This is a genomic window from Streptomyces sp. NPDC005803 (genome assembly GCF_040630435.1).
GTDB lineage: Bacteria > Actinomycetota > Actinomycetes > Streptomycetales > Streptomycetaceae > Streptomyces.
In genome coordinates, this window is the sequence record NZ_JBEXXO010000028.1 from 1 (window position 1) to 110,842 (window position 110,842).

Below are 110,842 nucleotides of genomic sequence, written 5' to 3' on the forward strand. Positions count from 1 at the left end.
GGCGAAGTCCTCGGCGGTGAGGCCGATGCCCTTGTCGTGGATCTCGATCATCACGCGGCTGTCGGGCAGCCGGGTCTAGAAGGATCTCCCGCCCCGGCCCACGTCCGGCGTCCGGGCGCGTGCGGCCCCGGACCTCGTCCTCGTCCGTCAGATTCTGCCGCGCGCCAGCCGGGTCAGGGGGCCCGTCGGCGGCTTGGCGGTGGAGCGGCCGATGGCGAAGGCCGCTCCGGCGACACCGGCGACCCCCGCCGCGGCACCGGCGGCGACCGCCTTCCTGTGCTTGATGACGGTCCAGGCCGTGGTGGCCACGCTCGCGGCCTTGGCGGCGTTGGCCGTCACCACCTGCTGTCCGCTCTGCAGACCGGCGGCCGCCGCGCGCCCGGCGCGCCGGGTGGACTCTCCGGCCGCCCGCACGGTGTGGGAGGCAGAGGCCTTGGCGCCCTCGGCCTCGGACCGGGCCGTGTCGGCCGTCGCGGCAGCCTGCTTGCCCGCGGCCTCGGTGCCTGCGCCGGCCGTCTTGCGGGCCGAGGCGGCGGTCTTGCGGGCGGTGGTGGTCCTGCCCTTGCTCGGAGTGGAGTTCTTGGTGTCCTTGTTGTCAGCGGTCATGGCCTCCTCCTTGCCTTGGGTGGTGCACTGAAACCTAAGTCCGGGGCGCTCAGGCGCCGTTGTGCGGAAGCAGCGATCCGAGCGGCCCCAGGTCGAGATTGAGGTCGTCCATCGTCAGGTCGTAGCGGTCGCACAGTTCCGTCATGCGTTCGTGCAGGATCATCAGCGTCATCCCGATCCGTTCCTCCTGGACCTCACTGAGGTCGCCCTCGTCGACGCGGTGGATGGCGGTTCGCTCCATGAGCTGGCGGAGCAGTTCGACGATGGTGAGCACCAGCTTGATGAGATCGCGCTCCACGGTGTCCGGGTCGGTGGACAGCCGCTGGGCCGCGGCCGGGGGGCCGTGGCCGTCCGGTCGCGCGGGGCCGAGCCCGAACGCCTGGGCAGCGGCGCGCACCACCTCGTCGGCCGTCGCGGCGGATGTGCCCGCCGCACCACGTGCGTGTTCGCCGTCGGTCATCGTGTCCGCCTCCTCCTTCGGGTCGCCCGGCCGGGCGCGGAACCGGGCCGCGGGCTCACCACGGCGCCGGCTCCTCACCCGTGATCGACCGGATCACCGCTCGAAGATTGATGTGGACGAGGTCCACGTCGGCGATGGACAGGACCAGGTCGCCGGTGAGCACCGCGCCGCCGTTCAGCAGGCGGTCCAGAAGGTCGATCAGCGCGATGGGCGGTCCTCCGCGCGCCTCCGTCTCGCCGAGGACCCCGCCGACGATGTCCGTGCTCACCGGGCCCCACCACCGTCCGCCACGACGGCCGTGGCGAACGAGTAGGGCGCCCACGGCCCGGTCACCTCGACGGCGACCCCGGGGGTGCCGTCGGCCAGCGCGGAGAGTTCCCGGCTCAGCTGATCCGTGTGCTCCCGGGGCACGAGGTACGCCTCGTTCGCGACGTTCACCCCGGGGCGGGAGGCGAGCTGCCCCTGCTGCGGACGGTGGACCACCCGCGAGGCTGCCACGCTCTCGGCCAGCCGCACGGCACGGGCGGCCAGGTCGGACGCCACCCGGTACGCATCCTGGCTGGTGCGCTGCTGCGCCTGGCGCTGCCGCAGATAGGCGCGGCCGCTGCCGGCCTTCGCGGAGGGGGAGGCGGCCGGCGCCGGCGTGGTCGCGGCGCCCGGATCGGCGTAGACCTTCACCCCCAGCTCGACATGGCCTTCCAGTCGCCCCAACAGCTCCTGGAACTCGCTGCGTTGCCTGACCAGCATGTCGGCCACCCGCGCGTCGCCCAGATAGACCGTGGCCAGCCGCATCGGCAGGACCGAGGTCTCGGCGAACGCGGCGTCGACCACCGCGTGATGGGCGCGGGCGACCGCTTCGAGCCGCTCCAGGTCCTCCATCTGCGCGCTGAGGCCCTGCTCGCTGAACGTGTCCGCCGGCACGGAGGAGACGAGCGCGCACAACCCTCCCCCGCCGACCGGGCGCAGGGGCCGCCCGTCCACGCCCGGCAGCCGGGAGGCCAGCCCGTGCAGGGCGGGGCTGTCGCGGCCGACCGCGTAGACGTACGTCATCTCCTCGGCGCCGGGGGCCGGAAGGCCGCCGGTCGCGTTCGGTGGGGTGCTCATCGTCCCTCCTCCCGTTCGGCCTCGGCCGGCCGGCCTGGGGCGCCGGTGGCCCCCGGAAGGCCCGCCTGCGACCGCAGCCGGGCCAGTTCGGCACGCAACTGCTCGTTCTCCTCGGCCAGGGCCTCGCTGCCGGAGCGGTCCCCGGCCGGGGCGTCACCGCCGGAGCCTGCCTCGCGTGCGGGGCGGGCTCGTGAGGAGAGCGACGGATCGTGTTCCCACCAGTCGATGCCCATCTCCTTGGCCTTGTCGACGGACGCGACGAGGAGGCGGAGCTTGATGGTGAGCAGCTCGATGTCGAGCAGATTGATCTGGATGTCCCCGGCGATGACGATGCCCTTGTCCAGCACCCTTTCCAGGATGTCGGCGAGGTTGGCCGACGCGCCCTGCTGCCCGTACGCCGGGGCGGCCCCCCGGGACGGGGCCGGCAGTCGGCCGGCGAGTGAATCGGACACGGTGTCTCACGCCTTTCCGTGGGGTCTCGGTGCGGATCTGTGCGCTGCGCCGGTCACCGGCCGGCGTCGGCCTTACGGCGGCGTCGGGAGCGTGCGGCCGGCCGGGGCTCCTCCTCCGCCGCTTCCTCCTCCGGCTCCTCGGCGTCGGCGTCGTCCTCGTACGCGGGCTCGTCCTCCTCGTCCGCGACGTCCTCCGCCTCGGCTTCGTCCTCCGGCTCCACGTCCTCGTCCGCCGGCTCCTCGTCCTCCTCCGGGACGTCCTCCTCCGGGGCTTCCTCGTCCTGGAGTTCCTCGTCCGGGAGTTCCTCGTCCTCGTCCGGGGCGTCCTCGTCCAGGGGCTCGTCCTCGTACCCGGAGTCGTCCTCGTCGTGCGGCTGCTCGTCCTCGGGCATCTCGTCCTCGGACGCGTCCTCGTCGGTACGGCCCTCGTCGGCCCCGGCGCCCTCGTCGTCCTGTGCCTGCGACGCCTGCGCCTCTTCCTCGTCGAGCGCTTCGTCGTGGCTGACGACGACTTCTCCGTCGCGGATCTCGCCGCGCCAGCTGTCGGTCGCCTCGCCCCGCATCATGATGAACTTGCGGTAGAGCTTGAGGTCGAGCCGGGCACGGCGGCCCTGGGCGCGCCAGATGTTGCCGGTCTTCTCGAACAGGCCCTTGGGGAAGTATTCGAGGACCAGCAGGACCCGGGTGAGGTCGTCGGTGATCGCGTGGAAGGTGACCACGCCCTTGACGGTGCCCTTGGCGCCTTCGGTGGTCCAGGTGATGCGTTCGTCAGGCACCTGCTCGGTGACGTTCGCCTTCCAGCTACGCGTGGACTTGGCGACCTTCACCTTCCAGTTGCTCGTGGTGTCGTCCGCCTTCTCCACGCTCACGACGCCCTTGGCGAACGAGCTGAACTCCTGGAACTGGGTCCACTGGTCGTACGCCTCGCGGACCGGCACACCGACGTCGATGTCCTCGACGATGGTGACGCTCTTGGACTTGCCGCCACCGGATTTGCGTCCCTTGCCGAACAAACCCTTGACCTTGTCCTTGACGGTGTCCTTGAGATGGGAGGCTCCCGCGGTCAGGGCGGCCTGAGCGGGTGACTTGCCTTCCTTGAGGGCCTGTCCCCCCTTGGCGAGACCCTTGAGCGCGCCGCCCCCGCCGCCCGGCTCCGCGAGCTTGGACACGGAGTCGCCGAGGCGGTGGCCCAGCTGGGTCACCGCGTGTTCGGCGCGGGCCCGGAGGTAGTTCTGCAGCTCCTCCTTGAGGCGGTCGGCGGCCGGGCTCTTGGCCACGTCGTCCTTGATGCCGCCGAGTGCGGAGTCAGGCACGGTCGCCTCCCCGGGCCTTGCGGGCGCCGGACGCCGCCGTCTTGCGGGCGCCGGACGCCGCGGTCTTGCGGGCGGATCCGGTGCGCTTGCGCGCCGGGGCGGAGCCCTTGTCCGCGCTGCCGGACCGGCTTTGGCCGGACGAGGACCGGCTCTTCGAGGCGGACTTGGACGCGGCGGCCGGCTTGCGGGGGGTGCGCCTGGGCTGCTCGTCCTCCCCGGTGTCCTCGTCCTGGTCCGTGTCCTGCTCCGTCTCCTGGTCCGCGTCGGCCTCGTCGTCGGCTGCGGGGCCGGCCGCCAGTGCCTGGGTGCGCTGCTGCAGCGAGTCGGCCAGACTGCCCGCCCGCTGGGTGACGGCCTTCGTGGCCGCTGTCCTGGTGGCGTCCACCAGTTCCTTGCGCACCTGGTCGTTGAGGGAGCCCAGAACCGGCGAGTCGGCCAGCATCCTGCCGATCTGCCGCGGGTCGAGATCGATCTTCTTGCCGAGGAGGAACATCCCGAACCCCAGGGCGAGTTTGGCCTTCTTCGTACGCCCCAGCAGGTATCCCCCCACCAGAGCCGCGCCTATCTTGGCGTTCTTCGTCATCTGCGATGCACCTCGGATCTCCCCGTTCACGTGTGGTTGTGGCTGATGGTCACGGCGTACGCCGCTTCTGTTCCCGGTACTCCTCGATCTCGTCCAGCCGGTCGAGCAGTTCGTCCTCGCGCCGGTCGAACTCCTCGGCGTCGATGGAACCGTCGATCAGCTCCTGCTCCAGCTGCGCGAGCCGGGCCCGCACCGGCTCGGGGTCGTAGTACTCCTCCTCGGCGGCCTGGACCACCTGGTCCAGGACCCAGACCGTCCCCCGCACGGGGGCTAGCGGCAGGGTCAGGATGCTGCTGATGAGGCCCATGGCGGCAGATCACCTCCGCTCCGGGGAGCCGGACGGGCCCGGCCTTCAGACGAAGCTGTACGGCGGCAGCGGGCCGGTCAGGGTGAACGAGTACGCGTCGCCCCGCTGATCCGCCTCACGCTGGACCGCGGCCACGAAGGCGTCGGTCCGGGCCCGGGGCACGAGGAAGGACAGGTTCAGGAACTGCTGGGGGGCCGGCTCCGCGTGCGAGTTGCGGGTGACGACGTCCGCCAGCCGGGCGGCCACGTCCTCGGCCTCCCTCCGGTGGCGCTCGGCCACCTCACGGGCCACCAGCTCTCCCAGGGCGACCCGGTCGTCGTGGCTTCCCTGGGCGCGGGTCCGCTCGTTGAGCTGCCGGATCTCTTCGGACTCGGTCATGATCTCCCGCAGGAGGTCCTCCTCGTCCCGGCCGGCCTTGAGGTTGTACTCCACCTGGCCGTCCAGTTCCGCGAGCCGCTCACCGTACGCGTCGGCCTCCCGGTCCAGGGCCGCGATGACCTCGTCGTCGTCGGGTCCCACCAGGCCGAACCGCATGGGCAGGGTGGCGCCACCCGCCATCAGCGCCTCCAGCACGCCCTGATGGGCCATCACATCGCGGCGCTTGGCGCGGAGTCCTTCAGGCGCGTCGCTGACCACGGCCGCCAGCCGGTCGGTGGACAGCGTGCGCAGCGCCGAGGCGGGCTCGCCCACACCGTGCAGGCCGTTCAACGGCAGTGGATGGTCGGCACCGGTGATGGCGTAGATGTAGGTGGACACCGCTACTCTCCGCTTCGCTGGGTCTGACGGCTGGACGTGGTCTTTCGGGCCGGCCGCTTACGCGGCTCCTCCTCGGGCTCGTCGCGCTTGCCCTGCAACGATTCGCTGAAGGCCTCGACGGCTCCGGTCAGCACGCCCTTGGACTTGCCCTTGGCGCCGTTCTCCGTCATGTCGCCGACCAGGTCGGTGAGCTGGCTCGGCGCCTTGCGGCCGGACTCCAGGTCGAGCCGGTTGCACGCCTCGGCGAACCGCAGATACGTGTCGACACTGGCGACCACGACCCGGACATCGATTTTCAGGATCTCGATGCCTACGAGGGATACGCGGACGAATGCGTCGATGACCAGGCCGCGGTCGAGTATGAGCTCGAGAACGTCATAGAGATTTCCCGAGCCGCTCCCGCCGGACGTCGCATTGCTCTGCTGCACGAGTGTCATGGGGAACTCCTTTCGGTGATCCTTGTTTCGTCTGATCGACGGAATGTCAGCGACGGTCGATCTGGCCCCTGGCGTAGCGGCGCAGTCGTTCGTAGGACATGAGCCGGCCCTGGGGGTCGAGCTGCACCCGGTAGGAAGCCATGACGCTCATGGTGTCCGGAACCCGTTCCAGCTCGACCACTTCCACGTCCGCCGCCCACCCGTCCTCCGTCGCCTTCACCGCGGACACGGAGCCCGGCTCGCACTGGAGCATTTCGGTGAGCTGCGCGGAGGCTTTCCGCATGGCGGTGGGAACGTCGACGCGTTTTCCGTCCTGCTCTTTTTCGGTGTCCTTCTCGGTACTCATCCCTCCACCTGTCGCCGGGGAGGACCGCTCGCTGACCGGCCTCCGTCGTTCGTGGCTTCCGATCGCCTGCCCCTGCGATCCGGACGTATGCGCGAACAGAGTGCCGAATGACCGCGCCGCGCATTTCTGATGAAGATTCATGTCGGTGAGTGCGGCGTACGGACGTACGTCTCCGGCCCGCTCGCAAGGGGTCCCGGCTGCCCGGCGGGGTACCCGGAGCGGATACGTCGACCGCGAAGGAGTCAGCCATGGAAATCTCCGGACTCGTCAGCGCTCTGCTCATCGGGGCCGTGGTGGGGCTGCTGGGACGCCTCTGCCTGCCGGGCCGTCAGCACATCGGCGTCCTGTGGACGCTCGTCGTCGGGATCGCCGCCGCGCTCCTCGGCTCGCTGCTGGCGTCCGTCCTGGGCGTGGGCGACACCGGGGGCGTCGACTGGATCGAGTGCCTCGTCCAGATCGTCCTGGCCGGCCTGGGCGTCGCCGCCCTCGACCGCGCCCTGGCCGGAACGGAACGCCATCCCTGAGCGCGCCGTTCCCGGTCGAGCCGGTCCCTCGGCAGCCTCTCAGCCGTGCAGCAAGTCGTCGGAGGGGCCGGCCTCACCCATGGCCCGGCGGTCCTCGTCGGACCACGTGCGGGTGTCGCGCGGCTCGACGTAGGGCTCCTCGAACGGGGGGTGGCCGCCCAGGATGGCGCGTTCGCGAGCCATCTCCGCGTCGAACTCCAGGCCCAGCAGGATCGCCAGATTGGTGATCCACAGCCAGACGAGGAAGACGATGACACCGGCCAGCGCACCGTACGTCTTGTTGTACGAGGCGAAGTTGGCGACGTAGAACGCGAAGCCCGCCGAGGCCACCATCCAGATCAGGAGCGCCAGCACACTGCCCAGGGACGCGAACCTGAAGCCCCACCCCTTGGCGTTCGGCGCCGCCCAGTACAGGATCGCCAGCATGACGGCCACGCAGACCACCAGGGCGGGCCACTTGGCGACCGACCAGATGGTGAGCGCGGTGTCGCCGACGCCCAGCAAGGCGCCGAGCTGGCGGGCTATCCCCCCGGTCAGCACCACCATCAGGGCACTCGCGCAGGCCAGGACCATCAGCACCAGGGTGAGCCCGACGCGCACCGGCAGCACCTTCCACAACGGCCGCCCCTCCGGCAGGTCGTAGACGGCGTTCGCCGCGCGCATGAACGCCGCCACGTAGCCCGAGGCGACCCACAGCGCGCCCAGCAGGCCGACGATCGCGAGCACCGAGCCGGTGCCGCCACTGCCCTCCACCTGGGTGATCCCCCTCGTGAGCACGTCCTTGGCGGCTCCCGGCGCCAGCTGCTCCACGTTGTCCAGCGCCTTGCGCGTGGTCGACTCCCCCGCGATCCCGAGGAGCGAGACCAGGACCAGGAGGGCCGGGAAGAGCGACAGGATGCCGTAGTAGGTCAGCGCTGCCGCCCGGTCGGTCAGTTCGTCCTGCTGGAACTCCTTGGCCGTCCGCTTGAGGATCGCCCACCACGACGCGGTGCCCAGCTCGGTCGGCGCGTCCGGAGCCTCGCGCTCCACCTCGGCGTCCGGCCCCGCCGCCCGGCCTCCCTCACCTTCCTCCCGGTCTTCCGTCCGACCGTGGCTCCCCGGGACGGGACGTCGGGGAGGGCCCTGCTCGCTGCGCTGTTCGTTCACCATGAACGGCGGCTACCCCGGACAGCGCCGTTATGCCGCCGGACGGCCACCGGCCCTCGGCCAGGAGGCAATTCCCGGCCGCCACCGACCGGCCGCCACCGACCGGCCACCGGGCCGTGCGGTAGCTTGCGTGTCATGACCATGTCGACACCCTCCCTGCTTCTTGACCGGCTGCACCGGGCGGGGCTGAGCGATGCCGTGTCGGTGACCCCGGTCGAGGGGGGCGTGGCCGCCCTCGCGGGACTCGCGACGCGCCGCACCGGGCCGCCCGTCTTCGTGAAGGCCTTCCGCGAGACGCCTGCCGACGGGCTGTTCGTAGCGGAGGCGGAAGGGCTCCGGTCGCTGCGCGACATGGGCGGGGCCGCCACCCCGGAGGTGGTGCACGCCGGCCGGGACGTGCTGGTGCTCTCCGCCCTGGAGGCGCGTCCGGCCCGGGAGGACTTCTGGGAGCGGCTCGCCCACACCCTGGCGCGGCTGCACACCACCACCGTGCACGACCGCTTCGGCTGGCCCCGTGACAACTGGCTGGGGCGATGCCGGCAGGACAACGCCTGGGACGCCGACGGGCACGCGTTCTTCGCCCGGAGCCGTCTGCTCCGCTGGCTGCCCGAGCCCCGGGTACGGGCGGCGCTGGACGCCCGGGACCGGCGGGCGCTGGAGCGGCTGTGCGAGCGGCTGCCCGAACTGCTGCCTTCCCGGCCGCCCTGCCTCACCCACGGCGACCTGTGGTCGCACAACATCCTCGCGACCCCGGACGGGCAGCCCGCCCTGATCGACCCGGCGGTCTCCTTCATGTGGCCCGAAGTGGATCTCGCCCATCTGTGGAGTTCGCCGCACCCGCCCGAGGCGAAGCGGTTCTTCGCGCAGTACGCGGAGCTGACCGGGCTCGACGACGCCTGGCCCGCCAGGATGCCGGTCATCCAGCTGCGGCAGCACCTGGCCGTCATCGCCCAGCACGAGCACGACTGGGGCGCGGCCGACCAGGTCCGCGCCACGCTCAAGCCGTTCCGCTCGTAGCCACCGGGCCCGGACTTCCCCGTCCGTCAGCCGGGCCCCGTCCCGGGCGCAGGTGCTGAGCCGGCGGCAGCCCGGCCCGCGCGGCGTCGGCGAAACCGCCCCGGCCCATCGGCGAGCGGTGGTTCCGCGCACGCGCGACACGCCCCAAGGGCGCGTTATGTACCGAATTGCACTATATCTTCGTTCCATGGATGCGTGTGGCGCTGGAGTTCCTCCTGGGTTCCGGAGCCCTTGGGTTCCTGGACGGGAGGCCGGGGTGCCGGAGGACGGGCGGGCCGGGCGCCGGTGGTGTCCGGTGCCTGTGCCGTCGCCGGCCGGTGCGTGCGCCCCCGCGGCGTCCAGGCCCCGCCGCCGAGCCGGCACCACGCGGCCGCGGCGGCCCTGCCCGGTGTCCTCGCGGTGAGTACCGGAAGGCGGTGACCGGCTGCCGGGCGTCCCGCACCTCCCGGCACACGTACCGCCGCACAGACGAGGGAAGTCATGAGCAACGCAGAGACCAGCACCGCGACCCCGGCCTCCGGGGACCGGCCGGCGGCCAAGCTGACCCTGGTGACCCTGACCGCCATGGTGGTCGGCTCGATGGTCGGGGCCGGGGTCTTCTCGCTGCCGCGCCGGTTCGCGCAGGAGACGGGGGTGGCCGGGGCGCTGATCGCCTGGGCGATCGCGGGGACGGGCATGCTGATGCTCGCCTTCGTCTTCCAGGCCCTCGCCGTGCGGCGGCCGGACCTGGACGCCGGCGTGTACGCGTACGCCAAGGCCGGATTCGGCGAGTACCTCGGCTTCTTCTCGGCGTTCGGCTACTGGGCGAGCGCCTGCGTCGGCAACGTCACGTACTGGGTACTGATCATGTCGACGATCGGCGCGATCTGGCCCGCGCTCGGTGACGGCGACACCTTCCTCGCCGTCCTCCTCTCCTCCGTCGGACTGTGGGCGTTCTTCCTGCTGATCCGACGCGGCGTCAAGGAGGCCGCGGCGATCAACAAGATCGTGACCGTGGCGAAGGTCGTGCCGATCCTGGTGTTCGTCGTCCTCGCGCTGTTCTACCTCGACACCGATGTCTTCGTGGACAACTGGGGCGGGGCCGACTACGCGGGCTCGCTGTTCGAGCAGGTCCGCGGGACGATGCTGGCCACGGTCTTCGTCTTCCTCGGAGTGGAGGGCGCCAGCGTCTACTCCCGGCACGCCAAGCGGCGGGAGGACGTCGGCCGGGCCACGGTCCTCGGCTTCCTCAGCGTGTTCGCTGTCTTCGCCTCCGTCACCCTCGTCTCCTACGGCATCATGCCGATGGCCGAGATCGCCGAGCTGCGCCAGCCGTCCATGGCCGGGGTGCTGGAACACGCCGTCGGCACCTGGGGCAAGGTCTTCGTCAGCGTCGGCCTCATCATCTCGGTGCTCGGCGCGTACCTCGCCTGGACGCTGATGGCCGCCGAAGTGCTCTTCGTCGCCGCCAAGGACAAGGACATGCCCCGGTTCCTGGGCCGCGCCACCGCCGAGGACGTCCCGGTCCCCGCCCTGCTGATGACCACCACGCTGAGCCAGATCGTCCTGGTCGTCACGATGTTCTCCGACGACGCGTTCAACTTCGCGCTCGACCTGACCAGCGCACTGAGCCTGATCCCGTTCCTGCTCGCCGCCGCGTTCGCGGTGAAGATCTGCTTCGGGGCGGACCGTGCGAGGAGCTCCGGACGGAGCACCCGCCCGGAGCTCGTGATCGCCGTCGTCGCCACGCTGTACACGGCGTTCCTGCTGTACGCCGCCGGGCTGAAGTTCGTCCTCGTCTCCTTCATCCTCTACGCCCCCGCGACGTTCCTGTTCGTCAAGGCCCGGCGCGAGCAGGACCGCCGCCCGTTCTCCCCCCGCGAGGCCCTGATCTGCGCCGTCTCGGTCGCCGGTGCCGTGATGGGCGTCATCGCCCTGGCGATGGGCTGGATCGAGCTGTGACCCGTCCCCGACCCGTGCCCCACCCGACCGAAAGGCGCACCGCCATGAGTCCCGACACCGCTCCCGCACCCGCCCTCGGCGTCCACTCCGAGGTCGGCGAACTCCGCAAGGTCCTGGTGTGCGCGCCGGGCCTCGCCCATCGCCGGCTCACCCCGACCAACGCCGACGACCTGCTCTTCGACGACGTCATGTGGGTGGAGAACGCGCGGCGCGACCACGCGGACTTCGTCGACCAGCTGACCGGGCACGGGGTCGACGTCGTCGAGCTGCACGATCTGCTCGCCGCCACCATGGACATCCCCGAGGCCAGGAGCTGGCTCCTGGACCGCAAGATCGTCGCCAACGAGGTGGGCCTCGGGCTCCTCGACGACACCCGCGCCTTCCTGGACGCCCTCGACTCCCGCCAGCTCGCCGAGTACCTCATCGGCGGCCTGTCCACCGCCGACCTGCCGGGCGAGTTCCGGTCCGGCTACCTGGCGCTCGCCCGTGAGGCGACCGGAGCAAGGGAGTACCTCATGCCCCCGCTGCCCAACACCCTGTACACCCGTGACACCACCTGCTGGCTCTACGGCGGTGTGACGCTGAACCCGCTCTACTGGCCGCCCCGGCACGACGAAACCCTGCTGATGAAGGCGGTCTACACCTTCCACCCCGGCTTCAGGGACAGTGCGGTGTGGTGGGGCGACCCCGAACAGGACTGGGGGCAGGCCACGTTCGAGGGCGGGGACATCATGCCCGTCGGCAACGGCGTCGTCCTCATGGGCATGAGCGAACGCACCTCCCGCCAGGCCATCACCCAGGTGGCCGCCTCCCTGTTCAGGAACGGCGCTGCCGAGCAGGTCATCGTCGCCGGGATGCCCAGGCTCCGCTCCGCCATGCACCTCGACACGGTCTTCACCTTCGCCGACCGCGACATCGTCACCCTCTACCCCACGATCATGGACGCCGTGCACACCTTCTCGCTGCGCCCCGGTGACAAGGCCCCGGGTGTGGAGATCACCGACGAGGGGGCGACGCCGTTCGTCGACGTCGTGGCCAAGGGGCTCGGCCTGCCCCGGCTGCGGGTGGTCGAGACGGGCGGCGACGTCTACGCCTCCGAGCGGCAGCAGTGGGACAGCGGCAACAACGCCGTCGCCCTGCGTCCCGGCGTCGTCTTCACCTACGACCGCAACACCCAGACCAACGCCCTGCTGCGCGAGGCGGGGGTCGAGGTCCTGACGATCGTCGGCGCCGAACTCGGGCGCGGGCGCGGGGGCGGCCACTGCATGACCTGCCCGCTGATCCGCGAGCCCGTCGACTTCTGACCGCATCCGCGGGGCCACCACCGCGCCGGCGGACGCCGGGCGCCCGGTGCCGGCCGCCCGGCGGTTCAGGTCAGGGGGTCGCCGCGGAGACGACGTACACGACGGGTGACATCGGGTCGGTCATGTCGACGGTGATGTCCTGGGTGGGGCGCGGGTCCTCGTTGGTGTGCGTGGTGCCCGCCCACGAGAGGCCGCCGCCGAAGTGCCAGCCGGCGATCTTCGTGTCGCGCTCGCCGACGGTGACCCGGCCGGCCTCCAGAGCGGCGCGGCCCGTGCCCACCTGGGTCAGGAACCGGTCGAGGCCGTTGGACGTCGTGCGGAACTGCGCGTACATCCGGCTGGCCTTCCAGTTGTTGGTCTCGTAGTACTGGACCTCCACCGCGTCCCGGGGGATCGGCACCTCGAAGATCCGGCGGAGCATCCGCGAGGGCCAGCCCTCGCGGAGCCCCTGGGCCGCCGCCTCGGCGGCCTTGTCCTGCCCGGAGCGGCGGCTCTGGCCCGCGGAGATCAGCAGATAGCCGGCCGGGACGCCGATGAGCAGCACGATGATGGTCGCCGTGATCAGACGCCGCCGGATCGTCCGGCGCCGCTCCTCGGGCGGTGGTCCCTCGCCGGGCGGCGGGGACTGGCGCGGCACGACGGGGTGCTCGGCTGCGGTCATGGGTGTGGGGCCCCTAGGAAGTGCGGGTGTTGCGCGTGTTACGGATGGTGCTGGCGGCCTGGTCGTAGATCTGGGCGTACCGCTCGTACCGCTCGACGCGCCGGCGGTTGGCGCGCCGGAAGCGGCGGGCCACCAGCCGGGCGAGGTCGGCCGCGCCGACCATACCTGCTTCGGGGCCGAGCTGTGCCTTGGCGATCCGGGCCTCGGGGCGGTAGCCGCGGCCGGTGAGCTGCCGTTTGAAGGCGTCCCTGGCCGGTCCGATCAGCAGGTCGTCGGCGGCGCTGACACCGCCTCCGATGACGAAGCAGGAGGGGTCGAGCGCGGCGGCGAGATTGGCGATGCCGACGCCGAGCCACTGGCCGATGTCCTGGAGGAGCTCGATGCACATCGCATCGCCCTCGCGGGCCAGTTCGGTGATGAGCGGTCCGGTGATGTCGGGGATGTTGCCCTTGACCCGCTCGATGATTCCGTGGGCCACCGGGGAGTCCGCCGCGGCCAGCTCCTTGGCTTCCCGGACGAGTGCGTTGCCGGAGCTGTACTGCTCCCAGCAGCCGCGGTTGCCGCAGGGGCAGCGGTGACCGCCGGGGACCACCTGCATGTGGCCGAACTCACCGGCGACGCCGTACTTGCCGCGCTTGACCTGACCGTCCTCCAGGATCGCGCCGCCGATGCCGGTGCCGAGCGTGATCATGACGAGGTGGTCCTCGCCCCGGCCGGCGCCGAAGCGCCATTCGGCCCAGGCGGCGGTGTTGGCGTCGTTGTCCACCATGACGGGGACGACGAGCCGGGAGGCGAGGGCGTCGCGCAGGGGCTCGTCGCGCCAGGCCAGGTGCGGGGCGAACAGGACCTTGGAGCGGTCGGCGTCGACCCAGCCGGCCGCCCCGATGCCCACCGCGTGCACGTCGTGCCGGTCCGAGAGGTCCAGCACCAGCTCGACGATGGTGTCCTCGACGACCTTGGGGCTCTTGGACTTGTCGGGCGTCTCGGTGCGCAGGGTCTCCAGGATGTTGCCGTCGGCGTCGACGACGCCGGCCATCACCTTCGTCCCCCCGATGTCGATGCCGACCGTGGGCACCCGCGGCGCGGTGAGGTGCGAGCGCCGCTCCCTGGTGCCGACGGTCCGCAGGACGGTGGCGCGGGCGGAGCCGCGGTGTGTGAAGTCGCGGTACGTGCTCATCGTCCCTGCGGGGTTCGGGGGGCCGGTGTGTGGTGCTTCCGGCGGCGGACGGCGCCCACCGCTGTCGATTCTGCCATTTCCGGCCGGGGACCGTACGGCGACCGCCCTGCCGGCCGGCACCCGGCGGGCCCGGAGACCGGGTCCGCCGGGTGCCCGGGCACAGCCGTGGACGGGGTCACTCCGAGGCGCCGTCCTCGTTCCGGAGGCCGCCCAGCGGGCCGGGCCCGGGCGCCCGCTCCAGCTCATGGCTGAGCTCGTCCAGCTCGCTGCCGCCCGCCATCTGGCGGGTCAGCTCGTCCAGTGTGACGCCGTCCTTCGTGTGGCTGCCCGCCATGGCGCCCCGCTTGAGCAGGACGAAGCGGTCACCGACGAGATACGCGTGGTGCGGGTTGTGCGTGATGAGCACCACGCCGAGTCCCGCGTCCCGGGCGGCCGCGACGTACTTCAGCACCACCCCGGACTGCTTGACGCCGAGCGCCGCGGTCGGCTCGTCCAGCACGAGGACCTTGGCGCCGAAGTGGACGGCCCGCGCGATGGCGACGCACTGCCGCTCGCCGCCGGACAGGGTGCCGATGGGCTGGTCGACGTCGCGCAGGTCGATGCCCATGCGCAGCAGCGCGGAGCGGGTCGTCTCCCGCATCAGCCGGACGTCGAGCCGCTTGAAGGGGCCGGCCCCCGTCGTCGGCTCGGAGCCGAGGAAGAAGTTGCGCCAGACCGGCATCAGGGGGACGACGGCGAGGTCCTGGTAGACCGTGGCGATGCCCCGGTCCAGGGCGTCGCGCGGGTTGGCGAGCGTGGTCTCCTCGCCGTCGATGAGGAAGCTCCCGGCGTCGTGGCGGTGCAGCCCTGCGATGATCTTGATCAGGGTGGACTTGCCGGCGCCGTTGTCACCGAGGACACAGGAGATCTCCCCCGCGTGGACCTCCAGCGAGACGTCCTGGAGCGCCTTGATGCTGCCGTAGTACTTGCTGACGTGGTCGAGCTCGACCAGCGCCCGCCGGTCGGTCTCCGCCGGCCCGCTCGGTACCTGGGGGGCCGTCATTTCGTCGCCTCCGCGCGCTTGCGTACCCATGCGTTGAGCAGGGTGGCCAGGAGCAGCATGGCTCCGAGGAAGAACTTGAACCAGTCCGGGTTCCACTCCGCGTACACGATGCCCTTGCTGGTCATGCCGAAGATGACGGCGCCGACCGCCGAGCCGATCGCGGAGCCGTAGCCGCCGGTGATCAGACAGCCGCCGATGACGGCCGCGATGATGTAGATCAGCTCGTTGCCGACGCCTTCGCCGGACTGCACCACGTCGTAGCTGAACAGCAGGTGCTGGCCGGAGACCCAGGCGGCGAAGGCCACCCCGAGGTAGAGCCCGATCTTGGTCCGGATCACGGGGACGCCGACCGCGCGGGCCGCGTCGGCGCCGCCGCCGACCGCGTAGATCCAGTTGCCGAAGCGGGTCCGGAGCAGGATCCAGGTGGCGATCGCGACGAGGACGGCCCACCACAGGATGGTCACCTTCAGCTCGACGCCGCCGACCGTCCAGTGCGAGGCGAAGACCTTGCGGGCCGAGGGGAAGCCCTCCATGTTGCCGATGGTCTTCGTCGACACGGTGCCGCTGATCAGCTTGGTGAAGCCGAGGTTCAGGCCGGTCAGCATCAGGAAGGTGCCGAGCGTGATGATGAAGCTGGGCAGTTTCGTACGCGTCAGCATGAAGCCGTTGAACGCGCCGAAGGCCAGGGTGACCAGCAGCGACACGAAGACGCCGACCCAGACGTTGGCCGTCATCTGGTAGCTGAACATCGACGAGATCAGCGCGGAGCTGGTGACCATCACGCCCGCGGAGAGGTCGAACTCCCCCCCGATCATCAGCAGCGCCACCGGCGCCGCCATGATCCCGATGGTGGAGGCCGCGTACAGCACCGTGCCGAAGCTGGTGGCGCGCAGGAAGCTGTCGGCGACGATCGCGAAGAAGAGGAAGACCGCCAGCGCGCCGACGACCGAGCCCAGCTCCGGACGGCCGAGCAGCTTGCGCAGCGGTGAGGTGCGCAGCAGCCTCTCGTCCGCCACGGCGGAGGACGTACCTGGGCCCGCGGTCATCGGGTGCCCCGGTCCGCGTATTCGGCCAGCTGGGCGGCGTCGTCGGAGGTGATGACCTGCGGGCCGGTCAGGACCGGCCGGCCGCCGCCGAGCACGTTGCGGTTGTAGCGGTAGAGCCAGAGCAGGTCGACGGCCTCGTACCCCTGGAGGTAGGGCTGCTGGTCGACGGCGAAGCCGAGGGTCTTGGCCTGGAGGTCGGCCGCGACCTTGGCGTTCAGGTCGAACGTGTCGACCTCGGCGTCGCTGCCGGCGGTCTTCTTCGCCTTGACGGCGGCGTCCGCGAACGGCGCGCCGAGGGTGACGATCGCGTCGATGTCCTTGTCGGCCTGGAGCTTCGCCTCGATGGAGGCCTGGACGTCCGGCATGTTGGTGCCCTCGACGTACAGGTTCTGCATCTGGCCGTCGAAGGTCTTCTTCGCCCCGGCGCAGCGCTGCTCATGGCCGACGTTGCCCTGCTCGTGCAGGATGCACAGGGCCTTCTTGCGGCCGCGCGCGTTGAGCTCGTCGCCGACGGCCTCGCCCGCGATCGACTCGTCCTGGCCGATGTGGGTGAGCGCGCCGTAGCTCTTGGACTCGGCGGAGCCCGAGTTCACCGTGATGACCGGGATGCCGGCCCTGGTGGCCTTCGCGACGACGTCCTTCATGGCGTCGGGCTTGGCGAGCGTGACGATCAGCCCGTCGACCTTCTTGTCGATGGCGGCCTGGACGAGCTGGGCCTGCTGCTGCCCCTCGTCGTTGTGCGAGTACAGGAAGTTGATGTTGTCCTTGCCGGCCGCCATCTTGGCGCCCTTCTGGACGATGTCCCAGAAGGTGTCGCCGTCGCCCGAGTGGGTGACCATGGCGAAGGTCCAGCGGGGCGTGTTCACCGCGGACCGGCCCTCGGCCGCGGCCTCGGCCGCACGCTCCTCCGCCCGCTTGCCGCCGGTGCTGCTGCATCCCATGAGGGATGCCCCGAGCACCGCCGCAAGCACGGCGCCCATCGCACGTACCCCTGTCCGAACCCTTGCCACGACGCCGTGCCCTTCTTGTGCTGCTCGCTGTGCTGCTGGTGGAGCCGGGGCCGTACGGTCCCGGCCCGGCTGGGCAAGTATCCCCGAGCCCGGGTCACGCCCGCCCGGCAGGGGCGCGGCACGTGGGTCGGAACGGGGCGTGTACGGAGCCGGGGCGGCCGGGTGCGGCCGACGTCACCGTACGGGTAGCCGAGGAGCCTGTGACACCGTACGAGAGCCGGAGCCCCGTGTCACCGTACGAGGAGCTGGAAATCGAAGGCGTAGCGCGAGGCGCGGTAGAGGTGGGAGCCGAATTCGACCGCCCGGCCGGTGTCGTCGAAGGTGGTGCGCTCCATCGTGAGCAGGGCGGCGCCCTCGCTCTCGCCGAGCGGGCCCGCCTCCTCGGCGGTGGCGAGGCGGGCGCCGACGGTCTGGCGGGCGCTGTGCAGGGTGATGCCCGCGCCCCGCATCATCCGGTAGAGGCCGGTGGCGGCCGGCCGGTCGCCGGACAGGTCGAGGAGGCCGGCGGGCAGGTGGTTGCGCAGGAGGGCGAGCGGCTCGCCGTCCGCCGCGCGCAGCCGCTCGATGTACTGCACCTCGGTCCCCTCCGGGACGCCCAGCGCCGCGGCGACGGCTGCCGTCGCGGGCCGCGGGGCGTTGGTCAGGACGGTGGTCGAGGGGTGCCGGCCGGCGGTCTCCAGGTCGTCGTACAGACTGCTGAGCGCCAGCGGTCGGCTGACCTTGCTGTGCAGCACCTGCGTGCCGACGCCGCGGCGGCGGACCAGCAGGCCCTTGTCGACGAGCGACTGGATGGCCTGACGGACGGTGGGCCGGGACAGTCCGAGCCGGGCGGCCAGCTCGATCTCGTTGCCGAGGAGTCCGCCGGCGGCCAGTCTGCCGTCCGCGATCGCCGCCTCCAGCTGCTGAGCGAGCTGGTAGTAGAGCGGGACGGGGCTGGAGCGGTCCACGCTCAGGTCGAGGGCCGTGGCGTCGGCGGGGGGTTTCGGCACCTCAGGAGCGTATCCCGGTCATCCGCGGCCCCGGCAGGGCGGTCGTCCTGTTGTCCGGACAGCCTCCCGGCGTTCATCTCCCGGAAAGGACCCTCAATTTGTCAAGACATAAGGTTGACACCGCTACGGGCGGACGGCACGTTGGGACCATGCGCATCGGACTCCTGGGCACCGGCCGGATCGGCTCCTTCCACGCGGGCGTCCTCGCCCGCCATCCCGCGGTGGAGGCACTGGTGGTGGCGGACACCGACCCGGCCCGCTCGGCCGCCGTCGCCCGCCGGACCGGGGCGCGCGCCGTGGCCACGGCGGCGGAGGTGTTCGACGCCGGGGTGGACGCCGTGGTGATCGCCTCGGCCACCTCCGCCCATGCCGAGCTGATCGGCCGGGCCGCGCGCGCCGGGGTGCCCGCCTTCTGCGAGAAGCCCGTGGCGCTGGATCTGGCGGGCACCCTCAGGGCCCTGCGTGAGGCGGAGCGTGCGCACAGCGTCCTGCAGCTCGGCTTCATGCGCCGGTTCGACGCCGGCTACGCGGCGGCACGCGCCGCGGTGCGTGCCGGGGCGCTCGGCCGGCTGCACACCGTACGGGCGGTGACCTCCGATCCGGCACCGCCGCCCGCCGCGTATCTGCCGCTCTCCGGCGGGCTGTTCCGGGACTGCCTGATCCATGACTTCGACATGGTGCGGTGGGTGACGGGCCGTGAGGTGACGCGGGCGTACGCCACCGGGTCGGACGCCGGGCCCGCGATGTTCCGGGCGGCCGGCGACGTGGACACGGCGGCGGCCCTGCTGACGCTCGACGACGGCACCCTCGTCACCGCGACGTCGACCCGCTGCAACGGCGCGGGGTACGACGTGCGGATGGAGCTCGCGGGCGAGCGGGACCAGATCACGGTCGGCCTCGACGACCGCACGCCGCTCACCTCCGCCGAGCCGAAGGGCCCCGGTGCCCCGGCCAGGCCCTGGCCGGGGTTCCTGGAGCGCTTCGCCCCCGCGTACGAGGCCGAACTGGACGCCTTCCTCCGCCTGGTGCGCGGCGAGGCCGCCAATCCGTGCGACGGCCGGGAGGCGCTGCGCGCCCTGCGGATCGCGGAGGCGTGCGAGGTCTCACGGCGGGAGCGGCGGCCGGTGGAGCTGACGGAGATCCCCTCCGCCTGACCGGCAGCCGCCCGCACGGGAGGTCCGTCAGGAGGCGGTGGCGCTCAGCACGGTGCCCTGGGCGACGGCACAGAGCGTTTCGGCGCCGTCCTGGCCCACCACGAAGAGATCGCAGCGCGCCACGGCCTGCCGGCGGCCGGTGTGCACGACCTCCGCGCGCGCGACGAGCGCGGTCCCGGTGGCGGGGCGGAGGTACTGGATGGAGAAGCCGCCGGTCAGCACCGCCGGGCCGAGCGTCGTTCCGGCGGCGAAGGTGAGGGCGTTGTCGGCGGCGTAGGCGAGCACGCCGCCGTGCAGGAACCCGTTCTGCTGCCGCAGGTCCTCGCGGCTGTCGATCTCCAGCGTGGCCGCGCCGTCGCCGAAGACGGTGATCCGCGCGCCGACGAGGGCGCTGAACGGCTGGCTGTCGAGCACCTTCTGCGCCATTCGCAGGTCGAGCCCCGTCATAACGGTTCCTTTCGTGTCACCACCGCACGGGGAGCCGGCGCACCCCGCGGATCAGCATGCCGGGCAGCCACTCCGGTTCCCCGGCAGCCGGGTCGAGCGCGAGCCCGGGGCAGCGTTCCAGCAGTGTACGGATCGCGATGCGGCCCTCCATCCGGGCCAGGGGGGCGCCCAGGCAGAAGTGGATGCCGTGGCCGAAGGCCAGGTGTCCCTGCGCCTCGCGTCGGATGTCGAAGCGGTCGGGCCCGGGGAATCGGCCGGGGTCGCGGTCGGCGCCGGCCAGGGAGACCAGGACCGGCTCGCCGGCCCGGATGACCCGGGAGCCGATCCGCACGTCCTCCCGAGCGAACCGGAAGGTGGCGGTCTCCACCGGGCCCTCGTGGCGGAGCATTTCCTCCACCGCCCTGTCGAGGAGGCCGAAGTCGGCCCGCAGGGCCTCCAGTTGGTCAGGATGCGTGAGCAATTCCCGTACGCCGTTGGAGATCAGGTTGACCGTCGTCTCGTGGCCCGCGACCAGCAGCAGGAAGGCCATGCCGACCAGTTCGTCCGGCGACAGCGTGTCCTCGTCGTCGTAACGGGCCGCGATCAGCGCGCTCAGCAGGTCGCCGCCGGGCGAGCAGCGCTTGTCCTCGATCAGTTCGGCGAGGTAGGCGCCCATCGCGCGCACGGCGTCGCCCTCCTCCTGCGCACCGGCCGGGGAGACCACGGCGTTGGACATGAGGCGGAAGGCCGCACGGTCCAGGTCGGGTACCCCGATGAGTTCGCAGATGACGGTCATCGGCAGCGGGAACGCGAGCGCGTCCAGGAGGTCCGCCCGCCCGGCGGGCAGCATCGCGTCGAGCAGTTCGTCGGTGATCTGCCGCACCCGCGGGCGCAGCGCCTCGATCCGACGGGGGGTGAACTCCCGGGCGACCAGCTTGCGCAGGCGGGTGTGGTCCGGTGGGTCCATCTCGAGCATGTTGGCGTTGATCGGGTCGCCGGCACCCGTCTGGCCGGGCAGCGTCCGCCAGTCCTTGCCGAGCCTCGGGTCGGCGAGGGCGGCGCGTGCCTCGTCGTACCCGACGACGAGCCAGACCCGGTCGAACTCGTCGGTGCGGATGGTGTGCACCGGTCCTTCGGCGCGCAACTCGGCGTAGTACGGGTACGGATTCGCGGTGAAATCGGCTACCGCGCGCAGATCCGCGTCGACATCGGACATGGGCCCGCCCTCCCGGTCAGATCGGTCCGGCCAGCCTAAGGGCTGTCCCTGGCACAGGAGTGCGACGCCGCAGGCGGGCGCCGGACACCCTTCCCCGGCCGACCGGTCCGGCTGGGCCGGCGCGTTTCAGGACGGGCCGGTGCCGCTCTCGTCGTCGAGGAGGCCCGCGTCGTGGACCAGCAGCGCGATCTGGACACGGTTGTTGAAATCGAACTTGGCGAGAATACGTGACACCTGGGTCTTCACCGTGGCCACGCTCAGGTAGAGGGCGGCGGCGATCTCCGCGTTGGAGCGACCGTGTCCGACGGCGACCGCCACCTCGCGCTCACGGTCGGCCAGCAACGCGATCCGCTGCCGGGCCCGTTCGGCGCGGCCGGCCCGCTCCTCCCGGCCGGGGCCCGCCGCGCGGGCCATCAGCTGACGGGTGACGGCGGGCGACAGGACGGGGTCGCCGGCCGCCACGCGCCGTACGGAGTCGACGATCTGCGCGGGCGGGGTGTCCTTGAGGACGAAGCCGGCGGCTCCGGCACGGATGGCGCGGAGCACCTGCTCGTCGGCGTGGAACGTCGTCAGGACGACGATCTCGGGCGCGTCCGGCCGGCTGCGCAGTGCCTCGGTGGCGGCCAGTCCGTCCATGACCGGCATCCTGATGTCCATCAGGACCACGTCCGGCCGGAGCCGGTCGACGAGTTCGGTCGCCTCGCCGCCGTCGGCCCCCTCCCCCACGATGTCGATGTCGTCGGCGCCGCCGAGCATGAGGGTGAGCCCGGCCCGTACGAGCGGGTCGTCGTCGACGATGAGCAGCCGGACGGGCCGGGGCGGGAAGGCGGGAGCCGGGTCGTTCATGGGGACCACGGTAGCCAGGCCCGTACCCCGAACCCACCGTCCGGCTCCGGACCGTGGCCGAGGCGGCCCCCGGCGAGGGTGGCCCGCTCGGTCAGGCCGATGAGCCCCTGGCCGGATCCGGGTACGCGCTCGAAGGGTTCGGCGGGGGCCGGGTTGCGCACCTCGACGGTGATCCCCTGACCGGGTCCGCCGGTGACCGTGACGGTGACCTCGGCCCCGGGCGCGTGCTTGCGGGCGTTGGTCAGACCCTCCTGGGCGATGCGGTAGACCGTGCGCCCGGTGGCCGCGGGGGCGGCGGATGGGTCGGCGAGGCGGTTGTCGAGAGTGACCTTCATGCCGGCCAGCCGCGATTCCGCGACGAGCGCGTCCAGTGTGGCGAGCGTGGGCTGTGGCCGGTTTCCGTCGCCGTCGCCCTCCCGGGGGCTGCGCAGGACACCGATGATCTCGCGGAGGTCCTGGAGCGCCTCGTGCGCGCTGTCCCGGATGACGCCGGCGGCGCGGGCGACCTCGGCCGGGGGCGCGTCGGGGCGGAATTCGAGGGCGCCCGCGTGGACGCTGAGCAGGGTCAGCCGGTGGGCGAGCACGTCGTGCATCTCGCGGGCGATGTCCTCCCGGGCGAGCCGCTGCGCCTGTTCGGCCCGCAGTCCCGCCTCCGCCTCCGCCCGCCGGGCGCGCTCGCGCAGTGTGACGACGAGCTGGCGCTGAGAGCGTACGACCATGCCCCAGCTGAGCACGAGCAGGACCAGCAGCACGCCGATGACGGTGGACAGCATGAACGAGGTGGACGGGTCCGGGCGCAGATACGGCTGTACGGGAGCGGCGATCAGCGCCCCCGCGCCGACGAGGGCCACGGGGCGGAACGGCCGGTGCACCGCCACGCTGAACAGCGCCACCAGCCAGGCCCCCGCCGCGACCGGCTCGACGAGGGACAGCAGTGTCAGGGCGACCGCGAGACCGACGGGCCACCGGCGTCGCACCCACAGCGCGCAGCAGGCAGCGGCGCCGACCAGCGAGTCGATGAGGACGACGACGTCCGAGGTGGTGGCGTCGGCCTCGATCGCCGCCAGGGACGCCACCCCGATGCCCGCCGCGCAGAGGAAGGCGGTGATGTCGACGACCCAGTCCCGTACCGTGCGGCGCGTGCGGCCGCCCCGGTCCCCGGGCAGCTCGGGATCGGCCATCGCCGAGGGCAGCAACCAGGGGTATTCGGTACGCGTCATATCGACAAAGCTACGCAGCCGGGACGGGGCTTCGGGGCCTCCCGGACCCGGAAGCGACCAAAGTCGCGGAAGCGGAGACTTTCGGACCCGGCGCGCAGACCACCGGCCGACGCGGCACGCGGGTGCGGCCCGCCAGGCTCGTTCCCATGAAGAAACTCTGCGAGACGGTCGGCTTCCTGCTCTTCGTCCAGGGCGTCGCCGGACTGCTCCATGAATGGCTCGACTGGTTCCGCTTCTTCAGCGTGGTGCGGCGGCTGCCGCTCGTCGGGGGCCACTCGTTGTCCGTCTGCGTCGTGCTGGTGGTGACGGGGGCCGCCGTCATGGTGGCGTCGGACGCGGTCAAGGAGTGACGCCGCCGGATCAGGGCGCGGTGGCGTCGGCGCTGCGGCGCCCCCACGCCGTTCCGGCCAGCACCAGCACCGCGCCCGCGACGCCGAGGACGCCCAGGCGTTCACCGCCGATCGCGATGCCGACGGCGGCTGCCCAGAGCGGTTCCGTGCCGAGCAGCAGGCTGACCCGGGAGGGCGAGGTGCGGCGTACGGACCACATCTGCACGAAGAACGCGAAGAGCGTGCAGAAGACGGACAGGAACAGCAGCCCGCCCCATGCGCGGACACCGAATCCGGCGGCGACCGACCACGGCGCCTCACCGGTGCCGGGCGCGGCGGCCAGCAGGGCGAACACGGCGACCGCGCTGCCGAGCTGAACGGTGGTGAGCGACAGCGAGTCCGCCGACTGCACGGACTTGATGCGTGCCATCAGGAGCACGTGGAGGGTACGGGCGAGCGCCGCGACCAGCATCAGCAGATCGCCCGCCGAGGGGCTGGTGAATCCGCCCCCCTGGGTCAGGAGCACCACTCCCGCGACGGAGAGCCCGGCGGCCGAGAGGAAGGCCCCGGTCGGCCTGGTCCGCGTCACGGCGGCCTCGGCGAGCGGGGTGAAGATCATGGTGAGGCTGATGATGAGCCCGGCGTTGGTCGCCGAGGTGTGCACGATGCCGTACGTCTCCACCAGGAAGATCCCGCTGAGCACCAGGCCCAGCAGTCCCGCGCCCCGCCACTGGGCCGCGCTCAGCGCCCGCAGCCGGGACCGGCCCGCGATCACCAGGACGGGCAGCACCACGGCGAACCGCAGCACGAGGACGGCGATGACGGTCTGCGGTGTGGTGATGCCCTTGGCGGCCAGGTAGCTGGAGCCCCACACCACGGCGACGAGCAGGACGGGCAGGTCGGTCAGCCACGCACGGCGCGGCGGGGCGAGGACGGGTACGGCTACGGAGGACACCCGGATCTCCTGGTTCTCCACGGGGATGATGTGGAGACCTCACTGGCTCGCACGCGGAGCGGTCACGCTACCGGGCGCCCTCCTACAATGGCGAGCCCGGGACCGGTCCGACGGCAGCCGCCCGCGCCCCACGGAGTACGGAGTCGCCAGATGGCCGGAGAACGCCAGGACGGAAGGGTCGAGCGGGGCAATCGCACCCGGCAGCTGATCCTCGCCCGGGCGGCCGCGGTGGCGTCGGTCGAGGGCCTCGAAGGCCTGTCGCTCGGCCGGCTGGCCACCGATCTGCGGCTGAGCAAGAGCGGTGTGTTCGCGCTGTTCGGCTCCAAGGAGGAGCTTCAGCTGGCCACCGTACGGACCGCCGTCGCGATCTACGACGAGCACGTCGTGCGGCCGACCCGCGCCGCGCCTGCCGGGCTGGGACGGATCCTGCGGATGTGCGAGCGCTGGATCGCGTACTCGCGGGAGCGGGTCTTCCCGGGAGGTTGCTTCTTCTACGCGGCCCTCGCCGAGTTCGACGCCCGCCAGGGCGCGGTGCACGACGCGATGGCGGCCGCACAGGCGGGCTGGGTGGCCTTCGTGGAGCGGCGGATCGAGGAGGCGCGGACGCTGGGCGAGATCCGTGAGGACTGCGACGTCCCCCAGCTCGCCTTCGAGATCATCGCCTTTCTGGAGCTGGCCAACGGCGACTCGGTGCTCCGGGACAGCCCCGAGGGCTATACGAGGGCGGGGCGCGCGATCCTGCGGCGGCTGCGGGCGGAGGCGGTGGACGCCTCGGCGCTGCCGGCCGAGCTGTAGGAGGAGGCTTGCGTCAGCTCCGGCCTGACCGGCGCGCACGTCTTGCCGAAAGCGAACGGCTTACCCAAGGCGAACAGCTCGCCTGAAGAGAACGGCTCACCCCAAGCGAACGGCTCACTCAAAGCGAACGGCTTAGCCGAAACAAACAGCACGACCGTTCGTCTAGTTGTATTCTCGCGGGCATCCGGCGCGGACAGCTGTGCCGAACCTTGGAAGGGGCCCTCGTGCCGCACACCCTCTGGAGCACGGCCTGGCAGGCCGGTCCGGCCGCCGAGCCTCCCGGCCGCAGCACCGACGTGGTCGTCTCCGTCACCGAATTCGTCACCCACCGCCCGTGGACCACCCTCTCCGTCGGGGCAGCAGGACTGCGGCTGCGCCGCACCTGGCCGCGCACGCCCGGCGCCGTCGGCATGTGGCTGTGGGCGGACATCGGTCCCCGGATGAACCGCTCGGGCTCGGTCACGGTCTGGACCGCCCGGGCGGACCTGCTGGATTTCGTCGCGCGCCCCGACCACCGGCGCATCGTGCGCGCGTACCGGGACCGGGGCACCCTGCGCTCGGCCACCTGGCACACCCCGTTCACCGGCCGCACCGCGCTGCGCGAGTCCGCCTGGCTCCTGCTCTCCGGCTCCGCCCCATGGCCCACGGCCGAGTCCTGAACCGGCCGGCCTCCGCCCCCCGCCCCACTCAGGCACACTCATGAAGGAGTCCGGACCATGGACATCGTGCGACTCGACCGGGCCGCAGTACTCGAATCCGTCCGCGTCCTCGAACGCGCGGCCCCCGGCGACTGGGACCGGCCCACCCCCTGCGACCGCTGGACCCTGCGGCTGCTCGTGGAGCACATGGGCACCCAGCACCTAGGCTTCACCGCCGCCGCGCGGGGCGAAGGCGCCGACCCGGCCGCCTGGGAACCCCGGCCGGCCGGCGACGATCCGGTCGAGTGGTACCGCGGGGCGGCCCACGCCCTGCTGGACGCGTTCGCTCGACCGGACGTGCTGGAGCGGCGGTTCGCGCTGCCGGAGATCGACGCGAAGGCGCGGTTCCCCGCGACCACCGCGATCGGGTTCCACTTCATCGACTACGTCGTGCACTCCTGGGACGTGGCGGCCGCCCTGGGATCGCGTACCGCGTTCGCGCCGGCCGTACTCGAAGCGGCACTGCCCCTCGCGTTGCGCGTGCCGGACGGAGCACAGCGGGAACAGCCGGGGGCCGCCTTCCGGCCCGCCCTGGACCCTGACGAGGGGTCGGGAGCCGGCGCGGACGGGAGCGGCACCCTGCGCCGTGTGCTGTCCGCACTCGGCCGCTCCCCGGACTGGCGTCCGCCGCACGGCAGTTGACCGCGAGGGCCGCTCCGGCTGAGCTCATCACGAGCGGCTGCCGTCGCGCCGGAGTGGGCGTCCGTTTCCCGCCGGTACCCAACGCGCCGAAGCACTTTGCTTGGTCCTGTCAGCACGACCGGCAACGGACAGGAACTCTCATGAACAGCACGACCGGCACCAACCGCACCGCGCTCGTCACCGGCGGCAGCCGTGGCATCGGCGCGGCGACCGCCCTGCGGCTCGCCCGGGACGGCGCCGATGTGGCGCTGACCTACGTACAGGACGAGGAGGCGGCCCAGGAGGTCGTACGGAAGATCGAGGCGGGCGGGCGCCGTGCCGTCGCCCTGCGCGCGGACTCGGCCGACGCGGAGGCCGTCCCCGCGGCGGTGCACCGCGCGGCGGAGACCTTCGGCCGGCTCGACATCCTGGTCAACAACGCGGGCGTCGGCGTCCTCGGCCCGATCGGCGGGCTCACCGACGCCGATGTCGACCGGGTGCTCGCCGTCAACGTACGGGCCGTCTTCCTGGCCTGCCGGGCGGCGGCCGGCGTCCTGGAGCAAGGGGGCCGCATCATCTCCGTCGGTACGGCCCTGAGCCGCTACGCGGGCGGTCCCGGCTCCACGCTCTACGCGATGAGCAAATCGGCGCTGTCCGGACTGACCAAGCCGCTCGCCCGCGAACTCGGCCCGCGCGGCATCACGGTCAATCTGGTGCAGGCCGGTGCGGTCGACACCGACATGAACCCCGCCGACGGGCCGTACGCCGCCGGGCAGCGGGCGGCGAACGCGCTGGACCGGTTCGCCACGCCCGGTGAAGTGGCCGCGATGATCGCTTACTTGGCCAGTGACGAGGCGGCGTACATCACGGGCGCGGAAATGCTCGTGGACGGTGGCCACGCCGCCTGAGCATGGCAGAGCGAGGTCGGCGACGCCGTTTCGAGGAGGCCTCCCGTGTCCGCGCCGGGCGAAGTGGACGACCGTCCCTTCCACGAGCAGTGCGGGTTCCGCACCACCCGACGCGGATACGACCGCGACCAGGTCGAGGCCTGCGTCACCCGGTTCCGCGCTGGTGGCACGCCGGCCGAGCCGGTGGCGTTCGACCTGGTCCGCCGCGAGGCGGGCGCTGCCGGCCCGGCCCGAGGGCTGTCGCGTCATCCACGGCGACAGCCACGGCACCTCGCCGCATTGCCGGAACGCCCCGGATACATCCCGTGTGCGGACGTTCCTCCGCCGTGCGGGCACGGCATCCGACGCCGCGCGCTGATCCACCGGGGACTAGGGGGCAGCCCTTAGGCTGGCCGGGAAGTGACCCAGCGAGAAGGGAACATCATGCCCGCGGCCCCGGCGCACACCCTCCACGACGGCCGTCCGATGCCCGCGGTCGGGCTCGGCACCTGGCCACTGGACGACGACGCTGCCGAGGAAGCCGTCGCCGGGGCGCTGAGGCTCGGCTACCGGCTCGTCGACACGGCGCTGAACTACGGCAACGAGACCGGCACCGGGCGCGGCATCGCCCGCAGCGGCGTGCCGCGGGAGGACGTCTTCGTCACCACCAAGGTGCCGGGCCGGCACCACGGTTACGAGAAGACCCTCGCCTCGTTCGAGGAGTCCCGCCGCAACCTCGGTCTGTCCTACGTGGATCTGTATCTCATCCACTGGCCGCTGCCCCGTGTCGGTCTGTACGTGGACACCTGGCGGGCGCTGATCCGGCTGCGCGAGGACGGGCTGGTGCGGTCGATCGGGGTCTCCAACTTCACCGCGGAGCATCTCGCGCGGCTGGAGGAAGAGACGGGCGTGGTGCCCGCCGTCAACCAGATCGAGATGCATCCGCGGCTGCCGCAGGAGGAGCTGCGGGCCGTGCACGCCGCCAAGGGCATCGTCACGGAGAGCTGGAGCCCGCTGGGGCGCGGCCGTGACCTGCTGGCCGATCCGGAGCTCGTCGCCGTCGCCGCGGCGCACGGGGTGACGCCCGGTCAGGCCGTGCTGCGCTGGCACACCCAGTCGGGCGCCGTCCCGATCCCCAAGTCGGCCGACCCGGGGCGGCAGCGCGAGAACCTCGATCTGTTCGGCTTCGAGCTGACGCCGGACGAGCTGGCCCGCATCTCGTCCGGTCCGCGAAAGCGGTTCGGCGGGGACCCCGAGGCGCACGAGGAGTTCTGAGCGGGGGCGGCCCGCTCCTCGCGCTCAGTTGGCGCGAGGCTGCACCTCGGCCATGCGGGACCAGCCCTCGCCCGGCACCTCGACGTTGATGATCTCGGGCACCTCCGCCACCAGGTCCGCCATCGTGTCCATCGCCGCCGCGAAGTGCGCCGACTGCACGTGGGCCGCGCCGGCCTCGGGCGACGCGAACGCCTCCAGCAGCACGAACTGGTCCGGGTTCTCGACGCTGTAGGACCAGTCGAAGAACACGTTGCCGGGCTCCTGGCGGGTGGCGAGGGTGAATTCCTCGACGGCCGGCAGCCAGTTGTCGCGCTCGGCGGTGCGCACGGTGAACTTGACGGCGATGAAGATCATGGGGACTCCTGTGGGGAAGGTGCGGGAACCCGGACAGGGCCCCGCATCCCTACGGTATCGCCCGAATACGGACAGTCCCCGGTGGGGCCGGTCCGGCCGCCCCGGCGCACGCGGCGGGGCGGCACGGTCCGTTCAGCCGCCCAGCTCGGCGTGACGGGCGGCCAGCCGCATGGCGCCCTCTGCGGTCAGCGAGCCGAAGAGGCGCAGCCGCGAGATCCCGCCGTCCGGGAAGATGTCGAGGCGGACCTCACCCGCCCCTACGGCCTCCGGCAGGACGAAGCGGTGGTTGGTGTCGGGCTGCAGCCGGGTCCTGGGCAGCACTTCGGCCCAGTCGCCGCCCGTACCGCGGGCCGACAGGCTCGCCCAGCCCGCCGCGTTGCCCTTCAGATACGCGGTGTCGATCTCGACGGCGCGGATCTCCGCCTCTTCGACGAGGTGGTAGTGGATCCAGTCGTTGCCCCGGTCGCGCCGGCGCCGGGTCTCCCAGCCGTCGTCCATCTTGTGGGAGCGGCCGGGCTGGATGGTGTGGGTCGCCGGGGAGTAGAAGCGGTCCGACGCGTCCTCGACCCGGCCGCCGTTCTCCAGCGCGACCAGGTCGAAGGTGCCGAGCGCCGTCAGCCAGCCGGGGTCCGGGGCCACGTCGCCGTACACCCGGAGCCGGGCTATGCCCCCGTCGGGGTGCTGGTTGACCCGCAGATGGGTGAAGCGCTGCGGCACGTCGATGGCGAACCCGTTGGCCGCGTGGCCGCCGACGGCCGTACGGGGGACGAGCGTCGTCCACTTCACGCCGGGCGCGCAGAGGTCGTCGGGGGACGGTGAGCCGGGCGACGAGACGGCCTCGACGGAGACCGCCTGCGGGTAGTTGCCGCGGAAGTGCGCGGTGTCGACGACGATGCCGCGCACGACGCCCGGTGCGCCGAGGCGGATCAGCGCCCAGTCGTGGTCCTCGGTGGTGGGGTGCGGCTGTACGGCGCTCACGCCACGGCGCCGGCGGGTCTCCCAGCCGTCCATGATCTTGCCCTTGTGCCCGAAGCGCTCGGGGTCGAAGTGGGCGGGCCCGGGCGTCAACAGGTTCTCCCGCTCGGCGAAGAACTCGTCGTTGGCGGCGATCACCCCCGCGCCGAGCCGCCGGTCGGCCAGGTCGACGAGGTGGGTGAAGGGGAGGTCGGCGGTGCGGTAGTCGGCGTACGGGTCGCCGCCGCCGTACGGGTTCGCGTCGCCGGTGAAGTGCGCTGTCGCCGTCATGATCGGTGGGCCCTTTCGAGGAGCCGGCCCGTGGGCGCGGCGAGGATGCCTTCGGCTGCGATCCGTACGCCGCGTAGCCAGGTCGACCGCACGACGCCGTGCAGGGTCCGGCCGGCGTACGCGGTGACCTGGTTGCGGTGGAAGAGGGCTGCCGGGTCGACGGTGAAGGTGGCGTCGGGGGCCAGCACGGCGAAGTCGGCGTCGCGGCCGGCCTCGATGGCGCCCTTGGCGGTCAGTCCGGCCAGCGCGGCGGGGGCGGCCGACATCCAGCGGGCGACGTCGTCGAGCGAGTGGCCCCGCCTGCGCGCCTCGGTCCAGATCGCGGGCAGTCCGAGCTGGAGGGAGGAGATGCCGCCCCAGGCGGAGGCGAAGTCGGGCGTCTTGAGGTCGGTGGTGCAGGGCGAGTGGTCGGAGACGACGCAGTCGATGGTGCCGTCGGCGAGTCCCTGCCAGAGCGCGTCCTGGTTGGCGGCCTCGCGGATGGGCGGGCAGCACTTGAACTCGGTCGCCCCGTCGGGTACTTCCTCGGCGGTGAGGGTGAGGAAGTGCGGGCAGGACTCGACGGTGACGCGGACGCCCTCGCGCTTGGCGCCGGCGATCAGCGGCAGCGCGTCGCTGGAGGAGAGGTGCAGGATGTGGACGCGTGCGTTCAGCCGCTTCGCGTGGGCGATGAGGCCCTCGATCGCGGTGTTCTCAGCGTCGCGCGGCCGGGAGGCGAGGAAGTCGGCGTAGGCGGGGCCGCCGCGCTGCGGTGCGGACGCCAGGTGGTGCGGGTCCTCGGCGTGCACGATCAGCAGGCCGCCGAAGCCGGCGATCTCGGCCATCGAACGGGCGAGCTGCTCCTGGTCGAGCTCGGGGAACTCCTCGACGCCGGAGGGCGAGAGGAAGCATTTGAAGCCGAAGACCCCGGCCTCGTACAGCGGGCGCAGGTCCTTGACGTTCGAGGGGATCGCGCCGCCCCAGAAGCCGGTGTCGATGTGCGCCTTGGGGGCCGCCACCCGCTGCTTGACGCGCAGGTGCTCGACGGTGGTGGTCGGCGGGAGCGAGTTGAGCGGCATGTCGATCAGTGTGGTGATCCCGCCGGCCGCGGCGGCGCGGGTCGCCGTGGAGAACCCTTCCCACTCGGCGCGGCCCGGGTCGTTCACGTGGACGTGCGTGTCCACGAGTCCGGGCAGCAGGACGTCGTCGCCGAAGTCCTCCACCCGGGCGTCCCGCGGCGCCTCGGCGTCGTACGGCAGGACGGCCTCGATCGTCCCGCCCGCGACGTGGACCGCGGCGGGCCGGGTGCCGCCGGGTGTGACGACGCGCGTCGAGCGCAGTACCAGCTTCACGTCCGTACCGGACACCCGTGCTCCCCACTTCGTGAATTCAACGAACTGTTGAAGGAGTCTTCACTCGGGACCGCGACCCGTCAAGACCCCATTCTTCACTCGGCCCACCCAGCCGACCACGCGAGACGCCGATCCATGATTTCCGCGAAGTAAAAGACTGATTTCACACTACGGAATGTAGAGTGGGCGGTACGCGGCGCCTCACCGGCCGCCGGCCCGGCCCCGGACACCCGGGCGAACGAGCGCTGACCGGCCAGGACGGCGCCCCTGCGACAGTGGGCCGATCGGGAAGTGCCCGGTAGTCTGCTGCCTTGCTCTTCCGCATCGAAAGGACCGTTGACGTGCCGCCGTCCCACGCCAGCACTTCCGACTCCAGGCCCGCCGGTTCCAGCGGCGGTGTGCAGTCCCTTGAGCGCGCCTTCGATCTGCTGGAGCGGATGGCCGACGCGGGGGGCGAGGTCGGCCTGAGCGAGCTCTCCGCCAGCAGCGGCCTCCCGCTGCCCACCATCCACCGGCTGATGCGCACCCTCGTGGTGTGCGGTTATGTACGCCAGCAGCCCAACCGGCGCTACGCGCTGGGCCCGCGCCTGATCCGGCTCGGCGAGTCCTCCGCCCGGCTGCTCGGCACCTGGGCCCGCCCGTACCTGGCCCGGCTGGTCGAGGAGACCGGCGAGACGGCCAACATGGCGCTGCTCGACGGCGACGAGGTCGTGTACGTGGCGCAGGTGCCGTCCAAGCACTCGATGCGCATGTTCACCGAGGTGGGCCGCCGGGTGCTCCCGCACTCCACGGGCGTCGGCAAGGCCCTGCTGGCGCACACCCCGCCGGACGAGGTGCGGGCCCTGCTCGCGCGCACCGGGATGCCGGCCGCCACCGAGAAGACGATCACCACCCCGGACGGCTTCCTGGACGCCCTGGAGCAGGTCCGCAGGGTGGGGTACGCGGTGGACGACAACGAGCAGGAGATAGGGGTCCGCTGTCTCGCGGTTCCGGTGCCCGACTCCCCCACCTCCGCGGCGCTCTCGATCTCCGGACCGGCGGGCCGGGTGACCGAGGCGGCCACCGAACGCATCGTGCCGATCCTCCAGCAGGCCGCCAAGGAACTGTCCGAGGCGCTGGCCAGCAGCGGGCCGGCGAGCTGAGGCGCGAGGTGGGGTGGTCCGGAGCGTTCGCGCTCGGGGCCGCCCCTTCGCCGTGCCCTGGCAGCCCCGCCGGGTCCGCCGTCCCCCGGCCGTCAGGCCGGCGCCGGGGCGCTCACGCCAGGGCCGGGGCCGTCAGCCGGCCGTCCCGCATCGTGACGGTCAGGTCCGTCCGGTCCAGATGGGCACGGTCGTGGGTGACCATCACGGTCGCCGTGGACCGCTGCCGGGTCAGCGAGACGAGGAGATCGAGCACCGCCACTCCCCGTTCGTGGTCCAGCGCGCTGGTCGGTTCGTCGACGAGCAGGACCGCCGGGTCGTTCATCAGGGCCCGCGCGATGTTGATCCGCTGGCGCTGCCCGCCCGAGAGCTGATGGGGCCTGCGGTCGGCCTTGTCGGCGAGTCCGACCGCGTCGAGCAGGTCCAGTGCGCGGGCCCGGGCGGTCCGGGCGGCACCGCCCGACAGGTGCGTCATGACCTGGAGCTGCTCGGCGGCGGTCAGCGACGGCAGCAGACTGGGCTGCTGGAAGACGATGCCGATCCGCTCGCGGCGCAGCGCCGCCTTGTCCGCGCGGCCGAGCCCGGCGGTATCCGTACCGGCGACGACGACGGCGCCCTCGTCGGGGGTGACGAGGGTGGCCGCCACGGCGAGCAGACTCGACTTGCCGGAGCCGGACGGGCCCACGACGGCGGCGAGCGCGCCCGCGGGCACATCGAGCGTGACGCGGTCCAGGGCGGTGAGCCGCCCGTCCCCGTCGGGGTAGGTGAGGGTGACGTCGGTGAGCGTGAGGGTCATCGGGCGCTCCGGGGTGCGGTGAACGGGGCGGGGATCATCGGGCGCTCCGGGACGGGGCGCGGTGCGGGGGTCATCGGACGCTTCCGAGTGCGGTGAGCGGGTCGACTGCGGTGATCCGCCGGATGGAGAGGGCCGCCCCGACCGCGCCGAGGGCGATCATCACGGCCGCCGGGACGAGGACGGTCGCCGCGTCGAGGACGAAGGGCACGGCCCCGCCGCTGACGAGCACGCCGATGCCGGAGGCGAGCGCGGTGCCCACCCCCGTACCGACGGCGAGCACCACCACGGCCTGCCCGAGTGCGTCCCGCAGCAGGTAGGGCGTGGAGGCGCCCAGTGCCTTGAGTACGGCGACATCGCCGCTGCGCTGGATCGTCCACACGGTGAAGAACGCGCCGATGACCAAGGCGGAGATGGCGAACAGGAAGCCGCGCATCAGCTGGAGGGAGCCGTTCTCGGCCTGGTAGGAGCCGATGGCGGTGAGGGAGCCGTCGAGCGTGAGCGAGCGGGTGCCCGCTGCCCGGTCGCCGGCGGCCAGGTCGGCCGCGCCGGTGGTGGTCAGCGCGATGACGGTGGCGTGCTCCGCGCCGCCCTCGCCGTCGGCCCCGAACCGCTGCCAGTCGGCGAGCGTGGTCCACACGACCGGCGTATGGCTGTACGACGCGTCGCCGGCGACCGCCGCGACGGTGACCTCGGCGCCGGCGAGCCGCACCCGGTCACCGGCCCGTACGGACAGGTCAGCGGCGGCCCGCTCGGACAGCACGACCTCGCCCGGGGCGACCGGCGGACCGGCGGGCGCCAGGCCGCTGCCTGGCTCGACGCCGAACGCCGAGACGGCCGCCGTCCGCCCCCCCGCCACCGCGGCGGCGTTCAGTGTGCGGATGCCGAGGGGCTCCGCCGCGCTGACTCCCGGCTGCTCCTCCCAGCTGCGCCAGGCGGTCTCCCGCACGGACGAACCGGTGAAGGACACCGGCCGGCCGTCGGGCGGGGCGGCGAAGGCCAGGTGGTCGGCGTCCAGCCCCGTGACGGCCGAGGTGTTCTCCCGGGCCAGCCCGGCGGTGAGGCCGGACAGCAGACCCACGAGCAGCGTGATCAGCACCACGACCGTACCCATGAGCGCGAACCGGCCCTTGGCGAACCGAAGATCTCTCCATGCGACGAACATGACCCCAGCCTCGGCTCCCTGGGCCGTGGAAACATCGCCCGCGGGCCGGTCCCGACATCAACCTTTCGATTGACCGGCTCCGCGCACCCCGCGTCTACGCTGGACGAATCATGGAAACGCGTGTCCATCCCCCGGTCGCCGCCGCGCTGCGGCTGTGCCTGCACGCCCTGCTGCTGGGGCTGCTGGCGCTCGCGGCGGTGAAGGCCGTGAGCGACGAGGCCCCGCGCGCCGGAGCCGTCGTCGTGGTCGCGGGTGCACTGGCCGGGGTGTACGCGGCGGGGGCACTGGCACCGGCCGTCCAGCCCCGGGCCCGGGCGGGGGCGCTCTGGCTCGCGGTACTGGGAGCGCTCTGGCTGGTGCTGCTGGTGCTGTCACCGGACGCGCTGTGGCTGGCGTTCCCGCTCTACTTCCTCCAGTTGCACCTGCTGCCGATCCGGTGGGGCCTGCCCGCCGTGGTGGTGACGGCGGCGGCCGCCATCGCCGGTTTCCTGCTGCACGGCGAGCCGGTCACCCCCGGTACGTTCATCGGCCCGCTGCTCGGAGCGGCGGTCGCGGTCGCCACGGTCCTCGGGTACGACGCCCTGTTCCGCGAGAGCGAACGCCGTCGCGAGCTCATCGAGGAGCTCGTCTCGACCCGGGCGGAGCTGGCGGAGGCGGAGCGGACCGCCGGGACGCTCGCCGAACGCGAACGGCTGGCCCGCGAGATCCACGACACCCTCGCGCAGGGCCTCTCCAGCATCCAGCTGCTGCTGCGCGCCGCCGAACGCACCCTTCCGGTGGGCGCCCCAGCGGCGCCCCACGTCCGTCAGGCCCGCGAGGCCGCCCAGGACAATCTCGCCGAGGCCCGTCGCTTCGTACGCGCCCTGACCCCGCCCGCTCTGCAGAACGGCTCCCTGGCCGCCGCCCTGGAGCGGCTCTCGGCCCGCACCACCACGCCCGCGCTCACGGTGCAGTTCGCCGTCAGCGGCACCCCGGTGGAGCTGCCCACGCCGTACGAGGTGGCGCTGCTGCGTACCGCGCAGTCGGCGCTGGCCAACACGGTGCGGCACGCCGGCGCGCGACGGGCGGAGATCACCCTGAGTTTCATGGACACCTCGGTGGCGCTGGACGTGGTCGACGACGGCCGCGGGTTCGCCGACGACACCACCGCGAGCACCGGGACGGGCGGCTTCGGCCTGCCGGCCATGCGCTCCCGGGCCCGTTCGCTGGGCGGCACCCTGAGTGTGGAATCCGCGCCCGGTCAGGGCACGGCCCTCGCGCTGACGCTGCCGCTCCCCGCCGGCCGGGCCGGGCAGGACGCCGCATGAGCGCTCCGATCAGGCTGCTGCTCGCCGACGACCACCCGGTGGTCCGGGCGGGGCTGCGGGCCGTCCTGGACACCGAGCCGGACTTCCAGGTCGTCGCCGAGGCCGCCACCGCCGAACGTGCGGTGGCCCTGGTCGCGACCGGCGCGTTCGACGTCGTCCTGATGGACCTGCAGTTCGGTGCCGGGCTGCACGGGTCGGAGGCCACCGCCGCGATCACGGCGGCTCCGGACGCGCCCCGGGTGCTGATCCTGACCACGTACGACAGCGACGCCGACATCCTGGCGGCGGTGGAGGCGGGCGCGGCCGGCTATCTGCTCAAGGACGCCCCGCCGGAGGAACTGGCCGCCGCGGTCCGTACGGCGGCGGCCGGCCGCTCCGCCCTGGCCCCGGCGGTGGCCCACCGGCTGATGGACCGCATGCGCACGCCGGCCCAGGCGCTCACCAAGCGCGAGCTGGAGGTGCTGCGACTGGTCGGTGAGGGACTGTCGAACCTCCAGATCAGCAAGCAGCTGTTCCTCAGCCAGGCCACGGTGAAGTCCCATCTGGTGCACATCTACGCCAAGCTGGGCGTGGACTCGCGCACCGCGGCCGTGGCGGCGGCGACGGCCCGCAGGCTCATCCGCCGCTGAGGCCGGGGGGTGGGTGGGGCGGTCGCGCCCCCCCTGGCCTCGACCGCCCGAAGCCCACGCCTCAGCGGCGGCTCATACGTCAGCGGCGCGGCGGCTCGCCGAACAGATCGACCGCGATCCGTACGTCCCTGAGTGCCGACGCCAGGGCGCTGACCGAGCCGATCGCCCCCGCGATCAGCAGCAGCGACCGCCGGAGCCGGGGAATCTCGGGCGCGCCGCCGGCCGCCATCGCGTCCAGCGCCGCCAGCTCGTCCTCGGCGATCGCGCGGTCCGGGAACTCCGCGGGATGTCCGGCCAGCTCACGGCGGAGCCGGGAGACGGCCGTACGCAGCTCCGTCACTCTCGGGTCCTCGCCACTGCTGGTCACCCGCGCCTGCCCCACGCTCTTCAACAAAGCACTCCCCCTCGCACATCTTTGTGCCGGTGTCTCGACCCGTCCCCGGACCGTGGTCAAGTGTCCGGGGGTGCGGGCAAGTTAACGCCATGACAGGTGTCGGGCGCCACTCCGCCGTCGGAACTCGGAGTGTCCCGCAAAGGGACGCGCGCGCCAAGACGGTTCCGGTCCGTGCGGAAAGGGCCCGTCCGGGGTATCCAGGCGGCATGACAAGCACACCGCGCACCCCCTCCTCACCTCCCCCGGCCGCCGCGCCCGTCCTGGCCGGACTTCTGCTGGCGGCGGGCGGCGGGCGGCGGCTCGGCGGGCGCCCGAAGGCCCTGCTGGAGCACCGCGGCCGCCTCCTGGCCGACCACGCCGCACGCACTCTGCGGGAGGGCGGCTGCGACCCGGTCCACGTGGTGCTCGGCGCGGCGGCCGACGAGGTACGGGCGCGGGCCGAGCTCTCCGGCTGCACGGTGAGCGTCAACCCGCAGTGGACCGAGGGCATGGGCTCCTCGCTCCGGGCGGGACTCGCCGCCCTCTCCGGCTCGGGCGCGGACGCGGTCGTCGTACTCCTGGTCGACCAGCCCGGCATCGGCGCCGAGGCCGTGGCCCGGGTGCGGGCGGCGTACCGCTCGCGGACGAGCCTGGCGGCGGCCTCGTACGGCGGGGAGCGCGGCCATCCGGTGCTCTTCGGGGCCGCTCTGTGGGCGGACATCGCGGCCGGCGCGGTGGGTGACCAGGGGGCCCGGGCCTATCTGCGGGCGCACCGCGATGCGATCACGCTCGTCGAGTGTTCGGATGTGGCTCAGGCGTACGACATCGACACGGCGGCCGACCTCTCCCACCTCGACTGAAGGCTCTGGCACGCTGCGCCAGTCCCCCGCCGCTTCTGTCGACCCGGAGAATCTCGACATCAACAAACCATTGAACTTCCACCATGAGGAAACTACTATCCACTGGTCAGAAGCCCTCTGCACCTCAGACGGCGACCACGGCCGTATCCCGGAGCCATGGCACACCGTGCCGTTCCAGGCGACCCGGCGGCCGTGAGACGCCGTCCGCACCGCCCGCTGAAGGAGTGACAGCTCATGTCCGCACCAGCGCCGTCCTCGCTGGCCATCGTCGACGCCGAGACCCTGCCCCGGCAGGACGAGGTCCTCACCCCCGCGGCCCTCGCGTTCGTGGCCGAGCTGCACCGCCGGTTCACGCCCCGGCGGGACGAGCTGCTCGCCCGCCGCGGTGAGCGCCGCGCCGAGATCGCCCGCACCTCCACGCTGGACTTCCTGCCGGAGACCGCCGCGATCCGCGCGGACGACTCCTGGAAGGTCGCACCGGCGCCGGCCGCGCTCAACGACCGCCGGGTCGAGATCACCGGCCCCACCGACCGCAAGATGACCATCAACGCCCTCAACTCGGGCGCCAAGGTCTGGCTCGCCGACTTCGAGGACGCCTCCGCCCCGACGTGGGAGAACGTCGTCCTCGGCCAGCTCAACCTGATCGACGCGTACAACCGCGCCATCGACTTCACGGACCCGAAGTCAGGCAAGTCGTACGCCCTGAAGCCGGCCGACGAGCTGGCGACCGTCGTCACCCGCCCCCGCGGCTGGCACCTGGACGAGCGCCACCTCCAGCTCGACGGCACCCCGGTGCCCGGCGCCCTGGTCGACTTCGGCCTCTACTTCTTCCACAACGCGCAGCGCCTGATCGACCTGGGCAAGGGCCCCTACTTCTACCTCCCCAAGACGGAGTCGCACCTGGAGGCCCGCCTCTGGAACGACATCTTCGTCTTCGCCCAGGACGAGCTCGGCATCCCGCAGGGCACGGTCCGCGCCACGGTCCTGATCGAGACGATCACCGCCGCGTACGAGATGGAGGAGATCCTCTACGAACTCCGCGACCACGCCTCCGGGCTGAACGCCGGCCGCTGGGACTACCTCTTCTCCATCGTGAAGAACTTCCGTGACGGCGGCTCCAAGTTCGTCCTCCCGGACCGCAACGCGGTGACGATGACCGCCCCGTTCATGCGGGCGTACACCGAACTCCTCGTCCGCACCTGCCACAAGCGCGGCGCCCACGCCATCGGCGGCATGGCGGCCTTCATCCCGTCGCGCCGCGACGCCGAGGTCAACAAGGTCGCGTTCGAGAAGGTCAAGGCCGACAAGGACCGCGAGGCGCACGACGGCTTCGACGGCTCCTGGGTCGCCCACCCCGACCTGGTCCCGATCGCCATGGCCTCGTTCGACGCCGTGCTCGGCGAGAAGCCGAACCAGAAGGAGCGGCTGCGCGAGGACGTCTCGGTGGCCCCGGGCGACCTGATCGCCATCGACACCCTGCACGCCAAGCCCACCTACGACGGCCTGCGCAACGCCGTCGCGGTCGGCATCCGCTACATCGAGGCATGGCTGCGCGGCATGGGCGCGGTCGCCATCTTCAACCTGATGGAGGACGCGGCCACCGCCGAGATCTCACGCTCGCAGATCTGGCAGTGGATCAACGCGGACGTGGTCTTCGAGAACGGCGAGCACGCGACGGCGGAGCTGACCCGCAAGGTCGCGGCCGAGGAACTGACCGCGATCCGCACCGAGATCGGCGACGAGGCCTTCGCCGCCGGCGAGTGGCAGCAGGCCCACGACCTGCTGCTGCAGGTCTCCCTGGACCAGGACTACGCGGACTTCCTGACGCTGCCGGCGTACGAGCGGCTGCGCTGACGCGGCTCGCGTACGCGAGTGCCCCTGGTGCCGTCGGCACCAGGGGCGGAGGCCTGGCCGGTCCGCGCCGGCGTGCACAGCGCTCAGAGCTGGTTGATCGCGCGCATGGCCAGGCCCTCGGTGCCGGCCCAGCCGTTCACCCGGGCCGCTTCGTCGTAGGAGACGGAACGCAGACCGTCGGGCAGGTCGAACAGGAGAGTGCCGGCCAGTTCGGTGCCCTCCCCGGCGACCAGCGTCGCGGTGAACACCTCGGCCTGGTCGTACTCCGCCTCGCCCCCCTCGTCGTTTCCGAAGACGTACAGGCCCGCGTAGGCCTTGCCGCCTCCCGCGACGACGAGGGGCTCGGTGTCCGGCTCCACCAGCCTCTCGACGATCGGAGCCTCGGCACCGGCTCCGAGCCGCACCTGCGGCGAGTCGTTGAGGACACACGGTGACGTGCTGCCGTTGGTGACGGTCAGCAGGAAGTGGCGAGGGGTCTGTCCGGGCGGGTCCTGGAGTTCGACCGTGGTGGTGAGGCCGGTGGCCTCGCAGTCCTGGTGGTCGGTGCCGTTGCCCCCGCCGGTCTCACCACTGTCCCCGGTCTCCCCGGCCGCCCCGCTGCCGGCCCCGGTGCCGGAGTCGCCCGAGGGCTCTGCGCTCTTCGACGTGGCCCCCGCCGGGGCGGAGTCCGACGGGGACGCTGACTTGTCGTCACCCCCGGAGGGCTGACAGGCGGTGGCCGCCAGCAGGGCCGCGGACACGGCGGCCCCCAGGAGGGTGGTGCGCAGGACCTGACGTACCGAACCGGCTCTGACTTCCTTCACGTTCATGGTGCGTTCCTCTTCCCCCGTGACCGGCCCCCGGGACCGGCCTGTGTGCGTGCGATACGAGCGATGGTGACCTGGGCCGAGCAGTCGGGGGACCCTCGATCCGGCTTTGTTACGGCCCTCGCACGGACTGCGTACCGTGGCATGACGATGGCCTCGGCGAGCACGGTCGTGCTCGGTGCGAGCGCGCCGCCCGGCCCCATGACGCGCCCGGCCCTTGTGACATCATCCCGGCGTCGGCCCTCGGACATCGAAAACCGTCCCGCGTCAAGCCAGGGAGCCCCGCGCCTCATGCCCGTGCACTCGCTCGCCCACTCCCCGCTCTCGGCCACCGCCGTACGGGAGTTGCTGGCCATGCCCGCCATGCCGGCCGTCCCCGAGGAGGAGTTCGACGCGTACAGCGAGAAGGTGCTCGGCTGGGAGTACACCGATCTCGTCTGTGACGCCGTCCTCACCAGGCACCATCACGTCCTGTGGTACGAGGGCGCCCCGCTGGGCGACCCGGAGTGCACGCTGGTCCTGACCTTCGGCGAGGCGTACCCCGTCGACCCCCCGGATGCCGATGCCTACGATCACGACGCGCTCGTCGGGCTCGTCGGGGACTGGGCCGGGCTGCCGGGCTGGGTCCTTCTCGGGGAACCCTCCGAAGCGGAGTGCGAAGCCGTGCTCGACCGGGCGGCGGACGTCGTCTCCGCCGAGCTCGGGCCGCCCGTGCGCACACTGCGCGCCAACGACTGGCTCGGCATGGGGCCTCATCTGCGGTGCCGGATATGGCGCACGGGCGAGCACGGAGTCGTGCTCGCCCCGCGCGAGGACGGCGGCCCCTACGGCTATCTGACCCACCTGGTCCTGACCGTGCATCCCTGGCCGGCCGGTGAGGAGCTTCCCCTCGCGGACGAGGACTGTCTGCGGTGGGTGCGGGACCGCATCATCCTGTGACGGCGTGCCCCGGGCGGCCGCCGGAGTTCCGGCGCCCCCGGCATGTGACCGGCCCGCGGAGTCCGCCGGAACTCCGCGGGCCGGCCGGTGCGGGGCCGGTGGCGTCACTTCAGCCCGGCGTCGAGCGCTCCCATCAGCGTCCCCTGCGGGGTGTCCCCCGACATCTCCCAGACCATGACGCCCAGCAGGCCCTTGTCCTTCACATAGGCCGTCTTCTTGCCGAGGGACCACGTGTCGTCGAACGACCACCACTGGTTGCCGGTATATCCGTAAGTCGATACGGACTGTTCGTCGTGACGCACCGTCATCGTGGGATACGCGCCGACGAGGTTGGAGTAGCCCCGGGTGCCGGCCTCCTCGGCGAACTGGCCGGGAGCGGCGCCGCCCGCGGGCTGCCATTCGCCCGCCGTTCCGCCGTCGGTGACGTTCTGCCAGCCGCGGCCGTAGAACGGGATGCCGAGGGTCAGTTTGCGGGGTTCGACGCCCGCGTCGGTGTACGCCTTGACGGCGGCGTCCGCGCTGAAGTGGGCGCCGTACGGGTCCTGGTCGTCGGCGTACAGGTTGGCCTGGTGGCCGGTGCGGTTCGGCTCCCAGGAGTTGTCGCTGCCCGAGCCGTGGAAGTCGTAGCCCTGGACGTTGGCCACGTCGAGGGAGTCGAAGACCTTGCCCAGGTCCCAGCCCTCGCCGATCTTCTGCGGGTCGGCGGGGGTGAACGCGGTCAGGAGGCGGTGACCACCGCCGAGGGCGTCCAGTTGCCTGCGGAACTCGGCGAGCAGCAGGGTGAGGTTGTCCTTGTCGTCCGGCGCGTAGTGGTTGCCGGGGTGTCCGGTGCCGGTGCCCGGCCACTCCCAGTCGATGTCGAAGCCGTCGAAGATGCCTGCCGCGGTGCCGGGGCCGCCCGCGCCGCCGTACGCGGGCAGGTTGCCCTTGATGTACATGTCGATGCAGGAGGAGACGAACTTCTTGCGGGCGGCGTCGGTGGCGGCGACGTCGGAGAAGTACTTCGAGTAGGTCCAGCCGCCGAGCGAGACCACGATCTTGAGGTCCGGGTGCAGCTTCTTCAGCTTCTTCAACTGGTTGAAGTTGCCGCGCAGTTTGCCCCAGCCGTCGTCCGCGACACCGTCCACGGACTGGGCGGCGCTGAACGGGCGGGTGTAGTCGGCGTCCGCGTCTCCGGCGCCGGTGCCCTGCTCTGGGTCCTGCGGGTCGGCCGTGGTGCCCTTGGTGACCCCGTTCAGGCAGGTGAGGTTGGCGGGGTCGATGTTGGCGAAGGCGTAGTTGACGATGTCGAGCTTCCCGGCGGCGCCGGAGTCGTGGAGGTTCTTGACGAAGTACTGGCGTCCGTAGATCCCCCACTGGACGAAGTAGCCGACCTTCGCGTAGTCGCCCGCGCCGACGATGTCGGCGGTCTTCACGGTGAGGGCGTCGCTCGCGGGCGAGGCGTTGTCCGCGGCGTCACGGGCCCTGACGGTGAAGGTGTACGAGGTCGAGGGCGACAGGCCGCCGATGGTGGCGGTGGTCGTGGTGCCGGAGACCGTGGTGGCCAGGGCGGAGCCGCGGTAGAGGTCGTACGCGGCGACCCGTCGGTTGTCCGTCGCGGCGGTCCAGGCCAGCGTGACGGACGAGGAGTCGGCCGCGGTGGCGTGCAGGGCGGCCGGCGCGGTCGGCGGTGAGGTGTCGGTGGCCGGGTCGACGGTGGTGACGGTCAGCGGGGCGCTCTCGGCGGAGGCGTTGCCGCGGGTGTCCTTGGCCCGGACGGTGAAGGAGTAGGCGGTGGCCGGGGTCAGGCCGGTGACGGTGGCGGAGGTCGACGCGGTGGCCGAGCCGACCACCGCGCCGCCGGCCAGCACGTCGTACGAGGCCACCGGGAAGTCCCCCGCGGCGGCGGCCGTCCAGGACAACGAGGCGGTGCGGGCGGTCACATCGGTCTGCTTCAGCCCGCCGGGTGCGCCGGGCGGCGCGTCGGCGGATCCGTCGCACTTGTCACCGTTGACGCGGCAGCCGGTCGGCGCGGTGATCGGGCCGGTGGCGACGAACCAGAAGCTGTACGGCTCGGTGGTGCTGTGCGCGGCGACCGTGCCGTTGTAGTGGGCGTTGACCGCGGTGATGTGGCTGCCTTGCGTGGTGACGGCGCCGTTGTACGAGGAGCTGAGCGCGACTCCGGCGGGCAGGTCGAATTCGAGGCTCCAGCCGGTGACGGCCGTGCCGGTGTCGTTGCGCAGGATGTAGGTCCCCTTCCACCAGGGGCCGTTGTCGGCCGAGGTGAAGGTGGCCGTGAGCTTGCCGGCCGCGTGCGCGGGAGCGGTCTGGAGGGACAGCAGGGCGAGGAGGAGGGCGAGGACGGCGAGCAGGGCCGTCGCGGTTCTCCGTCTGAGAGGCGTGTGCTCGAACATGGTTCTCCCTTGCGGCTGGGACCGGTGCGGCGGTCCTCGGGGGGAGCGGATGCATGGCGTGCCATGGAGCACAGGGGAAGTTAATTGGTCTGGACCAACGCGTCAAGAGGTACAGACCAGTTGCGGCCGCCCGCCCTCGGGGCCCCGCGGGCACCGGCGTTCCCCACTCCGGCCGCCAACTCGGGTACAGGTGTGCGAACGCGGTTCCGCCGCCGCTAGGATCACCCACGGCAAGGCTGTAGCGCAGAGGTCGTCGCGCCCGAGCATCAAGCTGGAGGACGTCGGTTCGAATCCGACCGGTCTTGCCGCCTTTTCGTGGAGGAGAGTCGACGGTGCCGGTTCGTCCCGCACGGGCGGAGCGGGCGGTCGCCCCTCCCCCCGCCGGGAAACCGGCCGGGGGAACTGGGGAGCAGCAATGTCACAGCCGATGCCGGTGCGCTGTCCGGCGATTGAGCACCCGGACCTCCCGCTCGCCGACCCGGCCCTGCTCGGTCCGCTGCTGGAACGGCTGGCGGCCGAACGCCCCGTCACATCCGACGAGACGTTCGCGCTGGGTACGCTGCGGGCCGACGGACGGCTCGATCTCTGCAAGCAGGGGCTCGGCGCGGCCGGGGCGGCGCGGGTGATGACGGCCCTCACCGGCTCCCCGCACGCCACGCATGTGCTGCTCGGCACCAACTCCCTGGGCGACGACGGCGCCAGGGCGGTCGCGGAGGCGACGGCCACGGAAGGCCATGGCCTGCGCACCCTGTATCTCGGCTGCAACCGCATCGGGCCCGACGGCGTCACCGCGCTCGCCGGCGCCCTGGGCGACGACGGTACCGTCCGGGGACTGTGGCTCAAGCGCAACCCCTTGGGGGACGCCGGCGTCCGGGCCCTCGTCCCGATGCTGCGCCGCAACACCACCCTGCGCACCCTCGACCTCGTCAACACCGGGATCACGGCCGACGGGCTCAGGGCGCTGCTGGACGTACTGTGCGGGCGCTCCCGGCCCGTCGAGCGGCTGTTCCTCGGGGGTAACGGTCTCGGGGCCGAGGCGGCGCCGCTGCTGGCCCGGCTGATCCGGGACGCGGGTGTACGGGAGCTCTGCCTGCCGTCCAACCACCTCGGCGACTCGGGCGCCGCCGTGCTGGCAGCCGCCGCCGACCCGGCCCGCCCGGTCCGGCTGGGGCTGGGCGGCAACGGGATCGGCCCCGCCGGGGCGCGCGCCCTCGCCGACGCGCTCGGCGGGATCGAGGCACTCGACCTGGGCCGGCCGCCCTCGGAGCGCAGCCTCGGAGCCCCGCCCAACGCCACCGGGGACACCGGCGCCGACGCGCTGGCCGAAGCCCTGCCGGGCAGTCCGCTGCGGCGGCTGGAGCTGCGCCACACCGGGCTCACCGGCCGGGGCGCCAAGTCCCTGCTCGCCTCCGTCGGTCCGGGGTCCCGGCTCGAGTACGTGGGACTGGGCCCGGGGCTGCCGCGCAGGGTGAAGCGGTCCTTCGCCGCGCGGCTGCGTCCCGACACCGGCGCCCACGCGGACCTGCGCGCCGTCAGGAGCGTCTACCGGTGAGCGCGCGGGACACGGTCCGCTTCCTCGCACCGGACGCGTTGACGAGCCTGCGCCGGGCCCGCCGGTACGCGGTGCCCCGCTGGATGATCGAGGAGTCGGCCGCACGCCGGACGGCCGACGACTGGCAGGGGGCCTGCGCGGCGGCCGGGTTCGACGTGGACTTCGACCCCGCGGGCGTTGCCGCCCGCGACGGCGCCGACGTGGCCCGCGCGCTCGGCGACGATCTCCGCCACCTGGTACCGGACCTGCTGCGCTGGCATCTTCCCCGGATCCTCGGAGGGCGCTCGACCCTCGCCACCGACCTGACCATGGTGCTCGCGGGCTACGGCCGCGCGGCCGACGGGCCGGGCGCCACGGCGCCGTATCTGCACCTGCGTACCCCGCCCATGGCCGACGGACCCCAGCGGATCTCCCTCCGGTTCGGCCCGGTGCGGCACCGGGGCGCCGCCGAGACGCCCCCGGGGGTGTTCTCCGGGGGCGTCGAGGACTGGCGCGGCCTGCGCCATCTGTGGGACGCGCGCCACGCCGGCGAGTTGCGGGCACGGGCCGGTGGCGCGGACCGGCTGCCCTTCCTGCACGCCGACGGCACGCCGCGTCCGGCGGCCGCCCTCCCCCGCGAGGACCCCGGCGCCGAGGACGCGGTCGCCCGCGCCGAATGGATCACCCTGCTGTTCCGGGACGGCCAGGTCGCCGCGGCGCTCGCGGCTGCCGGGATCGCATGGGATCCGACCCCGCCGGACATGCCCGCGTGGTACCGGGCGAGCCCCGAGCAGATCATGACCGGGCAGGCGCTCGACATCCCCCGGCTGGAGGCGGAGGTCCGCCGGTTCGCCGGAGCGAGCACGGCGGAGCGCTTCCAGATCGGCGTGGACTGGCGGGCCCGCATCCTGCTGGAGTTCACCCGCCGCGGACGGCTGAAGGTCGCCGTCGTGAGCCGCGAGGCCGCCGAAGGCGCGGCTTTCCTGCCGGAGGCGGTCTGGCGCAGGCCGCCCGACCTCGATCTCCTGCGGGAGGGCGGCGTCACCCCCGCCGCACTGCATCCGCTGGTCGCGGGGGCGCTCTTCCCCGGCCTCGACGGGCCGTTCGGCCCACCCGGGCCGACGCCTCCCGCGCCGGTCCGGGTCAGATGCCGGGGCGGCTGGCACGACGTCGTCTTCCGTGACGGAACGCTCGCGTCCCCGCACAGCGAGCAGGAACGGCAGCGCGAGAACGCGCTGCGGGCGTTCGGCGGGGCGGTCACCGGCTGCTTCGCCGTCGAGCACGCCTGCACCTCCGGTACGGGCCGGCTGCCCCGGGCCCTCGCCGCGCAGCGGCGTGAGCTCTTCCTGCGGGCCCAGCACGGTGACACACCGGGGGTCCTGGAACTCCTGGACGCGGGCTTCGACCCGCACATCCGGGACGGCGGCCGGCGCGGCCTCCTGCACGTGCTGCCCCTGCTCGACCACCGGGTCCTGCTCCCCAGGCTCCTGGCCGCCGGTCTCGACCTGGAGGCCAGGGACTGCCTGCACCGCACTCCCCTGTCCACGGCGGTGTCCGGACGCGGATCTGCGGCGCTCGTGCGGGCGCTCGTCGACGCGGGCGCCCGCACCGACGTCGTCGACCACATGGAACTCTCCCTGGCCCAGGTCATCCGCAAGTACCGGCGGAGCGACCTGGAATTCCTCGGGGCGCGGGTGCGGAAGGAGCATCCGGGCATCGGGGCCGACTGGTGGGAGGAGTGGGAGGACGACCAGGAAGGTGAAGAAGAGTGAGCACCCTCGCCCACAGCACCCCGGCGCAGTCACCGCCCGCCCCGGCGGCCCCCGCGACAGCCCCGCTGGCCGCGGCCGACGCGCTCAACCGCAGGCTGCGCGCCACTCGGACCGAAGCGGCGGCGAACCCGCAACTGGAGGCCCTGGCACTGACCGTGACGGCCAATCAGCCGGTCCTGCTGTGGGGCGAGCCGGGCATCGGCAAGTCGGCGGCCCTGGAACAGCTCGCCGCCGGCCTCGGCCTGGGGCTGGAGACCGTCATCGCCAGCGTGCACGAACCCTCCGACTTCGCCGGGCTGCCCGTCGTCGGTGACGATCCGGCGGTGACCGGGGTGCCGATGGCGCCGCCGGACTGGGCGGTCCGGCTCGCCGGGCGGGGCCAGGGGCTCCTGTTCTTCGACGAGTTGTCGTCCGCTCCCCCGGCCGTCCAGGCGGCGCTGCTGCGCGTCGTGCTCGAACGGCGGGTGGGCAGCCTGACGTTGCCGGAGTCCGTCCGCATCGTGGCGGCGGCGAATCCGCCGTCGAGCGCGGCGGACGGCTGGCACCTCAGCCCGCCCCTCGCCAACCGCTTCGTGCACCTGCGATGGGCCCACGATCCGCGCACCGTCGCGCGCGGCATGGCCGGCACCTGGCCAAAGGCGGCCGTCCCCGTGGTCGACGCGACCAGGACGGCCGGGGCGGTGGCCCGGGCCCGTGGCGCCGTCTCCGGCTTCCTCACCGCCCGGCCGGGCCTCGTCCACCACCTCCCCTCCGACGCGGAGAGCCGGGGCCGGGCCTGGCCGTCGCCCCGGACCTGGGACATGGCGCTGCGGCTGCTCGCCACGGGGTACGCGACCGGCGCCGGCCGGGAGGCGGTCGCCGCCGCGCTGACGGGGGCCGTCGGGGACGGGGCGGGCATCGAGCTGCTGTCGTATCTGGAGAACCTGGACCTGCCCGATCCCGACCGGGTGCTGGCGGACCCCGACGCGTTCGCCCTGCCCGAGCGCGGCGACCGGCAACTGGCTTTCCTCATCGCGGTCGTGGCCGCCGTCCAGGGCGACCTCACCCGGGGCCGCTGGGAGGCGGGCTGGGCGGTGCTGGCGAAGGCCGTGGAAGCGGGGGTCCCGGACGTCGCGGCCAGGGCCGCGGTCGACCTGGCGTCGATGCGCGACGCCGACTGGCCGGTGCCCGCAGGGATCGACGCCTTCGTGGAACTGCTGCAGCTGTCCGGCGCGTTGCCGCGGAACGGCTGAGGCGCATGCCGGAGCCGGAAGGAGAGACCGCCCCGCAGCGGCTCCGGCTGGACCTGACCAAGCTGCTCGCCGCCCGCTACCGGGCGGCGGGCGACCGGCCCTACCTGGCGTCGGCGCTCTACGCCCTGTCCGTGGTGGAGAGCGACGGGGTGCCGACGATGGGAGTCGACCGCCACTGGCGCTGCTACGTCTCCCCCGCCTTCGTCGCGGCGACACCCGTGGCCGAGCTCGCCGGGGTGTGGGTGCACGAGGTCGCGCACCTGCTGCGCGACCATCACGGCCGCGCCGGACGCCTCCCCGCCGCCGGTCAGCGTGACCATCACCGCGTCAACGTCGCCCAGGACTGTGAGATCAACGACGACCTCGTCGCGGACGGGCTGGCGCTCCCGGCCGGACGGGTGGAGCCCCGCCTCTTCGGCCTGCCCGTCGGGCAGCTCTTCGAGACGTACCTTCCGCAGTTGCCGCCGAGCCCGCCGCCGCACGACTGCGGGTCGGGCGCGCACGCCCAGCCGGTGCCGTGGGAACTGCCCGGCGCCGAGGGACCGGCCCGGCTCGGCCGGGTCGAGGCCGAGGCGCTGCGGCGCCACACCGCGGAGGCGATGCGGGCCCACCTGCGCAGCCGCGGCTCCCTGCCGGCGGGCTGGCAGCGGTGGGCCGACGAGATCATGGAGCCGACCGTCGACTGGCGGCAGGTGCTGGCCGGTGCGGTACGCGAGGCGGCGGCCTGGGCGTCCGGCGCGGTCGACTACACCTACCTCAGGCCGTCCCGCCGCAGTGCGGCACTGCGCGGGGTCGTCCTGCCGAGTCTGCGGCGTCCGCTGCCCCGGGTCGCCGTCGTCGTCGACACCTCGGGCTCGATGGGCGAGGCGGAGCTCGCCGCCGCGCTGGGCGAAGTCACCGGGGTGCTGCGGGAAGTGGGCATCCGTGGCAACCGGGTCACCGTGCTGGCCTGTGACGCCGACGTGCACGCTGTCTCCCGGGTGACGGCCGCCGCGGACATCACCCTGACCGGGGGCGGCGGTACGGACATGCGGGTGGGCATCGCCGCGGCACTGGCCGCCCCGGCGCGGCCCCGCATCGTGATCGTCCTGACCGACGGCTTCACTCCCTGGCCCGACGAGTCGCCCTCGTGCCGGCTCGTCGCCGCCCTCGTCGGCGGGGACCCTCCGCAGCCGCCGCCGTGGGTGGAATCGGTGCGCGTCACCCGCTGACCCCGGTGCGCGGGAGCTGGTCAGTCCCCGAGCACCACGGTCCGCGCCGCCGAGAAGTCACCCCATTTCCCGTCCGGGAGCTTGGCCCGGATCTTCATCGAATGACGGGTGCCGCGCGGCTCGCCGACGGTGAGCCGGTAGCTCGCCCGGCCGACGGGCGGTTCGCCGCCCCAGACGATCGTGGTGGTCAGCCTGCCGTCCAGGTAGAGCTGGTAGGCGGGTATCTTCCCGCCGGTCTCCGGCTGCTTCCAGTCCAGGTCGACGGCGTACTCCTTGCCCTGGGCGCTGCTCGTGATCCGCAGGTCCGTGGGGGCGGTAGCGGCGGGGGCGCCGGGGGCGGTCGCGGTGGTGACGTCGACGGTGTCGCTGTCGGGTGACGAGGTGTCGGCCGCGTCGCGGGCGCGCACGGTGAAGCTGTAGACGGTTCCGGGGCGCAGCCCGGTCAGGCGGGCCGTGGTCCGTGTGCCGGGCACGCTGTGGATGCGGGAGCCCTCCTGGTAGATGTCGTACGAGGTGACGCCGACGTCGTCCGTGGAGCCGCCCCAGGACAGGGTCGCGGCTCTGCCGCCGTCGGCCTTCCCGCGCAGTCCGATCGGCCGGGTCGGGGGCTCGTGATCGGCGGCGGGCGGCGCGGGGGTGGTGACGTCCGCGGCGGCGCTCGGCGCGGAGAGGTTCCCCGCGGCGTCCCGGGCCCGGACGGTGAAGCGGTAGGCGGTCGAGGCGGTCAGCCCGTCGATGTCGGTCATCACCTTGGCCGCCGGGAGGGACCTGACCTTCTCACCCTGGCGGAAGACGTCGTACCCGGTGACCGCCTTGTCGTCGGTGGCCGGCTCCCACATGACGTGCGCGGAGGTCGCGCTGCTCGCCTGGGCGGTCACCCCGTGCGGTGCGGTCGGTTTCCTGGTGTCCGCCTCGGCTTCGGAGCCGCAGGCGGTGAGAGTGGCGAGAAGCAGGGCGGCGGAACAGGCCAACGCGGCGGTTGCGTGGGGGCGTTGCACGGTGGTGCCTTCCATCCGACAGCAATGGTCCAGACCTGTATCGCACGGGGCGGGGGTCGCCGACAAGAGGACGGAGCGGAACCTTCCGCAATGTGCCGGTGTGCCCCGGGGATGTGTCGCCCGACGCGCCGTCGAGGGCGGTCCGCCGAAGCGGCGCGGTCGTGACCGGGGCTGCCCGGTGGCGTACGCGACGACGCCGGCCGGAGCGCCGCCCACCGGCGCGGTCCGGGGACGGATGGTGCGCGCCGACCGCCCTGATCGTTCTGCCGGGCCGGGCGGCGCGCCGGGCGATGAGTTCCGGGCGCTCGGGCAGTCTGCACAGGTATGGATACGCAGACGAACTCCGCACCGCTTCTCGACCTCGAACCCGCGGCCCGGCAGATCGCCGGGATGCTCGGCGCCATCGACGACGCCCGGCTGGCCGGCCCGACGCCCTGCCCCGACGTCACGGTGGGCGCGATGCTCGCCCACGTCGAAGGGCTGGCCATGGCGTTTCGCGACGCCGCGCGCAAGGAGCTGGGGGCGTCGACCGACACGGCGCCCTCGGTGGAGTCGGGGGTGCTGGCGGACGGGTGGCGCAGCACGCTGCCCGTGGCACTCGACGAGATGGTGGCGGCCTGGCGCTCCCCCGACGCCTGGCAGGGCATGACCCGGGCGGGCAGCGTGGATTTGCCGGGCGAGGTGGCCGGCATGGTCGCCCTGAACGAGCTGGTGTTGCACGGCTGGGACCTGGCGAGGTCGACCGGGCAGCCGTACCGGGCCGAGGAGGCGCATCTGCGCTCCTCGATGGCGCTGCTGGCCGACCTGGGCGACAACCCGCCGGCCACCGCCCCGTTCGGCCCGCCGGTCCCCGTAGCGCAGGACGCGCCCCTGCTGGACCGGGCGGTCGCCCGCAGCGGCAGGCGCCCGGACTGGCAGCCGGAGAGCTGAGCCCGTGGACCTGCCCGCTCCCCGCCCGGCCGCCGGGGCACCCGGCCGCCGGGGCACCCGGCCGCCGGCCGGTCGCGGCCGGGTCCCTGATCCGCGCACAGGGGCGTGCCGGGCAACCCGATCCAGAGTGGTGGGTAACGAGCAGAGTGCAACCTCCCTCATCACACGTCGCGGCCGTGGCCGCACACCAACTAGCCCTCTTACGCGCCAAGTTGGGAAACCGTTACGCCGCGGCCGTGCGAGGAGACAGCGAATTCGTCGTCTGCCGCCACGACCGGGACCTGGACGCCGTGCTGATCCTCTGGCTCGTCGTCGGGCCCTGATCCGGCGCGGCGGCTCGGGACGGTCTCGGAGCCTGGCTCGAATCGAGTCGGGCTTTTTGCTGTCTGGGACCGGAGCACCGCAGGTGAGGCAAGTGTGCGACGCCAGCACGTGGACCAGCCTGGTCAGTAGACGGTCGCCCGGCCCGGTGTTTCGGTCGGCTGGAAGATGACGAGCGGGGTTTCCGCTGTGTTCGTGATGATCCATGGATGTGAGACATATGTCTGCTGGATGTAGGCCGCGCCTGGGGCGAGCTGCGTGTAGAGCGTGCGGGAGCCCTGGTAGTCGAGCCAGTAGATCCTTACGGCCTCGCTGCGCTGGTTGACGAACTCGATCTGGGTGGAGATGACACTGTCCATCGAACGAAGTGTCTGCTCTTCCGCCGGTGGCAGCGGCAGGAGCGGAGCCCAACCCGTCAACTCGGCGTCGTTGAGCGGCACCTCGGCCCTGGCATCGACGGAGATGAGGGCACGGAGGTGGGCGGCGATGGTGCGGGCCGGTGGTCTGACGGAGGGGGCCTTGGCGAGCAAGGTGAGCAGGTAGGCGTCGAGGGCCTGAGGGATGGCGGGGCGCAGACTGCTGGGCGGTGGCGGAGCCTTGTGCAGGTGCTGGCCCATGACCTCACCCGGGTCCCCAGGGAACGGTACGCGGCCGGTGAGTAGGTGGAACAGGGTGGCGCCCAGGGCGTACACGTCCGCGGCGTCGGTGACGGGCTCGCCGAGCCACTGTTCGGGTGGCATGTAGTAAACGGTGCCGATGCGGATACCTTCTGTCAGGCCGGCGGTGGCACCTGCCACGCGAGCGATCCCGAAGTCGCAGATCTTCACCGTCCCGCTGCCGTCGAGCATCAGGTTGGACGGTTTGACGTCACGGTGGACCACCCCCACCTTGTGGGCGGCAGCCAGGCCCTCGGCGGCTTGCGCCCCGTACTCCAGCACGGTCCCGATCGGCAGCCCGCCTGGATGCTTCTTCAGTAAGCCCGCCAGATCCGGGCCCGCCAGCAGCTCCAGCACCAAGAACGGCTGGTCTGGGTGAGCAACACGATCGTAAACGGTGGCGATGTGGACGTGATTGAGACGAGCGGCGGCCCTTCCTTCCCGGCGGAACCGGGCCAATGCCGTGTCTCTCGTCTCACCGTCACCGATCTGGTTGACCCGCAGCACCTTCACCGCGACCCGCCGATCCAGCTCCAGGTCCAGGGCTCGCCACACATCGCCCATCCCACCGCGGCCCAGCGGCTGCTCCAGTTGGTAGCGGCTGGCGAGTATCCCTCCTGCCGCCAGTTGCTGCTCCGTTGGCATCTGCTCCTCTTTCAGTTGTCACGGTTGTACCGGTGTTCGCGGTGCGTGCTCACCTGGTGGTCCGGACGGCGGGTCTGATGTCGGCCCGGGATGCGCAGTTCGGCTTCACCGCTCTTCCCGACGGCCAGTGTGTACGGGCGGAGCTTTGTCAGCACGGCTTATGGGTCAGGCAAGTGAGGCACTTCTGCAAGCGCGTGTCCACGAAGACCGGCGTAAGGGCGTGGTCGACCAGACCCGGACCGCGCAGTTCGTCCGCGAGCACTTCGAGGCGATGGTCTTCACCGCGCTGGCGGAGGAGCTGCGTCGTCCGACGGCACACTCCCGTGCACCCGCCCTAAAAGCACTGGTCAGGAGCGGAGTTGGGCCGTACCTTGCTGCCGGTGACAAGCGACCCACGTGAACCGTCGGATCCCCTTCCCACCCCCAAGCTCTTCTCCCGTACGTATCTGGCGGTCACCGCGAGTTTTGCCGCGGTGATGTTCTTGACCGGGTTCGCAGCTCTGGCGGTGATGCCGTTGCTGCCGGTGGCCGCCCGAGACCTCGACGGAGTCGGTCTCTACCCGCTGGTGGCAGGGGCATTCGTGGCGGCGAGCCTGCTGGGTGGTGTGCTGGGCGGGACATGGGCGGATCGCGCCGGGGCCCGGCGACCGCTGACAGCCGGGGTGATCCTGACCGTCGCGACGCTCCTCGTCTCCGCAACCAGTACCACGATCTGGCAACTGGTCCTGGGACGCTTCACCGACGGGATCGCGGCGGGCCTGGTAGCGGTGTCCGTCAACGCGGCCATCGGGCAGTCCTACCCGGATCACCTGCGCGCCCGCGCCTTGTCCCTCATGAGTGCGTGCTGGATCGTGCCGTCACTGGCCGGCCCCCCGCTCGCCGGGTTCGTGGCCGCGTCGTGGTCGTGGCGAGCGGTGTTCTTCGGGGTCGCCGGGCTCACCCTGATCCCTGCCGCGGCCGCTGTGCTGCTCCTTCGCGGACGATCAGCACAGCCAGGAGCATCGCAAAAACCTGGAAGTCCCGAGGCACCCGTGCGGCGGCCCGCGTTGCCCGCGGCAGTGGCGGTGAGCGTGGCCGCGGCTCTCACCCAGTACGGCGTTTCTACCTGGAATGTATGGCACGCGCTATGCGCGTCGGTCGGCGTAGTGGTGCTGGTGGCGTTTGCCCCGCGGCTGCTGCCACCGCACACCTGGCGAGCCGGGGGCGGATTGCCCGCTACGGTGCTCCTGCGCGCGCTGACCTCGGGCGCGTTCTTCACGCTGGAAGCCTTCGTCCCCCTGATGCTCAGCACAGCGCGACATGTGCCAGGCGTTGTCACAGGGTTCGCGTTCACCGGGGCGGCACTTGCCTGGGCCGCAGGCTCCTGGATGCAGGGTCGCCTGCAGAACCGGGTGTCGCGACACCGACTGGTCGCCATCGGGGCCGGGATCATGGCGGTGGCGGTGGCGGTGGCGGCCCTGTGCACCATGCCGGCGGTGCCTCCGGCCGCAGCGGTGTCCTCGATGGCGCTGGCCGCCGTCGGCATGGGGCTCGCGACGCCGTCGCTCACCCTGCTGTCGCTCGCGCACACTCCGGCCGGCAGGCAGGGTTACGCAAGCGGCGCGATGCAGACCTCGCAGAACCTCGGCCAGACCCTGGTCCTGGCCGTGACGTCGGCTCTGTTCACGGCAGTCTCAGCGGCGTCAACGAACCGGCTCCCGGCATTTGCCGGAGCATTCGCGCTCCTGATCCTTCCGATCGCGGGTGCCGCCTGCCTGGCAGGCCGCACACGCGTCACGGATGCGGGCCGACACGATGCCTCGGGACGGTCCGTCGCCACGGCAGAGGGACGGCTACGGTAGGCCGATGCCACCGACGCCACACCGTGCCGCGCTCCTCGTCATCGACATGCAGCACACCATGAGGCCCCTCATGCACCGCCCTGACCACACCGTCGCAACCATCGCGGGGCTCAGCTCTCGGGCGCGTACTGCGAACGTTCCCGTCATCACGGTTCGGCAGCAAGGGTGCGGCGATACCTTGCCCGGACTGGCGCCGCGGAACGGAGAGCCGGTGGTGACGAAGACCTGTGCGGACGCCTTCTTGAACACCGATCTCGACGAGACGCTCATCCGGCTCGGCGTGACAGAGGTCCTGGTCACCGGCTTTGCCACCGAGAACTGCGTGGAGACGACCGCCCGCCAGGCCCTCAGCCATGGGTACGACCTGGTGCTGGTGGCGGACGGGCACACCACATCGGTCCGCCCCCAGCCGACGGACTTCGCCCTTCCGGACCAGTCGATCGCCCATCACAACGAAATCTACCGGCACATCGACTTTCCTGATCGCAGCGTTCGGGTCCTGCCTGCCACGGACATCAACTTCACAGCGCCAAAAGCTCGCCGGGGAGATCCGCTCCTGCCCCTGTGACGCGTATCTCGGTCACACCCCGGTGACGGCGGGCTCCGCGCGGGCCGGGTGAGCCGGCCGGCCGCCCCGGGGCCCGCTCCCCGTCAGCTGGTGAAGAACTCCGTGATCTGCTGGGCGACCTGGTCGGCGTGGGTCTCGTGCGGCCGGTGGCCGCCGCCGAGGGTGATGAGGTGGCAGTCCGGGATCAGGGAGGCCATGTCCTGGAGGCGGCCCTGCGGCATGGTGCTGGCCGGGCCGCCGGCGAGCATGAGCGTCGGCGCGACGATCTCGCCGAGACCTTCCGCCCAGGCCGGGTCGGGGTCGTCCAGCTGGGTGCGTACGGCCGCGAGTACCGCCTCGTCGTAGTCGACGGGGCCCTCGGGCGGTACGGCGGGGCCCGCCGCACCGGGGAACGGCGGCGGGGTCTCCACCAGCACCAGCCGCTCCACCCGGTCCGCGTGCTCCTGTGCCAGCAGGTGGGCGACGACGCCGCCCATATCGTGGCCGACCAGGCCGACCCGGTCGAGCTCGCAGGCGTCCAGGAAGCCGAGGACGTCGTCCCGCATCAGCTCGAAGTCGTACTCCTCGGGCCAGTCGCTCTCGCCGTGACCTCGCAGGTCCAGGGCGTACACCCGCCATTCCTGACCGAGCAGACTCCCGGCCGCCTCCCAGTTCGCGGCGGAATCGCCGAGGCCGTGCAGCAGCACGACGGGCGAGCCGAACGGGTCGCCCCAGGTCCGGTACGCCAGACGTACGTCGCCGACATCCACAACAGACTGATCATCCATACCCCTGACGCTACAGCCGATCGGGCGAAGATCACTCCCGCGGCCTGGCAGGCTGGAAAGGTGAAGCTCACTCCGCGTTCCCCGGTCGTCACCCTCTCCGCTCTCGTCATGGCCGCCGCCGTGCTCTCCGGCTGCGCGGGGGCGGGTCCGGGCGGCTCCTCGGGCAAGGGGGCCGGTGCCGGGCTGGACGATCCGGCGAAGAAGGAGATCGCCATGCAGCTGGTCTCCAGCGCGGAGAACTCGACCCTGGACTGGAAGGCGCAGTACTCGTACATCCAGGACATCGGTGACGGCCGCGGCTACACGGCGGGCATCATCGGGTTCTGCTCCGGCACCGGTGACATGCTGAGCGTCGTCGAGCGGTACACGAAGGCCCGGCCCGGAAACCGGCTGGAGCGGTTCCTGCCCGCGCTGCGCGCGGTGAGGGGGACCGACGCGCACACGGGACTCGGCCGTCCGTTCACCGAGGCGTGGTCCGAGGCCGCCGACGACGCGGCGTTCCGGCGCGCCCAGGACACGGAGCGGGACCGGTCGTACTTCGACCCCGCGGTCAGACAGGCGAAGGAGGACGGGCTGGGCGCGCTGGGCCAGTTCATCTACTACGACGCCTATGTGATGCACGGCTCCGGTGACACGGAGGGGACCGTCGGTTTCCGTACGATGCGCCGTCAGGCACTCGCCGAGGACCGGCCCCCCGCCAAGGGCGGCGACGAGGAGGCGTACCTCGACGCCTTCCTCGACGCCCGGGTCGCGGCGATCCGCGAGGAGCCCTCGCACACCGACACCGACCGGGTCGAGACGGAGCAGCGGGTGTTCGTACGCGAGGGCAAGTTCGGTCTGGAGACACCGCTGCGGTGGAGGGTGTACGACGACAGCTATCTGATCAAGGGGTCGGGCGATTCGTAAACCCATGATCGACGGGCGCGCGAAGCGTTGACCGAGTGACCTGTGTGCGCCGGTGCGCACCGCATGTGACCTGCGCTTTCACTCCGGGGGGACGGGCGGCTGCGGGCCGTGTCCCGAGGGCGGTCCGCCCCGTTGAGGCGGGCGGACGGCACACGCTTCGTGGGCCGGATCACCGAGGAGTGAGCGACATGATGAAGAAGATTCTGCTGGCCGCGGCGATGCTGACCGCCGGACTCGCACTGGCCGTCTCCCCGGCCGCCCAGGCCGCCCCGAGCACGCCCGCCGCACGCGGCGTCGAGGCGGCCCCGACGCTCGTCTGCACGGTCAACGACAACGGAGTGAACTTCCGCGGCGGCCCGGGCACGGACTACCCCGTCCTGGGCCAGGTGAACCGGGGTCAGAACCTCGACTACCGGGGCCAGCAGGGCAACTGGGTGATGGGCGACCTGTGGGGCGGCCCCACCGGCGTGTGGATCCACATCGCCTACCTGAACTGCTGACTCGCGGCACTCCGCAGCCCCGCACCAGGCGCCCCGACGCCCCGGTGCGGGGCTTTCACGTCTCCGGGCACGCCCAACTCGCCCGTGTCGCAGGGGTGTACGCCCGTCGGCCGAGTCTGATAGGAAAGCTTCCTAACAGAAGAATCGGAACGACGAACTCCCTTGGAGGACTGGTGCACGCTCCCCACAAGCGCACCGCACGTCGCGGCAACCGATCCATGCGCGTTACGCTCGTCGCCCTCGGCCTGGCCCTCACGGCGATCCCCGCCACGGCCTACGCCGGCACCACTCCCGCCCCCACGGCGGTGCACCACCAGGAGGCGGCCGCGAACGGGCTCGACGATCCGGCGAAGAAGGACATCGCCATGCAGTTGGTCTCCAGCGCGGAGAACTCCTCGCTGGACTGGAAGGGCCAGTACGGCTACATCGAGGACATCGGTGACGGTCGCGGCTACACGGCGGGCATCATCGGGTTCTGCTCCGGCACCGGCGACATGCTCGACCTGGTCGAGCTGTACACCGAGCGGGAACCGGGCAACGTCCTCGCAAAGTACCTGCCGGCCCTGCGTGACGTGGACGGCACCGACTCGCACGACGGCCTCGACCCCGGCTTCACCGACGCCTGGGAGGCGGCGGCCGGGGACCCGGCGTTCCAGGAGGCGCAGAACGACGAGCGCGACCGGGTGTACTTCGACCCGGCGGTCAGCCGGGGCAAGAGCGACGGACTGGGCACGCTCGGCCAGTTCGCGTACTACGACGCCATCGTGATGCACGGCGACGGCGGCGACAGCACCAGCTTCGGCTCCATCCGCAAGCGCGCCCTCGCGCAGGCGAAGCCGCCGGCCCAGGGGGGCGACGAGGTCAGGTACCTCAACGCCTTCCTGGACGCGCGGGTCTGGGCCATGCGGCAGGAGGAGGCCCACTCGGACACCAGCCGGGTGGACACCGCCCAGCGGGTCTTCCTCGACGAGGGCAATCTGAACCTGGACCCGCCGCTCGACTGGAAGGTGTACGGCGACAGCTTCCACATCGGCTGACGCGGCCCGGGCCGCAGACGGCTGTGGCGCGTACGGCCGCCCTCACGGGCGCGGCCGTACGCCCCACAGTGGCGTGACGCGCCGTCAGAGTACGGCCGTCTGCGCGACGTTGACGGCTTCGCACTCCTGGGTGGGCGTCTCGGTTTCGGTGTCCGGCTTCCGGCCCAGGTGGTTGAAGGCCAGGTTGAGGACGATGGCCACCACGCACCCGGTCGAGATCCCCGAGTCGAGGACGACGAGCAGGTCCTTCGGGAAGGCGTGGTAGAACTCCGGCGCCGCGATCGGGATCAGGCCCACGCCCACGGCGGCCGCCACGATCAGCGCGTTCTCGCCCTTCTCCAGGGCGGCGGCGGCCAGTGTCTGGATGCCGCTCGCCGCGACCGAGCCGAAGAGCACGATGCCCGCGCCACCCAGCACCGGCAGCGGCACCAGCGCGATGACCGAGGCGGCCACGGGGCACAGACCGAGCAGGATGAGGATGCCGCCGCCCGCGGCGACGACGAAGCGGCTGCGGACCTTCGTCATCGCCACCAGCCCGATGTTCTGGGCGAAGGCGCTGCACATGAAGCCGTTGAACAGCGGGCTGACGGCGCTGCCCAGGGTGTCGGCGCGCAGGCCGCCCTCGATGGTCCGCTCGTCGGCGGGCCGGCCGACGATCTTGCCGAGGGCCAGCATGTCCGCGGTCGACTCGGTCATGCAGACCAGCATCACGATGCACATCGAGACGATCGCGGCGATCTCGAACTGCGGCGCCCCGAAGTGGAACGGGGTGGGGAAGCCGACGACATCGGCGTCCTTGATCGCGCCGAAGTCGGTGATGCCGACCGGGATCGCGACGATCGTGCCGATGACGAGTCCGAGCAGGATCGCGATCTGCTGGAGGAAGCCTCGCAGCAGCTTCCGCAGCGCCAGGACGATCGCCAGGGTGACCGCCGCCATCGTGATGTTGGTGGTGGAGCCGTAGTCGTCGGCCAGGGCGTTGCCGCCCTGGGACCAGTTGAAGGCGACCGGCAGCAGGGAGACGCCGATCAGGGTGATGACCGTGCCGGTGACGACGGGCGGGAAGAAGCGGACCAGTTTGCAGAAGTACGGGGCGAGGACGAAGCCGAGGAGGCTGGCGACGATGATCGCGCCGAAGATCACGGCGATGCCGTCGTGTCCGCGGTCCTTGCCGATCGCCACCATCGGCGTCACCCCGGCGAACGAGACGCCGTTGACGAACGGCAGCCGGGCGCCTATACGCCAGAAGCCGAGCGTCTGGAGCAGGGTGGCTATCCCCGCGGTGAACAGGCTCGCCCCCATCAGGAAGGCGGTCTCCTTCGCGGTGAGGCCCACGGCGGGGCCCACGATCATGGGCGGGGCCACCACGCCCGCGTACATCGCGGCCACGTGCTGGAGACCGCTGGTGAACATCCTCAGTGGGGGGAGCGTCTCGTCGACCGGATGCTTCCGGCCGGGCGGGGCCGTTTCCGGCTCACCGTCGAGGAGACGGGCTGCTTGTGCGTCGTTGCGAAACCTGGGCGTAGCTGCCACGGCGGTTCCTCCGGTCGGGTACACGTCTGCGGCGACGTGGGTGTCAGGGAGGTGGTGCCGGGACCGGTCCACCGGACCGGGCCCCGTGTGTGGTGCGTTGATACAGGTGGGGCAGGTCATGCAGCTGGTGCGGGCAGCTCGGTGCACCGGTCCGGGAGGGGCGTACGTCTGGGTACGCGCCTCCCGGACCGGTTGCCGTGGACCCCGCTCGGGTCCACGGCGGCCGGCCGAGGGCCGTCCCCCTCGGCCGGCCGGTCACGGGGTGCGCCGGAGCCTCAGCCCCCGGCGGCGATCCGCGCGAGGCGGCGGGCCTCGTCGCGGGTGTCGCGGGCGATGGCGTCCTCGTCCACGGTGGTCAGGCGGTTGGACTCGACGACGGGCATGCCGTTGACGAGCGAGAGGGTGACGGGGGCGGCGGCGCCGAAGACCAGGGCGGTCACCGGATCGGCGATGGAGGCGTGGGCCAGGGTGTCCAGCTTCCAGAGCACGAGGTCGGCGAGCTTGCCGGGCTCCAGTGAGCCGATCTGCTCCGCGCGGCCGAGGACCTGGGCGCCGCCGTACGTGCCCAGGCGCAGGGCCTGACGGGCGTTCAGGCCGCGTTCGCGGTGGGGGCCCAGACGGTTGATGAGGAGGGCGTTGCGCAGTTCTGTGTGGAGTTCGCCCGATTCGTTGGAGGCGGTGCCGTCGACGCCGAGGCCGACCGGGACGCCCGCGGCGAGCATGTCCGGGACCCGGGCGATGCCCGCGGCGAGGCGGGCGTTGGAGGACGGGCAGTGCGCGACGCCGGTGCCGGTGCGGGCGAACGCGGCGATGTCGGAGTCGTTCATGTGGACGCAGTGCGCCATCCACACGTCGTCGCCGAGCCAGCCGGTGGACTCGAAGTAGTCGGTCGGGCCCATGCCGAACAGCTCGTGGCAGAACTTCTCCTCCTCCACGGTCTCCGAGCCGTGCGTGTGCAGCCGGACCCCGCGGCGGCGCGCCAGCGCGGCACCTTCCCGCATCAGTTCGGTGGACACGGAGAACGGGGAGCAGGGCGCGACGGCGATCCGGGTCATCGCGTCGAAGGAGGTGTCGTGGTGCGCGTCGATGGTCGCCTCGGTGGCGGCGAGCGCCCCCTCCAGGGTCTCGACGGCGAAGTCCGGCGGCAGTCCGCCGTCCTTCTCGCTGCGGTCCATGGACCCGCGGGCGAGCGTGAACCGTACGCCCATGTCGCGGGCGGCGCCGATGATCGCGCCGGACAGGTCGCCGGAGCCCTCCGGGTAGACGTAGTGGTGGTCCATGGCGGTGGTGACGCCGCCGCGGGCCATCATCGCGAGCGAGCCCTGCGCGGCGGCGCGGGCCATCGGCTCGTCGATGCGCGCCCAGGTCGGGTACAGCGCGACCAGCCAGTCGAAGAGGTTGTGGTCGGTGGCCAGGCCGCGGGTGATCCACTGGTAGAAGTGGTGGTGCGTGTTGATCAGCCCGGGCGTGGCGAGGTGCCCGGTGCCGTCGATCCGGCGTACGACGTCCGCCAGGCCCTCGGGCGCCCGGCCCGCGCCGACGGACTCGATGCGGTTGCCCGCGACGACGACATGGCCCGAGGCGTACTCGGTGTCGTCGGCGTCGACGGTCGCGATCGAGCAGTTCTCGATGACGATGCGTTCCACTCGGCCGGGGGCTTCCGGTGCTGCCATGGTGCTTCCTTCTCTCATCAGCGATGTGGGCACGGCAGGGCCCCAGGAGGATTTGAGTGCCACGGCCGTGCGGCCGTGGGTGCCGAGATGGTGGAAGAACGGGTCGGCCGGAGCTTCGACGAGGGCTCCGGCGCCGGTGCCGCGGGGGCGCGCCGCGACGGGGCGGGACTCCCGGCCACCGGGTGGGCCGGGCTCTCGGGCGTGGTGGGACGCGGGCCTTGCGCGTGCGCGGTCCCCCGTGCGGGCTGTGCCATGGGTACGTCCTCCGGGCCGGCCGGTCCCCGCCCGCCGTGGACGGACGGGAGCCGGCGCGGCGCCGCGTCAGAGGTTGGTCAGGTCGACCGGGATCCGGGGCTCGACGCCGTCCCGCAGCACGGTGCCCTCGATGAGTCCGTACGGGCGGTCGGCCGCGAAGTAGACGGCGCTGTCGGCGGTGTCGTTCTTCAGGCCGAACGGTTCCAGATCCACCAGGAAGTGGTGGTTGTTGGGCAGGGAGAAGCGGATCTCGTCGATCTCGCTGCGGCTGTCGATGATGCGCGAACCCATCTGGTACAGCGTCTGCTGGAGCGAGAGGGAATACGTCTCGGCGAAGGCCTGGAGCATGTGCTTGCGCGCCTGCTCGTAGGACTTCTCCCAGTTCGGCATCCGCTGCTCGTCGCTGGTCCAGTTGTAGCGCCAGCGGGCGGAGACGTCGGTGGCCAGGATGCGGTCGTACGCCTCCTTGAGCGTCGTGTACTTGTCCTTGACGTAGCCCCAGAACTCGGAGTTGGTCGAGTTCATCACCGTGAGGTCCTTGAGGCCCGAGATGACCTGCCACTTCTCACCGTCGAAGGTGATCTGGGCGGTGCGGATCTCCTGGTTCTTGCGGACGAAGGAGTGCTTGACGTCGTCGGCGCCGATGAACCGCGAGTTCCCGTCGGAGGTGGCGATGCGCTCCCAGGCGTACTCCTCGATGCGGATCCGTGCGGTCCGGATCGGCTCCTGCGACGTCACGAAGTGGCGGGCGAGGTGGATGCCGAACTGTTCGGCGGACTCGATGCCGTGCTCCTTGGCGAACGCGAACACCGTGTTCTTGGTGGTGTCCGTGGGCAGGACGTTGGCGTTCGAGCCGGAGTAGTGGACATCGTCCATGTCGCCGGACAGGGCGACCGAGACGTTCAGGTCCTTGATGTGGTGGGTGTCGCCGTCCCGCGTGATCCTGACGACGCGGTTCTCTGCTTTGCCGTACTGGTTCTGGCCGAGAATCGTGGGCATGTGTCTGCTAGCTCCCTCGGTATACGGAGTAGCCGAACGGGTTGAGCAGCAGCGGTACGTGATAGTGCTCGCCCGGGGTGACGGCGAACGTGATCGCCACCTCCGGGAAGAACGCACCGCTGTCCCTTACGCGGGGGGCGTCCTGCTGCGCCTCGGCTTGCTTCTTGCTGGCGAAGTACGGTTCGGTCTCGAAGTCGAGCCGTACGTGGGTGGTGCCTTCCGGCAGGGCCGGCAGGTCCTTGCAGCGCCCGTCCGCATCGGTCGCGGATCCGCCGAGGGTCACCCACCGCGCGTCGCCGCCCGAGCGGGCGGCGAGCGAGACGGCGACATCCGCGGCGGGGCGGCCGATGCTGGTGTCCAGGATGTGGGTGGACACCGATGCGGTGGCGAAGGTGCTCACGACCTTCCCTCTCCTTCTGCTCGGAGGTGTGACGAGCCGTTACGGGCCTTCCGTGACGAGACGGGTGAGGCGGATGCGATTGATCCTGCCCAGTTCGGTGCGCACGACGGCGCGCTCCTGCTCGGGCGTGTTCCCGATCCGGGACTTCACCGCGTCGCGCATCTGCTCACCGGTGGCCCCGGTGGCGCAGATCAGGAAGACGTGCCCGAACCGTTCCTGGTAGGCCAGGTTGAGTGCGAGCATCTCGGCCTTGAGCTCCTCGGTGGCGCCGGCCATCCCCCGCTGTTCGCGGGCGGAGGCCGGGTCCCCGGGCTTCGGGCGGCCGATCGGCGGGTGACCGGCCATGGCCTCGGCCAGGTCCTGCGCGCCGAGTGCCGCCGTGGCGGTGTCGCTCGCGGAGAGCAGGGCTTTCGCCGTGGCGTACGGGCGATGGGAGAGGATCGCTCTTCCCCAGGCCGCACTGGCACAGACCTCGTGCAGCGCGGTGGCCGCCTCGTCGTCCGCCAGGGTGTTGAACCGGGCGAGGCCCGGCGTGGAACTCGAAGTCACGGGAGCCTCCGTGGCTGCTTTTCGCTGTGCGTTGGTCGGGCTGCGGATAGCTAACGCCCTCCACCACACCACGTCAACAGTTTGTTGAAATTCCATTCAGGTAAAAGGCCGTCGTCCGGTGACCCGGACGACGGCCCGCACGTTCATCTGCCGTTCACATCTACCGGCGGCCCGATCACGCCCCCTTGGAGGGGTTCTCCCTGTTCAGGTAGTTGTAGACGGTGAAGCGGCTGACGCCCAGGGCCCCCGCCACGGTCTCGACGCCGTGCCGTACCGAAAAGGCACCGCGTGCCTCCAGAGCCCGTACGGCCTCCTGCTTCGTCCTGCGGTCCAGCTCGGCGAGCGGCTTGCCGTGGCGGCGTTCCATCGCGGCCAGGATGTGGTCCAGCGATTCGGAGAGCTGGGGCAGCCGGACGGCTATCACGTCCTCGCCCTCCCAGGCCAGCACGACGTCGTCGGCCCGCGCCTCCTCGGGTCCCAGCAGCTCGGCGCCCATGGCGTCGACGAGCGGCTTGACGGCGGTGACGAGAGGGTGGTCCGCGGGGACGAGGGAGTGGTCGGCCGGACCGGTCACTTCGGGTCCTCCCCGATGACGTTCACCTGGAGCGAGACCCGGGTGGCACCGGATGCCAGCGCCTGGCGCAGCAGGGCGTCCACCGCGGTGAGCACCTCGTCGGCGCCGCCCTCCGCCGTGTTGCCGAAGGGGCCGACATCGACCGCGTCCAGCTCGGCGGACTGGATGACCTCGCGGGCCACGACCGCGTGGGCCGGCGCCTCGTCGAGATCGAAGGGCTCGGTGGTGAACTCCACTCTCAAGCGCACTGTGTCTCCCTCATCCGTCGCACCGCGTCCGGGGCGACCCGCGGCTCGGCACGACCCTAACGGACGGGCGCCGCCCCGCACGGGCTACAGCGGCAGCACGCAGACCGCGGCCGGCGCGGGCAACGGGGCCCCGGCCGGGGTCAGGGCGCCGGTGGACTCGTCGACGTGGAAGGCGGTGACCGTACCCGAGCGCTGGTTGGCGGCGAAGAGCAGGGACCCGTCCGGGGAGAAGGCGGTGTGCCGGGGGAAGTCTCCGCCGGCCGGCACCGTGTCCAGCAGCCGCAGCGTGGCCCCGCCGTCCTCCACCGCGTACCGGGTGAGGCTGTTGTGCCCCCGGTTGGCGAGGTAGGCGAACCGGCCGTCGCCGGTGACCAGGAGCTGGGCGGGATAGCTGGTGCCCCCGCCCGTTCCGGTGGGCTGCGGGTCGCCGGGGGTCAGGGTGCCGGTGGCGGGGTCGTAACCGCAGACCACGACGGTGTTGTCGAGCTCGCACGCCAGGTAGGCGTGGCGGCCGCCCGGGTGGAAGGTGAGGTGGCGGGGTCCGGCGCCGGGGCGCAGTGCGGCGTACGAGAGCTGCTCCAGGGTGCCGTGGTCCTCGTCGAGCCGGTAGGTGTACACCGTGTCGTTGCCCAGGTCGACGGCGAGGACGTGCCCGCCGTCGGGGACGGTGACGATCTGGTGGGCGTGGGGCCCGTCCTGGCCGGGCCCCGGGGCGGGTGAGGTGTGGGCGACCAGGTCCGTGCGCTCCCCGACCGAACCGTCGGCGGCGAGGGGGTGCACGGCGACGCTGCCGGAGGTGTAGTGGGCGCTGAGCAGCCACTTCCCGCCCGGGTGGACCGAGAGGTGGCAGGGGCCGGCGCCGCCGGTGGCCCGCCTCCCCAGCACCCGGAAGGCGCCGCCGGCGAGCGCCACGGCCGTGACGCCGCCGTCGTCCTGCTCGTCGACGGCGTAGAGCGTCCGGCCGGTGGGGTGCAGCGCGAGGTAGGAGGGGTTCTCGACGCCGGTGACGACGGTCCGGGAGGTGAGGGCGCCCGTCGCCGTGTCGTAGGAGGCGACCCCGATGCCGGTGCCGCCCGGGGTGGTCGAGGTGTAGGTGCCCAGGAAGAGCGTTCCGGTGCCGCGCGCCCGGCGCTTCGCGGGGTGCGGCGCAGGGCCGGGGCGGCGTTCGCCGCCGGGCGGCACGGGCGCGGCGGCGAAGGCGCCGCCCGTCAGGAGTGCGCCGAGGACGGCGCGGCGGCTGGTGGAGGAGGTCATGCGAGGCACCTCGTGGGGTCGGTGACGTCGGATGTGTCGACCACAGTGGCCTTCCCCGCCGGCCCGCACAACAGACGCACCGGCCGGAGGAAGGGGCGCGCCGGCGGCGCGCCGGGTGACACCGGGGTCAGTCGCCGGACTGGATGTCGCCGCGGGTGGACGACGCGATCGGGTCTCCCTGGGCGAAGTCCCCGGGCGGGATGCCCGGATGGTGCGCCCCCTCCACGGGCTCCACGGCGGCCGCCGGGCCGAGGGCCAGGCGGGAGACTATCCGGTAGCGGTCGCCCCGGTAGAGCGAGTGCACGTACTCCACGGGGCAGCCGGTGGTGTCCGAGGTCAGCCGCTCGAAGAGGAGGGCCGGAGAGAGCTCCGGCACGTCCAGGAGCCGGGCTTCGGCCCGGGTCACCACGGTCGGCTCGATCGCCTGGACCGCTTCGTGGACGTGCACGTCGTGGCGCTCGCGCAGGTGCTCGTACAGGTCGCCGCTCTCCAGCTCCTGGGCGGACAGTCCCGGCACCAGCCCGGCCCTGATGTGCAGGTGCTCGATCGCCATCGGGGCGCCGTCGACCAGCCGGAGCCGGGCCACGTACACGATGTCCGCCGCGGGCGACATGCGCAGCTTGCGGCCGACCCGGGCGCCGGCCTGGAGGGTAGTGAACTCCAGCAGCCGGCTCGACCAGGTCCCCGCCGCCTGCGGGACCGTCAGCGCCAGGTCGGCCGAGACCAGCTCCTGGGTGATCTTCGCGGGCGCGACGAACATGCCGCGACCGTGCTCGCGCACCAGCAGCCCGGCGGCCACCAGTTCGTCGACCGCGGCGCGCAGGGTGGGCCGGGAGACGCCGAGCGTGGCGCAGAGGGCGCGCTCCGAAGGGATGGCGTCTCCCGGGCGGCGCGACTCGATCAGTTCCAGCACGGCGTCGCGGGCCCTCTCCCGTTTGAGCACCGCCCCTGTTGCGTCGGCGTCCATGCGCTGCCCCCTTCTGACACTTCGCCTTCTTACCAGTTGAGCGGACCAGTCCGGCGAACTGGGCTACTGGTCAGGGGAAGTGTAGCCCGGCCGAGGAGTAACTTCGCTGGCTACTTTTCAGGGAGATCCTTAAATCCCTTTGCTACCAAGGGGGTTGACGACCTCATTGGTCTATGCCACCTTCATCCACCATCAAGAGGTGAGCTGTCCAGTGGGCTTCACTGGTCAGGTGGTCAGGTCCTGTCTCCCAGAGGTGAACCGTGAAGTACCGCTTGCTTGCCGGTGGGTCCGCGCTCGTGATGGCCGCCGTCCTCAGTGCCTGCAGCTCGTCGTCCGACTCCGGCGGGGCGTCCGGTGACGGGAAGAGCGAGATCGATGTGTGGCTGATGCGCGACAGCGTCTCGGCGCAGTTCCAGAAGGAGTTCGTGCAGGGCTTCGAGGCCGCGCACCCCACGATCAAGGTCCGGGTCCAGATCCAGGAGTGGGACGGCATCGGCGAGAAGATCACCGCCGCCCTGGCCAGCAACGACGCACCGGACGTGATCGAGAGCGGCAACACCCAGGTGGCGCAGTTCGCCCAGAGCGGCGGGCTGCTCGACCTCAGCGACAAGGTCGGCGAGCTGAACGGCGAGCACTGGCTCAAGGGGCTCGCCGAGCCGGGGGCGTACGAGGGCAAGCAGTACGGCATCCCGTACTACGCGGCGAACCGCGTGGTCGTCTACCGCACCGATCTGTTCCGGCAGGCGGGAGTGGACGCGACCGCGATCAAGACCCGCGCGCAGTGGACCGAAGCCACCGGCAAGCTCAACAAGGGCGGTACGCAGGGCATCTACCTGCCCGGACAGATGTGGTACGCGCTGGCCGGCTTCGTCTGGGACGAGGGCGGCGACCTCGCCACCGAGTCCGGCGGGAAGTGGAAGGGCGCGCTGGACACCCCGGAGGCGCTGCGCGGGATGGAGTTCTACGGGCAGCTCCAGGCGCTCGGCAAGGGACCCAAGGACTCCGACGAGGACGATCCGCCGCAGGCCGACGTGATGGCCCAGGGAAAGGTGGCCCAGGTGATCTCCACGCCCGGCGGCGCCAAGGTCGTCATGGAGAAGAACCCGGCGCTGAAGGGCAAGCTCGGCTTCTTCCCGATCCCGGGCAAGAGCGCGGACACCCCGGGCGCCGTGTTCACCGGCGGCTCCGATCTGGTGATCCCCACGGCGTCCGGCAAGCAGGACGCGGCGCTCACCTTCATCAAGGAACTCACCGGTGACGCCTGGCAGAAGAAGCTGGCCGTGGCCATGAGCTACGTACCGAACCGGACGACACTCGCCTCCGCGGTGGCGGGCGATCCGGGGGCGGCGGCGATGGCGGTCGGCGCGGCGAACGGGCACGCCACGCCGAACACCCCCGGGTGGGCGGCCGTCGAGGCGGAGAACCCGATCAAGGACTACATGGCCGCCGTCCTGACCGGGGGCGACCCGGCGAAGGAGGCCGCCAAGGCCTCACAGGACATCACCCGGGCCATGAACACCGCCTCCTGACCCCGCTCCCTTCCTCCGCCCGTACACCCGACCCATCGAAAGGAGGCGTGCCGTGTCGGTCATCCGGGAACGGACCGCACCCCCCAGCCGCCTGCGCCGCCCGGCGACCGGCACGGCAGGACCGCCGCACCGGCGGCGGCCGGGGGGCCCTCGCGGCCTCTGGCCGTACGTCCTGATCGCACCCGCCGTCGGCGGCATGCTCTATCTGCTCCTCTACCCGCTCCTGCGGGCCGTGCTGATCTCGCTGCAGGACTTCCGGCTGCGCCAGCTGATCATGGGCGACGCGGAGTTCGTCGGGCTGCGGAACTACCGGACACTGCTGTCCGACCCGCGGTTCTGGGAGGTCGTGCGGCGCACCTTCCTGTTCATGGCGGTCAACGTGGTCCTGATCATGGTGATCGCGACCCTGGTCGCGCTGATGACCGAGCGACTGGGCCGGTTCGGACGCACGACGGTGCTCAGCGCGCTCGTGCTGGCGTGGGCCATGCCGGTCGTCGCGGCGACGACCGTCTTCCAGTGGCTGTTCCACTCCGAGTTCGGCATCGTCAACCGGCTGCTGACCGAGGCCGGCTTCACCTCCTTCGAGCGGTATCCCTGGTTCGCCCACGGCACCGCCGCCTTCTCGATCCTGGTCCTGCTGATCGTCTGGCAGTCGGTGCCGTTCGCGGCGATCACCGTCTACTCGGCGCTCACCACGGTCCCCGCGGAGCTGTACGAGTCGGCCCGGCTGGACGGGGCGTCCGGCTCCCGGATCTTCCGCTCGGTCACCTTCCCGGTGCTCCGGCCGATCTTCCTGCTGGTCTTCTCCCTCGAAGTGATCTGGACGTTCAAGGCGTTCGTCCAGATCTGGGTGATGACCCGCGGCGGTCCGGGCGACGCCACGACGATCCTGCCCGTGTACGCCGTGCAGTCCGCGCTCGCCGGGCAGCGCTACGACCTGGGTTCGGCCGCCTCGATGCTCACCGTGGTCCTGATGTCCGGGGTGCTCGTCCTGTACTTCCGCCAGATGCTCCGCCAGGAGGACGAGTCCTGATGACCCCGCCGCGCCCGAGAGTCCGGCGGATACCGCTGAACGCCGCCGCCGTGCTGACCGTCCTGGTCTGTCTGTTCCCCGTCTACTGGATGATCTCGACCGCCTTCAAACCGTCGCGGGACATCCAGTCCGCCGACCCCGAGCTCTTCCCGCACACCTGGACGCTCGACCACTTCCGCACGGCCGTGCGGGCGGACGGGTTCGAGCTGTTCTGGCGCAACAGCATCCTGGTGACGCTCAGCTCGATCCTGCTGGCGCTGCTGGTCGCCATCGGTTCCGCGTACGCCGTCGCGCGGATGCGCTGGAAGGGGCGGCGGCAGTTCATGCTCATGGTCTTCGTCGCCCAGATGGCGCCCTGGGAGTCGCTGATCATCCCGATCTACATCATCTCCCGCGACACGGACATGCTGGACCGGCTGCCGACGCTGACGCTCGTCTACTTCATGATCACGCTGCCGTTCTCGATCGTGGTGCTGCGCGGCTTCATCGCCACCATTCCGCCCGAGCTGGAGGAGGCCGCGCAGGTCGACGGGTGCACCCGGACCGGCGCCTTCCGCCGGGTGGCGCTGCCGCTGCTCGCACCGGGGCTGATGGCGACCTCGCTGTTCGGCTTCATCACCGCGTGGAACGAGTTCGCCTACGCCAACTTCCTGATCATCAAGCACCAGGACAGCCGCACGCTGCCGGTCTGGCTGTCGTCGTTCCAGAACACCTTCGGCACCGACTGGGGCGCCACGATGGCCGCCTCGACGCTGTTCGCCCTGCCCGCGCTGGTCGTCTTCCTGCTGCTCCAGCGCCATGTCACCTCCGGCTTCGCGGCCGGCGCCGTCAAGGGCTGAAGCCCGAGATCCGAACCCGGAGGCCCCGTGCCCGCATCACGTCCCGAACACTCGCTCGTGCCCCGTCCCCGCAAGGTCTCCTCCCGCCCCGGCCGCTTCACCCTCGACGCGGGCACATCGGTGCGGGCCTACCCCGGCGCGGAGGGCGCCGCCGACCTGCTGCGCACCCTGCTCGCCCCGGCCGCAGGCCTGCCCCTCACCCCGTCCGCCACCGGCCGCGTCGTGCTGGCGCTCGACCCGCAGCTGGGCGGTCTGGGCGAGGAGGGGTACGGGCTCACCATCGGCCCGGACTCCCTGCTGCTGCGGGCCGCGCGCCTCCCGGGCCTGCTCAGGGGCGTGCAGACGATCCGGCAACTGCTGCCCGCAGAGGCCCTGTCGGACGTGGCGCAGCGGGGAGAGCCGTGGACGCTGCCCTGTGTCGAGATCAGCGATGTGCCCGCGTATCCGTGGCGCGGGTCGATGCTCGATGTCGCCCGGCACTTCCAGCCGGTCTCCTACCTGCGCCGTTACGTGGACCTGATGGCGCTGCACAAGCTGAACACCCTCCATCTTCACCTCACGGACGACCAGGGGTGGCGGATGCCCGTTCCCGCCTATCCACGGCTGACCGGCATCGGCGGGCACCGCCGGCAGTCGATGTCCGGCCCGCCGGGGCGCGGCGACGAGCGCTTCGACGGCATTCCGCACTCGGGGGCGTACACCCGGCAGGAGCTGCGGGACCTGGTCCGTTACGCGGCGGCGCGCGGGGTGCGCGTGGTGCCCGAGATCGAGATGCCCGGCCATGTGCGCGCGGCCCTCGCCGCCCATCCCGAGCTGGGCAACGACCCCTCGCGGCGGCTGGACGTGTGGACCCGCTGGGGCGTCTGCGACACGGTGTTCGGCGTCCACGAGGAGGTCTTCGACTTCTGCCGGACGGTACTGGAGGAGGTCATGGACGTCTTCCCGTCCCCGTACATCCACATCGGCGGCGAGGAGTGCCCGACCACGGAGTGGGAGTCGAGCCCCGCGGCGCGGGCGCGGGCCGCCGCCGAGGGGCTGTCCGACGCGCGGGCGCTGCACGGCTGGTTCATGGGACGGATCGGGTCGTTCCTGACCGAGCAGGGCAGGCGTCCGGTCGGCTGGGCCGAGACGGGGACCGAACTTCCCCTCGAATTCACCGTGATGACCTGGCGTGACCCGGCCCACGCACGGACCGCCGCCCGGCGCGGCCATCAGGTGGTCACGGCGCATCACCGCACCACGTACCTCGACTACGCCCAGTCCGCCGACCCCGGCGAGCCGGCCGCGCAGCCGGGACCGCCCGTCGGCCTGCGGGCGGTGCACGGCAACCGGCCGGTGCCGGACGGCTGGGAGGCGGCGGACGCGGACCGGGTACTGGGCACCCAGGCCCAGTTGTGGACCGAGTACGCGACCACGCCGGAGCGGATCGAGTACCTGACCTACCCGCGGCTGTGCGCCCTCGCGGACCGTGCCTGGTCGGGCGGACGCAGCGACTGGCCCGGCTTCCTGTCCCGCCTCGGGAGCCACACGGCACGGCTCGACGCCCTCGGCGTCCGCTACCGCCCCCTGACCCCCCGGTCGCTCTCGGCCACTTCCTAGTGCCACCTCGGCAGGAACCACTCCCCCACGACCGTTCCGGAGAGGAACAGGTTTCATGAAGTCACTCGCGAAGAGCCGGATCCGTGCGGCGGCGGCAGCCACCGCCACCCTGGCCCTGGGCTGTACGGCGCTGGCCGCCGTCCCGACGCCGGCGAGCGCCGCCGGCGGACCGCTCGCCGTCCAGTACCGCACCAGTGCGTCCGGAGCCACGGCCGACCAGAGCGAACCCTGGCTGAAGGTGCGCAACACCGGCAACGGGACCGTGCAGCTCAGCGACGTCAAGGTCCGCTACTACTTCAAGGGCGAGGCGGCGGGCGACGCCTACCGGTTCGCCTGTTCCTGGGCGGTCAAGGGCTGCGCGAACGTCACCGGGACGTTCGGCACGCTCGCTTCCCCGACCGCCACCGCCGACCGCTATCTGGAGATCGGCTTCACGCCGGGTGCGGGCTCGCTCGCCCCTGGAGCCGACACCGGCGACATGCAGTTGCGCTTCTACCGGTCGAACTGGCAGCCGCTGGTGCAGAGCGACGACTACTCGTTCGGGGCCGGCCTGACGGCGTACGGCGACTGGTCGAAGGTGACCGCACAGCTCGGCGGTGCCACGGTCTGGGGTGAGGCCCCGGGGGGCAACGGCCCGACGGATCCGACCGATCCCACGGACCCCACCGACCCCACGGATCCGCCGGAGGGCGCGCCCACGCTCTTCGACGACTTCGACTACGCCGGCCACACCGATCCGCAGATCGCCGCGCACGGCTGGAGCGTCCGCTCGAACTCCGGCGGCCCCGGCGTTCCCGGCGCCACCTGGGCCCCGGAGAACGTCACGTTCGCCACCCAGAGCGGCAACTCGGTGATGAACCTGCGGACGTCGACTGCGGGCAGCGGCGCCTCGACGAAGCAGACCGAGGTCCTCACCCGGTCCATGAAGTTCCGCAACGGCACCTACGCGGCGCGGGTGAAGTTCAGCGACACCCCCGTCTCCGGCCCGGACGGCGACCATCTCGTCCAGACGTTCTTCACCATCAACGACCTCAAGGCGCCGATGGCGGACGACTACGCGGAGTACGACTTCGAGTACCTGCCGAACGGCGGGTGGGGCGAGAGCGGCAACATCCTGTACACGACCTCGTGGGAGACCTACCGGCCCGACCCCTGGGAGGCGGTCAACGCGCACAGTGAGGCCCGGCAGAGCTACGCGGGCTGGCACGACCTGGTCGTGACGATCGACGGCAGCGCGATCACGTACTACATCGACGGCCAGGTGTTCGGGACGCACGGTGCGGCCTACCTGCCGGAGCGGGCGATGTCGATCAACTTCAACCAGTGGCTGATCGACCTGGCCGGGCAGACGAGCACGACGCCCCGCTCGTACGACCAGCAGGTGGACTACGTCCTGCACGTGAAGGACCAGGTCCTCACCCCGGCGCAGGTCAATGCCCGGGTGAGCGCGTACCGCGCGGCGGGGACCGCGTTCCAGGACACGGTGCCGGCCGGGTAGTCCGGTACCGGGAACGGCGGGCGGGGCGGACGGCCGTGAGGCCTCCGCCCCGCCTTCCGCGTGTCCGGGCCCGGGTCGTGACCGCCCCTGACCGGCCCGAATTCCGGGCACCCCCTTGACAGCCCGCACACCGTCCGGGCAACCTTCCGTTGAGCAGAAACTAACTTCCGCGATACGGAAGGAGCGCCGACACCCTCATGGGCTACCCGGACCAGCGCTTCGATGTGAACCTTTCGATCCTCTTCACGGAACTCCCGCTCCTGGAGCGACCCGCGGCAGCCGCCGCGGCGGGCTTCACGGCGGTCGAGCTGTGGTGGCCCTGGATCGAGACCCCCACCCCTCCGCAGGCCGAACTCGACGCGCTGAAGAAGGCGCTCGACGACGCCGGCACCCAGCTGGTGGGGCTGAACTTCTACGCCGGACAGCTCCCCGGCCCCGACCGCGGCGCGCTTTCCGTGCCCGGCAGGGAGTCGGACCGCTTCCGGGCCAACATCGAGGTGGCGGCCGGCTTCGCCGCCTCGGCCGGCTGCAAGGCGCTCAACGCGCTCTACGGCAACCGGGTCGACGGCGTCGACCCCGCCGCACAGGACGAACTCGCCCTGGAGAACCTGGTGATCGCCGCCCGCGCGGCCGACCGGATCGGGGCCGTCCTGCTGATCGAGACCCTGAACGGGCCGGAGTCGCCACGCTACCCGCTGGTCAGCGCACCGGCCGGGATCGAGGTCGTCGACCGGGTCAACGCGGCGACGGGCCTCGGCAACGCCAAGTTCCTGCTCGACCTGTACCACCTGTCGATGAACGGCGAGGACCTCAGCCAGGTCATCGCGGCCTACGCCGACCGGACCGGCCATGTGCAGATCGCCGACAACCCGGGGCGCGGCGCGCCCGGCACCGGCTCGCTGCCGCTGGAGCGGCTCCTCGACGAGCTGACGAAGGCCGGTTACGACGGCTGGGTCGGCCTTGAGTACAAGCCGGGCGACCGGCCGAGCGCCGAGTCCTTCGGGTGGCTGGCGGCCACCGCGCGGGCCGCCCGCTGACGGCGGCGCACCGCCCCTCGTACACACGCTTATCGGAAGGCACCCTCATGAGCAACAACCTCCCCAAGGTCGCGTGGATCGGGCTCGGGATCATGGGTTCGCCCATGTCCGAGAACCTGATCAAGGCCGGTTACCACGTCACCGGGTACACCCTGGAGCAGGACAAGGTCGACCGGCTGGCCGCGGCCGGCGGCACCGGCGCCTCCTCGATCGCCGAGGCGGTCGCGGACGCGGACGTGGTCATCACGATGGTGCCCGCCTCCCCGCAGGTCGAGGCGATCGCGTACGGCCCCGAGGGCATCCTGGAGAACGCGAAGCGCGGCGCGCTGCTGATCGACATGTCCTCGATCACCCCGCAGACGTCGGTGGACCTGGCGGAGAAGGCCGCCGAGAAGGGCATCCGCGTCCTGGACGCGCCCGTCTCCGGCGGTGAGGCCGGTGCCGTCGAGGCCGTGCTGTCCATCATGGTGGGCGGCGAGCAGGCAGACTTCGACGCCGCGAAGCCGGTGCTCGAGGCGCTGGGCAAGACCATCGTGCTCTGCGGTCCGCACGGCTCCGGTCAGACGGTGAAGGCGGCCAACCAGCTGATCGTCGCGGTCAACATCCAGGCGTGCGCGGAGGCCGTCGTCTTCCTGGAGAAGTCCGGGGTCGACCTCGCCGCCGCACTGGACGTCCTGAACGGCGGACTGGCCGGCTCGACCGTGCTGACCCGCAAGAAGGACAACTTCCTGAACCGGGACTTCGCCCCCGGCTTCCGGATCGACCTGCACCACAAGGACATGGGCATCGTCACGGACGCCGCCCGCAACGTCGGCGCGGCTCTGCCGGTCGGCGGTGTCGTCGCCCAGCTCGTCGCCTCGCTGCGCGCACAGGGCGACGGCGGCCTGGACCACTCGGCGCTGCTGCGCTCCGTCGAGCGCCTCTCCGGTCAGCCCGTCCGGGACTGATCCGATGCGGCCGGGCCCTCGGCGGGCCCGGCCGGCACCACCCCGCCGGGTGAGTATTCCCCCGGCCCCCGCACTTCCGGACGGCGCCGGCGCTGACACCTGTCCTGTCGCGCCAAGGCGCCGGCGCCGTCCGGAACACCTCCCCTTCATGAATTTCAACAAACTGTTGACGTCGGGTTCGGGGCGTACTTACGCTCCTGGAGCCCCAGGCCGTCGCAGTTCAGCAGCTCCCGTACGGAAGGTCGCCCCGACACCATGACGCAGCGCGTGCTTACGACCGAGTCAGGCGCCCCGGTCGCCGACAACCAGAACTCCGCCACCGCCGGCGCCGGCGGCCCGATCCTCCTCCAGGACGGTCACCTCCTGGAGAAGCTCGCCCGCTTCAACCGGGAGCGCATCCCGGAGCGCGTGGTGCACGCCCGGGGCTCCGGCGCGTACGGCTACTTCGAGGTGACCGACGACGTCACCGGCTTCACCCGGGCCGACTTCCTCTCCGAAGTCGGGCGCCGCACCGAGACGTTCATCCGGTTCTCGACGGTCGCCGACTCGCTCGGCGGCGCGGACGCCGTGCGCGACCCCCGCGGTTTCGCGCTCAAGTTCTATACGGCCGAAGGTAATTACGACCTCGTCGGCAACAACACCCCGGTGTTCTTCATCAAGGACCCGATCAAGTTCCCCGACTTCATCCACTCGCAGAAGCGCGACCCGTTCACGGGCCGGCAGGAGCCGGACAACGTCTGGGACTTCTGGGCGAACTCCCCCGAGGCCACGCATCAGATCACCTGGCTGATGGGCGACCGGGGCATCCCCGCCTCCTACCGTCACATGAACGGGTTCGGCTCGCACACCTACCAGTGGACGAACGCCGCGGGCGAGGCCTTCTTCGTCAAGTACCACTTCAAGACCAACCAGGGCGTGCGCTCGCTGTCCGCCGCGCAGGCCGCGGAGCTCGTCGGCAAGGACGCCAACTCCCATCAGACCGATCTGCTCCAGGCCATCGAGCGCGGGATGAACCCGTCCTGGACGCTGTACGTGCAGGTCATGCCGGCCGCCGAGGCGGCGGACTACCGCTTCAACCCGTTCGACGTGACCAAGGTGTGGCCGCACGCGGACCATCCGCTCCAGCGGGTGGGCCGGCTGGTGCTGGACCGCAACCCGGACAACGTCTTCGCGGAGGTCGAGCAGGCCGCGTTCTCCCCGAACAACTTCGTGCCCGGCATCGGTCCGTCCCCGGACCGGATGCTGCAGGGCCGGCTGTTCGCCTACGCGGACGCGCACCGCTATCGCCTGGGCGTCAACCACACCCAGCTGCCGGTGAACGCGCCGCGCACGGCCGTCGTCGACAACTACGGCCGCGACGGGCTGCACGCCACGCGCAACGGAGCGCGGCACGACAAGAACTACGAGCCCAACTCGTATGCGGGCCCGGCCCAGACGGACGCGGCACACTCCGCCCCGCTGGCCGTCCACGGCTGGACCGGCACGCATGAGACGCCCGCCCACACCAAGGACGACGACTTCTTCCAGGCGGGCGAGCTGTACCGGCTGATGTCGGCCGACGAGAAGGACCGGCTGATCGCCAACATCGCCGGGGGCCTTTCGCAGGTCACGCGCGACGACGTGATCGAGAAGAACCTCGCCCACTTCCACGCCGCGGACGCCGAGTACGGCAAGCGCGTGGAGGAGGCCGTCCGCGCCCTGCGCGAGGACTGAGCCTCCCGCCCGATCCCTGCCCGCGTCGTCGCGCCCGCCCGGATGAGGGGTCGCGCGGGGCGCGGGCAGGACGAGGCCGCGGCGGCGGTGCGACGCCAGTGCGGTGGCGTGGGTGGTGGTCCGGGTCCCTGACCTGAAGGGGGCCGGCCCCTCCACCCGTTCGCGCCCCGCCGCGGCCCCTGTCATTCCCTTTCGCCAGGGCGTGGAGTACGGATCACGGTCCGTGCTCCACGCCCTTTCGCGTGCGCGGGCCCCTGGGATGACCGGTTCCGTCCTCGCTCGCGGGAGGGGCTGGATCGCGCAGCGGAGGCCCGGAGAAATCACGGCGGACATCGCGTGGCATCGCCGCGGGCATCGCAGGTCACCACAGCGGACGGGCGGCACGATCAAGCCCGTCCGGCGATGGGGAGGTCTCTTCAGCCCGCCCGGCGATTGAGGACGACTCTTCAGCCCGCCCGGCTTTCGAGGACAGCCCTCAGCCCGTCCGGCCCCGGGACACAACCATGCGGCCCCCGCCTCCCCGTCCGGCGGGAAGCGCGGGGGCCGCGGCCCGACGGGTCAGGCCTTCGTGAACGGGCGGATCGCCGTCGGCGCGTGACCCGGCTCCGTCGCGAGGTCCTCGAACTCGTTGACCGACGCGATGTCCGTACCGCTCATCGCGATGTTCGTGACGCGCTCCAGGATCGCTTCGACCACCACCGGCACCCGGAACTCCGCCGCCAGCTTCTTCGCCTCCTCGAAGGCCGGCAGCAGCTGGTCCGGCTCGGTGACCCGGATCGCCTTGCAGCCCAGCCCCTCGACGACCTTCACGTGGTCGACGCCGTAGACGCCCAGCTCCGGGGAGTTGAGGTTCTCGAACTCCAGGCTGACCTGGAAGTCGATGTCGAAGGTGCGCTGCGCCTGGCGGATCAGGCCGAGGTAGGAGTTGTTCACCAGGACGTGCACGTACGGGATGCGGTGCTGTGCGCCGACCGCGAGCTCCTCCAGCATGAACTGGAAGTCGTAGTCGCCGGACAGCGCGACGACGGAGCCCTCCGGGTCCGCCGTCGCGACGCCGAGCGCCGCCGGGATGGTCCAGCCGAGCGGGCCCGCCTGGCCGCAGTTGATCCAGTGGCGCGGCCGGTAGACGTGCAGCATCTGCGCTCCGGCGATCTGCGAGAGGCCGATCGTGGTGACGTACCGGGTCTCGGGGCCGAATGCCCGGTTCATCTCCTCGTACACGCGCTGCGGCTTCAGCGGCACGTTGTCGAAGTGGGTGCGCCGCTGGAGTGCCGCCCTGCGCTCCTGCGTGGAGGCGGCCCACCCCGTGCGGTCCTTGAGGCCGCCGGCCGCCTTCAGCTCGCGCGCGACCTCGACGAACAGCTCCAGTGCCGCCTTGGCGTCGGAGGCGATACCGAGGTCGGGGGCGAAGATCCTGCCCAGCTGGGTGGGCTCGATGTCGACGTGGACGAACGTCCGGCCCTTGGTGTAGACGTCCAGCTTTCCGGTGTGGCGGTTGGCCCAGCGGTTGCCGATGCCGAGGACGAAGTCGGACTCCAGGAAGTTCGCGTTGCCGTAGCGGTGCGAGGTCTGGAGCCCCACCATGCCGGCGTTGAGCGCGTGGTCGTCGGCGATGACGCCCCAGCCCATCAGCGTCGGGACGACCGGGACGCCGGTCAGCTCGGCGAACTCCACGAGGAGTTCGGCGGCGTCGGCGTTGACGATGCCGCCGCCCGCCACGAGCAGCGGCCGCTCGGAGGCGTTCAGCATCTCCACGGCGCGCACGATCTGCTTGCGGGTCGCGGCCGGCTTGTGCACCGGCAGCGGCTCGTACAGCTCGGGGTCGAACTCGATCTCGGTGAGCTGCACGTCGATCGGCAGGTCGATGAGGACGGGGCCCGGACGGCCGGTGCGCATCAGGTGGAAGGCCTGCTGGAAGACGCCCGGGACCTGCGCGGCCTCCAGGACGGTGGTGGCCGCCTTGGTGACCGGTGCGGCGATCGACGCGATGTCCACGGCCTGGAAGTCCTCCTTGTGGAGCACCGCGGTGGGGGCCTGGCCGGTGATGCACAGGATCGGGACCGAGTCCGCGATGGCGGAGTAGAGGCCGGTGATCATGTCGGTCCCGGCCGGTCCCGACGTACCGACGCAGACGCCGATGTTCCCCGGGCGGGCGCGGGTGTAGCCCTCCGCCATGTGGGAGGCGCCTTCGACGTGGCGGGCGAGCGTGTGATGGACCCCGCCGGAGGCCTTGAGGGCCGCGTAGAAGGGGTTGATGGCCGCGCCCGGCACACCGAACGCGTTGCTGACGCCTTCGCGCTTGAGGATCTCAACTGCCGCTCGGGCAGCGGTCATTCGAGGCATTGAGTGCTCCTGCTCGGACCTGGGTGGAGTCGGGCTCTGTCGCGCCACCTGAGAGCACCAATTCCGCATTACGGAAAATCGCTTCTGCTATACGGAAGCAAATCTAAAGCGCGGCCGGACGGCCGTCAAGAGAGGCGGCCCGGGCCCGCCCCGGCCGCCGAGCGGGGCACGAAGTCCCCCAACTCCCTGCCGGGGGCATCGCTCTTGGTGGAGCATGGGGGTACGGAGCGGAGTCGGCCCGCGCTCGCGGGCTCCTGCCGCATGTCGTCGGCCGGAAGGGGTCCGAGGGTGGAATCAGTGCCGGTGCGGTGCCCGGCCTGCCGCCGCGACCACGCCTACCTCACGCCCGTCTATCCGTGCCCCTGCGGCGCGCCGACCGCCCCGCCGCTGCTGCGCGGCGCCCCCGTCACGCCGATCACCCACCGCACCTGGAACGACGACTGGGTGACGGTGCGCTGCCGGGGCTGCGGCCGGCACGACCAGTGGCCGCAGCCCGAACTGTGCTGCCCGTGCGGGGCCGTGCTGCGGATCCCGGTCCGCCCGGTGTCCGCCCCCGGCCGCAGGGCCGGCTCGTCCTCCCGGCCCGCGCGGCCGTCGCACATACCGCTGCCGCGTACGGCCCCGGCCCCGCGGCCCGCCTTCCGGCCGCTGACCATCCGCACCGCGCGCGACGCGGTCGGCGCCGCCGCGCTGTACCTGACGTGGCTGGGCTACCGCGACGTCGTGCAGCCCGCCGGACGCCCGGCGTCCCGCATCGGTCTGCGGGCGGCAGGGCTGATCGCCCAGGTCGACTCCACCACCCGGCCGACCGCCCTGCGCGACGTCGAGTGCCTGTGGCTCCACGCGCTGAACGCCTCGGTGTCGAGCGTGTTCTTCTCGCTGGCGGGGTACGCGCCGGACGCCCGGGAGCGGGCGGACGGGCTCGGCATCCCGCTGTTCGTCATGGATCTCACCGGGACCCCGCAGCCGGTGAACAGCCCGGCGGACGAACTCCTCAGCACGGGCGCCTGACCCCGGATTCCGCAGCCTAAGGGCTGGGCGCGGGGCGGCATACTGAAGCATGCGCATCCGTCCAGCCCGTCGCTCGGATCTCCCGCTCCTCCAGGACATCGAGCGCGCCGCGGGCGAACCCTTCCGCGCCCTCGGCATGTCCCGGATCGCCGACGACGATCCGCCGCCCCTGGAGCTGCTGGACGGCTACCGCGAGGCGGGCCGCGCCTGGGTGACCGCGGGCCCCGACGACCGCCCCCTCGGGTATCTGATCGCCGACCCGGTCGACGGCGCCGCCCATGTCGAGCAGGTCTCCGTCCACCCGTCGGCCGCCCGGCGCGGACTGGGCGGCGCGCTGATCGACCACGCGGCCGGCTGGGCCGCGGCGGGCGGTCTGGCCGCGCTCACCCTGACGACCTTCTCCCACGTCCCGTGGAACGCGCCGTACTACGCCCGGCTCGGCTTCCGCGTCCTGCCGGAATCCGGACTCACGGACGGGCTGCGCACGATTCGCGCCGAGGAGGCGGAACACGGCCTCGACCGCTGGCCCCGGGTCTGCATGCGACGCGACGTGCCGCAGCTCACAGAAACCGCCCGGCCACAGTGAGTGCTATCGGTCACGTTCGAGCCGGAGGCCACAGATGTTCGGTCCGTTGTCGGTGGCGGGCCTTAGAGTAGGGCGCATGGTCTTAACTCCACGGCTTTCTCCACCCGCGACCCCGCCGCACAGCACCTTCCCCGCACAGCCGGCCCACCCCGCCGCCGTCGAGGCGAACGAGGCGATCCGCGCGCTCGTGGACGCGCGCGCCGGCCAGGACTGGTCCCCCGTGGAGTCCGCGGCGTACGAGGTGCTCCTCATCGAATGGGCGGCCGCGACCCAGGGCGCCGCCGGCGACATCATCGAAGCCGCCTGACGGTGCCCGGCACCCGTCCCCCCGCCCGGGCCGACTACCGGCCGTAGTCCTCCCGGAGTTCGATCTTCCGGACCTTCCCGCTGACCGTCATCGGGAAGGCCTCCATGATCCGGAGCAGGCGCGGGACCTTGTAGTGCGCCAGCCGCTCGCGGCAGAAGGTCCTCACTTCCTCCAGGCTCGGCGGGTCGGCCGGGTCCGCGGGGATGACGCAGGCCAGGATCTCCTCGCCGTACCGCTCGTCCGCCACGCCCACCACCTGCACATCGGCGATCTTCGGGTGCTGGTAGAGGAACTCCTCGATCTCCCGGGGGTAGACGTTCTCACCGCCCCGGATGATCATGTCCTTGATCCGGCCGACGATCTGCACGTAGCCGTCCTCGCGCATCACCGCGAGGTCCCCTGTGTGCATCCAGCGCCCGGCGTCGATCACCTCGGCGGTGCGCTCGGGCTGCTCCCAGTAGCCGAGCATCACGCTGTAGCCACGGGTGCACAGTTCACCCGACACACCTCGCTCCAGCGTCACACCCGTCGCCGGATCGACGACCTTGACCTCGATGTGCGGCATGACGCGGCCGACCGTGCCGGTGCGGCGCTCCAGGTCGTCGTCGCGGCGGGTCTGGGTCGAGACCGGGGAGGTCTCCGTCATGCCGTAACAGATGGACACCTCGTCCATGTGCATCTCGGCGACGACCCGTTTCATCACCTCCACCGGGCAGGGCGATCCGGCCATGATGCCGGTGCGCAGCGAGGAGAGGTCGTACGCGGCGAAGCCGGGGAGGTTCAGCTCCGCGATGAACATGGTGGGGACGCCGTAGAGCGAGGTGCAGCGCTCCTGCTCGACTGCGGCGAGGACGGCGGACGCTTCGAAGGCGGGGGCCGGGATGACGATGCAGGCGCCGTGCGAGGTGACGCCGAGGTTGCCCATCACCATGCCGAAGCAGTGGTAGAACGGCACCGGCAGGCAGACCCGGTCCTGTTCGGTGTAGGCGACCAGCTCACCGACGAAGTATCCGTTGTTGAGGATGTTGTGGTGGGAGAGCGTGGCCCCCTTGGGGAAGCCGGTGGTGCCGGAGGTGTACTGGATGTTGATCGGGTCGTCGCAGGACAACCCGGCCTCGCGCTCGCGGAGTTGCTCTGACGTCACCGCTGAGGCGACGGCGAGCAGTTCGTCCCAGGACCGGTCCCCGATGTAGTGCACGGCGCGCAGGGCGGGGCAGTTCGCCCGGACCTCCTCGACCAGGGCCCGGTAGTCGCTGGTGCGGTGCGCGAGCGAGGCGACCAGGAGGGAGACCCCGGCCTGCTTCAGTACGTACTCCAGTTCGTGCGCCCGGTAGGCGGGGTTGATGTTGACCATGACGGCGCCGATGCGGGCCGTCGCGTACTGGACGAGCACCCACTCCGGGCAGTTGACCGCCCAGATCCCGACGCGGTCGCCCTGGGCGACGCCCGAGGCCATCAGCGCCCGGGCCAGTTCGTCGACGGCCGCGCCGAATTCGGCGTACGTCCAGCGCCGTCCGGACGGTACGTCGACGAGCGCCTCGCGGCCGGCGTACATCTGGACCGCCCGGTCGAGATTGCGTCCGATGGTGTCGCCCAGCAGGGGGGTGGCGCCGGTGCCGTGGGCGTAGGACGGCTGGGTCACGTCAGGTCCCCCTCGCTGTACTCGGTCCCCGCGCCCCGGGCGGTGCGCTCGCGCAGCTCGATGCGGCGGATCTTTCCCGAGACCGTCTTGGGCAGCTCGGCGAACTCCAGCCGGCGGACCCGCTTGTACGGGGCGAGTACGGCCCGGGAGTGGGCGAACAGCACCTTGGCGGTCTCGGGTCCGGGCTCCCAGCCCTCGGCGAGCACGATGTACGCCTTCGGGACGGAGAGCCGCACCGCGTCGGGGGCCGGCACGACCGCCGCCTCGGCGACGGCCTCGTGCTCCAGCAGGGCGCTCTCCAGCTCGAACGGGGAGATCTTGTAGTCGGAGGCCTTGAAGACGTCGTCGGCGCGGCCGACGTAGGTGATGTACCCGTCGGCGTCACGCGAGCCGATGTCGCCGGTGCGGTAGTAGCCGCCCGCCATCGCCTCGGCGGTGCGGTCCGGATCGCCGTGGTACCCGGTCATCAGGCCGACCGGGTGGCCGGACAGGTCGAGGGAGATCTCGCCCTCGACCGCGCCGGGCTCCCCGCTGACCGGGTCGAGCAGGACGACCTTGAAACCCGGGCTCGGGCGGCCCATCGAACCGGCCTTCAGGACCTGGCCGGGGGTGTTGGCGACCTGGACGGCGGTCTCCGTCTGTCCGAAGCCGTCGCGGATGGTGACGCCCCACGCCCGCCGGACCGTCTCGATGACCTCGGGGTTCAGCGGTTCGCCCGCCGCGACGACCTCGCGCGGCGGGGTCTTCAGCTGGGAGAGGTCTGCCTGGATGAGCATGCGCCAGACGGTCGGCGGTGCGCAGAAACTGGTGATGCCCGAACGGTCCATCTCGGCCATCAGCCGGCCGGCGTCGAAGCGGGTGTAGTTGAAGATGAAGACGGTCGCCTCGGCGCTCCAGGGGGCGAAGAGGTTGGACCAGGCGTGCTTGGCCCAGCCGGGCGAGGAGATGTTGAGGTGGACGTCGCCGGGCTTGAGCCCGATCCAGTACATGGTGGACAGGTGGCCCACGGGATAGGAGACGTGGGTGTGCTCGACGAGCTTGGGGCTGGCGGTGGTGCCCGAGGTGAAGTAGAGCATCAGCGGTTCGTCGGCGTCGGTCTCCCGGTCCGCCGTGAAGGTCTCCGGCTGCTCGTCGGCCCCTGCGTACGACACCCAGCCTTCGGTGTCGGCGCCGACGCAGATCCGGGTGTAGCCGCCCGGCACCTCGTCGAACTTGGCGGTGTCGGCGTCCCGGACGAGGACGTGACGGACCCTGCCGCGCTCGACCCGGTCGCGCAGGTCGACCGGGCCCAGCAGGGGCGTCGCGGGGATGACGACGGCACGCAGCTTCATCGCGGCGAGCGCGGTCTCCCAGAGCTCGGTCTGGTTTCCGAGCATGACGAGGATGCGGTCGCCCTCCCGCACGCCTTGGGCGCGCAGCCAGTTCGCGGCCTGGTTGGAGCGCGCGGACATGCGGGCGAAGGACGTCTCGGTGCGCCCGCCGTCCTCCTCCACGATGTGCAGAGCGGTCCGGTCGTTGTTCTCGGCGATGACGTCGAACCAGTCGAGCGCCCAGTTGAAGTGGTCGCTCCGGGGCCAGCGGAAGCCCTCGTAGGCCGCGGTGTAGTCCTCGCGGTGCCGGAGCAGAAAGTCCCGGGCGGCCCGGAACGTCTCCGTCGCGCTGGATGCCGACATGTGCCCTCCTCATTGCGGACCGGACCGGTCGCTTAACATCATGTAAACAGTGACCCAGGTCTCACCACCCCCGAACGGGGGTGGTGCGGGGGATGCGGTGTCCCCGGGAACCTGGGTGGAGAGGCGTCAGCGTGCCGGAATCGGTCGATGCGGTCGAGATGCAAGCGGCGCTGCTGCGGCTGCGCCGGACGAGCGGGCTGCCCGTGGCCTTCGGCGGGCTGCTCTCCGACACCCGCCACGCCAGGATCGCGGAGCTGAACGGGGCGCAGACCACGGCGCTGCGCGGGCTGGTGATCTCGGCCGGCAGTGGTCTCGGCGGCAAGTCGATCGCGCTGTCGCGACCGTGCGCGGTGACCGACTACCACTCCTCGCGCCACATCAGCCACGAGTACGACACGGCGGTGGCCGCGGAGGGCCTGCGCTCGGTGGTCGCCGTGCCCGTCGTCGTCCGCCGCAAGGTGCGGGGGGTGCTGTACGGGGCGCTGCGCGAGCCCCTCACGCTGGGGGACCGTACGTTCGACGCGGCGGTCGCCGCGGCACGCGACGTGGAGCAGGCGCTCGCCGTCCGGGACGAGGTGCGGCAGTTGCTCGCCGTGACCCGGGAAGAGGTCACGGACCCCCGGGCCGTGCCCGGGGCGTGGGAGGACGTCCGGGAGGCGCACCGCGAGCTGCGCGCCCTCGCCCCGAAGGTCGTCGACCCGGCCCTGCGCGACGAGTTGCTCGCGGTGTGCGGGCGGCTCGCCGCGGCGGCGGGCGCCCGGGTGCCGAGGGCGCGCGGGTTCCAGCTGGCGCCGCGCGAGGTGGACGTCCTCGCCTGCGTCGCCGCGGGCGCCACGAACGCGGTGGCGGCGGACCGGCTCGGGCTGCGGCCCGAGACGGTGAAGGGCTATCTGCGCTCCGCGATGCGGAAGCTGGGCGCGCACACCCGCCTCGAAGCGGTCGTCGCGGCCCGGCGGGCGGGGCTGCTGCCGTAGTCGCGTGGTCGGGTGCTCGTGGGGGTCACCGACCCCGAGGGGACCGTCCTCTTCGCCGCTCTGCTGCCGCAGTTCGTGGACGCCTCCCGGGGCATATCCCGGGGCATCTCCCGGCTGGCGGCGACGAGTCGCGCCGCACAGGGCCGGTCAGGAGCGCCCTCTGCCGCGCCCCGTGCCTCGCCCGGTTCAGCGGTCGAAGTCGACGAACGGGGCGAACCGGACGTCGTCGCCGGTGTGGGTGGGGCTGCCGGTGCTGTGCTTCACCGCCCTCGTCATGACGGTGAGCATGGCCACGGCCTCGTCCGTGACGGCGTCCCGCTCCGCTGCGGAGAACGGGCGCAGCTCCTGCACCGTGACGGTTTTCGGCGCGCCGCCCCGGCCGGCCTCCGTCCGCCAGATCGCCGCGAGGAAGCCGTCGGCCAGCACGCTGCCGTACGCCTGGTTCCCCACTCCGTTGCGGCCCTTGAGCGCCGGCGGGATGACACGGGTCCGGTCCGCGTGGCCGAGCAGGACGTTGTCGAACTCCGGCAGGAAGCGCGGCGGGGCGGGGGTGTCCTCGTCCGGGCGTGGGGCGTCGGGCAGGTCGAAGAGTTCGACGCCGTTCTCGTCCCGGAAGGTGACCAGGTGGGGCCGGAGCCGTTCGAACACCTCGCGCATCCGGGTCAGCCCGGCCCACGCCTGCATGTCCTTGACCGAGGCCGGCCCGAAGGCCGCGAGGTAGCGCAGTACGGTCCCGTCGGGCGCGGGCGCGGGCGCGGAGGGCCTGCCGAGCCAGTGCTCGACGGTGGTCAGCGCGACCTGGCCGCTCTTTCCCCACACCCCGCGCGGGGTGGTCTGGACGAGCGGCAGCAGACAGCGGGCGGCCGTGCTCAGCGCCTGCGGATCCGCGTCGGGCCACTCGGCGAGCAGCCTCTCGCGGATTTCCTTCGGGGTGCGGGGCGCCTCCTCGACGTACGCCCTGCTGAGGTCCCGGAGCCGGTCCAGGCCCACGCCCACGAGCCGCTTGCGGAAGATCCCGAGCTCCCGGTCGCGGGCCTCCTGCACGAGGGGACGCAGGGTCAGGGCGTCGTCGGCGGTGTGGGTGTGGAGGGTGGAGCGCAGGGTGACGATGCGGACGACGTCGCGCGACTCCATCAGCCCGGCGAGCTCGGCCGGCTCGAAGTCCTCCAACCGGGCGAAGAGCTGGTAGTACGGCGGCTTGGTGTTCTGCGCCTGGAGGCCGACGAGATGGCGGACGGCGTCCCCGGCGCTCATCGCGGTGCGACGGAGCAGGAGTTGGCGTGCCAGGGTCGCGCGGCCCAGCGCCCGCGGCGAGAGCACGGCGGCCGGGGCGGCGGAGGTCTTCTTCTTCACGGCCATGGACGGCACGCTACGCGGCCAAGCGGTCAGCTTCGGTCCTGATGGGCCACTTCGACGGTGCGGGACGGCTTCGAGCACACGAACACTCGGTCCTGCTGCGCCGCTGCGATCCCGACGGGTGCGACCCGGGATCCGGTCGGCGCGGCCCGGCCCCGTGAAGGCAGCCCGGCCCGTGCGGGGGCAGCCGCCGGGCAGACAGGGGGCGGCTTCCGCCATGCCGCTGCGCGGCGGGACCCCGGAATGCGCCCCGGGCACCCGCATCATGGACCGGTGATCAGCGTCCTGTTCGCCGTCCTGACCGCGCTCAGCAACGGTGCGGCCTCCGTCCTCCAGCGCCGCGCCGCCCGCACCGCCCCCGACAGCGAGGCGATGCGCCTGTCGCTGATCGGCCATCTGCTCCGCCAGAAGGTGTGGCTGGCGGGCATCGGTCTGGTGATCGTCGCGGCCGTCTGCCAGGCGGTGGCGCTGGCCACCGGACCGATCGCGGTGGTGCAGCCGATCTTCGTGATCGAGCTGCCGGCGACGCTCCTGCTGGCCGGCTTCATGATGCGGGTGCGGCTGCCCCGGCCGGTGTGGCTGGGGGTGGCCGCCGTGACGTGCGGCCTGGCCCTCGGCATGGCGTCGGCCGCCCCGGGCGGCGGCAGCGCCACGGTGCGCGGGGCGGCGTGGATTCCGGCGCTGATCCTGACGGGCCTGTTCGAGGCGGCCCTGATCGCGGCCGCCCTGGCCACCCGCGGCAATCCACGGGCGGCGCTGCTGGGCCTGGCCGCCGCCTGTGCGTACGCGCTCACCGCCGCCCTGATGAAGGACGCCATGGCCCGGCTCGACGACGGCGGGGCGGGCGCGCTCTTCGCGTCCTGGCAGCTCTACGGCACCGCCGTGGCAGGCGTCGGCGCGCTGTTCCTCCTCCAGAACGCGCTGCAGGCGGGCACGCTGGTCGCGGTCCAGCCGTGTCTGACCCTGGGCGACGCGCTGATCAGCGTCCTGTACGGGGTGACGCTGTTCGGCGAGCACCTGCGCACCGGCTGGTGGCTGCTCCCGGAGCTGGTGGCGCTCGGCCTGGTCGCCGCGGGCTGCGTGGAGCTGGCGCGCTCCCCCCTGGCCTCCGGGAACGCCGCGGCCCCGGCCCGTACGCGGCGGGTCGACTGACCGTCGCGTACGGGCCGGGGCCGGGGCGCTCGTGCCCTGCCGCCTGCTACGTGCCGCTCACTACTTGCTGACGGCGAAGCGCATCAGGGCCTGCTCGTCGCCCTGCTTGATCTTCCCGGTCTCGTTGATCACCTCGAGCTTCCAGCTCCCGCCGACCCGCATCGCCTTGGCGACGGCGCAGCCGTTGTCGTTGCTGAGCAGGCTCGGCCAGATGTCGGCGACCTGCTGGGTGGTGCCACCCGTCGCGTCGTACACCTTGAAGCTGATGTTGCGCGCGCTCTGGAAGGAGCTGTGCTTCTTGTACGCGGCGGCGATGAAGACGATGGAGGTGATGTTGGCCGGCACCCCGGCGAAGTCGACGGTCACCGTCTCGTCGTCGCCGTCACCGTGCCCGGTCTGGTTGTCGCCGCTGTGCACCAGCGAGCGGTTGCCCAGCGGGTCCAGGGAGTCCAGGCCGGCCAGGCGTACCGGCTCCGCGCCCTGCATCGCGATGGCGATCAGGTCGAGGTCGGTGCCCTTCTTCTGACGCAGCTTCCCCATCAGCCCGCCACTGGCGCCGACGGTGGGGTCCCAGGACACCCCGATGGAGAGGTGGGTCACCCCGTCCAGATCCGCCGGGCCGTCTTCCTTCTTCAACGTGATCATGCGTGATCCTCTTCGTGGCGAGATTCCTACAGGTCGAGTGTGCCTGGTGTCCCCCGGATGCATCCCATCAGGGGCAAAATTTCGACCAAGTGTTGGACGGCTCAGGACAGATTGTCCTGCGTCGGCAGGATGCCGGCGGACCCGCCCCCGTGATAGGGGTCGGCGATCTCCACGACGCCTCGGGCACGGAGCCCCTCGATGTCGGAGGCGCTGCGGCCCAGGCCGGCGAGGATCTGCTCGGTGTGACGGCCGGGCTCCGGTACGGGGTCCATCCGGGGGCCGACGCCGCCGAGGTCCACCGGTGGCAGGAGTGCCTGTACGGGGCCGGGGGCGCCGGGCACGGAGACTTCGCGCCAGCGGTCACGCTCGGTGAGCGCGGGGTGGTCGAGGAACTCGGCCACGGAGTTCACGCCGGCGTTGGCGACGGCCGCCCCGTCCAGCAGCTCCATGGCCTCCTCGCTGCCGAGGTCCGCGAACCGCGCGGCGACGATCGCGTTCAGCTCCTCGCGGTGGGCGACCCGGTCCGGGCCGGTGGCGAACCGGGGGTCGTCGACGAGTCCGGGCAGGCCGAGGACGGTGACGCAGAGGGACTGCCACTCGCGCTCGTTCTGGACCGAGAGCATCACGTCCTTGCCGTCGGCGGCGGTGAAGGGACCGTACGGCGCGATCGTGGCGTGCTGGGCGCCGATCCGCGGCGGCTGCGTGCCGCCGTAGCGCGTGTAGTACGCGGGCTGGCTCATCCACTCGGCGAGCGCGTCGAAGAGGGACACCTCGACCGTCAGGGCCCGGCCGGTGGTCGCCCGCGTGAAGAGGGCGGACAGGATGCCGCTGTAGGCGTACATGCCACCGGCGATGTCCGCGACGGAGATGCCCGAGCGCGCGGGTTCGTCGGGCGAGCCCGTGATCGACAGGAGACCGGTCTGGCACTGCACCAGGAGGTCGTACGCCTTGCGTCCGGACCACGATCCGCTCGTGCCGTAACCGCTGAGCGTGCAGGTGATGAGGGAGGGGTGGCGGGCCTGGAGGGCGTCGGCGCCCAGACCAATCCGGTTCGCCGCACCCGGCGCGAGGTTCTGCACGAACACATCGGCGCCGGCGATGAGTTCATCGAGGATCTCGCGGCCCTCGGGTGTCTTGAGGTCCAGGGTGAGGGACTCCTTGGAGCGGTTGAGCCAGACGAAATAGCTGGCCTGCCCGTGCACGGTCGTGTCGTAGCGGCGGGCGAAGTCGCCGCCGCCGGGGCGCTCGACCTTGATGACGCGAGCGCCGAGGTCGGCCAGCTGACGGGTGGCGAAGGGCGCCGCGACGGCCTGTTCCAGGCTGACGACGGTGATGCCCGCGAGCGGGAGCGGAAGCGGTTCGGTCATGCGCCCATACTCCCGGGCCGGTCCCCGCGCGAGCGGGCGCCCGGATGCTCCCGGGGCGGGCGGCCGCGCGGGCGGAGTGACCCGCGTCCGGGTGGCCGTCGGCGCTCCCCGGTGATGCGGTCCGCGCACCCGCGTAGGGGCGGCCGACCACACTCTCCGGGCGGCGCGCCCAGCCGGACGGCGACGCTCCCGAGGCGGACCCCGCAGCAGGCATGGCCGACCGCCCGGCCTCGCGCGCTCCCGGGATGGCACCGCGGGGAACACGGGCGGCCGAGCGTCCCGGTTACTCAGGCGGACGGCTCCCGCGCCACCAACGGCGTCCCGAGCATCTGGTGCCCGCCACTGGCGATCATGCGCACCTCTCCTCGCTCGCTGATCTCCGCGCGGATGATCCCGGTCTCGTCCTCGTAGACCGGATATCCGCCCGCCCCCGACTGCGCGGTCCGCCGGACGGTCACTGTGTCGTCCTCCACGGCGGACGTCTGAAACACCAGCTGATAGCTCTCCGGATAGTCCATGACGGCCTCTCCAACGACGGCCCTTCGGACGGCCTCTGCGGGCCGGGGTCCGTGACGGCCTCCGACCCAGCACTGAGTGCGCGAGACCGCCCCGCACCTCCCATGGTCGCGCACACCGGCCGTCCTCGCCCGCGCTCGCCCGTACGGTGCGGGCCCGGGCCCCTGCCGCCTATCCTGAAGAGACGGGGGGTTTTCGAAGGCAATGGGACTGTTACGCCCCTTTGCTCCCGCGTCGTACGGAAGGCATGACCGGGACCCCGACCTCGGGAAGGGAGTCGTCATGGACGGTGCCGACCGCGGCGACGATGTGTACCAGCCCCAGCAGCCGGAGGCCTCCGACCCCGTCGAGCAGCTCGACACGGAGGACACCCTCGACAGACAGCAGCTGGCCAGCGTCCTGGACGAGGGGTACTCACCTCCCGAACGCCCCTGGGCCGTGGAGGACCGGGGCACCACCGGGTCCGAGCAGCTCAGCGGCGAGACACTGGACGGCCGGCTGGCCCGGGAACTGCCCGAGACCGCCGACCCGCCAGGCGACGGCGTGGGCGACGTGTCCGGCGGGGACGGCGAGCCCTACGACCCCGAGGTCGGGGACGTACGCGCCGGGCGGCTCACCCGGGACCTGGACCTCAACGAACCGGACAGCACGGCCGGCGAGGACGTCGGGATCGACGGGGCGGCGGCGTCCGCCGAGGAAGCGGCCATGCACGTCATTCCGGACGCGCCGGTGTAGACACGGGAAGCTGCCGGACCTGCTGCGCGCCGGCCACCCTGTGCGCCGGCCGCCTCGTGGACGTTTCGGCTGCCCCACACCCGGCGGCCCCGTACCCAGCCTCTCCGCACCGCACGGCGTCGGCCTCGGCCTGCCGGGACCGCCCCACCGCCGCCCTTACCTCGGAGGTAATCGACGCCCTCCACCCCGTCGGACATCGTGGTCCTCACGAGCACAGCGCTCCTGCCGACCGGCCGGGGCCGAGCGAGAGGACCGTACGATGACCGCTTACGACGAGGCCGTCCAGCGCTACTTCGCCGCCTGGAACGCCCCCACCGCCGAAGAGCTGGAGAAGGCCGTCGCCGCGGCGTTCACCGAGGACGCCACGTACACGGACCCGCTGGCCGACGTACGCGGACACGAGGCCCTGTGCGCCGCGATCAGCGGCGCCCAGCAGCAGTTCCCCGGGTTCTCCTTCCAGCCGGCCGGGGCGGTGGACGGGCACCACGCTCTCGTCCGCTTCAGCTGGGAACTGGTCGCCGCGGCCGACGGCTCGGCCCCCGTCGCCGGTTCGGATGTGATCACCCTCGCCGACGACGGGCGGATCAGCTCGGTCAGCGGGTTCCTGGACCGCGTGCCCGCGTCGTCCTGAACGGCGGACGGGCGGGGCAGCGCTCCGGCAGCCGGCCCGCCCCCGCGGGCAGCGGCTGCCGGAACCCGCCGGATTCCGGCTCCGGACCGCCCGTCACGGGGTCGGCGCCAGATGGATGCCGACGTGTCCCTCCCTGCGGTCGACGGTCTCGAAGATCCGGTTGACGGGCCGCGGGAGCCCGTAGTGACCACGCAGGGTGCGCGCGGTGTACTCGGTGCGGAACAGGCCGCGTTCCTGGAGGATCGGCACCACCCGGTCGACGAAGACCTCCAGGCCGGAGGGGAGCACGGCGGGCATGATGTTGAAGCCGTCGGCCGCGCCGCTGTCGTACCACTGCTCGATGGTGTCGGCGACCTGCTCGGCGGTGCCGGCGAAGGTGCGGTGCCCGCGCCCGCCGCCGAGCCGCCCGATCAGCTGGCGCACGGTCAGGCGTTCGCGCCGGGCGAGCTCCACGATGAGCGTGTAGCGGCTCTTGGCGCCCTCGATCTCGTCCTCGGTGGGAATGTCCTCGGGCAGTTCCGCGTCGAGGACGAGTTCCTCGGGGGCGATCTTCAGTCCCTGGGCGAGCTGGCGCTTGGCGTACTCGGGGACGATGAGGTTCTCCAGCTCGGCGTCGAGCGCGAGGGCCTCGGCCTCCGTGTCGCCGATCACGGGCACGATGCCGGGCAGGATCTTGATGCCGTCCGGGTTGCGGCCGAGGGTCTCGGCACGCTGCTTGACGTCCTTGTAGAAGGCGATGCCCTCCTCCAGGGTCTGCTGGGCGGTGAACACCGCCTCCGCGTACCGTGCCGCGAAGTCCTTGCCGTCCTCGCTCGATCCGGCCTGCACGAGCAACGGGTATCCCTGGGGAGGCCGCTGTACGTTGAGCGGGCCGTCGACCCGGAAGAACTCGCCCTTGTGCGCGATCTTCCGCACCCGTTCGGCCAGGGCGTGGACACCGCGCTCCTTGTCGGCGATCACCGCGTCGTCGGCCCAGCTGTCCCAGAGCTTGGTGGAGACCTCGACGAACTCGGCGGCCCGCCGGTAGCGGTCGTGGTGCAGCGGGGTGTCGTCCAGGCCGAAGTTGCGGGCCGCGTCGGCGCCGGCGGTGGTGACGATGTTCCAGCCGGCCCGGCCACCGGAGACATGGTCCAGCGAGGCGAAACGACGGGCCAGGTTGTACGGCTCGTTGTAGCTCGTCGACGCCGTGGCGATCAGGCCGATGTGGTGGGTGGCACCGGCGAGCGCCGTGAGCAGGACGGTGGGCTCCAGGGTGGCGGCGGGCCTGCGCCCGGGGTCGCCCGTCAGGACGGGGCCGTCGGCGAGGAACAGGGAGTCCAGCTTGCCGCGTTCGGCGATCCGGGCGAGGTTCTTGTAGTGCTCGATGTCCGCGTTCGCCTCGGCCGGGCTCTCGGGCAGCCGCCAGGAGGCCTCGTGATGGCCGGTGGACATGAGGAAGGCGTTGAGGTGCAGCTGCTTGCGGTCAGACGGGGCGGTCATGGGATTCCTTCGCTTCGGAACGGGTCGGGGGCTGCGCGACGCCGAGGGCGGTGAGCAGCGAGTCGCGGTACTCCTGGAACCGGGGGTCGCGGCGGGAGCGCGGGGTGGGCAGGTCGACGGCGAGGTCGACGGAGATCCGGCCGTCCTCCAGGACCAGGACGCGGTCGGCGAGTTCGACGGCCTCGTCGACGTCGTGCGTGACCAGCAGCACCGCGGGCCGGTGGCGCGCGTGGAGTTCACGCAGCAGTCCGTGCATCTTGATCCGGGTGAGGGCGTCCAGGGCGCCGAACGGCTCGTCGGCCAGCAGGAGTTGCGGGTCACGGACCAGGGCGCGGGCCAGGGCGGCGCGTTGCAGCTCACCGCCGGACAGCTCATGCGGCCAGGACCGGCCGCGGCCCTGGAGGCCGACCTCCGCCAGGGCGGTGAGCCCGCGCTCGCGCGCCTGGGGCCCGCGCAGTCCGAGGATCACGTTGTCGATCACCCGGAGCCAGGGCAGCAGCCGGGAGTCCTGGAAGGAGAGCGAGACGCGCTCGGGGACGGTGAGTTCGCCGGAGCCCTCGACGGTGTGGTCGAGGCGGGCGACGGCCCGCAGCAGGGTGGACTTCCCGGATCCGCTGCGCCCGAGCAGAGCGGTGAACTCGCCCGGCGCCACGGTGAGATCGAGCCCCTTGAGGATGACGCGGTCGCCGAACCGGCGGACGAGATTCCTGGTACGGACGGCGGGGGGTTCCGCGAGCGCCGTCGTACCGGTCTCCTCGGCCGGATTCAGCCCGCCAGGGTGCGTCGCCATGACAGGACCTTCCTCTCGACGGCGCGTACCGCCGCGTCCGACGCGAAGCCGAAGATCCCGTAGGCCACCAGGCCCACGATGATCACGTCGGACTGGGCGTACTGCTGGGCCTGGAACATCATGTAGCCGATGCCGCTGGTCGCGTTGACCTGCTCGACCACGATCAGTCCGAGCCAGGACGCGGTGACGCCGAGGCGCAGCCCGACGAAGAGTCCCGGCAGCGAGCCGGGCATGACGACCTTGCGGACGAACTGCGCCCGGCTCAGTCCGAGCCCCTCGGCGAGCTCGACGTACCTGCTGTCGATGCCGGTCAGCGAGGCGTACGTGTTGATGTACATGTTCACCGCGACGCCGAGCGCGATCACGGTGACCTTCATCTGTTCGCCGATGCCGAGCCAGAGGATCAGCAGCGGGAGCATGGCCAGGGACGGGATGGCGCGCTTGATCTGGAGCGGCCCGTCCAGGAGGTACTCGCCGGTGCGGCTGAGTCCGGCGGCGACGGCGAGGAGCACCCCGGCACTCACGCCGAAGAACAGGCCGAGTCCGGCGCGCTGCAGTGAGATGAGGACGTTGTCCTGGAGGCGGCCGCTGGAGACGAGGTCGGACGCGGTGGACAGGACCGTGCCGGGTCCGGACAGGATCCGGGGGTCGAGGTATCCGACGGCGGAGGCGAACCACCACAGGGCGATGACCAGCACCGGGCCGATCAGCCGCCCGAAGGGGACGGCGCGGCCGGGACCGAGCCGTCTGCGGGTGGCGCGGGGGACGGACTTCGGCCGGGGCGCCCGCCAGGGCGCCGGTCCCCCGGCTTCGGCGGGCGCGGGGGCGGTGACCGCACGGCCTGCCGTGCGGGTGTTCGTCAGCAGTTCGGTCATGACGTCTCCCGGTACGGGGCGGCCACGGCCTCGGCCGCGATCCGCTCGAAGCGGCGGTCGAACAGTGCGGCGACGTCCTGCTCCGGTACGAAGCCGCCCTCGGCCATCAGGTCGGCGGTCTCCTGCTCCCACGCGATCGCCTTGTCCCAGCTGACCGGGAACCGCGGCTTGCGGAGCGAGGCGACGATGCGCGCGCCGTCCTGCCGGGAGACGCCCTGGTCCTTGACGTAGTACGTGTCGATCCACTCGTCGGCGTTCTCCCAGGCCCAGGTCTGGCCGCGGGCCCACAGCGGGACGAAGTCGCGGACGGCGGCCGCCTCGGCCTCGTCGTTCAGGACCTCGTTGGGTGCCCAGAGGACCGTGAGCAGGTCCACCACGTCGGTCTTCACGCCTCGCGCCCCGTCCTTCCCGTACTGGGTGAGGTACTTGGTGAGGGTGGGCTCGCCCAGCGGCGCCGCGTCGACCTGCCGGGACTGCAGGGCGGTGAGGAACTGGGTGCTGGGCAGGGCGACCAGCTCGACGTCGTCGTGGCTGAGGCCGGCCTCCTTCAGCGCGCGCAGGACGACGACGCCCTGTGCCTGTCCCTGGGAGAACGCGAGCTTCTTCCCGCGCAAGCCGGCCACGGACGTGATGTCCGAGCCGGGCGCCGTCGCGAAGACGTACGAGGGATGGTTCCGCACCTGCACGGCGACGATCTTCGCCCCGACGCCGATGGCGTGGGCCTGGATCGGCGGAATTCCGGCATTGACCGCGAGGTCGATGGAACGGGCCCGGAATCCCTGGATGATATCGGGGCCCGCGGCCAGGTTGGGCCATTGCGAAACGGTGAAATGCAGGTCCTTCTCCAATCCGGCCGACTTCAGCTGGAGCTGCGTGGTGCGGACGGCTATGGAGAGTTTCGTACCCGGCGGCGGCGCACCTGAGGGGAGTTTTCCGGAAGGCTCGGCGCTCGCCGCGGTGCTGATCTGGGGCGAGCACGCGGCGAGGGCGCCGGCGACCGTCCCGCCGGCGAGGGCGAGAAATGACCTGCGGCCGATGGTCCTGTGCGTTTCGTGCGGTGTCATGGTGAATTCCTGATCCGTGAGGAGAGGGCGGGCTTCAGAGGGAGTGGTAGGCGCCGTCGTGGAAGAGCAGGGGGCTGCGCCCCTCGTCGAGCCGGGCGTCCACCACCCGGGCGATGACGATGCGGTGGTCGCCGGCCGGAACGGTCTGCTCGGTCTCCAGTCGCAGCCAGCCGGCCACCCCGTCGAGCACCGGTTCCCCGCCCGGCAGGCGGCGCCAGCGGGTGGGAGCCGCGAACCGGTGGATGCCGCTGGTCGCGAACGTCGTTGCCAGGGACTGCTGTTCGGCGCCGAGGAAGTTCACGACGGCCGTGGCGGCCCGTGCGATGTGCGGCCAGGAGGAGGTCCCGGTCCCGATGCCGAACGAGACCAGCGGCGGGTCGAGCGAGAGGGAGGTGAGCGAGGTCGCGGTGAAGCCGATCGGGCCGTGACCCGCGTCGGCGGTGACGACGACGACTCCGGCGGGGTGACGGCGGAACACCTGCTTGAACCGGTCGGGGGCGATCCCTTGCGCGAAGGGCGCGAGCGGCGTCAGGGATGAGGGCACGGCGATGGTCAACGTCTCTCCCGTGATGGAAAGTCGGAGGGAAAAAGAGGGGCAGGGAAATGCGGCAGGGCACGCACAAGGAAAGGGTGCGGAGATCCCGAAAGGACTCAGTGGGCGGTTATCGGGGACCCGGACAGGGGCGACAACACAGGCACCGCGCATACAGGCGGGCCGACGGGGACGGGCGGAAGGCGCGCGTCGCCGAGGACGCGCTTCCTGAATTCCGCTGCCGGCCGGTCATGAATTCATCATCCCGTCCGGATCACCTTCGGGTCAACAATGCAACTGCCTGAATAAAGTCGGTTACGGCGGCGAACGGTGAGCGGGTGTCAGGAGGCGGCGGGCAGCGCCGGCCAGGGGCCGAGCGGGTCCACGTACAGCGCGCCGAGCGCCACCGCGCCGCCCGCGGTGGCCAGGACGTGGCCGGTGAAGCTCGTCGGCACCACCGCCCGCTCCGGGTCGTCACAGACCCAGGAACGCTCCGCCACCTCCGCCCGCAGATCGGCCAGACACTCCGGGATGCGGCCCGCTCCCGGCTCGACGACGACGAGCACCTCGGGGTCGAACATGTCCAGCAGGACGGCCGCCGCCCTGCCGACCAGTCGTGCTCGCCGGCGGAACAGCGGCACCGCCCGCGCGTCGCCGGCCAGCGCCCGCGCCAGGAGTTGGGGGAACGAGCCGACGATCAGCCCCTGTTCAGCGGCACGCCGCACCATGGCGCCCTCCGAGACCTCCGACTGGAGGCAGCCGGTCCGTCCGCAGGAGCAGGCTTCCGGGCCCCCGGCCCCGCCGACGCCGAGCGGCAGGTGCGCCACACTGCCGGCGCCCGAGCGCGGGCCCCGGTGCATGGTCCCCTCGGTGGAGAAGGCCGCGTCGACGACCGCGCCGACGAACAGCAGGACGGTGCTGGCCCGGGTCGACTCCTCGCCGAACAGCTGCTCCGCCCGGGCCAGTGCCCGGGAGTGGCTGTCCACGTGCACCGGCAGCCCGGTCGCGGCGGAGAGGAGGTCGCCGGCCGGTACATCGCGCCAGCCGAGCTGGGGATGGTCCACGATCACCCCGGTCACGGGGTCGACCCGGTGGCCGGTGGCCAGCCCCAGGGCGAGCACGGTGCGCCCGCCGGCGTGCGCGGCCACCAGCCGGGGCAGCCGGGCCGCGAGTCCGGCGAGCAAGCCGCGGGGCTCGGTGGTGCGGTGGGGCTGCCGGTCCTCGGCGACGATCCGTCCCCGCAGATCCATCAGACAGACGGTGGAGTGGGCGACGGCGATGTGCGCCCCGGCCACCAGGTAGCCGCCGGTGTCGATCTCGACGGGGACGTGCGGCCGGCCGAGCCCCTTGGGTCCGGTGGTCTCCGCGCTCTCCCGGACCAGTCCGCGCGCGAGCAGCCGGCCGACGTGCCCGCTGACGGAGGCGGGTGAGAGACCGGTGAGACGGGCGACGGTGGAGCGCGCGACCGGTCCGTGGTCGGCGATCGCCCCGAAGACGGAACCGGCGCCGGCGAGCCGGCGGCCGGACGCGGCGGCGGGTATGTCGGACCGGCGCAGCGGGGCGGCACGGTCCTCACGAGGGCGGCGAACGGGCGCAGACAGACTCTTCACAGTGTCTTCCAGGTCCTCGGTGGCAGCGGTTGACGCGGTGCGTGCTCCGGTACGGAGCTCGGGGCAGGCCGCCCGCGGCGCGGGGCGGCGCCTCTCCCCCGGAGAGACGCCCTGCGGGGAACCGGGGAGGTGACGCGGGGCTGGGAAGGGCCCCTGCGGCCGGGTCGGCGCGGGCGTGGCGCTCTCAGGCGCGGGGACACACGGCGGAGCACACGCGCTTGAGGTCGATGTGACCCCGCGTCGTCAGGTGTGCGGATCGCTGCATGCCGCGCAAAGTAGCCGGGCCGGCGTAACCCGGTCAAACCATCGCCGCATCCTGGACACCCGGGCCCAGCAGGGGTGTTGCAGCCGTATTGCGGCGGCATGGCGGGGGTGTGGACAGCCGGTCCGGGACCGGGCGGGGCGGTGGAGGCCCACAGGTCCGGCGGCGCCCCTCGGACCGGACGGCCGAGCGATTTGTGGAATTAACCTCTGATGCCTTGTCATCGCCTGTTCTACGCGCATAGCTTGTGCTCCCTCACCACACTCTGAGGGGCAGTTTCCGTGCGCATATCCAGATCCCGTTCCGTCCTGCTGGCCGGCGCGGTCGCCGTGACCCTCTCGGCGACCGCGCTGCCCGCCGCCTTCGCGGCACCGTCCTCGACCGCCGTGATCTCCGAGGTGTACGGCGGCGGCGGCAACTCGGGAGCGACGCTCACCCGCGACTTCGTCGAGCTGGCCAACTCCGGCTCCGCCGCGTACGACCTGTCCGGGTTCAGCGTCCAGTACCTGCCCGGGGCCCCGTCCGCGGGCTCGCTGTGGCAGGTCTCGGCGCTGACGGGTTCCGTCGCGCCCGGCGGCCGCTATCTGGTCGCCGAGGCCGCGGGCACCGGCGGCACGGTCGCCCTGCCCGCCCCGGACACCACGGGCACGGTCGCCATGTCCGCCACCAGCGGCACCGTCGCGCTGGTCTCCGGCACGACGCCGCTGACCTGCAAGACGGCGGCCGACTGCGCCGCCGACACCCGCGTCGTCGACCTGGTGGGCTACGGTTCCGCGGTCGTCCGGGAGGGCGGCGGACCGGCGACGGGCGCCTCGGCGACCGCCTCCGTGGCGCGCGCGGCCTCACTCGCGGACACCGACGACAACGCCGCGGACCTCACCGCCGGCGCACCCACCCCGGTCAACGCCGCGGGGCAGACGTCCGGCGGCGGCGAGGGCCCGGGCGACCCCGGCAACCCGACCGAGCCCGGCACCGTGCGCGTCCACGACATCCAGGGCATCACCCGGGTCTCCCCCCTCGACGGCAAGGCGGTGGCCGGCGTCCCCGGCGTCGTCACCGCGGTGCGCACCACGGGTTCACGCGGCTTCTGGATCCAGGACACCGCGCCGGACGCGGACCCGCGCACCGGCGAGGGCGTCTTCGTCTACACCGGCTCCACCGCCCCGGCGGTCGCGGTGGGCGACTCGGTGCTGGTCAGCGGCACCGTGGACGAGTACTACCCGTCGGCCACCACGCAGTCCGTCACCGAGATCACCTCCCCCCGGACCACGGTCCTCACGTCGGGCAACGCGCTGCCGGCGCCGGTCGTGCTCGACGCGGCCGCGGTGCCCGCGGCGTACGTCCCCTCGGCCGGCGGCGGCTCCATCGACGCGCTGCCGCTGGAGCCGTCGGCGTACGCCCTCGACCTCTACGAGTCGCTCGAAGGCACCCGCGTACAGATCGCCGACACCCGGGTCACGGGCGCCACGACCGCGTACGACGAGATCTGGGTGACCGTCGAGCCGAAGCAGAACCCGACCCGGCGCGGCGGCACGCTCTACTCCTCCTACACCGACCAGAACACCGGCCGGATCAAGGTGATGTCGCTCGACACCACGCGCCCCTTCCCCGTCGGGAACGTCGGCGACGTGCTGTCCGGTACCACCACCGGGGTGATCGACTACGCCTCGTTCGGCGGCTACAACCTCCAGGCGACCGAGCTCGGCACGCTCACCGACCACCATCTGCGGCGCGAGGTCACGCGCAGGCAGAAGGGCGGCGAACTCGCCGTCGCCACCTACAACGTGGAGAACCTGGACGCGCTGGACGAGCAGGCCAAGTTCGACACCCTCGCCGAGGGCGTCGCGGTCAACCTCTCCTCCCCCGACATCGTCTCGCTGGAGGAGATCCAGGACGACAACGGCGCGGTCAGCGACGGCACGGTCGGCTCGGAGGCGACGCTGAAGCGCTTCACCGACGCGATCGTCGCGGCGGGCGGCCCCCGGTACGCATGGCGCTATGTGGCCCCGCAGGACGGCAAGGACGGCGGCGAGCCCGGCGGCAACATCCGTAACGTCTTCCTCTTCAACCCGCACCGGGTCTCCTTCGTGGACCGTGCGGGCGGCGACGCGACCACCGCGGTGGCGGCGGTGCCGACGAGGAAGGGCGTCACGCTGTCGGTGTCGCCCGGCCGGATCAGCCCGGCGAGTGAGGCGTGGTCCGACAGCCGCAAGCCCCTGGTCGGCGAGTTCCGCTTCCACGGGAAGCCGGTGTTCGTCATCGGCAACCACTTCACCTCCAAGGGCGGCGACCAGCCGCTGCACGGCCGCTACCAGGAGCCGTCGCGCAGTTCCGAGACGAAGCGGGTGCAGCAGGCCGCGGAGGTCAACACCTTCGTGAAGTCGCTGCTGGCGGCCGACAAGTCGGCGCAGGTCGTCGCTCTCGGCGACCTCAACGACTTCGCGTTCTCGCCGACGATGTCCGCGCTGACCGCCGGCAAGGCGCTCAAGCCGCTCATCACCACCCTGCCGGCGAACGAGCAGTACAGCTATGTGTACGAGGGCAACTCCCAGACCCTCGACCACATCCTGACGAGCCCCGGCATCCGGCGGTTCGACTACGACGTGGTGCACATCAACGCGGAGTTCGCGGACCAGGCGAGCGACCACGACCCGCAGATCGTGCGGCTGAAGGTCGACGGCCGCCGCTGACCGCGCCGGGCGGGGAGGCTCCGTAGAGGATCTGGTGCCGCGACGGGGCGAACCTTGGCTGACGCGGCACTAGCCGCCCGCCCGACCTGCCGCGCCCGCCCGCGGGCGCGGCAGCGAGGCCGGCGGCCGCAGGGCGGGCGCCGCCTCCAACGAGCGGTCGGTGACGAAGCGGGCGACCAGGTCCGCCACGTCGTCGGGCCGTTCCAGGACGACCCAGTGGTCGGATTCGCCGATCGTCAGGAAGCGGCTGTCCTCGATCGTCGCCGCGAAGGCGTTCTGCCGTTCCGCCGAGGTCACGGTGTCGTGCTCGCCGGCGAAGACGAGCGCGGGCACCCCGCTCAGCCCGCCGGAGAAGTCCGGCCGGTGGCCCAGCGCCCGGCGCAGCGACGGCGCCGCGTGCGCGGAATGGGTGAGCGCGTGCAGGAACGACCGCCGGACATAGCGCCGGGCGAGCTCCCTGCGGTGGACCGGGCGCCCCGGGTCCAGGCACAGCAGCGCCTCGGCGGCCAGGGTGGCGAGCCCCTCCACGTCGTCGGCCCCCAGCCGTTCGACCGCCTGGGCCCAATGGCTTCGCTGGGTCTCGCTGATGTGGGCCGGTACGCCGCCGAGGATGAGCCGGGCGACGCGGCCCGGGTTCCGCCGGGCGTACCCGAAGGCGATCGCCGAGCCGTAGGAGAAACCGAAGAGATTGACCCGGGCCGCGCCGAGGTCGTCGACGATGCCCGCCACGGCGGCGCACATGAGGTCGTCGCCCGCGCCGGGCGGCAGCGGATCGGCGCCGCCCATGCCGGGCAGGTCGGCGGTGACGACCGGGGCGTGCGGGCCCAGGTGCTCGTCCATCTGCGGCCAGCCGTACATCCCCTGGAGCGCGCCGCCGAGGACGACGGCGGGTTCGGTGCGGGGCGTGGGCTGCGACAGGATGCGGTAGCTGTAGCGCAGCCCCCGCACCGACAGGCTCCGGATGATCTCGTCGGACATGTCTGCGGTCCTTACGGGTGAGGACGTGTGCGCGGTCAGGCCTTGGTGAGGACGAGGGCGGCGTTGTGGCCGCCGAAGCCGAGCGAGGTCTTGACGGCGGCGTCGAACGCCCCCGGCCTGGCCTCCTTGCTCACCACCTCGACGGGGATCTCGGGATCGGGGGCGTCGAGGTTGACGGTGGGCGGCACGAGCTGGTGCTGGAGGGCGAGCACGGTCAGGGCGGTCTCGATGCCGCCCGCGGCGCCGAGGGTATGCCCGGTCATGGCCTTGGTCGAGGTGACGAGGGGGCGCTCGCCCAGGACCCGGCGCAGCATCATGGCCTCGATGAGATCGTTCGCCACGGTCGAGGTGCCGTGGGCGTTGACGTGGCCGATGTCCGCGGCCGCCACCCCGGCGTCCGCGAGCGCGGTGCGCAGGGCCCGTTCGATGCCCAGCCCGTCGGGGTCGGGTGCGACGGCGGAGTACGCGTCGCTGGAGGCTCCGTAGCCGGCGATGTGGGCGCGGACGGTGGCGCCGCGTGCGGCCGCGTGTGCGGGGCGTTCCAGGACGAGGAGGCCGGCCCCCTCGCCGACGACGAAGCCGTCGCGGTGGGTGTCGAAGGGCCGGCAGGCCGCCTCGGGGTCGTCGCGACGGGTGGAGACGGCCTTGAGCTGGCAGGCGCTGGCGATCAGCAGCCGGGAGCAGACGGATTCCGCACCGCCCGCGACGACGATGTCGCAGGCGCCGGTGCGCAGCATCTGGTGGGCGGTGCCGATGGCGACGGTGCCGGAGGAGCAGGCGGTGGAGACCGCCTGGCTCGGGCCGCGCGCGCCGAGGTCGGTGGCGACGCTGCTGGCGGCGCCGTTGACGACGGTGAGCGGGGCGAGTTTCGGCGAGACCCGGCGGGCGCCGCGTTCGGTCAGGGCGGTGTGCTGCTCGTCGTAGAAGGGCAGTCCGCCGTGGGCGGAGCCGATGACGACGGCGACACGGGCGCTGTCCCACACCGCGGGGTCGAGTCCGGCGTCCGCGACGGCCTCCCGGGCGGCGATGACGGCGAGCTGGGAGAAGCGGTCCATGAGCCGCTGGGTGGCGACCCCGAGCACGGCCCTCGTGTCGAGGCCGGTGATGGTGTACATGAAGTCGCAGGGCAGGCCGTGGAGTTCGGGCCGGCGCAGGACCGAGGGCGCGTCGGCGGCCTCGGACACCCCGCGCCAGGTGGCGGCGGCGCCCACGCCGGCCGAGGTGACGAGACCGATGCCGGTGACGGCGGCGGCGAACGGGCCGGGGCGGTAAGAGGCCGTCATGCCGCGGCCTTGCGGTGCACGGCGTCGACCAGTTGGCGGACGGTGTCGCGCGAGGTCAGCTGGACGTCGTCCAGGTCGACGTCCAGCCGGTCCTCGATGAGGAGCCGCAGTTCCTCCAGGGCCAGGGAATCCAGCCTGAGCTGGCGGAGCGACGCCTCGGGGCGGATCGCCACCGGATCGGTTCCGAAGTTGGCCACCAGCAAGGTGCTGATCTCGTCTGCCGTGCTCATGGGGCACTCCTCCGCTGTCGCACGCGGTGACGCCTTGCCGCGTGGGGTGTGCGTGCCATCGGGGGACGCCGGCCGGTCCGGAGGAACCTTTTATACGCCCTGCCGGCGACGGGTCCGGTCCTCGTTCCCCCCTGCGGTGGGGGGACTGTCCAGGTGTGCGAATCCGCGGGGTGCGACGATGGGGCGGAGGGCACGAGAGAGGGGATACCGGCATGGCGGTGGAGAACGGTGACGGGGCGCCCGCCCAGGTCAGTCCCAGCACCTGGGTGGCGAAGCAGGCCGAGCTGTACGAGTCGTCGGGCGGCACCAAGGGCACGACGCAGCTCGGCGTCCCCTGTCTGCTGCTGGACTACGTCGGCCGGCGCAGCGGCGCGCTGCGGCGCACGGTGCTGATGTATGGGCGCGACGGCGACGACTACCTGATCGTGGGCTCGAACGGCGGCTCGGACAGTCATCCGCTCTGGTACCTGAACCTGCTGGCGAACCCGTCCGTCGGGCTCCGGGTGGGGCCCGAGCGGTTCCCGGCCGTCGCCGAGACGCTCTCCGCCGAGGAGAAGGAGCGGGTCTGGCCGCACCTGGTGGAACTCTTCCCCCGGTACGCGCAGTACCGCAGCGGAACCGACCGCGACATCCCGGTGGTCCGGCTGCGGCGGACCGGGCCGGCCGCGCACTGATCAACCGGCCTCCTCACGGCGGGGCTTCGGCCGTAAACTCCGCGATCATGACGATCGAAACGGCACAGGCAGCCGAAACCGCGCGGGCCGAGGCCCTGTTCTCCACCATGTCCACGATGCGCGCGATGCGCCGTCTCAAGCCGGAACCGGTGCCGGACGAGACGCTCGAACAGCTGATACAGGCCGCCGTCTGGGGTCCCAGCGGCGGCAACATGCAGTGTTACGAGTACGTGGTGGTGACCGACCGTGAGGTGATGGCGCGTCTCGCGCCGCTGTGGAAGCGGTGCGTGGACGCGTATCTGGCGACGACCGGGAAGTACGCGCCGGAGGGCATGGACGACGCGGCGTACGGCCGGATGGTCGCCGCGATCGAGTACCAGCGCGACCACTTCGCCGGCACGCCGGCGCTGATCGTGCCCTGCTACCGGTTCCCGGAGCCCCGGATCGAGGAGGAGGGCCTCGCCGCGTACGCGCAGGCGCTCGGTCCGGCGGGCGTCGAGCACATGATGGGCACCCAGACCCGTTTCCAGGCGCTCGCCGAGGGCTCCTGCGTGTACCCCGGGGTCCAGAACATCCTGCTCGCCGCCCGGGCGCTGGGGCTCGCGGCGAACATCACCATCTGGCACCTGATGCTGGAACAGGAGTGGAAGGAGGCGCTCGGCATCCCCGAGGACATGCGCACCTTCGCGGCCATTCCCGTCGGATGGCCGCAGGGCAACTTCGGTCCCGTCCGGCGCCGCCCGGTGGCCGACGTCGTCCACCGCGACCGCTGGTAGGACCCGCCGTCCGGCCGCCCCGCGACGACGGGGCCCGGACGGCGCGGTGCGCTGCCCGCTCCCCTCCCCTCGCCCGCGCAACTCCATCGGAGTGAACGCGCGTTGGACACGCGAGAGGAAGATTGTCATGCCATGGACAGATAGTTAGCCTGAGCGGGCTTCGCGGCCCCCGGCCCACCCCCACCCGGGTCCGGTGGCCGTTCTCCTCCCCCACAGAGCAGGAGCAGGTATGCCCACACGCGCCGCCGCCCACACCAAGGTCCGCGCATCCGTGCTGGCGGCCCTCACCGCCACCGTCCTGGCCGCGACCGGCACCCCCGCCCTCGCCTCGACGGACACCGGGCACCCGATGAACCGGGCGTTCGAGCGGGCCGCCGAGACGTTCGGCGTCCCGCGCGATCTGCTCGCCGCGGTCGGTTACGGCGAGACCCGGCTCGACGGCCACTCCGGGCGCCCCAGCCAGGCGAACGGCTACGGCGTGATGCACCTGGTCAGCAACCCCACGAACCGGACCCTGGAACAGGCCGCCGCCCTCACCGGCCAGCCCCTGGCCGAGCTCCGCACGGACACCGCGGCCAACATCCTGGGCGGTGCGGCGGTGTTGCGCGGGTTCGCGGACAAGCTCGGGCTCGATGCCCGGGACCGCGCCGACCTCGGCGCCTGGTACCCGGCCGTCGCCCGGTACAGCGGGGCCCAGGGGGCGACCGCCGCCCTCTACGCCGACACCGTCTTCACCTTCCTGGCCGACGGGCTCGACGCCGTCGCCCCGGGCGGGGAGCGGATCTCGGTGACGGGCCGCCCGGTGTCGCCGGACAAGGGCGCGCTGACCCCCGCGGACGCGAGCACCAGGAGCACCGACTACCCGTCGGCGCTCTGGGTGCCGGCCGACCCGAACAACTACGCCAAGGGGCGCTCGGCGGCGATCGACAAGGTGATCATCCATGTCACGCAGGGCTCGTACGCGGGCTCGATCAGCTGGTTCCAGGACCCGGTGTCCCAGGTGAGCGCCCATTACGTGGTGCGCTCGTCGGACGGACAGATCACCCAGATGGTGCGCGACAGCGACACCGCGTACCACGCGCGGAGCGCCAACGCCTCGGCACTCGGCATCGAGCACGAGGGCTTCATCGACGACCCGTCGTGGTTCACGGACGCGATGTACCGCTCCTCGGCCGCCCTGACCGCGTACCTGTGCGACCGGTACGGCATTCCGAAGGACCGCGCGCACATCATCGGGCACAGCGAGGCGCCGGGCAACGACCACACCGACCCCGGCTCGTACTGGGACTGGACCCGGTACATGGAACTGGTCGCCCAGAACCCCGGCGACGGCAGCACCGCCGACGAGCTGAGCTTCACCGCGTACGCGACGCAGCGCAGCGGTTCGACGGGCGACCAGGTCAAGGCGGTGCAGAAGCTGCTGAACGCGCAGGGTTACCAGGCGGGCGAGGCGGACGGCAGCTTCGGACAGGCGACGCAGACCGCGGTGACGGCGTTCCAGTCGGCGCACGGGCTGGACGCGGACGGCGTCGTCGGAGCCAGGACCTGGACGGCGCTGCTCGCCGCGGGCGCCACCACCACGCTCAACGAGGGTGCGTCGGGCGACGACGTGAAGCGGCTCCAGCGCGCGCTGACCGCGGCGCTCGGCTCGACGGTCGACGCGGACGGGACCTTCGGCCCGGCGACGGCGACAGCGGTTCGCGCCTACCAGACGAGCCGCGGGCTGACGGCCGACGGGATCGCGGGGCCGGACACCTGGGCCGCGCTGCAGGCCGGCCGCTGACGGGCGGCCCCGGGCCTCGCACGGGTCCCGGGGCGCTCCGTCCCGTGGGGCGGTCCGCGGCGGCCATGGCGTGTGCGAGGGGAGCTGACCAGCGCACGGGTCGCGGTCCTCACGGCGGCCGCTCCGGCCCCGGCGATCCTGTGCGATCCGGTCGGCGGCCGGGCGCCCCCGCGCGGCTCATCCCCCCACCGGTGCCTGGCGGGGGCACGGCCGTACGGGCGTCACGTCAGCCCTGCGACGGCTTTCCGGCCCGTTCGTACCGCAGTTCCACCACTCCGCTGCCGAAGGTCCTGCTTCCGGCGAGCCGGAGCGCGGTCCTGCCTTCCGACGTCGGGAGTGCGGGTCTGCCCCGGCCGATGAGGACCGGGTGGACGTAGATCCAGTACTCGTCGATGAGACCGAGCGCCGCGAAGGACGCGGCCAGGTCGGCCCCGCCGAGGACCAGATCTCCGCCGGGCTGCGCCTTCAGCGCCCTGACCTCGTCGGCGACGACGTCGTGCACGACGGTGGTGTTCCAGTCCGCCCGCTCCAGCGTCCTGGAGTAGACGTACTTCGGCATGTTCCGCCAGATGACGGCGAACTCGGCCATCGGCCCCGCGTTGGCCGGGTCCCGGTCGGCCGTGGGCCAGAAGCCCGCCATCAGCTCATGGGTGACGCGCCCGGTCAGGAACGCCCCCGTCGCGGCGAGCTGCTCGTTGAAGTAGTAGTGGAGCTCGTCGTCGACGAGATGCCAGTCGATCTCCCGGTCCGGCCCCTCCATGAAGCCGTCGAGGGACATCGAGATGGAATAGACGATCTTTCGCATCGCGCACCTCACCGGAAACGTCGCGGACGGGTCTGCGGGAACGAGGTGACCCTACCCGGCACCGGAGCGCGGACGGGGGACGTGGCGGACACCGCTTGACGAACGCCGGGCGCACCCCGTAGGAGTCGGGGAAGGAGCGGAGCCGGGCAAGCCCGCCCGTCGGCACCGGACCCCGGGGAGTCACGCACATGAGAGTCGGAGCGGCCCGCGCCGCCGCGGTCCACTGGGTGGCCGCCCACGCCCGTCCCGCCACCGGCTACCGGGGGGCGTACTTCAGCGGGTCGACGGTCGGCAGGGCGGACGACGCCGAACTGCCGCCCTCGTCCGACGTCGACGTCGTGGTCGTCACGGAAGAGGACGACCCGCCGGTCAAGCCCGGCAAACTCCGCCACGAGGGCGCCCTGTTGGAGATCACCTACGTGCCGTGGGCCGAGCTCCGCGACCCCGAGGCCGTGCTCTCCTCGTACCACCTGGCGGGCAGCTTCCGCAGTGACACGGTCATCGACGATCCCACCGGCGACCTGCGCTCCCTGTACGCGTACGTCTCGTCCCGCTTCACCGACCGGCGCCGGGTCCGGCGCCGCTGCCTGGACGCCCGGCATCGCGTCGAGGGCCGCCTTGCCGCGTTCGACGCCTCCGCCCCCTTCCACGAGCAGGTGCCGGCCTGGATGTTCCCCACCGGCGTCACCACCCACGTCCTGCTGGTCGCCGCCCTGCGCAACCCCACCGTCCGGCTGCGCTACCGGGCCGTGCGCGACGTCCTCGGCGCGTACGGACAGCCGGAGCTCTACCGGGAACTGCTGGGACTCCTCGGCTGCGCCGATGTCTCCGCGCGGCAGGTCCGCCACCATGTGGCCGAGCTGACGCGGACGTTCGACGCCACGGTCCCGGTGGCGCGCACCCCGTTCTTCTTCAGCAGCGACCTCACCGAGCAGGCACGCCCCATCGCCGTCGACGGCAGCCTGGAACTCCTGGAGCGGGGCGAGCACCGTGAGGCGGTCTTCTGGATCATCGCGACGCTCGCCCGCTGTCACACGGTGCTGGCCGTGGACGCCCCGGCGCTGCACACCGCGCGGCTCCCCGCGTTCGAGGCGGCCGTGGCCGAGCTGACCGGGATCACCTGCACCGCGGATCTCCTGGACCGGCGGGAGGAGGTCCTCCGGTTCCTGCCCCGGCTGGAGGAGGCCACAGAGACCGTGCTGGCGGCCAACCCGGGCATCACCGGATAGGGCCCTTCGCCGTCGCGGCACGCGCTCTGCTACTTTGCCCGCGTGTCTCTTCCTCGTGCGTAAAGCACCGCGTCGTCCGCACCCGTCGCCCCGGGTGCGGCACTCCGGTGTCCCCGCATGCCCGCAGCGCCGGGTCTCCGCGCTGCCCTCACGAGGAATGTCATCGTGCTCACGCCTTCGCCCGCGCCCTCGCGCGCGCCTTCGTACGCCACCGTTCTGCGCACCCCCCATGCCGCACGCGCCTTCGGCACCGCGCTGCTGGGGCGTCTCTCGTACGGAATCGTCCCCCTCTCCCTCCTGCTCGCGATCAAGGACGCCACCCGCTCGTACTCCCTGGCCGGTGGCGCGATGGCCCTGTTCGGGGTCGCGAGCGTCGTCCTCTCCCCCGCCCGCGCCGCACTGATCGACCGGCACGGACCGCGCCGGGCCCTGCCGCCGATGGCGGCGCTCTACGCGGCGCTGCTCGCGGCCCTCGCCCTGGCCACCTGGCGTCCGGGGGCCCCGCCCCTGGTCCTGGGCGCGCTCGCCGTGACCGCGGGTGCCTGCACCCCGCCGCTGGGTCCGGTCATGCGGACGCTGTGGAGCAGTCTCGTTCCCGACCGGGAGCTGCTGCGGCGCGCGTACAGCCTGGACGGTGTCGCCGAGGAACTGCTGTACGTGACGGGGCCGCTGCTGGTGGGGATCGCCGTATCGGTCACCGGAGCGGCGGCCGGCGTCCTGGCCGGTGCGGTGCTCGTGCTCACGGGGGCACTGGCGCTGGTCTCCTCGCCGGCGGTCTCCCGGGAGCGGGTGAGCGCCGGGCGGCTCCCGGCCGACGCGCCCCCGGCGCCCCGGCCGCGGTTGTACGGCATCGCCGCGCTGCGGCACGCGGTCCTGGTGACGGCGGCCGTGGGCCTCTGCCTCGGGGCGCTCGATCTGCTGGTGGTGGCATCCACCGACCGGCTCCATCAGCCGGCGGCGGTGTCCTGGGTGCTGGCGGCCCTCTCGGCCGGGAGCGCCGTCGGCGGCCTGGCCTACGGGGCGGTCCGGTGGAAGTCGGCGAACCGGGTGCGGCTGCCGGTGGCGTCGGCCGCGCTGGGCGCCGCCCTGATGGCGGCCGGGACGGCGCAGCGGCTGGAGGTGCTGGCCGCCGTCGTCGCGGTCGCCGGGCTCTTCGTCGCCCCGGCCCTCACGACCGCGTATCTGATCGCCGACGAGTCGGTCGACGCCTCCCGGCGCACCCAGGCGGGCGCGTGGGTCAACACCGCCTTCAACGCCGGTTCGGCGGGAGGCACCGCCGGGGTCGGGCTGCTCGTGGACCGGTTGCCGCTCGCCCTGTGCTTCGCGCTGGCGGCGGCCCCGGCGCTGGTGTGCGCGGCGGCGGTGACGCGGGCACCCTCAGCAGCGTCGACTTCCCGCTGCCGCTCGGCCCCAGCACACAGACGATCTCGAGGTCGGCGACCTCCAGGTCC

The 110,842-nt window shown here is 72.2% G+C and carries 109 protein-coding genes; 48 read left to right on the forward strand and 61 right to left on the reverse strand.

All coding sequences use genetic code 11. The annotated features are described in order from the left end of the window. Positions 1-147: 147 nt before the first annotated feature. Genes ABZ454_RS31215 through ABZ454_RS31265 form a run of 11 tightly spaced genes read right to left on the reverse strand, consistent with a single transcriptional unit; the run spans position 148 to position 6,364 of the window. Positions 148-606 (reverse strand): hypothetical protein, encoded by a 459-nt coding sequence (locus ABZ454_RS31215; RefSeq protein WP_359542933.1) that lies wholly within the window; start codon positions 604-606, stop codon positions 148-150. Between the two features lie 49 nt (positions 607-655). Further along, a complete protein-coding gene (locus ABZ454_RS31220) occupies positions 656-1,066 on the reverse strand; it encodes a gas vesicle protein K (RefSeq protein WP_359542934.1) in 411 nt (136 codons plus the stop codon). 55 nt (positions 1,067-1,121) lie between these two features. Beyond that, entirely contained in the window at positions 1,122-1,334 is a 213-nt protein-coding gene (locus ABZ454_RS31225) for a gas vesicle protein (RefSeq protein ID WP_356317108.1), read from the reverse strand. Then, on the reverse strand, positions 1,331-2,170 hold the full coding sequence (locus ABZ454_RS31230; protein WP_359542935.1) for a GvpL/GvpF family gas vesicle protein: 840 nt from the start codon (positions 2,168-2,170) through the stop codon (positions 1,331-1,333). The genes ABZ454_RS31225 and ABZ454_RS31230 overlap by 4 nt, the downstream gene beginning before the upstream one ends. After that, positions 2,167-2,622 (reverse strand): gas vesicle protein, encoded by a 456-nt coding sequence (locus ABZ454_RS31235; protein WP_356317104.1) that lies wholly within the window; start codon positions 2,620-2,622, stop codon positions 2,167-2,169. The genes ABZ454_RS31230 and ABZ454_RS31235 overlap by 4 nt, the downstream gene beginning before the upstream one ends. A gap of 53 nt (positions 2,623-2,675) precedes the next feature. After that, positions 2,676-3,935 carry an SRPBCC family protein gene (locus ABZ454_RS31240; protein WP_359542936.1) on the reverse strand — a complete coding sequence of 420 codons (1,260 nt, stop codon included), beginning with the start codon at positions 3,933-3,935 and terminating at the stop codon, positions 2,676-2,678. After that, the gene (locus ABZ454_RS31245; protein ID WP_359542938.1) at positions 3,928-4,518 is read right to left on the reverse strand and encodes a hypothetical protein; all 591 of its coding nucleotides are present in this window, start codon (positions 4,516-4,518) and stop codon (positions 3,928-3,930) included. Before ABZ454_RS31245 ends, ABZ454_RS31240 begins: the two co-directional genes overlap by 8 nt. Positions 4,519-4,567: 49 nt before the next feature. After that, positions 4,568-4,825 (reverse strand): gas vesicle protein GvpG, encoded by a 258-nt coding sequence (locus ABZ454_RS31250; protein ID WP_356317098.1) that lies wholly within the window; start codon positions 4,823-4,825, stop codon positions 4,568-4,570. Positions 4,826-4,870: 45 nt separating this feature from the next. After that, positions 4,871-5,581, reverse strand: coding sequence for a GvpL/GvpF family gas vesicle protein (locus ABZ454_RS31255; RefSeq protein WP_359542940.1), 711 nt, complete (start codon positions 5,579-5,581; stop codon positions 4,871-4,873). Between the two features lie 2 nt (positions 5,582-5,583). Beyond that, positions 5,584-6,018, reverse strand: coding sequence for a gas vesicle structural protein GvpA (locus ABZ454_RS31260; RefSeq protein ID WP_356317094.1), 435 nt, complete (start codon positions 6,016-6,018; stop codon positions 5,584-5,586). Positions 6,019-6,064: 46 nt separating this feature from the next. After that, positions 6,065-6,364: a gas vesicle protein gene (locus ABZ454_RS31265; protein ID WP_356317092.1), complete on the reverse strand. Its 300-nt coding sequence runs from the start codon at positions 6,362-6,364 to the stop codon at positions 6,065-6,067. Between the two features lie 248 nt (positions 6,365-6,612). Between ABZ454_RS31265 and ABZ454_RS31270 the strand changes: the two genes are divergently transcribed. Next, a complete protein-coding gene (locus ABZ454_RS31270) occupies positions 6,613-6,888 on the forward strand; it encodes a GlsB/YeaQ/YmgE family stress response membrane protein (protein ID WP_359542942.1) in 276 nt (91 codons plus the stop codon). Positions 6,889-6,927: 39 nt separating this feature from the next. Here ABZ454_RS31270 and ABZ454_RS31275 read toward each other — a convergent pair whose 3' ends face one another. Further along, a complete protein-coding gene (locus tag ABZ454_RS31275) occupies positions 6,928-8,037 on the reverse strand; it encodes a YhjD/YihY/BrkB family envelope integrity protein (protein WP_359542943.1) in 1,110 nt (369 codons plus the stop codon). A gap of 132 nt (positions 8,038-8,169) precedes the next feature. On the opposite strand from ABZ454_RS31275, the gene ABZ454_RS31280 reads away from it, so the two are divergent. The 3 genes from ABZ454_RS31280 (at position 8,170) to ABZ454_RS31290 (ending at position 12,296) form a co-directional block, all read left to right on the forward strand. Then, a complete protein-coding gene (locus ABZ454_RS31280; protein WP_359542944.1) occupies positions 8,170-9,051 on the forward strand; it encodes a fructosamine kinase family protein in 882 nt (293 codons plus the stop codon). Between the two features lie 480 nt (positions 9,052-9,531). Next, positions 9,532-10,992: a basic amino acid/polyamine antiporter gene (locus ABZ454_RS31285; protein ID WP_359542945.1), complete on the forward strand. Its 1,461-nt coding sequence runs from the start codon at positions 9,532-9,534 to the stop codon at positions 10,990-10,992. 44 nt (positions 10,993-11,036) lie between these two features. Further along, complete coding sequence (locus ABZ454_RS31290; RefSeq protein WP_359542947.1) at positions 11,037-12,296, forward strand: arginine deiminase; 1,260 nt, start codon at positions 11,037-11,039, stop codon at positions 12,294-12,296. A 70-nt stretch (positions 12,297-12,366) separates the two neighbouring features. On the opposite strand, the gene ABZ454_RS31295 is transcribed toward ABZ454_RS31290, so the two are convergent. The 6 genes from ABZ454_RS31295 to ABZ454_RS31320 form a co-directional block, all read right to left on the reverse strand. Beyond that, positions 12,367-12,957 (reverse strand): hypothetical protein, encoded by a 591-nt coding sequence (locus tag ABZ454_RS31295; protein ID WP_359542948.1) that lies wholly within the window; start codon positions 12,955-12,957, stop codon positions 12,367-12,369. A 13-nt stretch (positions 12,958-12,970) separates the two neighbouring features. Beyond that, complete coding sequence (locus tag ABZ454_RS31300) at positions 12,971-14,134, reverse strand: ROK family glucokinase (protein WP_356317078.1); 1,164 nt, start codon at positions 14,132-14,134, stop codon at positions 12,971-12,973. A gap of 175 nt (positions 14,135-14,309) precedes the next feature. Next, positions 14,310-15,176 carry an ATP-binding cassette domain-containing protein gene (locus tag ABZ454_RS31305; protein ID WP_359542949.1) on the reverse strand — a complete coding sequence of 289 codons (867 nt, stop codon included), beginning with the start codon at positions 15,174-15,176 and terminating at the stop codon, positions 14,310-14,312. After that, positions 15,173-16,222, reverse strand: a complete 1,050-nt coding sequence (locus ABZ454_RS31310) for an ABC transporter permease (RefSeq protein WP_359542950.1) — start codon at positions 16,220-16,222, stop codon at positions 15,173-15,175. Before ABZ454_RS31310 ends, ABZ454_RS31305 begins: the two co-directional genes overlap by 4 nt. Further along, positions 16,219-17,202, reverse strand: a complete 984-nt coding sequence (locus tag ABZ454_RS31315) for a sugar ABC transporter substrate-binding protein (RefSeq protein WP_356317072.1) — start codon at positions 17,200-17,202, stop codon at positions 16,219-16,221. The genes ABZ454_RS31310 and ABZ454_RS31315 overlap by 4 nt, the downstream gene beginning before the upstream one ends. Positions 17,203-17,462: 260 nt before the next feature. Then, positions 17,463-18,221, reverse strand: coding sequence for a GntR family transcriptional regulator (locus ABZ454_RS31320; RefSeq protein WP_359542951.1), 759 nt, complete (start codon positions 18,219-18,221; stop codon positions 17,463-17,465). Between the two features lie 149 nt (positions 18,222-18,370). Here ABZ454_RS31320 and ABZ454_RS31325 point away from each other — a divergent pair, with 149 nt between their 5' ends. Further along, entirely contained in the window at positions 18,371-19,375 is a 1,005-nt protein-coding gene (locus ABZ454_RS31325) for a Gfo/Idh/MocA family oxidoreductase (protein WP_356317068.1), read from the forward strand. Between the two features lie 27 nt (positions 19,376-19,402). Here ABZ454_RS31325 and ABZ454_RS31330 read toward each other — a convergent pair whose 3' ends face one another. From ABZ454_RS31330 to ABZ454_RS31345, 4 genes are all read right to left on the reverse strand, one after another. Further along, complete coding sequence (locus tag ABZ454_RS31330; RefSeq protein WP_356317066.1) at positions 19,403-19,822, reverse strand: PaaI family thioesterase; 420 nt, start codon at positions 19,820-19,822, stop codon at positions 19,403-19,405. A gap of 16 nt (positions 19,823-19,838) precedes the next feature. Continuing rightward, entirely contained in the window at positions 19,839-21,017 is a 1,179-nt protein-coding gene (locus tag ABZ454_RS31335; RefSeq protein ID WP_359542952.1) for a cytochrome P450, read from the reverse strand. A gap of 126 nt (positions 21,018-21,143) precedes the next feature. Then, entirely contained in the window at positions 21,144-21,863 is a 720-nt protein-coding gene (locus ABZ454_RS31340) for a response regulator transcription factor (RefSeq protein ID WP_359542953.1), read from the reverse strand. Continuing rightward, the gene (locus ABZ454_RS31345) at positions 21,860-23,083 is read right to left on the reverse strand and encodes a histidine kinase (protein ID WP_359542955.1); all 1,224 of its coding nucleotides are present in this window, start codon (positions 23,081-23,083) and stop codon (positions 21,860-21,862) included. The genes ABZ454_RS31340 and ABZ454_RS31345 overlap by 4 nt, the downstream gene beginning before the upstream one ends. 146 nt (positions 23,084-23,229) lie before the next feature. Between ABZ454_RS31345 and ABZ454_RS31350 the strand changes: the two genes are divergently transcribed. Further along, positions 23,230-23,433, forward strand: coding sequence for a hypothetical protein (locus ABZ454_RS31350; RefSeq protein ID WP_359542956.1), 204 nt, complete (start codon positions 23,230-23,232; stop codon positions 23,431-23,433). A 10-nt stretch (positions 23,434-23,443) separates the two neighbouring features. Here the strand turns inward: ABZ454_RS31350 and ABZ454_RS31355 are convergent, their stop codons facing one another. Then, positions 23,444-24,367, reverse strand: a complete 924-nt coding sequence (locus tag ABZ454_RS31355; protein WP_359543039.1) for a DMT family transporter — start codon at positions 24,365-24,367, stop codon at positions 23,444-23,446. Positions 24,368-24,517: 150 nt separating this feature from the next. Between ABZ454_RS31355 and ABZ454_RS31360 the strand changes: the two genes are divergently transcribed. From ABZ454_RS31360 to ABZ454_RS31380, 5 genes are all read left to right on the forward strand, one after another. Beyond that, complete coding sequence (locus ABZ454_RS31360) at positions 24,518-25,162, forward strand: TetR/AcrR family transcriptional regulator (protein ID WP_359542958.1); 645 nt, start codon at positions 24,518-24,520, stop codon at positions 25,160-25,162. A 224-nt stretch (positions 25,163-25,386) separates the two neighbouring features. Then, entirely contained in the window at positions 25,387-25,821 is a 435-nt protein-coding gene (locus ABZ454_RS31365) for a hypothetical protein (protein ID WP_356317054.1), read from the forward strand. A gap of 57 nt (positions 25,822-25,878) precedes the next feature. Next, a complete protein-coding gene (locus tag ABZ454_RS31370) occupies positions 25,879-26,502 on the forward strand; it encodes a TIGR03086 family metal-binding protein (protein WP_359542960.1) in 624 nt (207 codons plus the stop codon). Between the two features lie 140 nt (positions 26,503-26,642). Continuing rightward, entirely contained in the window at positions 26,643-27,389 is a 747-nt protein-coding gene (locus ABZ454_RS31375) for an SDR family oxidoreductase (RefSeq protein ID WP_359542961.1), read from the forward strand. A gap of 423 nt (positions 27,390-27,812) precedes the next feature. Further along, on the forward strand, positions 27,813-28,643 hold the full coding sequence (locus tag ABZ454_RS31380; protein ID WP_359542962.1) for an aldo/keto reductase: 831 nt from the start codon (positions 27,813-27,815) through the stop codon (positions 28,641-28,643). Positions 28,644-28,667: 24 nt separating this feature from the next. Here ABZ454_RS31380 and ABZ454_RS31385 read toward each other — a convergent pair whose 3' ends face one another. The 3 genes from ABZ454_RS31385 to allB form a co-directional block, all read right to left on the reverse strand. Continuing rightward, complete coding sequence (locus ABZ454_RS31385) at positions 28,668-28,997, reverse strand: putative quinol monooxygenase (RefSeq protein WP_359542964.1); 330 nt, start codon at positions 28,995-28,997, stop codon at positions 28,668-28,670. A 132-nt stretch (positions 28,998-29,129) separates the two neighbouring features. After that, entirely contained in the window at positions 29,130-30,242 is a 1,113-nt protein-coding gene (gene alc, locus ABZ454_RS31390; RefSeq protein WP_359542965.1) for an allantoicase, read from the reverse strand. After that, on the reverse strand, positions 30,239-31,588 hold the full coding sequence (gene allB / locus ABZ454_RS31395) for an allantoinase AllB (RefSeq protein WP_356317042.1): 1,350 nt from the start codon (positions 31,586-31,588) through the stop codon (positions 30,239-30,241). The genes alc and allB overlap by 4 nt, the downstream gene beginning before the upstream one ends. A gap of 326 nt (positions 31,589-31,914) precedes the next feature. Between allB and ABZ454_RS31400 the strand changes: the two genes are divergently transcribed. Beyond that, a complete protein-coding gene (locus ABZ454_RS31400; protein WP_356317040.1) occupies positions 31,915-32,715 on the forward strand; it encodes an IclR family transcriptional regulator in 801 nt (266 codons plus the stop codon). A gap of 112 nt (positions 32,716-32,827) precedes the next feature. On the opposite strand, the gene ABZ454_RS31405 is transcribed toward ABZ454_RS31400, so the two are convergent. Next, the gene (locus tag ABZ454_RS31405) at positions 32,828-33,508 is read right to left on the reverse strand and encodes an ABC transporter ATP-binding protein (protein WP_359542966.1); all 681 of its coding nucleotides are present in this window, start codon (positions 33,506-33,508) and stop codon (positions 32,828-32,830) included. A 70-nt stretch (positions 33,509-33,578) separates the two neighbouring features. Then, positions 33,579-34,670, reverse strand: a complete 1,092-nt coding sequence (locus ABZ454_RS31410; protein ID WP_359542968.1) for an ABC transporter permease — start codon at positions 34,668-34,670, stop codon at positions 33,579-33,581. A gap of 110 nt (positions 34,671-34,780) precedes the next feature. On the opposite strand from ABZ454_RS31410, the gene ABZ454_RS31415 reads away from it, so the two are divergent. After that, on the forward strand, positions 34,781-35,977 hold the full coding sequence (locus ABZ454_RS31415; protein WP_359542970.1) for a sensor histidine kinase: 1,197 nt from the start codon (positions 34,781-34,783) through the stop codon (positions 35,975-35,977). Then, positions 35,974-36,606, forward strand: coding sequence for a response regulator transcription factor (locus ABZ454_RS31420; protein WP_359542971.1), 633 nt, complete (start codon positions 35,974-35,976; stop codon positions 36,604-36,606). Before ABZ454_RS31415 ends, ABZ454_RS31420 begins: the two co-directional genes overlap by 4 nt. Positions 36,607-36,685: 79 nt before the next feature. On the opposite strand, the gene ABZ454_RS31425 is transcribed toward ABZ454_RS31420, so the two are convergent. After that, entirely contained in the window at positions 36,686-37,000 is a 315-nt protein-coding gene (locus ABZ454_RS31425) for a DUF5955 family protein (protein WP_359542972.1), read from the reverse strand. Between the two features lie 206 nt (positions 37,001-37,206). Here ABZ454_RS31425 and ABZ454_RS31430 point away from each other — a divergent pair, with 206 nt between their 5' ends. Together ABZ454_RS31430 and aceB are read left to right on the forward strand one after the other, a co-directional pair. Then, complete coding sequence (locus ABZ454_RS31430; protein WP_359542973.1) at positions 37,207-37,839, forward strand: nucleotidyltransferase family protein; 633 nt, start codon at positions 37,207-37,209, stop codon at positions 37,837-37,839. Between the two features lie 234 nt (positions 37,840-38,073). Continuing rightward, complete coding sequence (aceB, locus tag ABZ454_RS31435) at positions 38,074-39,693, forward strand: malate synthase A (protein ID WP_359542975.1); 1,620 nt, start codon at positions 38,074-38,076, stop codon at positions 39,691-39,693. Positions 39,694-39,776: 83 nt separating this feature from the next. Here the strand turns inward: aceB and ABZ454_RS31440 are convergent, their stop codons facing one another. After that, complete coding sequence (locus ABZ454_RS31440; protein WP_359542976.1) at positions 39,777-40,502, reverse strand: DUF4232 domain-containing protein; 726 nt, start codon at positions 40,500-40,502, stop codon at positions 39,777-39,779. A gap of 288 nt (positions 40,503-40,790) precedes the next feature. Here ABZ454_RS31440 and ABZ454_RS31445 point away from each other — a divergent pair, with 288 nt between their 5' ends. Continuing rightward, positions 40,791-41,438: a hypothetical protein gene (locus ABZ454_RS31445; protein WP_356317021.1), complete on the forward strand. Its 648-nt coding sequence runs from the start codon at positions 40,791-40,793 to the stop codon at positions 41,436-41,438. A 104-nt stretch (positions 41,439-41,542) separates the two neighbouring features. Here ABZ454_RS31445 and ABZ454_RS31450 read toward each other — a convergent pair whose 3' ends face one another. After that, positions 41,543-43,831, reverse strand: coding sequence for a glycosyl hydrolase family 18 protein (locus ABZ454_RS31450; protein WP_359542977.1), 2,289 nt, complete (start codon positions 43,829-43,831; stop codon positions 41,543-41,545). 415 nt (positions 43,832-44,246) lie between these two features. Between ABZ454_RS31450 and ABZ454_RS31455 the strand changes: the two genes are divergently transcribed. Genes ABZ454_RS31455 through ABZ454_RS31470 form a run of 4 tightly spaced genes read left to right on the forward strand, consistent with a single transcriptional unit; the run spans position 44,247 to position 49,577 of the window. Then, on the forward strand, positions 44,247-45,383 hold the full coding sequence (locus ABZ454_RS31455) for a gala protein (protein WP_356317017.1): 1,137 nt from the start codon (positions 44,247-44,249) through the stop codon (positions 45,381-45,383). Continuing rightward, positions 45,380-47,134: an ankyrin repeat domain-containing protein gene (locus ABZ454_RS31460; protein WP_359542978.1), complete on the forward strand. Its 1,755-nt coding sequence runs from the start codon at positions 45,380-45,382 to the stop codon at positions 47,132-47,134. Before ABZ454_RS31455 ends, ABZ454_RS31460 begins: the two co-directional genes overlap by 4 nt. Then, on the forward strand, positions 47,131-48,366 hold the full coding sequence (locus tag ABZ454_RS31465; RefSeq protein ID WP_356317014.1) for an AAA family ATPase: 1,236 nt from the start codon (positions 47,131-47,133) through the stop codon (positions 48,364-48,366). Before ABZ454_RS31460 ends, ABZ454_RS31465 begins: the two co-directional genes overlap by 4 nt. A 5-nt stretch (positions 48,367-48,371) precedes the next feature. Continuing rightward, positions 48,372-49,577: a VWA-like domain-containing protein gene (locus tag ABZ454_RS31470; protein WP_356317012.1), complete on the forward strand. Its 1,206-nt coding sequence runs from the start codon at positions 48,372-48,374 to the stop codon at positions 49,575-49,577. 20 nt (positions 49,578-49,597) lie between these two features. Here the strand turns inward: ABZ454_RS31470 and ABZ454_RS31475 are convergent, their stop codons facing one another. After that, positions 49,598-50,590, reverse strand: coding sequence for a fibronectin type III domain-containing protein (locus ABZ454_RS31475; protein WP_356317010.1), 993 nt, complete (start codon positions 50,588-50,590; stop codon positions 49,598-49,600). 309 nt (positions 50,591-50,899) lie between these two features. On the opposite strand from ABZ454_RS31475, the gene ABZ454_RS31480 reads away from it, so the two are divergent. Then, positions 50,900-51,505 (forward strand): TIGR03086 family metal-binding protein, encoded by a 606-nt coding sequence (locus ABZ454_RS31480; RefSeq protein ID WP_356317008.1) that lies wholly within the window; start codon positions 50,900-50,902, stop codon positions 51,503-51,505. Positions 51,506-51,951: 446 nt separating this feature from the next. Here ABZ454_RS31480 and ABZ454_RS31485 read toward each other — a convergent pair whose 3' ends face one another. Beyond that, on the reverse strand, positions 51,952-53,127 hold the full coding sequence (locus ABZ454_RS31485) for a protein kinase (RefSeq protein WP_359542979.1): 1,176 nt from the start codon (positions 53,125-53,127) through the stop codon (positions 51,952-51,954). 11 nt (positions 53,128-53,138) lie between these two features. Beyond that, on the reverse strand, positions 53,139-53,282 hold the full coding sequence (locus tag ABZ454_RS31490; protein WP_359542981.1) for a hypothetical protein: 144 nt from the start codon (positions 53,280-53,282) through the stop codon (positions 53,139-53,141). A gap of 321 nt (positions 53,283-53,603) precedes the next feature. Here ABZ454_RS31490 and ABZ454_RS31495 point away from each other — a divergent pair, with 321 nt between their 5' ends. Together ABZ454_RS31495 and ABZ454_RS31500 are read left to right on the forward strand one after the other, a co-directional pair. Next, positions 53,604-54,968, forward strand: a complete 1,365-nt coding sequence (locus ABZ454_RS31495) for an MFS transporter (protein ID WP_359543041.1) — start codon at positions 53,604-53,606, stop codon at positions 54,966-54,968. A gap of 70 nt (positions 54,969-55,038) precedes the next feature. Beyond that, positions 55,039-55,536 carry an isochorismatase family protein gene (locus ABZ454_RS31500; protein WP_359542982.1) on the forward strand — a complete coding sequence of 166 codons (498 nt, stop codon included), beginning with the start codon at positions 55,039-55,041 and terminating at the stop codon, positions 55,534-55,536. 83 nt (positions 55,537-55,619) lie between these two features. Here the strand turns inward: ABZ454_RS31500 and ABZ454_RS31505 are convergent, their stop codons facing one another. Beyond that, positions 55,620-56,303, reverse strand: a complete 684-nt coding sequence (locus ABZ454_RS31505) for an alpha/beta hydrolase (protein WP_356317000.1) — start codon at positions 56,301-56,303, stop codon at positions 55,620-55,622. Positions 56,304-56,363: 60 nt separating this feature from the next. Between ABZ454_RS31505 and ABZ454_RS31510 the strand changes: the two genes are divergently transcribed. The 3 genes from ABZ454_RS31510 (at position 56,364) to ABZ454_RS31520 (ending at position 58,746) form a co-directional block, all read left to right on the forward strand. After that, positions 56,364-57,209 carry a chitosanase gene (locus tag ABZ454_RS31510; protein ID WP_359542984.1) on the forward strand — a complete coding sequence of 282 codons (846 nt, stop codon included), beginning with the start codon at positions 56,364-56,366 and terminating at the stop codon, positions 57,207-57,209. A gap of 188 nt (positions 57,210-57,397) precedes the next feature. Next, a complete protein-coding gene (locus ABZ454_RS31515; RefSeq protein ID WP_356316996.1) occupies positions 57,398-57,709 on the forward strand; it encodes an SH3 domain-containing protein in 312 nt (103 codons plus the stop codon). Between the two features lie 173 nt (positions 57,710-57,882). Then, on the forward strand, positions 57,883-58,746 hold the full coding sequence (locus ABZ454_RS31520) for a chitosanase (RefSeq protein WP_359542986.1): 864 nt from the start codon (positions 57,883-57,885) through the stop codon (positions 58,744-58,746). Between the two features lie 84 nt (positions 58,747-58,830). Here ABZ454_RS31520 and ABZ454_RS31525 read toward each other — a convergent pair whose 3' ends face one another. The 9 genes from ABZ454_RS31525 to ABZ454_RS31565 form a co-directional block, all read right to left on the reverse strand. After that, complete coding sequence (locus tag ABZ454_RS31525; RefSeq protein ID WP_356316992.1) at positions 58,831-60,279, reverse strand: nucleobase:cation symporter-2 family protein; 1,449 nt, start codon at positions 60,277-60,279, stop codon at positions 58,831-58,833. A gap of 275 nt (positions 60,280-60,554) precedes the next feature. Next, the gene (locus ABZ454_RS31530; protein WP_359542987.1) at positions 60,555-61,952 is read right to left on the reverse strand and encodes an 8-oxoguanine deaminase; all 1,398 of its coding nucleotides are present in this window, start codon (positions 61,950-61,952) and stop codon (positions 60,555-60,557) included. A gap of 321 nt (positions 61,953-62,273) precedes the next feature. Beyond that, positions 62,274-63,206 (reverse strand): factor-independent urate hydroxylase, encoded by a 933-nt coding sequence (pucL, locus tag ABZ454_RS31535; RefSeq protein WP_356325488.1) that lies wholly within the window; start codon positions 63,204-63,206, stop codon positions 62,274-62,276. A 7-nt stretch (positions 63,207-63,213) separates the two neighbouring features. Continuing rightward, positions 63,214-63,606 carry a hydroxyisourate hydrolase gene (gene uraH / locus ABZ454_RS31540; RefSeq protein WP_356325486.1) on the reverse strand — a complete coding sequence of 131 codons (393 nt, stop codon included), beginning with the start codon at positions 63,604-63,606 and terminating at the stop codon, positions 63,214-63,216. Between the two features lie 39 nt (positions 63,607-63,645). Next, positions 63,646-64,155 (reverse strand): 2-oxo-4-hydroxy-4-carboxy-5-ureidoimidazoline decarboxylase, encoded by a 510-nt coding sequence (uraD, locus tag ABZ454_RS31545; RefSeq protein WP_359542988.1) that lies wholly within the window; start codon positions 64,153-64,155, stop codon positions 63,646-63,648. 175 nt (positions 64,156-64,330) lie between these two features. Then, a complete protein-coding gene (locus ABZ454_RS31550; protein ID WP_359542989.1) occupies positions 64,331-64,729 on the reverse strand; it encodes a helix-turn-helix domain-containing protein in 399 nt (132 codons plus the stop codon). After that, positions 64,726-64,965: a hypothetical protein gene (locus ABZ454_RS31555; RefSeq protein ID WP_359543043.1), complete on the reverse strand. Its 240-nt coding sequence runs from the start codon at positions 64,963-64,965 to the stop codon at positions 64,726-64,728. The genes ABZ454_RS31550 and ABZ454_RS31555 overlap by 4 nt, the downstream gene beginning before the upstream one ends. A gap of 96 nt (positions 64,966-65,061) precedes the next feature. Further along, complete coding sequence (locus ABZ454_RS31560) at positions 65,062-66,231, reverse strand: lactonase family protein (RefSeq protein ID WP_359542990.1); 1,170 nt, start codon at positions 66,229-66,231, stop codon at positions 65,062-65,064. 127 nt (positions 66,232-66,358) lie between these two features. Next, a complete protein-coding gene (locus tag ABZ454_RS31565) occupies positions 66,359-67,198 on the reverse strand; it encodes a GntR family transcriptional regulator (RefSeq protein WP_359542991.1) in 840 nt (279 codons plus the stop codon). A gap of 260 nt (positions 67,199-67,458) precedes the next feature. Between ABZ454_RS31565 and ABZ454_RS31570 the strand changes: the two genes are divergently transcribed. From ABZ454_RS31570 to ABZ454_RS31605, 8 genes are all read left to right on the forward strand, one after another. Further along, positions 67,459-68,727 carry an extracellular solute-binding protein gene (locus tag ABZ454_RS31570; protein WP_359542993.1) on the forward strand — a complete coding sequence of 423 codons (1,269 nt, stop codon included), beginning with the start codon at positions 67,459-67,461 and terminating at the stop codon, positions 68,725-68,727. A gap of 52 nt (positions 68,728-68,779) precedes the next feature. Further along, the gene (locus ABZ454_RS31575) at positions 68,780-69,760 is read left to right on the forward strand and encodes a sugar ABC transporter permease (RefSeq protein WP_359542995.1); all 981 of its coding nucleotides are present in this window, start codon (positions 68,780-68,782) and stop codon (positions 69,758-69,760) included. Further along, positions 69,760-70,599 carry a carbohydrate ABC transporter permease gene (locus ABZ454_RS31580; RefSeq protein WP_356325469.1) on the forward strand — a complete coding sequence of 280 codons (840 nt, stop codon included), beginning with the start codon at positions 69,760-69,762 and terminating at the stop codon, positions 70,597-70,599. Before ABZ454_RS31575 ends, ABZ454_RS31580 begins: the two co-directional genes overlap by 1 nt. Positions 70,600-70,626: 27 nt before the next feature. After that, the gene (locus tag ABZ454_RS31585; RefSeq protein ID WP_359542996.1) at positions 70,627-72,198 is read left to right on the forward strand and encodes a beta-N-acetylhexosaminidase; all 1,572 of its coding nucleotides are present in this window, start codon (positions 70,627-70,629) and stop codon (positions 72,196-72,198) included. A 55-nt stretch (positions 72,199-72,253) separates the two neighbouring features. Then, positions 72,254-73,696 (forward strand): cellulose binding domain-containing protein, encoded by a 1,443-nt coding sequence (locus ABZ454_RS31590; RefSeq protein ID WP_359542997.1) that lies wholly within the window; start codon positions 72,254-72,256, stop codon positions 73,694-73,696. 197 nt (positions 73,697-73,893) lie between these two features. Beyond that, positions 73,894-74,733, forward strand: a complete 840-nt coding sequence (locus tag ABZ454_RS31595; protein ID WP_359542999.1) for a TIM barrel protein — start codon at positions 73,894-73,896, stop codon at positions 74,731-74,733. Between the two features lie 47 nt (positions 74,734-74,780). Further along, positions 74,781-75,680: a 2-hydroxy-3-oxopropionate reductase gene (locus ABZ454_RS31600; RefSeq protein ID WP_359543001.1), complete on the forward strand. Its 900-nt coding sequence runs from the start codon at positions 74,781-74,783 to the stop codon at positions 75,678-75,680. 255 nt (positions 75,681-75,935) lie between these two features. Beyond that, the gene (locus tag ABZ454_RS31605; RefSeq protein WP_356323565.1) at positions 75,936-77,393 is read left to right on the forward strand and encodes a catalase; all 1,458 of its coding nucleotides are present in this window, start codon (positions 75,936-75,938) and stop codon (positions 77,391-77,393) included. A 558-nt stretch (positions 77,394-77,951) separates the two neighbouring features. Here ABZ454_RS31605 and gcl read toward each other — a convergent pair. Beyond that, positions 77,952-79,727, reverse strand: coding sequence for a glyoxylate carboligase (gene gcl / locus ABZ454_RS31610; RefSeq protein ID WP_359543002.1), 1,776 nt, complete (start codon positions 79,725-79,727; stop codon positions 77,952-77,954). A 297-nt stretch (positions 79,728-80,024) separates the two neighbouring features. Here gcl and ABZ454_RS31615 point away from each other — a divergent pair, with 297 nt between their 5' ends. From ABZ454_RS31615 to ABZ454_RS31625, 3 genes are all read left to right on the forward strand, one after another. Next, on the forward strand, positions 80,025-80,747 hold the full coding sequence (locus tag ABZ454_RS31615; protein WP_359543004.1) for a hypothetical protein: 723 nt from the start codon (positions 80,025-80,027) through the stop codon (positions 80,745-80,747). A 49-nt stretch (positions 80,748-80,796) separates the two neighbouring features. Then, positions 80,797-81,333: a GNAT family N-acetyltransferase gene (locus ABZ454_RS31620; RefSeq protein WP_359543006.1), complete on the forward strand. Its 537-nt coding sequence runs from the start codon at positions 80,797-80,799 to the stop codon at positions 81,331-81,333. A gap of 76 nt (positions 81,334-81,409) precedes the next feature. Then, positions 81,410-81,640 carry a hypothetical protein gene (locus tag ABZ454_RS31625; RefSeq protein ID WP_356323559.1) on the forward strand — a complete coding sequence of 77 codons (231 nt, stop codon included), beginning with the start codon at positions 81,410-81,412 and terminating at the stop codon, positions 81,638-81,640. A gap of 34 nt (positions 81,641-81,674) precedes the next feature. Here ABZ454_RS31625 and ABZ454_RS31630 read toward each other — a convergent pair whose 3' ends face one another. Next, positions 81,675-83,282, reverse strand: coding sequence for an AMP-binding protein (locus ABZ454_RS31630; RefSeq protein ID WP_359543008.1), 1,608 nt, complete (start codon positions 83,280-83,282; stop codon positions 81,675-81,677). After that, complete coding sequence (locus ABZ454_RS31635) at positions 83,279-84,955, reverse strand: AMP-binding protein (RefSeq protein ID WP_356323554.1); 1,677 nt, start codon at positions 84,953-84,955, stop codon at positions 83,279-83,281. Before ABZ454_RS31635 ends, ABZ454_RS31630 begins: the two co-directional genes overlap by 4 nt. 131 nt (positions 84,956-85,086) lie before the next feature. Here ABZ454_RS31635 and ABZ454_RS31640 point away from each other — a divergent pair, with 131 nt between their 5' ends. Continuing rightward, entirely contained in the window at positions 85,087-85,929 is an 843-nt protein-coding gene (locus tag ABZ454_RS31640; RefSeq protein ID WP_356323551.1) for a helix-turn-helix transcriptional regulator, read from the forward strand. A gap of 186 nt (positions 85,930-86,115) precedes the next feature. Here ABZ454_RS31640 and ABZ454_RS31645 read toward each other — a convergent pair whose 3' ends face one another. Continuing rightward, positions 86,116-87,288, reverse strand: coding sequence for a winged helix DNA-binding domain-containing protein (locus ABZ454_RS31645; RefSeq protein ID WP_359543011.1), 1,173 nt, complete (start codon positions 87,286-87,288; stop codon positions 86,116-86,118). Between the two features lie 270 nt (positions 87,289-87,558). Here ABZ454_RS31645 and ABZ454_RS31650 point away from each other — a divergent pair, with 270 nt between their 5' ends. Continuing rightward, positions 87,559-88,437 carry a DMT family transporter gene (locus tag ABZ454_RS31650; protein ID WP_359543012.1) on the forward strand — a complete coding sequence of 293 codons (879 nt, stop codon included), beginning with the start codon at positions 87,559-87,561 and terminating at the stop codon, positions 88,435-88,437. Between the two features lie 60 nt (positions 88,438-88,497). Here ABZ454_RS31650 and ABZ454_RS31655 read toward each other — a convergent pair whose 3' ends face one another. From ABZ454_RS31655 to ABZ454_RS31665, 3 genes are all read right to left on the reverse strand, one after another. Then, complete coding sequence (locus ABZ454_RS31655; protein WP_356323545.1) at positions 88,498-89,082, reverse strand: TerD family protein; 585 nt, start codon at positions 89,080-89,082, stop codon at positions 88,498-88,500. A gap of 101 nt (positions 89,083-89,183) precedes the next feature. Further along, on the reverse strand, positions 89,184-90,449 hold the full coding sequence (locus tag ABZ454_RS31660) for a CaiB/BaiF CoA-transferase family protein (RefSeq protein WP_359543015.1): 1,266 nt from the start codon (positions 90,447-90,449) through the stop codon (positions 89,184-89,186). Positions 90,450-90,736: 287 nt separating this feature from the next. After that, positions 90,737-90,967 (reverse strand): DUF6296 family protein, encoded by a 231-nt coding sequence (locus tag ABZ454_RS31665; protein ID WP_356323541.1) that lies wholly within the window; start codon positions 90,965-90,967, stop codon positions 90,737-90,739. 280 nt (positions 90,968-91,247) lie between these two features. Here ABZ454_RS31665 and ABZ454_RS31670 point away from each other — a divergent pair, with 280 nt between their 5' ends. Both ABZ454_RS31670 and ABZ454_RS31675 read left to right on the forward strand, forming a co-directional pair. Then, positions 91,248-91,700 carry a DUF5709 domain-containing protein gene (locus ABZ454_RS31670; protein ID WP_359543017.1) on the forward strand — a complete coding sequence of 151 codons (453 nt, stop codon included), beginning with the start codon at positions 91,248-91,250 and terminating at the stop codon, positions 91,698-91,700. Between the two features lie 259 nt (positions 91,701-91,959). Next, positions 91,960-92,331, forward strand: coding sequence for a nuclear transport factor 2 family protein (locus ABZ454_RS31675; protein WP_356323537.1), 372 nt, complete (start codon positions 91,960-91,962; stop codon positions 92,329-92,331). Between the two features lie 93 nt (positions 92,332-92,424). Here ABZ454_RS31675 and ABZ454_RS31680 read toward each other — a convergent pair whose 3' ends face one another. From ABZ454_RS31680 to ABZ454_RS31705, 6 genes are all read right to left on the reverse strand, one after another. Next, positions 92,425-93,810, reverse strand: coding sequence for an LLM class flavin-dependent oxidoreductase (locus ABZ454_RS31680; RefSeq protein WP_359543019.1), 1,386 nt, complete (start codon positions 93,808-93,810; stop codon positions 92,425-92,427). Next, complete coding sequence (locus tag ABZ454_RS31685) at positions 93,794-94,600, reverse strand: ABC transporter ATP-binding protein (protein ID WP_359543020.1); 807 nt, start codon at positions 94,598-94,600, stop codon at positions 93,794-93,796. The genes ABZ454_RS31680 and ABZ454_RS31685 overlap by 17 nt, the downstream gene beginning before the upstream one ends. Beyond that, complete coding sequence (locus ABZ454_RS31690) at positions 94,576-95,475, reverse strand: ABC transporter permease (RefSeq protein ID WP_359543021.1); 900 nt, start codon at positions 95,473-95,475, stop codon at positions 94,576-94,578. The genes ABZ454_RS31685 and ABZ454_RS31690 overlap by 25 nt, the downstream gene beginning before the upstream one ends. After that, positions 95,472-96,539: an ABC transporter substrate-binding protein gene (locus tag ABZ454_RS31695; RefSeq protein ID WP_359543022.1), complete on the reverse strand. Its 1,068-nt coding sequence runs from the start codon at positions 96,537-96,539 to the stop codon at positions 95,472-95,474. The genes ABZ454_RS31690 and ABZ454_RS31695 overlap by 4 nt, the downstream gene beginning before the upstream one ends. A 34-nt stretch (positions 96,540-96,573) precedes the next feature. Beyond that, complete coding sequence (locus ABZ454_RS31700; protein WP_359543023.1) at positions 96,574-97,083, reverse strand: flavin reductase family protein; 510 nt, start codon at positions 97,081-97,083, stop codon at positions 96,574-96,576. A 329-nt stretch (positions 97,084-97,412) separates the two neighbouring features. Further along, positions 97,413-98,681 (reverse strand): ROK family transcriptional regulator, encoded by a 1,269-nt coding sequence (locus ABZ454_RS31705; RefSeq protein ID WP_359543024.1) that lies wholly within the window; start codon positions 98,679-98,681, stop codon positions 97,413-97,415. Positions 98,682-99,224: 543 nt separating this feature from the next. Here ABZ454_RS31705 and ABZ454_RS31710 point away from each other — a divergent pair. Then, complete coding sequence (locus ABZ454_RS31710) at positions 99,225-101,633, forward strand: endonuclease/exonuclease/phosphatase family protein (protein WP_359543026.1); 2,409 nt, start codon at positions 99,225-99,227, stop codon at positions 101,631-101,633. Between the two features lie 69 nt (positions 101,634-101,702). On the opposite strand, the gene ABZ454_RS31715 is transcribed toward ABZ454_RS31710, so the two are convergent. From ABZ454_RS31715 to ABZ454_RS31725, 3 genes are read right to left on the reverse strand one after another with little or no spacing between them, the layout of a single operon-like run. Further along, positions 101,703-102,611: an alpha/beta hydrolase gene (locus ABZ454_RS31715; RefSeq protein WP_359543028.1), complete on the reverse strand. Its 909-nt coding sequence runs from the start codon at positions 102,609-102,611 to the stop codon at positions 101,703-101,705. Between the two features lie 35 nt (positions 102,612-102,646). Continuing rightward, positions 102,647-103,894, reverse strand: coding sequence for a beta-ketoacyl-[acyl-carrier-protein] synthase family protein (locus ABZ454_RS31720; protein WP_359543030.1), 1,248 nt, complete (start codon positions 103,892-103,894; stop codon positions 102,647-102,649). Next, on the reverse strand, positions 103,891-104,124 hold the full coding sequence (locus tag ABZ454_RS31725; protein ID WP_356323516.1) for an acyl carrier protein: 234 nt from the start codon (positions 104,122-104,124) through the stop codon (positions 103,891-103,893). The genes ABZ454_RS31720 and ABZ454_RS31725 overlap by 4 nt, the downstream gene beginning before the upstream one ends. A gap of 212 nt (positions 104,125-104,336) precedes the next feature. Between ABZ454_RS31725 and ABZ454_RS31730 the strand changes: the two genes are divergently transcribed. The 3 genes from ABZ454_RS31730 (at position 104,337) to ABZ454_RS31740 (ending at position 107,357) form a co-directional block, all read left to right on the forward strand. Next, the gene (locus ABZ454_RS31730; protein ID WP_356323514.1) at positions 104,337-104,798 is read left to right on the forward strand and encodes a nitroreductase family deazaflavin-dependent oxidoreductase; all 462 of its coding nucleotides are present in this window, start codon (positions 104,337-104,339) and stop codon (positions 104,796-104,798) included. A gap of 47 nt (positions 104,799-104,845) precedes the next feature. Beyond that, positions 104,846-105,574 carry a nitroreductase family protein gene (locus ABZ454_RS31735; RefSeq protein ID WP_356323512.1) on the forward strand — a complete coding sequence of 243 codons (729 nt, stop codon included), beginning with the start codon at positions 104,846-104,848 and terminating at the stop codon, positions 105,572-105,574. A gap of 229 nt (positions 105,575-105,803) precedes the next feature. Then, positions 105,804-107,357 carry a peptidoglycan-binding protein gene (locus ABZ454_RS31740; RefSeq protein ID WP_359543033.1) on the forward strand — a complete coding sequence of 518 codons (1,554 nt, stop codon included), beginning with the start codon at positions 105,804-105,806 and terminating at the stop codon, positions 107,355-107,357. A gap of 226 nt (positions 107,358-107,583) precedes the next feature. On the opposite strand, the gene ABZ454_RS31745 is transcribed toward ABZ454_RS31740, so the two are convergent. Then, positions 107,584-108,162 carry a dihydrofolate reductase family protein gene (locus ABZ454_RS31745; RefSeq protein ID WP_359543034.1) on the reverse strand — a complete coding sequence of 193 codons (579 nt, stop codon included), beginning with the start codon at positions 108,160-108,162 and terminating at the stop codon, positions 107,584-107,586. A gap of 188 nt (positions 108,163-108,350) precedes the next feature. On the opposite strand from ABZ454_RS31745, the gene ABZ454_RS31750 reads away from it, so the two are divergent. After that, positions 108,351-109,391 (forward strand): hypothetical protein, encoded by a 1,041-nt coding sequence (locus ABZ454_RS31750; protein ID WP_359543036.1) that lies wholly within the window; start codon positions 108,351-108,353, stop codon positions 109,389-109,391. A gap of 165 nt (positions 109,392-109,556) precedes the next feature. Beyond that, the coding region (locus ABZ454_RS31755; RefSeq protein WP_359543037.1) for an MFS transporter at positions 109,557-110,842 on the forward strand (1,286 nt) is incomplete at its 3' end.

Excerpts from the sequence above, each read along its gene's own strand:
- ABZ454_RS31720 (WP_359543030.1), bottom strand. The coding sequence starts at position 103,894 with ATGACGGCCTCTTACCGCCCCGGCCCGTTCGCCGCCGCCGTCACCGGC.
- ABZ454_RS31685 (WP_359543020.1), bottom strand. The coding sequence starts at position 94,600 with ATGGCGACGCACCCTGGCGGGCTGAATCCGGCCGAGGAGACCGGTACG.
- ABZ454_RS31670 (WP_359543017.1), top strand. The coding sequence starts at position 91,248 with ATGGACGGTGCCGACCGCGGCGACGATGTGTACCAGCCCCAGCAGCCG.
- ABZ454_RS31695 (WP_359543022.1), bottom strand. The coding sequence starts at position 96,539 with ATGACACCGCACGAAACGCACAGGACCATCGGCCGCAGGTCATTTCTC.
- ABZ454_RS31690 (WP_359543021.1), bottom strand. The coding sequence starts at position 95,475 with ATGACCGAACTGCTGACGAACACCCGCACGGCAGGCCGTGCGGTCACC.
- ABZ454_RS31305 (WP_359542949.1), bottom strand. The coding sequence starts at position 15,176 with ATGACGGCCCCCCAGGTACCGAGCGGGCCGGCGGAGACCGACCGGCGG.
- ABZ454_RS31565 (WP_359542991.1), bottom strand. The coding sequence starts at position 67,198 with ATGGACGCCGACGCAACAGGGGCGGTGCTCAAACGGGAGAGGGCCCGC.
- ABZ454_RS31455 (WP_356317017.1), top strand. The coding sequence starts at position 44,247 with ATGTCACAGCCGATGCCGGTGCGCTGTCCGGCGATTGAGCACCCGGAC.
- ABZ454_RS31385 (WP_359542964.1), bottom strand. The coding sequence starts at position 28,997 with ATGATCTTCATCGCCGTCAAGTTCACCGTGCGCACCGCCGAGCGCGAC.
- ABZ454_RS31250 (WP_356317098.1), bottom strand. The coding sequence starts at position 4,825 with ATGGGCCTCATCAGCAGCATCCTGACCCTGCCGCTAGCCCCCGTGCGG.
- ABZ454_RS31290 (WP_359542947.1), top strand. The coding sequence starts at position 11,037 with ATGAGTCCCGACACCGCTCCCGCACCCGCCCTCGGCGTCCACTCCGAG.
- ABZ454_RS31715 (WP_359543028.1), bottom strand. The coding sequence starts at position 102,611 with ATGTCCGACGAGATCATCCGGAGCCTGTCGGTGCGGGGGCTGCGCTAC.
- ABZ454_RS31310 (WP_359542950.1), bottom strand. The coding sequence starts at position 16,222 with ATGACCGCGGGCCCAGGTACGTCCTCCGCCGTGGCGGACGAGAGGCTG.
- ABZ454_RS31375 (WP_359542961.1), top strand. The coding sequence starts at position 26,643 with ATGAACAGCACGACCGGCACCAACCGCACCGCGCTCGTCACCGGCGGC.
- ABZ454_RS31655 (WP_356323545.1), bottom strand. The coding sequence starts at position 89,082 with ATGATCACGTTGAAGAAGGAAGACGGCCCGGCGGATCTGGACGGGGTG.
- ABZ454_RS31735 (WP_356323512.1), top strand. The coding sequence starts at position 104,846 with ATGACGATCGAAACGGCACAGGCAGCCGAAACCGCGCGGGCCGAGGCC.
- ABZ454_RS31370 (WP_359542960.1), top strand. The coding sequence starts at position 25,879 with ATGGACATCGTGCGACTCGACCGGGCCGCAGTACTCGAATCCGTCCGC.
- ABZ454_RS31620 (WP_359543006.1), top strand. The coding sequence starts at position 80,797 with ATGCGCATCCGTCCAGCCCGTCGCTCGGATCTCCCGCTCCTCCAGGAC.
- ABZ454_RS31675 (WP_356323537.1), top strand. The coding sequence starts at position 91,960 with ATGACCGCTTACGACGAGGCCGTCCAGCGCTACTTCGCCGCCTGGAAC.
- ABZ454_RS31275 (WP_359542943.1), bottom strand. The coding sequence starts at position 8,037 with ATGGTGAACGAACAGCGCAGCGAGCAGGGCCCTCCCCGACGTCCCGTC.
- ABZ454_RS31410 (WP_359542968.1), bottom strand. The coding sequence starts at position 34,670 with ATGTTCGTCGCATGGAGAGATCTTCGGTTCGCCAAGGGCCGGTTCGCG.
- ABZ454_RS31280 (WP_359542944.1), top strand. The coding sequence starts at position 8,170 with ATGACCATGTCGACACCCTCCCTGCTTCTTGACCGGCTGCACCGGGCG.
- ABZ454_RS31380 (WP_359542962.1), top strand. The coding sequence starts at position 27,813 with ATGCCCGCGGCCCCGGCGCACACCCTCCACGACGGCCGTCCGATGCCC.
- ABZ454_RS31215 (WP_359542933.1), bottom strand. The coding sequence starts at position 606 with ATGACCGCTGACAACAAGGACACCAAGAACTCCACTCCGAGCAAGGGC.
- ABZ454_RS31745 (WP_359543034.1), bottom strand. The coding sequence starts at position 108,162 with ATGCGAAAGATCGTCTATTCCATCTCGATGTCCCTCGACGGCTTCATG.
- ABZ454_RS31680 (WP_359543019.1), bottom strand. The coding sequence starts at position 93,810 with ATGACCGCCCCGTCTGACCGCAAGCAGCTGCACCTCAACGCCTTCCTC.
- ABZ454_RS31350 (WP_359542956.1), top strand. The coding sequence starts at position 23,230 with ATGAAGAAACTCTGCGAGACGGTCGGCTTCCTGCTCTTCGTCCAGGGC.
- ABZ454_RS31295 (WP_359542948.1), bottom strand. The coding sequence starts at position 12,957 with ATGACCGCAGCCGAGCACCCCGTCGTGCCGCGCCAGTCCCCGCCGCCC.
- ABZ454_RS31625 (WP_356323559.1), top strand. The coding sequence starts at position 81,410 with ATGGTCTTAACTCCACGGCTTTCTCCACCCGCGACCCCGCCGCACAGC.
- ABZ454_RS31330 (WP_356317066.1), bottom strand. The coding sequence starts at position 19,822 with ATGACGGGGCTCGACCTGCGAATGGCGCAGAAGGTGCTCGACAGCCAG.
- ABZ454_RS31300 (WP_356317078.1), bottom strand. The coding sequence starts at position 14,134 with ATGAGCACGTACCGCGACTTCACACACCGCGGCTCCGCCCGCGCCACC.
- ABZ454_RS31560 (WP_359542990.1), bottom strand. The coding sequence starts at position 66,231 with ATGACCTCCTCCACCAGCCGCCGCGCCGTCCTCGGCGCACTCCTGACG.
- ABZ454_RS31635 (WP_356323554.1), bottom strand. The coding sequence starts at position 84,955 with ATGTCGGCATCCAGCGCGACGGAGACGTTCCGGGCCGCCCGGGACTTT.
- ABZ454_RS31360 (WP_359542958.1), top strand. The coding sequence starts at position 24,518 with ATGGCCGGAGAACGCCAGGACGGAAGGGTCGAGCGGGGCAATCGCACC.
- gcl (WP_359543002.1), bottom strand. The coding sequence starts at position 79,727 with ATGACCGCTGCCCGAGCGGCAGTTGAGATCCTCAAGCGCGAAGGCGTC.
- ABZ454_RS31440 (WP_359542976.1), bottom strand. The coding sequence starts at position 40,502 with ATGAACGTGAAGGAAGTCAGAGCCGGTTCGGTACGTCAGGTCCTGCGC.
- alc (WP_359542965.1), bottom strand. The coding sequence starts at position 30,242 with ATGACGGCGACAGCGCACTTCACCGGCGACGCGAACCCGTACGGCGGC.
- ABZ454_RS31270 (WP_359542942.1), top strand. The coding sequence starts at position 6,613 with ATGGAAATCTCCGGACTCGTCAGCGCTCTGCTCATCGGGGCCGTGGTG.
- ABZ454_RS31730 (WP_356323514.1), top strand. The coding sequence starts at position 104,337 with ATGGCGGTGGAGAACGGTGACGGGGCGCCCGCCCAGGTCAGTCCCAGC.
- ABZ454_RS31445 (WP_356317021.1), top strand. The coding sequence starts at position 40,791 with ATGCCCGTGCACTCGCTCGCCCACTCCCCGCTCTCGGCCACCGCCGTA.
- ABZ454_RS31665 (WP_356323541.1), bottom strand. The coding sequence starts at position 90,967 with ATGGACTATCCGGAGAGCTATCAGCTGGTGTTTCAGACGTCCGCCGTG.
- ABZ454_RS31405 (WP_359542966.1), bottom strand. The coding sequence starts at position 33,508 with ATGACCCTCACGCTCACCGACGTCACCCTCACCTACCCCGACGGGGAC.
- ABZ454_RS31345 (WP_359542955.1), bottom strand. The coding sequence starts at position 23,083 with ATGACGCGTACCGAATACCCCTGGTTGCTGCCCTCGGCGATGGCCGAT.
- ABZ454_RS31600 (WP_359543001.1), top strand. The coding sequence starts at position 74,781 with ATGAGCAACAACCTCCCCAAGGTCGCGTGGATCGGGCTCGGGATCATG.
- ABZ454_RS31315 (WP_356317072.1), bottom strand. The coding sequence starts at position 17,202 with ATGGGCGCCGTGCTTGCGGCGGTGCTCGGGGCATCCCTCATGGGATGC.
- ABZ454_RS31495 (WP_359543041.1), top strand. The coding sequence starts at position 53,604 with ATGTTCTTGACCGGGTTCGCAGCTCTGGCGGTGATGCCGTTGCTGCCG.
- ABZ454_RS31265 (WP_356317092.1), bottom strand. The coding sequence starts at position 6,364 with ATGAGTACCGAGAAGGACACCGAAAAAGAGCAGGACGGAAAACGCGTC.
- aceB (WP_359542975.1), top strand. The coding sequence starts at position 38,074 with ATGTCCGCACCAGCGCCGTCCTCGCTGGCCATCGTCGACGCCGAGACC.
- ABZ454_RS31470 (WP_356317012.1), top strand. The coding sequence starts at position 48,372 with ATGCCGGAGCCGGAAGGAGAGACCGCCCCGCAGCGGCTCCGGCTGGAC.
- ABZ454_RS31340 (WP_359542953.1), bottom strand. The coding sequence starts at position 21,863 with ATGAACGACCCGGCTCCCGCCTTCCCGCCCCGGCCCGTCCGGCTGCTC.
- ABZ454_RS31590 (WP_359542997.1), top strand. The coding sequence starts at position 72,254 with ATGAAGTCACTCGCGAAGAGCCGGATCCGTGCGGCGGCGGCAGCCACC.
- ABZ454_RS31260 (WP_356317094.1), bottom strand. The coding sequence starts at position 6,018 with ATGACACTCGTGCAGCAGAGCAATGCGACGTCCGGCGGGAGCGGCTCG.
- ABZ454_RS31475 (WP_356317010.1), bottom strand. The coding sequence starts at position 50,590 with ATGGAAGGCACCACCGTGCAACGCCCCCACGCAACCGCCGCGTTGGCC.
- ABZ454_RS31485 (WP_359542979.1), bottom strand. The coding sequence starts at position 53,127 with ATGCCAACGGAGCAGCAACTGGCGGCAGGAGGGATACTCGCCAGCCGC.
- ABZ454_RS31740 (WP_359543033.1), top strand. The coding sequence starts at position 105,804 with ATGCCCACACGCGCCGCCGCCCACACCAAGGTCCGCGCATCCGTGCTG.
- ABZ454_RS31285 (WP_359542945.1), top strand. The coding sequence starts at position 9,532 with ATGAGCAACGCAGAGACCAGCACCGCGACCCCGGCCTCCGGGGACCGG.
- ABZ454_RS31430 (WP_359542973.1), top strand. The coding sequence starts at position 37,207 with ATGACAAGCACACCGCGCACCCCCTCCTCACCTCCCCCGGCCGCCGCG.
- ABZ454_RS31415 (WP_359542970.1), top strand. The coding sequence starts at position 34,781 with ATGGAAACGCGTGTCCATCCCCCGGTCGCCGCCGCGCTGCGGCTGTGC.
- ABZ454_RS31230 (WP_359542935.1), bottom strand. The coding sequence starts at position 2,170 with ATGAGCACCCCACCGAACGCGACCGGCGGCCTTCCGGCCCCCGGCGCC.
- ABZ454_RS31645 (WP_359543011.1), bottom strand. The coding sequence starts at position 87,288 with ATGGCCGTGAAGAAGAAGACCTCCGCCGCCCCGGCCGCCGTGCTCTCG.
- ABZ454_RS31725 (WP_356323516.1), bottom strand. The coding sequence starts at position 104,124 with ATGAGCACGGCAGACGAGATCAGCACCTTGCTGGTGGCCAACTTCGGA.
- ABZ454_RS31660 (WP_359543015.1), bottom strand. The coding sequence starts at position 90,449 with ATGACCGAACCGCTTCCGCTCCCGCTCGCGGGCATCACCGTCGTCAGC.
- ABZ454_RS31325 (WP_356317068.1), top strand. The coding sequence starts at position 18,371 with ATGCGCATCGGACTCCTGGGCACCGGCCGGATCGGCTCCTTCCACGCG.
- pucL (WP_356325488.1), bottom strand. The coding sequence starts at position 63,206 with ATGCCCACGATTCTCGGCCAGAACCAGTACGGCAAAGCAGAGAACCGC.
- ABZ454_RS31505 (WP_356317000.1), bottom strand. The coding sequence starts at position 56,303 with ATGGATGATCAGTCTGTTGTGGATGTCGGCGACGTACGTCTGGCGTAC.
- ABZ454_RS31605 (WP_356323565.1), top strand. The coding sequence starts at position 75,936 with ATGACGCAGCGCGTGCTTACGACCGAGTCAGGCGCCCCGGTCGCCGAC.
- ABZ454_RS31450 (WP_359542977.1), bottom strand. The coding sequence starts at position 43,831 with ATGTTCGAGCACACGCCTCTCAGACGGAGAACCGCGACGGCCCTGCTC.
- ABZ454_RS31750 (WP_359543036.1), top strand. The coding sequence starts at position 108,351 with ATGAGAGTCGGAGCGGCCCGCGCCGCCGCGGTCCACTGGGTGGCCGCC.
- ABZ454_RS31480 (WP_356317008.1), top strand. The coding sequence starts at position 50,900 with ATGGATACGCAGACGAACTCCGCACCGCTTCTCGACCTCGAACCCGCG.
- ABZ454_RS31580 (WP_356325469.1), top strand. The coding sequence starts at position 69,760 with ATGACCCCGCCGCGCCCGAGAGTCCGGCGGATACCGCTGAACGCCGCC.
- ABZ454_RS31515 (WP_356316996.1), top strand. The coding sequence starts at position 57,398 with ATGATGAAGAAGATTCTGCTGGCCGCGGCGATGCTGACCGCCGGACTC.
- ABZ454_RS31245 (WP_359542938.1), bottom strand. The coding sequence starts at position 4,518 with ATGACGAAGAACGCCAAGATAGGCGCGGCTCTGGTGGGGGGATACCTG.
- ABZ454_RS31530 (WP_359542987.1), bottom strand. The coding sequence starts at position 61,952 with ATGGCAGCACCGGAAGCCCCCGGCCGAGTGGAACGCATCGTCATCGAG.
- ABZ454_RS31420 (WP_359542971.1), top strand. The coding sequence starts at position 35,974 with ATGAGCGCTCCGATCAGGCTGCTGCTCGCCGACGACCACCCGGTGGTC.
- ABZ454_RS31595 (WP_359542999.1), top strand. The coding sequence starts at position 73,894 with ATGGGCTACCCGGACCAGCGCTTCGATGTGAACCTTTCGATCCTCTTC.
- ABZ454_RS31500 (WP_359542982.1), top strand. The coding sequence starts at position 55,039 with ATGCACCGCCCTGACCACACCGTCGCAACCATCGCGGGGCTCAGCTCT.
- ABZ454_RS31220 (WP_359542934.1), bottom strand. The coding sequence starts at position 1,066 with ATGACCGACGGCGAACACGCACGTGGTGCGGCGGGCACATCCGCCGCG.
- ABZ454_RS31335 (WP_359542952.1), bottom strand. The coding sequence starts at position 21,017 with ATGTCCGATGTCGACGCGGATCTGCGCGCGGTAGCCGATTTCACCGCG.